General features: G+C 56.3%; 107 protein-coding genes and 1 tRNA gene (1 of these 108 running past the window's edge). 85 read left to right on the top strand and 23 right to left on the bottom strand.

Going from position 1 to position 115,343, the window contains the following annotated elements; genetic code table 11:
* The 7 genes from mnmG to AC6I6H_RS06210 all read left to right on the top strand — a co-directional run.
* A protein-coding gene (gene mnmG / locus AC6I6H_RS06240; protein ID WP_497952873.1) for a tRNA uridine-5-carboxymethylaminomethyl(34) synthesis enzyme MnmG crosses the window boundary here: on the top strand, nt 1-1,740 show its 3' portion. It extends 156 nt beyond the left edge of the window; only the last 1,740 of its 1,896 coding nucleotides appear in the window; its start codon lies off the left edge, out of view; its stop codon occupies nt 1,738-1,740.
* Complete coding sequence (gene rsmG, locus AC6I6H_RS06235) at nt 1,737-2,474, top strand: 16S rRNA (guanine(527)-N(7))-methyltransferase RsmG (protein WP_497952872.1); 738 nt, start codon at nt 1,737-1,739, stop codon at nt 2,472-2,474. The genes mnmG and rsmG overlap by 4 nt, the downstream gene beginning before the upstream one ends.
* A 193-nt stretch (nt 2,475-2,667) precedes the next feature.
* The gene (noc, locus tag AC6I6H_RS06230; protein WP_497952871.1) at nt 2,668-3,489 is read left to right on the top strand and encodes a nucleoid occlusion protein; all 822 of its coding nucleotides are present in this window, start codon (nt 2,668-2,670) and stop codon (nt 3,487-3,489) included.
* A 381-nt stretch (nt 3,490-3,870) separates the two neighbouring features.
* A complete protein-coding gene (locus tag AC6I6H_RS06225; RefSeq protein WP_497952870.1) occupies nt 3,871-4,632 on the top strand; it encodes a ParA family protein in 762 nt (253 codons plus the stop codon).
* Complete coding sequence (locus AC6I6H_RS06220) at nt 4,625-5,482, top strand: ParB/RepB/Spo0J family partition protein (protein WP_497952869.1); 858 nt, start codon at nt 4,625-4,627, stop codon at nt 5,480-5,482. The genes AC6I6H_RS06225 and AC6I6H_RS06220 overlap by 8 nt, the downstream gene beginning before the upstream one ends.
* A 115-nt stretch (nt 5,483-5,597) precedes the next feature.
* On the top strand, nt 5,598-6,752 hold the full coding sequence (locus tag AC6I6H_RS06215) for an aminotransferase class V-fold PLP-dependent enzyme (RefSeq protein WP_497952868.1): 1,155 nt from the start codon (nt 5,598-5,600) through the stop codon (nt 6,750-6,752).
* A gap of 38 nt (nt 6,753-6,790) precedes the next feature.
* On the top strand, nt 6,791-7,291 hold the full coding sequence (locus AC6I6H_RS06210) for a DUF4446 family protein (RefSeq protein WP_497952867.1): 501 nt from the start codon (nt 6,791-6,793) through the stop codon (nt 7,289-7,291).
* A 37-nt stretch (nt 7,292-7,328) separates the two neighbouring features.
* Here AC6I6H_RS06210 and yyaC read toward each other — a convergent pair whose 3' ends face one another.
* Entirely contained in the window at nt 7,329-7,949 is a 621-nt protein-coding gene (yyaC, locus tag AC6I6H_RS06205) for a spore protease YyaC (protein ID WP_497952866.1), read from the bottom strand.
* Between the two features lie 104 nt (nt 7,950-8,053).
* On the opposite strand from yyaC, the gene AC6I6H_RS06200 reads away from it, so the two are divergent.
* From AC6I6H_RS06200 to AC6I6H_RS06180, 5 genes are all read left to right on the top strand, one after another.
* Nucleotides 8,054-8,299, top strand: coding sequence for a putative Se/S carrier protein (locus tag AC6I6H_RS06200; protein ID WP_497952865.1), 246 nt, complete (start codon nt 8,054-8,056; stop codon nt 8,297-8,299).
* 37 nt (nt 8,300-8,336) lie between these two features.
* The gene (locus AC6I6H_RS06195) at nt 8,337-9,230 is read left to right on the top strand and encodes a mechanosensitive ion channel family protein (protein WP_497952864.1); all 894 of its coding nucleotides are present in this window, start codon (nt 8,337-8,339) and stop codon (nt 9,228-9,230) included.
* A 6-nt stretch (nt 9,231-9,236) separates the two neighbouring features.
* Complete coding sequence (locus AC6I6H_RS06190) at nt 9,237-9,482, top strand: DUF951 domain-containing protein (RefSeq protein ID WP_497952863.1); 246 nt, start codon at nt 9,237-9,239, stop codon at nt 9,480-9,482.
* A 97-nt stretch (nt 9,483-9,579) separates the two neighbouring features.
* Nucleotides 9,580-9,670, top strand: a tRNA-Ser gene (locus AC6I6H_RS06185).
* A gap of 172 nt (nt 9,671-9,842) precedes the next feature.
* The gene (locus AC6I6H_RS06180; RefSeq protein WP_497952862.1) at nt 9,843-10,637 is read left to right on the top strand and encodes a class I SAM-dependent methyltransferase; all 795 of its coding nucleotides are present in this window, start codon (nt 9,843-9,845) and stop codon (nt 10,635-10,637) included.
* A gap of 124 nt (nt 10,638-10,761) precedes the next feature.
* Here AC6I6H_RS06180 and AC6I6H_RS06175 read toward each other — a convergent pair whose 3' ends face one another.
* Nucleotides 10,762-10,950 carry a YjzC family protein gene (locus AC6I6H_RS06175; protein ID WP_497952861.1) on the bottom strand — a complete coding sequence of 63 codons (189 nt, stop codon included), beginning with the start codon at nt 10,948-10,950 and terminating at the stop codon, nt 10,762-10,764.
* Between the two features lie 243 nt (nt 10,951-11,193).
* Between AC6I6H_RS06175 and rpsF the strand changes: the two genes are divergently transcribed.
* From rpsF to AC6I6H_RS06100, 15 genes are all read left to right on the top strand, one after another.
* Nucleotides 11,194-11,484, top strand: a complete 291-nt coding sequence (gene rpsF / locus AC6I6H_RS06170) for a 30S ribosomal protein S6 (RefSeq protein WP_497952860.1) — start codon at nt 11,194-11,196, stop codon at nt 11,482-11,484.
* Between the two features lie 39 nt (nt 11,485-11,523).
* Entirely contained in the window at nt 11,524-11,997 is a 474-nt protein-coding gene (gene ssb, locus AC6I6H_RS06165; protein WP_497952859.1) for a single-stranded DNA-binding protein, read from the top strand.
* A gap of 20 nt (nt 11,998-12,017) precedes the next feature.
* Nucleotides 12,018-12,296, top strand: a complete 279-nt coding sequence (gene rpsR / locus AC6I6H_RS06160; protein WP_497952858.1) for a 30S ribosomal protein S18 — start codon at nt 12,018-12,020, stop codon at nt 12,294-12,296.
* A 140-nt stretch (nt 12,297-12,436) separates the two neighbouring features.
* The gene (locus tag AC6I6H_RS06155) at nt 12,437-13,366 is read left to right on the top strand and encodes a DUF2232 domain-containing protein (RefSeq protein WP_497952857.1); all 930 of its coding nucleotides are present in this window, start codon (nt 12,437-12,439) and stop codon (nt 13,364-13,366) included.
* A 21-nt stretch (nt 13,367-13,387) separates the two neighbouring features.
* Entirely contained in the window at nt 13,388-15,346 is a 1,959-nt protein-coding gene (locus AC6I6H_RS06150) for a DHH family phosphoesterase (protein ID WP_497952856.1), read from the top strand.
* Entirely contained in the window at nt 15,343-15,789 is a 447-nt protein-coding gene (gene rplI / locus AC6I6H_RS06145; protein WP_497952855.1) for a 50S ribosomal protein L9, read from the top strand. The genes AC6I6H_RS06150 and rplI overlap by 4 nt, the downstream gene beginning before the upstream one ends.
* Before the next feature lie 6 nt (nt 15,790-15,795).
* Nucleotides 15,796-17,160, top strand: a complete 1,365-nt coding sequence (gene dnaB / locus AC6I6H_RS06140) for a replicative DNA helicase (RefSeq protein WP_497952854.1) — start codon at nt 15,796-15,798, stop codon at nt 17,158-17,160.
* Between the two features lie 268 nt (nt 17,161-17,428).
* The gene (locus tag AC6I6H_RS06135; RefSeq protein WP_497952853.1) at nt 17,429-18,715 is read left to right on the top strand and encodes an adenylosuccinate synthase; all 1,287 of its coding nucleotides are present in this window, start codon (nt 17,429-17,431) and stop codon (nt 18,713-18,715) included.
* Nucleotides 18,716-18,905: 190 nt separating this feature from the next.
* Nucleotides 18,906-19,613, top strand: coding sequence for a hypothetical protein (locus tag AC6I6H_RS06130; RefSeq protein WP_497952852.1), 708 nt, complete (start codon nt 18,906-18,908; stop codon nt 19,611-19,613).
* A gap of 367 nt (nt 19,614-19,980) precedes the next feature.
* Complete coding sequence (locus AC6I6H_RS06125; protein ID WP_497952851.1) at nt 19,981-22,272, top strand: peptidoglycan DD-metalloendopeptidase family protein; 2,292 nt, start codon at nt 19,981-19,983, stop codon at nt 22,270-22,272.
* Between the two features lie 342 nt (nt 22,273-22,614).
* Nucleotides 22,615-23,325 carry a response regulator YycF gene (gene yycF / locus AC6I6H_RS06120; RefSeq protein ID WP_497952850.1) on the top strand — a complete coding sequence of 237 codons (711 nt, stop codon included), beginning with the start codon at nt 22,615-22,617 and terminating at the stop codon, nt 23,323-23,325.
* Nucleotides 23,326-25,161, top strand: coding sequence for a cell wall metabolism sensor histidine kinase WalK (walK, locus tag AC6I6H_RS06115; protein ID WP_497952849.1), 1,836 nt, complete (start codon nt 23,326-23,328; stop codon nt 25,159-25,161). It abuts the gene before it with no gap.
* On the top strand, nt 25,158-26,456 hold the full coding sequence (locus AC6I6H_RS06110; RefSeq protein ID WP_497952848.1) for a YycH family regulatory protein: 1,299 nt from the start codon (nt 25,158-25,160) through the stop codon (nt 26,454-26,456). The genes walK and AC6I6H_RS06110 overlap by 4 nt, the downstream gene beginning before the upstream one ends.
* Before the next feature lie 16 nt (nt 26,457-26,472).
* Nucleotides 26,473-27,210: a two-component system regulatory protein YycI gene (gene yycI, locus AC6I6H_RS06105; protein WP_497952847.1), complete on the top strand. Its 738-nt coding sequence runs from the start codon at nt 26,473-26,475 to the stop codon at nt 27,208-27,210.
* Between the two features lie 54 nt (nt 27,211-27,264).
* On the top strand, nt 27,265-28,068 hold the full coding sequence (locus AC6I6H_RS06100) for an MBL fold metallo-hydrolase (RefSeq protein ID WP_497952846.1): 804 nt from the start codon (nt 27,265-27,267) through the stop codon (nt 28,066-28,068).
* Nucleotides 28,069-28,109: 41 nt separating this feature from the next.
* On the opposite strand, the gene AC6I6H_RS06095 is transcribed toward AC6I6H_RS06100, so the two are convergent.
* A complete protein-coding gene (locus tag AC6I6H_RS06095) occupies nt 28,110-28,301 on the bottom strand; it encodes a hypothetical protein (RefSeq protein WP_497952845.1) in 192 nt (63 codons plus the stop codon).
* Nucleotides 28,302-28,398: 97 nt separating this feature from the next.
* Between AC6I6H_RS06095 and AC6I6H_RS06090 the strand changes: the two genes are divergently transcribed.
* Together AC6I6H_RS06090 and AC6I6H_RS06085 are read left to right on the top strand one after the other, a co-directional pair.
* Complete coding sequence (locus tag AC6I6H_RS06090; RefSeq protein ID WP_497952844.1) at nt 28,399-29,577, top strand: S1C family serine protease; 1,179 nt, start codon at nt 28,399-28,401, stop codon at nt 29,575-29,577.
* A 109-nt stretch (nt 29,578-29,686) separates the two neighbouring features.
* Nucleotides 29,687-29,860, top strand: a complete 174-nt coding sequence (locus AC6I6H_RS06085; RefSeq protein WP_497952843.1) for a CxxH/CxxC protein — start codon at nt 29,687-29,689, stop codon at nt 29,858-29,860.
* A 56-nt stretch (nt 29,861-29,916) separates the two neighbouring features.
* Here the strand turns inward: AC6I6H_RS06085 and AC6I6H_RS06080 are convergent, their stop codons facing one another.
* Complete coding sequence (locus tag AC6I6H_RS06080) at nt 29,917-31,506, bottom strand: histidine kinase N-terminal 7TM domain-containing diguanylate cyclase (RefSeq protein WP_497952842.1); 1,590 nt, start codon at nt 31,504-31,506, stop codon at nt 29,917-29,919.
* A gap of 124 nt (nt 31,507-31,630) precedes the next feature.
* Between AC6I6H_RS06080 and AC6I6H_RS06075 the strand changes: the two genes are divergently transcribed.
* The 8 genes from AC6I6H_RS06075 (at nt 31,631) to mnhG (ending at nt 38,598) form a co-directional block, all read left to right on the top strand.
* Nucleotides 31,631-32,488 (top strand): nitroreductase family protein, encoded by an 858-nt coding sequence (locus tag AC6I6H_RS06075; RefSeq protein WP_497952841.1) that lies wholly within the window; start codon nt 31,631-31,633, stop codon nt 32,486-32,488.
* Between the two features lie 189 nt (nt 32,489-32,677).
* Entirely contained in the window at nt 32,678-35,197 is a 2,520-nt protein-coding gene (locus AC6I6H_RS06070; RefSeq protein ID WP_497952887.1) for a Na+/H+ antiporter subunit A, read from the top strand.
* Nucleotides 35,184-35,606, top strand: coding sequence for a Na(+)/H(+) antiporter subunit B (locus tag AC6I6H_RS06065; protein WP_497952840.1), 423 nt, complete (start codon nt 35,184-35,186; stop codon nt 35,604-35,606). Before AC6I6H_RS06070 ends, AC6I6H_RS06065 begins: the two co-directional genes overlap by 14 nt.
* Nucleotides 35,606-35,962, top strand: a complete 357-nt coding sequence (locus AC6I6H_RS06060) for a Na(+)/H(+) antiporter subunit C (protein ID WP_497952839.1) — start codon at nt 35,606-35,608, stop codon at nt 35,960-35,962. The genes AC6I6H_RS06065 and AC6I6H_RS06060 overlap by 1 nt, the downstream gene beginning before the upstream one ends.
* Nucleotides 35,959-37,434: a Na+/H+ antiporter subunit D gene (locus AC6I6H_RS06055; RefSeq protein ID WP_497952838.1), complete on the top strand. Its 1,476-nt coding sequence runs from the start codon at nt 35,959-35,961 to the stop codon at nt 37,432-37,434. Before AC6I6H_RS06060 ends, AC6I6H_RS06055 begins: the two co-directional genes overlap by 4 nt.
* 6 nt (nt 37,435-37,440) lie before the next feature.
* Nucleotides 37,441-37,920 (top strand): Na+/H+ antiporter subunit E, encoded by a 480-nt coding sequence (locus AC6I6H_RS06050; RefSeq protein ID WP_497952837.1) that lies wholly within the window; start codon nt 37,441-37,443, stop codon nt 37,918-37,920.
* Nucleotides 37,917-38,210 carry a Na(+)/H(+) antiporter subunit F1 gene (locus AC6I6H_RS06045; protein WP_497952836.1) on the top strand — a complete coding sequence of 98 codons (294 nt, stop codon included), beginning with the start codon at nt 37,917-37,919 and terminating at the stop codon, nt 38,208-38,210. Before AC6I6H_RS06050 ends, AC6I6H_RS06045 begins: the two co-directional genes overlap by 4 nt.
* On the top strand, nt 38,185-38,598 hold the full coding sequence (mnhG, locus tag AC6I6H_RS06040) for a monovalent cation/H(+) antiporter subunit G (RefSeq protein WP_497952835.1): 414 nt from the start codon (nt 38,185-38,187) through the stop codon (nt 38,596-38,598). The genes AC6I6H_RS06045 and mnhG overlap by 26 nt, the downstream gene beginning before the upstream one ends.
* A 133-nt stretch (nt 38,599-38,731) precedes the next feature.
* Here mnhG and AC6I6H_RS06035 read toward each other — a convergent pair whose 3' ends face one another.
* Nucleotides 38,732-39,778 (bottom strand): Glu/Leu/Phe/Val family dehydrogenase, encoded by a 1,047-nt coding sequence (locus AC6I6H_RS06035; protein WP_497952834.1) that lies wholly within the window; start codon nt 39,776-39,778, stop codon nt 38,732-38,734.
* Between the two features lie 280 nt (nt 39,779-40,058).
* Between AC6I6H_RS06035 and AC6I6H_RS06030 the strand changes: the two genes are divergently transcribed.
* The 5 genes from AC6I6H_RS06030 to AC6I6H_RS06010 all read left to right on the top strand — a co-directional run bounded on the left by AC6I6H_RS06030 (nt 40,059) and on the right by AC6I6H_RS06010 (nt 45,050).
* Nucleotides 40,059-41,081 carry a phosphotransferase enzyme family protein gene (locus AC6I6H_RS06030; RefSeq protein WP_497952833.1) on the top strand — a complete coding sequence of 341 codons (1,023 nt, stop codon included), beginning with the start codon at nt 40,059-40,061 and terminating at the stop codon, nt 41,079-41,081.
* A gap of 416 nt (nt 41,082-41,497) precedes the next feature.
* Nucleotides 41,498-42,532 (top strand): agmatine deiminase family protein, encoded by a 1,035-nt coding sequence (locus AC6I6H_RS06025; RefSeq protein ID WP_497952832.1) that lies wholly within the window; start codon nt 41,498-41,500, stop codon nt 42,530-42,532.
* Between the two features lie 95 nt (nt 42,533-42,627).
* Nucleotides 42,628-43,506, top strand: coding sequence for an N-carbamoylputrescine amidase (gene aguB / locus AC6I6H_RS06020; protein WP_497952831.1), 879 nt, complete (start codon nt 42,628-42,630; stop codon nt 43,504-43,506).
* 81 nt (nt 43,507-43,587) lie between these two features.
* Nucleotides 43,588-44,229 (top strand): TVP38/TMEM64 family protein, encoded by a 642-nt coding sequence (locus tag AC6I6H_RS06015; protein ID WP_497952830.1) that lies wholly within the window; start codon nt 43,588-43,590, stop codon nt 44,227-44,229.
* A gap of 176 nt (nt 44,230-44,405) precedes the next feature.
* Entirely contained in the window at nt 44,406-45,050 is a 645-nt protein-coding gene (locus AC6I6H_RS06010) for an adenylate kinase (RefSeq protein WP_497952829.1), read from the top strand.
* A gap of 77 nt (nt 45,051-45,127) precedes the next feature.
* Here the strand turns inward: AC6I6H_RS06010 and srtD are convergent, their stop codons facing one another.
* Entirely contained in the window at nt 45,128-45,952 is an 825-nt protein-coding gene (gene srtD, locus AC6I6H_RS06005; protein WP_497952828.1) for a class D sortase, LPxTATN-specific, read from the bottom strand.
* Nucleotides 45,953-47,834: 1,882 nt separating this feature from the next.
* Complete coding sequence (locus AC6I6H_RS06000) at nt 47,835-48,560, bottom strand: hypothetical protein (protein WP_497952827.1); 726 nt, start codon at nt 48,558-48,560, stop codon at nt 47,835-47,837.
* 343 nt (nt 48,561-48,903) lie between these two features.
* On the opposite strand from AC6I6H_RS06000, the gene AC6I6H_RS05995 reads away from it, so the two are divergent.
* Both AC6I6H_RS05995 and AC6I6H_RS05990 read left to right on the top strand, forming a co-directional pair.
* Entirely contained in the window at nt 48,904-49,563 is a 660-nt protein-coding gene (locus AC6I6H_RS05995; RefSeq protein WP_497952826.1) for a GntR family transcriptional regulator, read from the top strand.
* A complete protein-coding gene (locus AC6I6H_RS05990) occupies nt 49,563-50,531 on the top strand; it encodes a DMT family transporter (RefSeq protein ID WP_497952825.1) in 969 nt (322 codons plus the stop codon). Before AC6I6H_RS05995 ends, AC6I6H_RS05990 begins: the two co-directional genes overlap by 1 nt.
* Nucleotides 50,532-50,959: 428 nt before the next feature.
* Here AC6I6H_RS05990 and AC6I6H_RS05985 read toward each other — a convergent pair whose 3' ends face one another.
* A complete protein-coding gene (locus AC6I6H_RS05985; protein ID WP_497952824.1) occupies nt 50,960-53,035 on the bottom strand; it encodes a glycoside hydrolase family 127 protein in 2,076 nt (691 codons plus the stop codon).
* A gap of 240 nt (nt 53,036-53,275) precedes the next feature.
* Between AC6I6H_RS05985 and AC6I6H_RS05980 the strand changes: the two genes are divergently transcribed.
* The 8 genes from AC6I6H_RS05980 to gnd all read left to right on the top strand — a co-directional run bounded on the left by AC6I6H_RS05980 (nt 53,276) and on the right by gnd (nt 63,823).
* Entirely contained in the window at nt 53,276-54,178 is a 903-nt protein-coding gene (locus tag AC6I6H_RS05980) for a helix-turn-helix domain-containing protein (RefSeq protein WP_497952823.1), read from the top strand.
* Nucleotides 54,179-54,223: 45 nt separating this feature from the next.
* On the top strand, nt 54,224-55,267 hold the full coding sequence (locus AC6I6H_RS05975; RefSeq protein ID WP_497952822.1) for a leucine-rich repeat domain-containing protein: 1,044 nt from the start codon (nt 54,224-54,226) through the stop codon (nt 55,265-55,267).
* A gap of 940 nt (nt 55,268-56,207) precedes the next feature.
* Entirely contained in the window at nt 56,208-58,553 is a 2,346-nt protein-coding gene (locus AC6I6H_RS05970) for an HNH endonuclease (RefSeq protein WP_497952819.1), read from the top strand.
* A 162-nt stretch (nt 58,554-58,715) separates the two neighbouring features.
* Nucleotides 58,716-59,672, top strand: coding sequence for a nucleoside hydrolase (locus AC6I6H_RS05965; RefSeq protein ID WP_497952817.1), 957 nt, complete (start codon nt 58,716-58,718; stop codon nt 59,670-59,672).
* Between the two features lie 215 nt (nt 59,673-59,887).
* The gene (locus tag AC6I6H_RS05960) at nt 59,888-60,961 is read left to right on the top strand and encodes a YeiH family protein (RefSeq protein WP_497952813.1); all 1,074 of its coding nucleotides are present in this window, start codon (nt 59,888-59,890) and stop codon (nt 60,959-60,961) included.
* Between the two features lie 371 nt (nt 60,962-61,332).
* Entirely contained in the window at nt 61,333-62,421 is a 1,089-nt protein-coding gene (locus AC6I6H_RS05955; RefSeq protein ID WP_497952808.1) for an acyltransferase family protein, read from the top strand.
* Between the two features lie 224 nt (nt 62,422-62,645).
* A complete protein-coding gene (locus tag AC6I6H_RS05950) occupies nt 62,646-62,843 on the top strand; it encodes a hypothetical protein (RefSeq protein WP_497952804.1) in 198 nt (65 codons plus the stop codon).
* A 77-nt stretch (nt 62,844-62,920) separates the two neighbouring features.
* Nucleotides 62,921-63,823: a phosphogluconate dehydrogenase (NAD(+)-dependent, decarboxylating) gene (gene gnd, locus AC6I6H_RS05945; protein WP_497952800.1), complete on the top strand. Its 903-nt coding sequence runs from the start codon at nt 62,921-62,923 to the stop codon at nt 63,821-63,823.
* Between the two features lie 65 nt (nt 63,824-63,888).
* Here gnd and AC6I6H_RS05940 read toward each other — a convergent pair whose 3' ends face one another.
* Nucleotides 63,889-64,785, bottom strand: a complete 897-nt coding sequence (locus AC6I6H_RS05940; RefSeq protein WP_497952795.1) for a hypothetical protein — start codon at nt 64,783-64,785, stop codon at nt 63,889-63,891.
* A gap of 313 nt (nt 64,786-65,098) precedes the next feature.
* On the bottom strand, nt 65,099-65,752 hold the full coding sequence (locus AC6I6H_RS05935; RefSeq protein ID WP_497952789.1) for a GyrI-like domain-containing protein: 654 nt from the start codon (nt 65,750-65,752) through the stop codon (nt 65,099-65,101).
* Nucleotides 65,753-66,644: 892 nt separating this feature from the next.
* On the opposite strand from AC6I6H_RS05935, the gene AC6I6H_RS05930 reads away from it, so the two are divergent.
* The 15 genes from AC6I6H_RS05930 to AC6I6H_RS05860 all read left to right on the top strand — a co-directional run bounded on the left by AC6I6H_RS05930 (nt 66,645) and on the right by AC6I6H_RS05860 (nt 83,698).
* Nucleotides 66,645-68,030, top strand: coding sequence for an SMI1/KNR4 family protein (locus AC6I6H_RS05930; protein WP_497952784.1), 1,386 nt, complete (start codon nt 66,645-66,647; stop codon nt 68,028-68,030).
* A gap of 41 nt (nt 68,031-68,071) precedes the next feature.
* Nucleotides 68,072-68,488, top strand: coding sequence for a hypothetical protein (locus AC6I6H_RS05925; RefSeq protein WP_497952779.1), 417 nt, complete (start codon nt 68,072-68,074; stop codon nt 68,486-68,488).
* Between the two features lie 373 nt (nt 68,489-68,861).
* A complete protein-coding gene (locus tag AC6I6H_RS05920) occupies nt 68,862-69,608 on the top strand; it encodes a class I SAM-dependent methyltransferase (protein WP_497952774.1) in 747 nt (248 codons plus the stop codon).
* 263 nt (nt 69,609-69,871) lie between these two features.
* Nucleotides 69,872-70,237, top strand: a complete 366-nt coding sequence (locus AC6I6H_RS05915; protein WP_497952768.1) for a DUF5412 family protein — start codon at nt 69,872-69,874, stop codon at nt 70,235-70,237.
* Nucleotides 70,238-70,509: 272 nt separating this feature from the next.
* Nucleotides 70,510-71,472 carry a phosphotransferase enzyme family protein gene (locus tag AC6I6H_RS05910; RefSeq protein ID WP_497952764.1) on the top strand — a complete coding sequence of 321 codons (963 nt, stop codon included), beginning with the start codon at nt 70,510-70,512 and terminating at the stop codon, nt 71,470-71,472.
* Nucleotides 71,473-71,551: 79 nt separating this feature from the next.
* Complete coding sequence (locus AC6I6H_RS05905; RefSeq protein WP_497952759.1) at nt 71,552-72,490, top strand: MerR family transcriptional regulator; 939 nt, start codon at nt 71,552-71,554, stop codon at nt 72,488-72,490.
* Nucleotides 72,477-73,031: a GNAT family N-acetyltransferase gene (locus tag AC6I6H_RS05900; RefSeq protein ID WP_497952755.1), complete on the top strand. Its 555-nt coding sequence runs from the start codon at nt 72,477-72,479 to the stop codon at nt 73,029-73,031. Before AC6I6H_RS05905 ends, AC6I6H_RS05900 begins: the two co-directional genes overlap by 14 nt.
* A gap of 136 nt (nt 73,032-73,167) precedes the next feature.
* A complete protein-coding gene (locus tag AC6I6H_RS05895) occupies nt 73,168-73,749 on the top strand; it encodes a uracil-DNA glycosylase (RefSeq protein WP_497952753.1) in 582 nt (193 codons plus the stop codon).
* A gap of 267 nt (nt 73,750-74,016) precedes the next feature.
* Entirely contained in the window at nt 74,017-76,434 is a 2,418-nt protein-coding gene (gene helD / locus AC6I6H_RS05890; protein WP_497952750.1) for an RNA polymerase recycling motor HelD, read from the top strand.
* Nucleotides 76,435-76,672: 238 nt separating this feature from the next.
* Nucleotides 76,673-77,326, top strand: a complete 654-nt coding sequence (locus tag AC6I6H_RS05885) for a FusB/FusC family EF-G-binding protein (RefSeq protein ID WP_497952746.1) — start codon at nt 76,673-76,675, stop codon at nt 77,324-77,326.
* A 215-nt stretch (nt 77,327-77,541) separates the two neighbouring features.
* On the top strand, nt 77,542-79,308 hold the full coding sequence (locus AC6I6H_RS05880) for an ABC transporter ATP-binding protein (protein WP_497952742.1): 1,767 nt from the start codon (nt 77,542-77,544) through the stop codon (nt 79,306-79,308).
* 17 nt (nt 79,309-79,325) lie between these two features.
* On the top strand, nt 79,326-80,402 hold the full coding sequence (locus AC6I6H_RS05875; RefSeq protein ID WP_497952738.1) for a glycosyltransferase family 2 protein: 1,077 nt from the start codon (nt 79,326-79,328) through the stop codon (nt 80,400-80,402).
* Between the two features lie 279 nt (nt 80,403-80,681).
* Nucleotides 80,682-81,575, top strand: coding sequence for a glycosyltransferase (locus AC6I6H_RS05870; protein WP_497952735.1), 894 nt, complete (start codon nt 80,682-80,684; stop codon nt 81,573-81,575).
* Nucleotides 81,576-81,614: 39 nt separating this feature from the next.
* Nucleotides 81,615-82,748 (top strand): glycosyltransferase, encoded by a 1,134-nt coding sequence (locus AC6I6H_RS05865; RefSeq protein ID WP_497952732.1) that lies wholly within the window; start codon nt 81,615-81,617, stop codon nt 82,746-82,748.
* On the top strand, nt 82,745-83,698 hold the full coding sequence (locus AC6I6H_RS05860) for a glycosyltransferase (protein ID WP_497952729.1): 954 nt from the start codon (nt 82,745-82,747) through the stop codon (nt 83,696-83,698). The genes AC6I6H_RS05865 and AC6I6H_RS05860 overlap by 4 nt, the downstream gene beginning before the upstream one ends.
* A gap of 81 nt (nt 83,699-83,779) precedes the next feature.
* Here the strand turns inward: AC6I6H_RS05860 and AC6I6H_RS05855 are convergent, their stop codons facing one another.
* Nucleotides 83,780-84,814: a YheC/YheD family endospore coat-associated protein gene (locus tag AC6I6H_RS05855; RefSeq protein WP_497952727.1), complete on the bottom strand. Its 1,035-nt coding sequence runs from the start codon at nt 84,812-84,814 to the stop codon at nt 83,780-83,782.
* A 396-nt stretch (nt 84,815-85,210) separates the two neighbouring features.
* On the opposite strand from AC6I6H_RS05855, the gene AC6I6H_RS05850 reads away from it, so the two are divergent.
* Nucleotides 85,211-85,597, top strand: a complete 387-nt coding sequence (locus AC6I6H_RS05850) for a hypothetical protein (protein WP_497952725.1) — start codon at nt 85,211-85,213, stop codon at nt 85,595-85,597.
* A 736-nt stretch (nt 85,598-86,333) separates the two neighbouring features.
* On the opposite strand, the gene AC6I6H_RS05845 is transcribed toward AC6I6H_RS05850, so the two are convergent.
* Entirely contained in the window at nt 86,334-89,240 is a 2,907-nt protein-coding gene (locus tag AC6I6H_RS05845) for a chitobiase/beta-hexosaminidase C-terminal domain-containing protein (protein WP_497952722.1), read from the bottom strand.
* 282 nt (nt 89,241-89,522) lie between these two features.
* Here AC6I6H_RS05845 and AC6I6H_RS05840 point away from each other — a divergent pair, with 282 nt between their 5' ends.
* The 3 genes from AC6I6H_RS05840 to AC6I6H_RS05830 all read left to right on the top strand — a co-directional run bounded on the left by AC6I6H_RS05840 (nt 89,523) and on the right by AC6I6H_RS05830 (nt 91,268).
* The gene (locus AC6I6H_RS05840) at nt 89,523-89,759 is read left to right on the top strand and encodes a DUF3977 family protein (RefSeq protein WP_497952718.1); all 237 of its coding nucleotides are present in this window, start codon (nt 89,523-89,525) and stop codon (nt 89,757-89,759) included.
* A 48-nt stretch (nt 89,760-89,807) separates the two neighbouring features.
* Nucleotides 89,808-90,182, top strand: coding sequence for a hypothetical protein (locus tag AC6I6H_RS05835; RefSeq protein WP_497952715.1), 375 nt, complete (start codon nt 89,808-89,810; stop codon nt 90,180-90,182).
* Nucleotides 90,183-90,728: 546 nt separating this feature from the next.
* Nucleotides 90,729-91,268 carry a P-loop nucleotide/nucleoside kinase family protein gene (locus AC6I6H_RS05830; RefSeq protein WP_497952710.1) on the top strand — a complete coding sequence of 180 codons (540 nt, stop codon included), beginning with the start codon at nt 90,729-90,731 and terminating at the stop codon, nt 91,266-91,268.
* A 257-nt stretch (nt 91,269-91,525) separates the two neighbouring features.
* Here AC6I6H_RS05830 and AC6I6H_RS05825 read toward each other — a convergent pair whose 3' ends face one another.
* Nucleotides 91,526-92,254, bottom strand: coding sequence for a YceI family protein (locus AC6I6H_RS05825; protein WP_497952706.1), 729 nt, complete (start codon nt 92,252-92,254; stop codon nt 91,526-91,528).
* A 187-nt stretch (nt 92,255-92,441) separates the two neighbouring features.
* Between AC6I6H_RS05825 and AC6I6H_RS05820 the strand changes: the two genes are divergently transcribed.
* The 5 genes from AC6I6H_RS05820 (at nt 92,442) to AC6I6H_RS05800 (ending at nt 96,264) form a co-directional block, all read left to right on the top strand.
* Nucleotides 92,442-93,125, top strand: coding sequence for a response regulator transcription factor (locus tag AC6I6H_RS05820; protein WP_497952703.1), 684 nt, complete (start codon nt 92,442-92,444; stop codon nt 93,123-93,125).
* A complete protein-coding gene (locus AC6I6H_RS05815; RefSeq protein WP_497952697.1) occupies nt 93,110-94,543 on the top strand; it encodes a HAMP domain-containing sensor histidine kinase in 1,434 nt (477 codons plus the stop codon). Before AC6I6H_RS05820 ends, AC6I6H_RS05815 begins: the two co-directional genes overlap by 16 nt.
* A 54-nt stretch (nt 94,544-94,597) precedes the next feature.
* Nucleotides 94,598-95,392, top strand: coding sequence for a GNAT family N-acetyltransferase (locus AC6I6H_RS05810; RefSeq protein WP_497952692.1), 795 nt, complete (start codon nt 94,598-94,600; stop codon nt 95,390-95,392).
* Between the two features lie 110 nt (nt 95,393-95,502).
* Nucleotides 95,503-95,781, top strand: a complete 279-nt coding sequence (locus AC6I6H_RS05805; RefSeq protein ID WP_497952886.1) for an ArsR/SmtB family transcription factor — start codon at nt 95,503-95,505, stop codon at nt 95,779-95,781.
* Between the two features lie 99 nt (nt 95,782-95,880).
* The gene (locus AC6I6H_RS05800) at nt 95,881-96,264 is read left to right on the top strand and encodes a VOC family protein (RefSeq protein WP_497952686.1); all 384 of its coding nucleotides are present in this window, start codon (nt 95,881-95,883) and stop codon (nt 96,262-96,264) included.
* A gap of 332 nt (nt 96,265-96,596) precedes the next feature.
* On the opposite strand, the gene AC6I6H_RS05795 is transcribed toward AC6I6H_RS05800, so the two are convergent.
* On the bottom strand, nt 96,597-96,830 hold the full coding sequence (locus AC6I6H_RS05795) for a helix-turn-helix domain-containing protein (RefSeq protein ID WP_497952681.1): 234 nt from the start codon (nt 96,828-96,830) through the stop codon (nt 96,597-96,599).
* A 255-nt stretch (nt 96,831-97,085) separates the two neighbouring features.
* Between AC6I6H_RS05795 and AC6I6H_RS05790 the strand changes: the two genes are divergently transcribed.
* Both AC6I6H_RS05790 and AC6I6H_RS05785 read left to right on the top strand, forming a co-directional pair.
* The gene (locus AC6I6H_RS05790) at nt 97,086-97,364 is read left to right on the top strand and encodes a hypothetical protein (RefSeq protein WP_497952677.1); all 279 of its coding nucleotides are present in this window, start codon (nt 97,086-97,088) and stop codon (nt 97,362-97,364) included.
* Between the two features lie 189 nt (nt 97,365-97,553).
* Entirely contained in the window at nt 97,554-98,135 is a 582-nt protein-coding gene (locus tag AC6I6H_RS05785) for a hypothetical protein (RefSeq protein ID WP_497952671.1), read from the top strand.
* 917 nt (nt 98,136-99,052) lie between these two features.
* Here AC6I6H_RS05785 and AC6I6H_RS05780 read toward each other — a convergent pair.
* A complete protein-coding gene (locus tag AC6I6H_RS05780) occupies nt 99,053-99,424 on the bottom strand; it encodes an iron chaperone (RefSeq protein WP_497952665.1) in 372 nt (123 codons plus the stop codon).
* Nucleotides 99,425-99,562: 138 nt separating this feature from the next.
* On the opposite strand from AC6I6H_RS05780, the gene AC6I6H_RS05775 reads away from it, so the two are divergent.
* A complete protein-coding gene (locus AC6I6H_RS05775; RefSeq protein ID WP_497952660.1) occupies nt 99,563-99,976 on the top strand; it encodes an HIT family protein in 414 nt (137 codons plus the stop codon).
* Nucleotides 99,977-100,072: 96 nt separating this feature from the next.
* Here AC6I6H_RS05775 and AC6I6H_RS05770 read toward each other — a convergent pair whose 3' ends face one another.
* On the bottom strand, nt 100,073-102,493 hold the full coding sequence (locus AC6I6H_RS05770) for a putative bifunctional diguanylate cyclase/phosphodiesterase (RefSeq protein ID WP_497952654.1): 2,421 nt from the start codon (nt 102,491-102,493) through the stop codon (nt 100,073-100,075).
* Nucleotides 102,494-102,759: 266 nt separating this feature from the next.
* On the opposite strand from AC6I6H_RS05770, the gene rlmH reads away from it, so the two are divergent.
* Entirely contained in the window at nt 102,760-103,239 is a 480-nt protein-coding gene (gene rlmH / locus AC6I6H_RS05765; protein WP_497952650.1) for a 23S rRNA (pseudouridine(1915)-N(3))-methyltransferase RlmH, read from the top strand.
* Nucleotides 103,240-103,440: 201 nt separating this feature from the next.
* On the opposite strand, the gene AC6I6H_RS05760 is transcribed toward rlmH, so the two are convergent.
* The 5 genes from AC6I6H_RS05760 to AC6I6H_RS05740 all read right to left on the bottom strand — a co-directional run bounded on the left by AC6I6H_RS05760 (nt 103,441) and on the right by AC6I6H_RS05740 (nt 109,492).
* A complete protein-coding gene (locus AC6I6H_RS05760) occupies nt 103,441-105,354 on the bottom strand; it encodes an AAA family ATPase (RefSeq protein WP_497952646.1) in 1,914 nt (637 codons plus the stop codon).
* Nucleotides 105,351-105,845, bottom strand: coding sequence for an ABC-three component system middle component 2 (locus AC6I6H_RS05755; RefSeq protein WP_497952644.1), 495 nt, complete (start codon nt 105,843-105,845; stop codon nt 105,351-105,353). Before AC6I6H_RS05755 ends, AC6I6H_RS05760 begins: the two co-directional genes overlap by 4 nt.
* The gene (locus AC6I6H_RS05750; RefSeq protein ID WP_497952642.1) at nt 105,823-106,911 is read right to left on the bottom strand and encodes an ABC-three component system protein; all 1,089 of its coding nucleotides are present in this window, start codon (nt 106,909-106,911) and stop codon (nt 105,823-105,825) included. The genes AC6I6H_RS05755 and AC6I6H_RS05750 overlap by 23 nt, the downstream gene beginning before the upstream one ends.
* Nucleotides 106,912-106,927: 16 nt before the next feature.
* Entirely contained in the window at nt 106,928-108,136 is a 1,209-nt protein-coding gene (gene avs1a, locus AC6I6H_RS05745; RefSeq protein WP_497952640.1) for an AVAST type 1 anti-phage system MBL fold metallo-hydrolase Avs1a, read from the bottom strand.
* A 168-nt stretch (nt 108,137-108,304) separates the two neighbouring features.
* The gene (locus AC6I6H_RS05740; RefSeq protein ID WP_497952638.1) at nt 108,305-109,492 is read right to left on the bottom strand and encodes a competence protein CoiA family protein; all 1,188 of its coding nucleotides are present in this window, start codon (nt 109,490-109,492) and stop codon (nt 108,305-108,307) included.
* A gap of 240 nt (nt 109,493-109,732) precedes the next feature.
* Between AC6I6H_RS05740 and AC6I6H_RS05735 the strand changes: the two genes are divergently transcribed.
* Both AC6I6H_RS05735 and AC6I6H_RS05730 read left to right on the top strand, forming a co-directional pair.
* Entirely contained in the window at nt 109,733-110,161 is a 429-nt protein-coding gene (locus tag AC6I6H_RS05735; protein WP_497952636.1) for a hypothetical protein, read from the top strand.
* A gap of 75 nt (nt 110,162-110,236) precedes the next feature.
* Complete coding sequence (locus AC6I6H_RS05730; protein WP_131014818.1) at nt 110,237-110,503, top strand: hypothetical protein; 267 nt, start codon at nt 110,237-110,239, stop codon at nt 110,501-110,503.
* Here the strand turns inward: AC6I6H_RS05730 and AC6I6H_RS05725 are convergent.
* Nucleotides 110,496-110,801: a helix-turn-helix domain-containing protein gene (locus tag AC6I6H_RS05725; RefSeq protein ID WP_497952885.1), complete on the bottom strand. Its 306-nt coding sequence runs from the start codon at nt 110,799-110,801 to the stop codon at nt 110,496-110,498. The two genes, AC6I6H_RS05730 and AC6I6H_RS05725, sit on opposite strands and share 8 nt — an antisense overlap.
* Nucleotides 110,802-111,158: 357 nt before the next feature.
* Here AC6I6H_RS05725 and AC6I6H_RS05720 point away from each other — a divergent pair, with 357 nt between their 5' ends.
* Together AC6I6H_RS05720 and AC6I6H_RS05715 are read left to right on the top strand one after the other, a co-directional pair.
* Nucleotides 111,159-112,052 carry a hypothetical protein gene (locus AC6I6H_RS05720; RefSeq protein ID WP_497952634.1) on the top strand — a complete coding sequence of 298 codons (894 nt, stop codon included), beginning with the start codon at nt 111,159-111,161 and terminating at the stop codon, nt 112,050-112,052.
* A gap of 20 nt (nt 112,053-112,072) precedes the next feature.
* Nucleotides 112,073-113,092: a DUF4238 domain-containing protein gene (locus AC6I6H_RS05715; protein ID WP_497952631.1), complete on the top strand. Its 1,020-nt coding sequence runs from the start codon at nt 112,073-112,075 to the stop codon at nt 113,090-113,092.
* A gap of 212 nt (nt 113,093-113,304) precedes the next feature.
* Here the strand turns inward: AC6I6H_RS05715 and AC6I6H_RS05710 are convergent, their stop codons facing one another.
* A complete protein-coding gene (locus AC6I6H_RS05710) occupies nt 113,305-114,126 on the bottom strand; it encodes an oxidoreductase (protein ID WP_497952629.1) in 822 nt (273 codons plus the stop codon).
* Nucleotides 114,127-114,254: 128 nt separating this feature from the next.
* On the opposite strand from AC6I6H_RS05710, the gene AC6I6H_RS05705 reads away from it, so the two are divergent.
* A complete protein-coding gene (locus tag AC6I6H_RS05705; RefSeq protein ID WP_497952627.1) occupies nt 114,255-114,890 on the top strand; it encodes a TetR/AcrR family transcriptional regulator in 636 nt (211 codons plus the stop codon).
* Nucleotides 114,891-115,343: the final 453 nt, after the last annotated feature.

The raw sequence follows: 115,343 nt of genomic DNA, 5'->3' as shown, positions 1-115,343 counted from the left end.
GGCGGCCCGGCCAAAGGCCATGTGGTGAGGGAAATCGATGCGCTCGGGGGCGAAATGGGGCGGAACATCGACAAGACGTATATCCAAATGAGGATGCTGAACACGGGAAAAGGTCCGGCGGTGCATGCGCTGCGTGCGCAGGCGGACAAATTTCTGTACCAGCAAACGATGAAAGAAACGATTGAAAGACAGCCGAACCTTACCTTGCGTCAAGGAATGGCGGAAGAGCTGCTTGTGGAAGACGGCGTCATCCGCGGTGTGGTCACCAAGACCGGAGCCGAATATCGGGCGAAAGCGGTTGTTTTGACGACCGGAACTTACCTGCGCGGCAAAGTCATCATGGGTGAACTGATGTACGAAAGCGGTCCGAACAATCAGCAGCCATCCGTCCGGTTGTCGCAAAGCCTGAAGGAGCTTGGTTTAGAGCTCGTGCGTTTCAAAACGGGTACTCCGCCGCGGGTACACAAGGAATCGATTGATTTCAGCAAAACGGAAATCCAGCCGGGCGACGAAAAGCCAAAGTTTTTCTCCTACGAGACGACGGAGGAAGTACCCAACCAGCTTCCTTGCTGGCTGACCTATACCTCTTCCGAAACCCATACCATCATCAACAATAACCTTCACCGCGCCCCGATGTTTTCCGGGCAAATTGAAGGAACGGGGCCGCGGTATTGCCCGAGCATTGAGGACAAGATCGTGCGCTTTGCAGACAAGCCGAAGCACCAGATTTTTCTGGAGCCGGAAGGCCGCAATACCGCCGAATACTATGTGCAGGGGTTGTCCACGAGCATGCCGGAGGACGTTCAGCTGCAAATTCTCCGCTCCATTCCGGGACTGGAACGGGTGGAGATGATGAGGACCGGCTACGCGATCGAGTATGATGCGGTGATTCCGACGCAGCTCAAGCCGTCCCTGGAAACCAAATTGGTGGACGGGTTGTTTACGGCCGGGCAAATTAACGGAACCTCGGGTTATGAGGAAGCGGCCGGCCAAGGCATCATGGCCGGGATTAACGCGGCGCGCAAGGTACAGGGCAAAGAGCCGGTTATCCTCGACCGTTCGGAAGGCTATATCGGCGTACTGATTGATGATCTGGTGACCAAAGGGACCAACGAGCCGTACCGCTTGCTGACCTCCCGCGCGGAATACCGCCTTTTGCTCCGTCATGATAACGCCGATCTGCGGCTTACGCCGATCGGGTATGAAATCGGGTTGATCACGGAAACGCGTTATCAAAGCTTCCTGGCCAAAAAGGAAGCGGTCGCCCGTGAAGTCGACCGGTTGAAAGCGGAACGGATCCGCCCCGATGAGCAAACGCTGGAATTGCTGCGTGAAACGGGAACGGCGGAGTTGACCAACGCTACCGATGCTTTGACGCTGCTGCGCCGTCCGGAGATCTCCTACGCGCACATTGAGCGCCTGACTCCGTCTCCGGTTGAATTGACGGAGGAAATAAAGGAGCAGGTGGAAATCCAGATCAAATATGCTGGTTACATCGAAAAGCAGCTGGCGCAAGTGGACCGGATGAAAAAGATGGAGAAGAAGAAGATACCGGACGATATTGTGTATGAGGACATTCATGGACTGGCAACGGAGGCGAAGCAAAAGCTTGCCAAAATCCGTCCGGTTTCCATCGGACAGGCGACGCGGATTTCCGGCGTGACGCCTGCGGACGTTTCGATTCTGCTCGTTTACCTGGAGCACTACAATAAAGTGAAGGCGGCCCGGATCGGATCATGACTCAACGCGACGCAATCGAAACCCATTTTCAATCGCTGCTGGCGGAGAGGGGGATAACCCTTAGCGAAACTCAACTGGATCAGTTTGCAGTCTATTTCCGTGAGCTGGTGGAATGGAATGAGAAAATTAACCTGACCGGCATTACAGAGAAGGGCCAGGTTTACATCAAGCATTTCTATGATTCACTCGTGCTTTCGTTTACCCGTGATTTTCAAGACATCACATCCATAGCTGACATCGGTTCCGGGGCCGGTTTCCCCGGCATTCCGCTGAAAATTGTTTTCCCTCATCTTCGGCTGACGATCGTCGATTCGTTGAACAAACGGATCGGGTTTCTCCGCCACCTCACGGAAACGCTTGGACTGGCAGAGGTTCAATGCGTTCACGGAAGGGCGGAGGATGTTGCCCGGTTAGCGGAACATAGAGACCGTTACGATTTGGCGACGGCGAGGGCGGTGGCAAGATTGGCCGTCCTGAATGAATTTTGTCTTCCGTTCGTCCGCCCGGGCGGCCACTTTGCCGCCATGAAGGGCGCCGATCCGCAGGAGGAGATCGACGAAGCCGGCTACTCGCTTTCCCAGCTCAAAGGAGAAGTGGACGAGGTGCTTCCGTTTACGCTCCCTCAGGAAGAAGCGGCCCGCCATATTGTCATCATCCGAAAAACGGGTGCCACGTCAGGCAAATACCCCCGTAAAGCCGGAACCCCTCTAAAGACGCCCCTGCTTCGAAAATAGAAAATTTTGTTTCACGTGAAACATTCCCCGCCGAGTCGCAATCGCGCGAATTTGCGGGGAAAATGTTCGTATCCGCCAGGCAGGATTTTTACCGCCTTGCGGAGAATTTCTGTAGGTAGATCATTCCGTTTCAGCGACTGGCCGGCCGGTTCCGGTTCGTGTTTCAGCTAACGGGAGTTAGGTGGTTAGACGGATGAAAGAACAGTTGTCCAAGCTGTTCGGTTGGACCGAACGCAGCAATACGGATGAGGTAAAACAGATCCCCATTCAGGAAATCGTCCCCAGTCCCTATCAGCCCCGGACTATTTTTGACGAGGAACGGATCGATGAATTGTGCCAAACGATCAAAACGCATGGCGTGATTCAGCCGATTGTCGTCCGGGTGCGGGATGGGAAATTTGAGATTATCGCGGGCGAGAGAAGGTACCGCGCGGTCCGCAAGCTGGGAATGGACGCCATTCCGGCGATCGTGCGCGAATTTAACGACTCGCAAGCGGCCTCCATTGCGCTGATTGAAAATTTGCAGCGCGAAGGGCTTACCGCTCTCGAAGAAGCGCTCGCTTATCAGCAGCTGATGGAAATCCATCAGCTGACGCAGGAGAGCCTTGCACAGCGGCTCGGGAAGAGCCAGTCGACGATAGCAAACAAGATCCGGCTTCTCCAGCTGCCCGATCAGGTGAAAAACGCCCTGTTGGACCGGAGCATCACCGAACGGCATGCCCGGGCATTGCTTTCCTTGGATAATGAACAATTGCAATTAAAAGTGTTAAGCGATATTATTACTAAAGAGTTGAATGTCAAACAAACCGAAGCCAGAATTGCTTTCTATAAGGAAGTAAACCGGACCAAAAAGCAAAAGCGCGTTTCTTTTTCCAAGGACGTCCGGCTTGCGCTCAATACGATCCGGCAATCGGTCGACATGGTATCCCATTCGGGACTGCCGATTCACACGACCGAGCAGAACCATGAAGACCGTTACGAAATCATCATCACCATACCGAAAAACAAGGCCTGAGCGTCCCGAACCGACAAAAAGATTTGTCATACGGAGAAGCCGGGATTGCCCTTCAGCCGAAATAGAAAGAGCCGTCTCCATGGCAGTCTTGTCCGGTCTAATAAGCCGTGCACAGGAAGCCGTTTTTCTTTCTGTAGGCTCTTTTTTTATGGTTGAAAGCGTTCCGGCGGGTATTCCTGTCATCTTCAACCCATCGCTATTGAAATAGAAGGATAACAGCTGGCTGCTGCACCGAAACTTTTAGGTAGTGCAGGGCGGGAGAGGCGAGGAAATCGGACAAGTTATCCGACGAGCGTAAGAGGCTCGCCGATCTCCAGACAGGTGTTATTCATCCATTTAGGGAGCAGCTAACAAGGTATAAATGATTCCGGGGTGAACATATTGGCCAAGATCATTGCAATAACGAATCAAAAAGGCGGGGTGGGAAAGACCACGACATCCGTTAATCTGGGCGCTTCTCTGGCGTATCTGGGCAAAAAGGTACTGCTGGTGGACATTGATCCGCAGGGCAATACAACAAGCGGAATCGGGGTTAACAAGGCGGACGTCAATAACTGCATTTACGATGTTCTAATCAACGATGTGCATCCGAAAGACGCCATGATGGATACGCAGATCGAAGGCCTGAAAATCATTCCGGCAACAATCCAGCTTGCGGGGGCCGAAATCGAACTGGTTTCGACCATCTCCCGCGAAGTCCGGCTGAAAAAATCGCTGCAGCTGGTCCAGCATATGTTTGATTACATCCTTATCGACTGCCCGCCGTCCCTGGGTATTCTTACGGTTAATTCACTGACTGCGGCCGACTCCGTCATCATTCCGATTCAGTGCGAATATTACGCATTGGAGGGATTGAGCCAGCTGCTGAACACCGTCCGGCTGGTTCAGAAGCACCTGAATCAAACGCTGCAAATCGAGGGCGTTCTGCTGACGATGTTCGACGCCCGAACCAACCTGGGCATTCAGGTTATTGAAGAAGTGAAGAAGTATTTTCAGCAAAAAGTTTATCAGACCATTATTCCGCGTAACGTACGGTTGAGCGAGGCGCCCAGCCATGGCCAATCGATCATCACCTATGACCCCCGTTCCAAAGGAGCGGAAGTTTATATGGAACTTGCCAAGGAAGTGGTTCAGTATGAATAAACGTTTGGGAAAAGGCCTCGATGCACTCATTCCTTCTTTAAACATCAATGACGATGATAAAGTAATCGAAATTCCGGTTGACCAGCTCCGCGCCAATCCATACCAGCCCAGGAAAACATTTACGGAAGAAGCGATGAACGAGCTTACGGCTTCCATTAAAGAGCACGGCGTCATTCAACCGATTGTCGTGCGCAGCGTGCTTCGCGGCTATGAAATCATCGCCGGTGAAAGACGCTACCGCGCGGCGCAGGCAAGCGGACTAAAGACTGTACCTGCGGTAGTGAAAGGCTTCACCGACCGTCAGGCCATGGAAATCGCGCTCATCGAGAACATCCAGCGGGAAGATTTGAACGCGATTGAGCTGGCGCTGGCTTACCAATCGCTCGCCGACCAGTTTCAGTTGACCCAGGAAGAGCTGTCCCTGAAAGTGGGCAAAAGCCGCTCGCACGTCGCGAACTTTTTGCGGCTGCTGCAGCTTCCGGATGAAATCAAAGATTATGTTTCACGTGGAACATTATCCATGGGACATGCAAGAGCCATTGCCGGCGTCAAAAGCGACAAGGTGAAAAAGCAGCTGGCGGAAGCGGCGGTTCGCGAGCAGTGGAGCGTCCGCGAGATGGAGGAAGAGATCAAACGGCTGGAGCAGCGGAAGGAGAAGGGGCAGGATAGCAAGAAGGCCCCGGCGAAAGGGAATCCTTTTATTGACCAGGCGGAGGAAAATCTTCGTTCCCACTTCCGGACAACGGTAAAAATCAAACACGGAAACAACAAAGGAAAAATCGAAATCGCCTACTATTCCGAAGACGATCTGCAGAGATTGCTGGATATGCTCCAGGGACTTCCGTCATAAAACGGCCGGAAAGCATACCGCCACAGTCCGTACTCCGGACCGGCGTATGCTTTTTTGTTCGTTAGCGGATCGAGTTGGGACGGTTAAAAAAAGCCGCAAATGGAGGCGTCGGGACGTGAAACGGGTATATTTAGATCATGCGGCCTCATCATGGCCGAAGCCGCCTGAAGTGTCGGCCGCCATGATCCGTTGGCTGGAGGATAATGGGGCAAACCCCGGGAGGGGAAGCCACCGGATGGCGATGGATGCTTCACGGGCCCTATACCGCTGTCGCATGGAGCTGGCGGGTCTGCTTGGGGTCGGAAACCCGAACGATATCAGCTTTACGTCCAACGCAACCGAAGCGCTGAATTTAGCGTTGAAGGGGTTCTTGAAAAAGGGAGACCACGTCGTCAGCACGGAGCTGGAGCATAACTCGGTGCGGCGCCCGTTGGAGTGGCTGCGTGCGGAACGCGGGATAGAGATAACCTATGTGCCTGCGGATGAGACGGGAGAACTGGAGCTCGATGCGGTGGAGCGGGCATTTCGTCCAAATTCCCGGCTTCTGGTATGCACCCACGCCTCCAATTTGCTGGGAACCGTTCAGCCGGTCGAGGAGCTGGCCCACATCAGCCATAAACACGGCTGCATGATTTTGGTGGATGCCGCGCAGACGGCAGGGACCTGTCCGATCGATATTGAGAAGATGGGGCTGGATATGGTTGCATTCCCGGGCCATAAAGGTCTTCTTGGCCCGCAAGGGACGGGAGGGTTGTACATTCGTTCCGGCGTGGAGGTGGAGCCGCTGTTCCATGGCGGAACAGGGAGCCGGTCGGAGGAAATCGTGCAGCCTAAAACGCGTCCCGATTGTTATGAGGCGGGAACGCGCAATACGGTGGGGATCGTCGGTTTGACCGAAGGCGTTCGGCATGTGCGGCGTGAGACGGTGGAAGCCATTCGGGGCAAGGAAGCGAGGCTGACGGACACGCTGCACAGAGGGCTTCTTGAGCTGGGGCCTGTCCGCTGCCTTGGACCGCTTCCGGGCAAGGAGAGGGTAGGGATTGTTTCTTTTACCGTTTCGGACAGGGATTCCTCCGAGATTGCCCATGAGCTGGACCGGAATTACGGGATTGCCGTCCGGGCCGGGTATCACTGCACGCCGCTTGGTCACAAAACGGCGGGAACGCTGCAAACGGGAGCCGTTCGGGTAAGCGTCGGATATACGACGGAAATGGACGAGGTCCATTGCTTTCTGGAGGCTATGCGGGCTATAGTGGGAAACGGCGCTTAACGCAAACAAAAAGGTGCGAATAAAAAGAGGGTGGAAGGATGGGGAACACAGTGGGCGAAACGGGATGGGACCCCGAAGTGTTTTTTGCAGCCGGGCTGGTTTTGTTTGGGCTCTCGTTCGTTCTGTTTCTGATCGTATGGATTCGGCTGGGCAAGTTGAACAAACGGTACAAACGCATGCTGAACGGCCAATCGGGCGCCGATTACGAGCAAGTGCTGATCAGCATTCAGGAGAAACTGAACGGCTGGGGACAGGAGACGGAAGCAAACCGCCGGAGTATTGAGTATTTGCAAGAACGCATGAAGCAGGGGAAAACCCGCGTGCAAACGCTGCGCTACAACGCCTTTGAACAAGGTGGAAGCGACATGAGCTTCTCCATCGCATTTGTTAACGATTATCAGGACGGCGTTCTGCTGACCGGCATTCACAGCCGGGAGCAAACCTATCTTTACGCCAAGCCGGTGGAAAAGGGCGCATCCCGTTATTCGCTCACTCCGGAGGAAAAGAAAGTGCTGGAGCAGGCAACGGAGCGAAAATAAGGCTTCGGAGGGTCAGCCGGCGGCAGCGAAACAGCTGCTATTGCTCCAGCCCGGCAGGCTTCGCAGCGCGGAAAACGGCGATCCGTCCGCTTCCGAGCAGCGAAAGGTAAATCGATTTGGCGATCAGGTCGGCAAGCTTCATAACCAGGCTTAAGCGTGTATTCTGAAGCACGAAGTATTCCATAAAGCCGCTTACGTTTACAATGCCCGTGATATGAATATGCCCGACCTCGGGAAGATCCTTGTTCACGCCGGCGCCGGGCTTTAAAGGGCCGGGGGACACCTTGACGCTGCCCACATTGGCCAGCTGCCCCAGACAGGCGTCGATTCCCACAAGGAAGGGATTGTCATATTCGCGGTCCAGCAGCTCCACGGTCTCATGCAGGTTCATGGCATGCACCGGTTCGTCCAGCGTGCCGTGGAGGTAGATGTCGCTGAAGCTGTACTTGCGCAGCCGGCTCCCTACCAAAGGGCCGAGAGAATCTCCCGTTGAGCGATCGGTGCCTACGCAAACAAACACGACGGGACGTTCCGGGGAAACCTGCTTGAAGCATTCCGTCAGCAAACCGGCGATGTCGGAAGCCACGCGATGCTCGGAGCTGGGGAAAAAACGCGGTGAAAAAGAGGGAGAAGGCTGGCAATCCGGAATGATCTTCATAACATTCCTCCGTCATCCAAGTATTTTTACTAGTATACGAAGGCAATGCTAGTTTTATACGCGGACCGCAAAATCAATTGGACCGTTGAAGGAGGGGGGCGGCGATGCTGCTCATTGCATTTGATTCCACGCAGCAAGCGCTGCGGATGGAGACGCTTCTGGATTATTCGGAAATCGAAGCGGACACGCAGCCGACCCCAAAAGAAATTACGGCGGGGTGTACGCTTTCGATCGGATTTGAAGAGGAAGCCTTGCCGGCTGTGGCCGCAATCATCAAAAGCGAACGGGTGGAAATAAAGGGGGTTTACCGTAAGGAAGGGAACGGGTATCGGCCGGTCGAAATAAACTGACCATCGCAGGGCATAAAAGAGGGAGGCGGACATCCGGATGACGATGGCATTCCTGCAGATAGCGGAATCCGTGCAAGAGGCCGAGGCGTTTTTTACAAGAGTGCGGAATTATTTTACGAATCCCGATTTGTGGACGACAATCTTTTATACGTTTATAAAAGTCGCCTTGATTCTGATTGTGGCGCGGATCATCAACCGGATCGCCAAGAAGACGATTACCCGCATGGTGATTGAACAGGGGAACAGAAAGCGGATGCGCGTCGACCCCCGGAGGGCGACAACCATCGGCCTGCTTGTGGAAAACGTCATCACCTATACGGTAAACTTCATCGCCATTCTGCTGATCTTGAGCCAATTCAACTTTCAGCTGGCTCCCCTTCTGGCAGGCGCCGGGGTGGTGGGGCTCGCGATCGGGTTTGGCGCACAAAGTATTGTGAAAGACGTGATCACCGGCTTTTTTATCATTTTCGAGGATCAGTTCGGCGTCGGGGACGATATTCAAACGGGCGCGTTTCGGGGAACCGTGGAATCGATCGGTCTGCGGGTCACGACGATCCGTTCCTGGACGGGCGAAATCTTCATTATCCCGAACAGCACCATCACCACCGTCACCAATTTCTCGGTCTATAACGCCATTGCAGTGGTGGATTTTTCGTTCAGCATCGAGGAAGACGCGGGCAAAACGGTGGAGAAGCTCAACGAGGTGCTGCGCGAGCTGCACGAGAAGGATGACAATGTGGTCAGCTTGCCCGTTGTAAAAGGCATCCAGACCGTTGGCGAAAACATTTCGGTGCGCATCAGCCTGGAATGCAAGCCGGACACCCGGCAGGATACCATTCGCCGGTTGAACCGGGAGCTGGAGGCAAAGCTGAAAGCGGCGGAAATCCCGCCGGTTAAAGCGGCGACGTATTTGCCGGACGAAAAGAGGTGAGGAAGGGTGGAGCGGAAACAGTTTCAGCTGGGGGATGTCGTGCAGATGAAAAAGCCGCATCCGTGCGGAACGAACGAAATGGAAATCATCCGCATGGGCATGGACATTCGCATCCGCTGCACGGGCTGCAAGCACAGCGTGCTGGTGCCCCGGGCCAAGTTTGAAAGCAAGATGAAAAAGGTGCTGCGGTCCAATCCGCAGGCCGCTGCAACGGAGCAGGAGCGGCGGGGAACGGCCGGCGAGCCGGAGTGAAAAATGGTTCGGGGTGGACGTGCGGCCTGGACGAAAATTCCCGTTGCGCGTGAGCTGCCGGTTGTGCTACAATATGCTTTGTCCGCATGAAGGACATGGAGAGGTACCCAAGAGGTCCAAGGGGGCTGACTCGAAATCAGTTAGGCGTGTCAAAGCGTGCGTGGGTTCGAATCCCACCCTCTCCGCCACCTACATAAGCAAGAGCCATTTGGGTTGAACAAATCCATCGGTGAACTAACCTTCTACGCTATAAGCACGTAGGGGGTTTTTTATATTTTCCGGGTTCGAATGATGGAGAGAGCAAGGGAGCAGTCTAAGCCAGGGACGGTCCCGGATGAGCGAATAAGGGAGGACGGCAGGATGAACGAGGATACGCGGCAAAGTGACAACCGGAGCTCCTGGAACACCGGCGCGTATGAAGCGTGGCTGGAGCGGTTCGGAACGCCCGGGCAGGCGGCGGCCAAGCTCAAGGAAGACCCGCGCAAACGGATCGGTCCGGTGCTGGCGGACATGGGGGAGCCGGTGGAGGGGAAACGGATTTACAACCTGCTCGGCTCGAACGGAAACAAAGCGGTCGCGCTCGCGCTGCTTGGGGCGGAGGCGATCGTGGTCGATTTCTCGGAGGAGAACGCCCGGTATGCGAGGGAGCTGGCGGAGGCGGCTGGTGTTCCGCTCCGGTACCTTGTCTCCGATGTCCTTGCTTTGCCGGAGGAGGAATTAACCGGCCGGGCCGATGTGGTCTTTATGGAGTTCGGGATTCTGCATTATTTTACCGACCTTGCGCCGTTGTTTGCCGTTTGCGTACGGCTTCTAAAGAAGGGCGGCCGTCTGGTATTGCAGGACTTTCACCCGGTTTCCGTGAAGCTCATTTCGTCGCGGGGAACGACCGCCAACATCCGCAAGCATAAGGTGACGGGAGATTACTTCGATACCGCCTTGCAGGAAAAAGAAGTGGCGTTCTCCAAATTCCGCTCCGGCGAGGGCGGGGAGCCGCACAAAGTGAAGCTGCGCAACTGGACGCTTGGCGAGATCGTGACGGCGGTGGCGGGCGCAGGGCTCTTCATCCGCCGGCTGGAGGAGCTGCCGAATCAATCGTCGGAGCAGTTCGACCGAGGCATTCCCAAAAGCTTTACGCTGATTGCCGAAAGGCTTTAAACCCCGGAAACGGAATGCGGACAGCCCAAGAAAGAGGAAGCTCATACGAGCAGTTGACAGTTTGCTTATATAGCCTCCGGCCGGACTGCCCGCAGGAACCGTTATCCCGGCTTGCGCGAAACCCTTATCCGTTTTTCGTCTTGCGGTGCCATTTGCGGTTGTGATTGCTCGTTTCCGGGAACGTCTGGCCTTTTTTGAGCGTGATTTGCATCGGATCGTTGATGCCGGTGATCATGTCGTTTTCGCCGATTTCAATATAGACGCCGTCATTCGGGGCATGGTCCCCGGGCCGGAATTCCGTACGTTCGCCCATCGGTTTCACCTCCGTTCGGGTTTAGTTTGAACCCCGGAGCCGCGAGGTATAAATGGCAGTTTCAAGGCGAACGAGAGGGATTTTCAAAAGCAGTGCTAATTTTCTTGTGTTTGGGCTTCAAAAATGATAAACTATTTCGGTGCGAGTTTCTTTAAACGTTATCTCGCTCCTTGCTCCTTCGGCATCTTTGGATGCCCGCTGCCCAAGAGGGAGCCGCCAAGTCCATAAGGAGGTGAATCAAACATGCGCAAGTACGAAGTGATGTACATCATTCGTCCTGACATCGAAGAACAAAACGTTCAGGCCGCTGTCGAGAAATTTCAAACCATCATTGCAAACGGTGGCGAAGTGATCAAAAGCGAAGTCATGGGAAAACGCCGTCTCGCTTACGAGATCAAGAAGTTCCGTGACGGTTTCTACGTTCTTGTTCATTTCAACGCAACCCCCGAGGTTGTTGCCGAGCTTGAGCGCGTGATGAAGATTTCGGATGAAGTGATCCGTTATCTGATCGTCAACATCGACCACGTCGCGTAAGTTGCCCCGTTTTAATTGCCGCCGTGAGGAGGAAACAAGATGTTGAATCGCGTTATTCTGATCGGAAGATTAACCCGTGATCCGGAGCTTCGCTACACGCCGTCCGGTGTCGCCGTTACCCAGTTTACCCTTGCGGTGGACCGTCCGTTCACGAATCAGCAGAACGAGCGGGAAGCCGATTTCATACCGGTCGTCACCTGGCGCCAATTGGCCGAAACCTGCGCCAATTACCTGCGCAAGGGCCGTCTGGCCGCGGTGGAAGGCCGCATGCAGGTTCGGAATTACGACAACAACGAAGGCCGCAAAGTGTATGTGACCGAAGTGGTCGCCGACAACGTGCGCTTCCTGGAGTCGCCGAACCGCGAGGGAGGTCCGCAAGGAGGAAACCGGGACGAAATGGCAGGCAGCCGGTACAGTGGCGGAAACGGCGGCGGAAGGAACCGGGAACAGCAGGATCCCTTCGCGGACGACGGCAAGCCGATCGACATATCGGATGATGATTTGCCATTTTAACTCGAAAGGACTGAAACAAGATGAGCGTTAACAAACGCGAAGGCGGAGAAGAGCGCGGCGAGCGCAAGTTCGGAGGCCGCAAAGGCCGCAACAAGCGCCGCAAAGTGTGCTACTTCACCGTCAACAAGATCAAATATATCGATTACAAGGACACCGAAACGCTGCGCAAGTTCATCAGTGAACGCGGCAAGATTCTGCCCCGCCGTGTAACCGGAACGTCCGCCAAGTACCAACGCATGCTGACGACGGCCATTAAACGGTCCCGTCAAATCGCGCTTCTGCCGTACACCACGGAGTAATCCGAATGAAGCAGCCGGGAAACCGGCTGCTTTTTATTTGCCGGGGCAAGCGATTTGCCGCCGGGCGGACCGTGCCGAACCCGGCGGGGTTATGCTATAATGAGGGGTAAAGTCTGATCAAGAGAGTTGAGTGAAGCTGGGTGAACCGTAAGTTCAAGGGCGTCTGGATGCCGCTCCTGTGGAGTCTCATCCACCTGATTTTGATTTTTTCCTTTTTTATACCGGGCATTAACCTGCTGACCGTTCATCTGATGATGGTCACCACGCTGTATCTGTATTTGAAGCTGCCGTTAAAAGGCTTTGTGCCGGTCTATGCCGTCAACCTCGGGATTCTGGCGCTGATCGGAGGCGGGGAGTTTACCTTTTTGCTGCTGGGTCTGCCCCTGTTCTTCCTGCCGGCTTCCCTGGTGATGGGAGCCTTGTACAAAAAACGGGCGTCGGCTTTCAAAGCGCTGGCAGGCGGCGGTCTGACCCTGGTCGCAGAGTTGATCGCTATACTGGTAGGGATGAGAATCGCGGGTTACGATCCGTTTGGCTATATGAAGGACATGATGAGCGACAGCCTGAATACGATGCCGGCCGGGCTTGTCACCGTGGACGCGGCGGCGCTGAACGCCTTTTTCCATACGGTGCAGATGCTTTCTCCGCTGATGATGCTGATGATCGGCGCGTACTACGCCCTGATTACGCATTTGCTCTCCCGTTGGATTCTGACGGCTTCCAATCTCGCCATTCCGGCGCTTCCGCCTATGCGGAGCTGGAAGCTTCCCCGAACGACCGCCTGGTATTTCCTCGGCATTCTGATTCTCAGCATGTTTGTCAACGCGCAGAGCGGCTCGATTCTGACGATGGCGATCCTGAACATTTTGCCGGTGCTGACTATCATGCTGGCGGTTCAGGCGCTGTCCTTTCTGTTTTTTCTCGTTCACCGGTTTCGATGGAACAAAGCGATTCCCTGGCTGGCGGTTGTCCTGGTGCTGATGTGGAGCGCCGGGCTGTACATCGCGGTTTTCATAGGCCTCCTGGACACCCTTTTTCCGCTGAGGGAGAAGCTGACCGATAAATCATGACGGGCGGAGGGGCGTAGCGCAATGCCGAAGAAATTGTTGAATCGCTGGCATGGGCATCACGTGCTGTTGGGGTTCCTGCTGCTGGTCGGGTTGTCGGCGGGATTGTTCTTCTATAACCGGCCGCTAGGCATCGGCGGGCTGGTGCTGGCGGCCGTTCTGGCCGTCTACACGCTTTATGCCGAAAGAGGGTTCCGAAAGGAACTGAACCGCTATTTGGCCACCCTGTCGCAGCGGGTCAAGAAAGCGGGCAACCAGGTGATCCGGGACATGCCAATCGGCATCATCCTGTACGACGAAGAAAAGCGGATCGAGTGGCACAATCCGTTTCTGGGCGAAATGCTCGGCAGGGAATCGGTGATTGGAGAGCCGCTGGGCGATGCGATACCCGAATGGAAAAAGAAAGAGAAGGAAGCGGCCCAGACGTTCGAGCTTGAAGGCCGGACGTATCAGGCGCAGGTGAAGGAAGACGAGCGGCTGATTTTTATCCGGGACGTTACGGAGGAAACCAAGCTCCGGCAGACGTATCTGGAGGAACGAATCGGCATCGGCCTTGTGATGCTGGATAACCTGGAGGAAGCGAGCCAGGGGATGGACGATCAGACCCGCAGCATCATGCTCGCCAAGGTGACAAGCGTGATCAACGAGTGGGCCCAGAAAAACAACCTGTACCTGCGGAGACTGGCCTCCGACCGCCACATGTTCCTGATGAACCAAAAGGCGCTTTCCGCCCTGGAGCAGGACCGCTTCGGCATCCTGGACGACGTGCGGGACATGACGGCCGACCAGAAGGTGCCGATCACGCTCAGTATGGGCGTGGCCTCCGGCATGAGTGGCATTGCCGAGCTTGGCCAGATGGCCCAGTCGAGTCTCGACATGGCCCTCGGCCGCGGAGGCGACCAGGTGGCGGTGCGGGTCGGCGACAAGACCGTTTTTTACGGCGGCCGCACGAATGCGGTGGAGAAGCGGACGCGGGTCCGCGCCCGGGTTATCGCCCACGCGCTGCGGGATTTGATCAAGGAAAGCGACCGCGTGGTAATCATGGGGCACAAGAACCCCGATTTGGATTCCATCGGCGCAGCCATCGGCATTCTGAAGGGCGTCCAGGCGCATAAAAAGGAAGGGTTCATCGTGGTCGACACGATCAGCCCGTCCATTCAAAAGCTGATGGACGCCGTCAATGAAGACGAGAAGCTGGCGAAGTGGTTCATCTCGCCCGACCAGGGACAGCAGATCACCACCCCGCGCACGCTGGTCATCGTGGTGGACACCCACAAGGCGTCCATGGTGGCGGAAGCCCGCCTTTTGCAGCAGACGAACCGTCTGGTGGTGATCGACCATCACCGGCGGGGCGAGGATTACCTGCAGGACGCGATGCTGATCTACATGGAGCCGTATGCATCCTCCGCCTGCGAGCTGGTAACCGAGCTGATCCAGTACATTCACGAACGGCTGTCGCTGGGCGTGATCGAAGCGACGGCGCTTCTCGCCGGGATGATGATGGACACCAAAAATTTCAGCGTCCGCACCGGCTCGCGGACGTTCGACGCCGCCTCCTACCTGCGGCGAAGCGGCGCCGACATGGCGCTGATTCAGCAGCTGCAAAAGGAAGATCTCAAAACGTACGTGAACAAGGCGAATATCATCCAGCATGCGGAGATTTTCTATGACCGGATCGCGCTCGCCGTATCGGAGCCCGGGCAATCCTACCCGCAGGTGCTGATCGCGCAAGCGGCCGATACCCTGCTCGGCATGTCGGGGATCATCGCATCCTTTGTTATCGCCGAACGGCCGGACGGCCTGATCGGCATCAGCGCCCGCTCGACGGGGGATTTGAACGTCCAGGTGCTGATGGAGCAGATGGGCGGGGGCGGACATCTTTCGAACGCCGCCACGCAGCTGGAAGGAACGCTGGACGAGGCGGAGACCCGCCTGATGGAGCTTATCCGAAACACTATGATGGAAGAGGGGATTGCGGAATGAAAGTCATCCTTTTAAAAGACGTGAAAGGCCAGGGCAAGCGCGGCGAAATCAAGGAAGTGTCCGAAGGCTACGCCACCAACTTCCTGTTTAAACAAGGGCTGGCCAAGCCGGCGACCGACGGCAACATCAAGACGCTGGACCAGCAAAAGCAATCCGAAGCCAAGAAGAAAGAGCAGGAAAAAGAGGATGCCCGCAAGCTGGCCGAGAAGCTGTCCGGCCTGACGGTCGTCATCAAGCACAAAGCGGGAGAAGGCGGCCGGCTGTTCGGCTCGATCACGACCAAGCAAATCGCCGAGGAGCTGCAGAAATCGCACCAGATCGCCATCGACAAACGCAAGATGGTGCTGGACGAACCGATCCGCGCACTGGGGACCACCAACATTCCGGTGAAGCTCTATCCCGACATTACCGGAACCTTGAAGGTTCAAGTAACCGAGGAATAAGAGCAGATGGAAGGGGAACTTCTGCTTCAAGGCGTCCCGCCGCAAAACACGGAAGCCGAACAAGCCGTGCTCGGGGCGATTCTGCTGGACGGAGAATCGCTGCTGACGGCGATGGAACGGCTGTCGCCCGAGGATTTCTACCGTCCCGCGCACCGCAACATCTTTGAAAGCATGATCGCGCTGTCGGAAGGCGACGATCCGGTCGACCTGATCACTCTGACCGCAAAGCTGCAAGCGCGCGGCCAGCTGGAGGAGTCGGGCGGCGTCTCGTATTTGGCCGAGCTGGCCAATTCGGTTCCGACCGCAGCCAACATCGATTATTACGCCCAGATCGTCGAAGAGAAATCGATGCTCCGCCGTCTGATCCGGGCGGCGACGCAGATCGTTTCCAACGGGTACGCCAGCGCCGAAGACGTCGGCGGCCTGCTGAGCGAAGCGGAGCAGCGGATCACCGAAATCTCCAACCGGCGGTCGGGCACAGGCTTTATCGCCATCCGCGACGTGCTGATGGAAGTGTTCGAACGCGTCGAATTCCTGAACCAGAACAAGGGCGGAACCACAGGCATCGGGTCGGGCTTCCGCGACCTGGACAAGATGACGTCCGGCTTTCAGCGGTCGGACCTGATCATCGTCGCGGCCCGGCCTTCCGTCGGGAAAACCGCCTTTGCGCTCAACATTGCCCAGAATGTCGGGGTGCGCGAGAAGGAGACGGTCGCCATTTTCAGTCTGGAAATGGGCGCCGCCCAGCTGGTGCAGCGGATGATTTGCGCCGAAGCGAACGTCGACGCAGGGAGGCTGCGGACCGGCGCGCTGGAGCCGGACGATTGGGAGAAGCTGACGATGGCGATCGGCTCGCTGTCGGAAGCGGAGATCTACATCGACGATTCCCCGTCCGTGACCGTCACCGACATCCGCGCCAAATGCCGCCGGCTCAAAAAGGAACGCGGCCTCGGCATGATTTTGATCGATTACCTGCAGCTGATCCACGGCCGCGGCAAAGGCGGGGAGAACCGGCAGCAGGAGGTCTCGGAAATTTCCCGGACGCTCAAGCAAATCGCCCGTGAGCTGGAAGTGCCGGTTATCGCCTTGTCCCAGCTCAGCCGGGGCGTGGAGCAGCGCCAGGACAAGCGTCCGATGATGTCCGACCTTCGGGAATCGGGTTCGATCGAGCAGGACGCCGACATCGTCGCCTTCCTGTACCGGGATGATTATTACAACCAGGAATCCGAGAAAAAGAACATCATTGAAATCATCATTGCCAAGCAGCGGAACGGCCCCGTCGGCACGGTGGAGCTGGCCTTTCTCAAAAACTACAACAAATTCGTCAGCCTCGACCGCAGCCATCAGGAAGCGGCCGCGGCCCGTGCATAATGGCGGAAAACGTCCTCCTTTCATCCCGGTTAACGGGAATGAGGGGAGGGCGTTTTTGCATGAGGCGAGGAAAAAGAACGGGGGTTGGTCGCGGCAGGCAATGGTAGGCCGATGTCAGATGATAGATATCCGAACATTTAACAGATAGTTAGTAGAATCGTTCGCTTTTAAATTGACTTTGGCTATCGGGACTGCTACACTGAGTATGCTGCCTGCCAAAGGCGGCTAATTTGGGTGTCTGCCAAGGCGCCTTTACGGGGGAATGAAGATGTCGACCGTAGTAGTTGTCGGAACCCAATGGGGAGACGAGGGAAAGGGCAAAATTACCGATTTTCTGGCCGAATCGGCCGAAGTGGTGGCCCGCTACCAAGGGGGAAACAACGCCGGACATACGATCCTGATCAACGAAAAGAAATACAAACTGACGATGATTCCATCGGGCATTTTCTATAACGACAAGATGTGCATTATCGGGAACGGAACCGTAATCAACCCGGGAGCGTTGATTGAGGAAATCGCTTACATAAAGGAGAACGGGTTCTCTACGAGCAACCTGAAGATCAGCGACCGGGCGCACGTGATTATGCCGTACCATCTGGTGCTTGATAAATTGGAAGAGGAACGCAAGGGCGACAGCAAAATCGGAACGACCGGGAAAGGCATTGGCCCCTGCTATATGGACAAGGCGGCCCGTTCCGGCATCCGGGTGGCCGACCTGCTGAACCCGGCCGAATTCGAACGGAAGCTGCGCCGGAACGTAAAGGAAAAGAACGAGCTGATCGAGCAGGTCTACGCGGGCAAGGGCGTCGACGTAGAGGAAATTCTGCAAAGCTATCTGGGGTATGCGGAAGAGCTGCGTCCTTACGTAACGGACACCTCGGTCGTTCTGAACGATGTCATCGACCAGGGCAAGCGGGTGCTGTTTGAGGGCGCTCAGGGCGTCATGCTGGACATCGACCACGGGACCTATCCGTTCGTGACCTCCTCCAATCCGTCGGCCGGCGCGGTGTGTATCGGATCGGGGGTTGGCCCGACCAAGATTCATCAGATTATCGGCGTAGCCAAAGCCTACACGACGCGGGTCGGAGACGGCCCGTTCCCGACGGAGCTGAACAACGAAATCGGCGACATCATCCGCGAGACCGGCCATGAATACGGCACGGTGACGGGACGTCCGCGCCGGGTCGGCTGGTTTGACAGCGTCGTTGTCCGCCACGCCCGCCGGGTGAGCGGCATCACCGGCCTTTCGCTCAACTCGCTGGACGTGCTGACGGGCCTTCCGACGGTGAAGATTTGCACCGGCTATCATTATCGCGGCGAGCTGATCGAGCACTACCCGGCCAGCCTCGACGTGCTGAACGAATGCGAAGCCGTATACGAGGAGCTGCCCGGCTGGACGGAGGACATCACCGGCGTCCGTTCGCTGGATGACCTTCCGGTCAATACCCGCCACTACTTGAACCGGGTGTCCGAGCTGACCGGCATTCCGGTGTCGATCTTCTCGGTAGGCCGCAACCGCGAGCAAACCAACCAGGTTCGTCCGATTTACATCTAACCGGCTGAGCCGGCAATCGAAAAGACGGTCCCATTTCCGGGGCCGTCTTTTTTGTGATCCGATCAGGCGGAACCGGGGCGGACAAGCCCTGTCCGGGGGAAAACCGGTTATGCCTCCTTTTTTCTGTCGATACTGGTGAAAGCCGCTGCCCGGCTTTCAGGCCGGCGTGTGGCGGAAGGGAGAGACGAGCATGACCAAGCTGCTGTTTTGGATCGGCAAACGAATGGCGGAAGCGATTCTGATCTCCGCCGTCAGCGTGGCCGTTACTTGGATGACCGTGCGGATCTATCTGGACCGTGTCATGGAATCGTATCATTGGCAGTCGGCGGACGCCGGCCTGACGGATGTGCTGGAGGCGTTTCTGGCGGACCCGGAGGGAACGGTACCGGCCGGTTCCGGGCCGGGTGCAAAAGCGGCCGATACAAGTGCTCAAACGGAAAGCGAGAGCGGTTCGACGGTACCGGCCCCAGGGGCAGGGGAGGGCAAAAGCTTTCGTGAGCGCACCGGTCAAGCGGAGGCCGACGCCCTGCCCGGACCGGGCGGCTCTTCGTCGCCAATGCCGAGCGTGTCTGGTGACGGAACATCCGGGAACGATGGAAAGGAACGGGTGGAAGCGCTCGGGGGAGAAGCATTCGGGAAGCAAGCGCCGGGACAGGCCCGCGTCGCTTTTTCCCCGGAGGAGGTGCTGGCGTGGAAGGAAAAGCTGTCTGCGGCGGATAAGGCGCAGGTATACGACCTGCTGCAAAAGGGCCTCGCGGAAGAAGATATGCAGCGGCTGGCGGAGAAGCTGGAGGGCGGGATCACCGCCGAAGAGTGGGCGGACATTCAATCCGCACTTCGTTCAAAACTTCAGGCGAATGATTACGACAAGCTTCTGCATATAATGAACAAATATTGAATAGTCACACAATTGTGATCGTTTTCGGTTGAAACGTCCGCAAATCTTGTGCTACTCTATTAAAAGCATATGAAGAAATGCGACTTTTTACAGGGGGACGGCCTTGGTTGTCCTACCGGGGGAGCATTTTGCCGCCGGATTCCGTCATTTTCTGTCGATTGAATGCGCTGGTGCAGCTGGACCGGCCGATCGCCGGCCTTTGTTTTTAACCGGCCGTTTCAGGAGAAAGACGGATTCCATTAAGCCGTTGCAGGTTTGCTGATCTACATAGGAACCAATGAGGGCGTTCGACAAGACGGGGTTTGGACCGGTTTCGGACGGCGAGACGCAGGCGCGGGCGGACAACGATTCAAAAGGAGAACCACACATGACAGGTAATAAGAGGATGGAATGGCTTCGCAGCCTGCTGTTCCGGAAACGGGAACAGGCGCCGAAGACAGGCCAACGCTCGACTGCCGACATAGCACTAATCGAAGAAACGACCGAAAAAAGCAAAGCCGAGCACCCGAAGAAGCAGACGAAGCGGGCAGGGGGCGCAGGCGTGAAGCCGGCAGCGGCCGGCAAGAAGCGCACCGCGGGCGGCAAAGCCGCAGGGAATGCAGGCGGTGCAGGGGCGAAAGCAAAAGCGGCCGGAGCCAAATCCGGCGGCGGCAAGAAGGCGGGGGCAAGCGCAGCCGCCAAAAGCCGCAAACCGGCCGCGGGCAAGAAGAACGCCGCGTCGGTCAACAACGTGCCGGCGGCACAGGACGGCGTAGCGGCAGCCGCCGCAAAGGCCTGCGGAGCGGAGCATAGCGGGCAGACGGCGCCGGCCGTGCATATCCGCGGACGCAGCGGCGGTGAGGCCGGGCGCGCGGACAGCGCGGCGGCGAAGAAGCCGTCCGCGCCGATGCTGGCGGCGGCGGTGCAGCCGAAGGCCGCTGCGCGCGCCGAAGCGGGCAAGCGTGCTGCGGCACAGCCGCAGGAGCCGGCGAAGCGGCCGGAAGCGGCGGCAAGCGCGCTGCCTGCGGCGGACGAACGCGCGGCCAGCGTGACGGAGGCGGCTGCGGAGCTGCGGCAGCCGGAGGCGCCGGCAGCCGCTTCAGCGGAGCCTGCGCAGGGCGCCGGGGCCGCGGTTGCGGAGCAAGCCGCGCACGAGCCGGCCGTTGCCGAGGCGGAACGCGTGCTGCCGGCTGCGGAAGGCCAGCAGCCGCTGGAGGCGCTCCCGCTGCAGGTCATCGCGAAGCGGCCCTCCAAATGGAGAAGGGCGCTGTCCATCGGCGCGGCAGCGGCCTCGCTGCTGATCGTCGCCGGGATTACCTTGGGCGGCCACCGTTACGTGGAGGCCAACACGCAGGAAGTGTACCACTTGTACAAGAACGGAACCGAGCTGGGCGTCATCAGCGATCCCAAGCTGGTCGACGAATTAAAGATTTCCAAGTACAAGGAATTAACCCAGCGTTACCCGGATACCCAGATGGTTTTGGAAACCGAAGGCATCGTCATCACTGCTGAAAAGGCTTTCAAGCCGGAAACGGACGACGAAGGGGCGCTGAAGCGCCTTGCCGCACTGTTCGATTCCCACGCCATCGGCACGGAGCTGGTGATCGACGGCAAGACGGTGGCGGTTCTCGACAGCGAGGAAACCGCCGAGGCCGTGCTGAAGCAAATCAAGGAGCCGTTCCTTCCCGAGGACGCCAAAGCGGAAGCGAAAGCGGCGAAGAAGGACAGCAGGCTGAAGGTGTCGATGCTTTCGCTCGACAGCACGGAAGCAACCGAGGCCGAAGAGAACACGGAATTCACGCAGAAGGTCGAGCTTCGCACGGTGGAAACCGTGCCGGGAAGCTTTGACGATCCCGATGAACTGCTGAAGACGCTGCGGACCGGCAATGTCGGACCGCGCGAATACACGGTGGTGCAGGGTGATGTACTGGGCACCATTGCCGAGAAGTTTGACATCACGACCGAAGCGATCCATAAGAACAATCCGGAAATCAAAGGCGACTTTATCCGCGAGGGCCAAAAGCTGAACCTGACGGTTCTGCAGCCGGCACTGACGGTGAAGACGGTTGAAGAGGTGACCGAGACCGAGGAGATTCCGTTCGGCACGAAGGTCATCCGCGACCCGGAGGTCAAGGACGGCATCGTGAAAAAGGTCAGTGAAGGAACCAACGGCAAGAAAAAGCTGGTGTTCCGGGTGACAAAGCTGAACGGGGAGGTCGCACAGGAGGAGCTCATCAAAGAAGAAATTCTTCTGGAGCCGGTGCAGGCCGTCATCCGCAAGGGAACCAAAGTGATCAAAGGCGAAGGCACCGGCAATTTTGCCTGGCCCGTCCTGTCCGCCAGTCTCAGCAGCGGATATGGCATGCGCTGGGGCAAGATGCACAAAGGCATTGACCTGACATCCGGCAACAAGAACATTTTGGCCGCCGACAATGGAGTGGTCACCGATACCGGCTTCCGGTACGATTACGGCAAGTACATTATCATCAATCATAACAACGGCTATGAAACCATGTACGCCCACCTCAGCATGATCAACGTCAAGAACGGCCAAACGGTCGAAAAAGGCGAGAAGATCGGCTACATGGGCAGCACCGGCGATTCCACCGGGGTGCATCTGCATTTTGAGGTTCATCGGGAAGGCGCGCTGCAAAACCCGCTGAAATTTTTGAGCCGATAACGGTTCGGCGCCGCTGACCGCCTTTTCCATAACACGTTGCGTCAGGCTGCAGGAGCAGCCTGACGTTTTCATTTTCCCGGCTTCCGGCGACGGGCTTTTGGTGATGGCCTAACGCTCGAATGAACGAGGGAAAGCGGGCCGTTTTCCAGCCGAAAACACACAAACGAACCGCCGCCAAACAAAGCGGAGGCGGGGCAAGTATGATACAATAAGAGGATAGCGGGCAACCGAAAAAGACCGGCGGAACGCGCCCGGTCCGCCCGCCGGCGCCGCCGCCGAATCCGGCCGATGGATGGCCGGGGACCGGGATGGCGGTTGACCGATTGTGCGGAGGTGCCACGGATGCAGGGGAAAATTCTGGTTGTGGACGATGAACAGCCGATAGCCGATATTTTAAAGTTCAATCTGGAAAAGGAAGGTTACGAGGTTATTTGCGCCTACGACGGCGGCAAAGCGGTCGAGCTGGCCTTTTCCGAGGACCCGGACCTGATCCTTCTCGACTTGATGCTGCCCGTCAAGGACGGGATGGACGTATGCCGCGAAATCCGCGCCAAGCTGAATACGCCGATCATTATGCTGACGGCGAAGGATACGGAGATCGACAAGGTGCTCGGCCTTGAAATGGGGGCGGACGATTATGTTACCAAGCCGTTCGGCACCCGTGAGCTGCTGGCCCGCGTGAAAGCCCATTTGCGGCGGCAAAACCGGAAGCCCAGCCAGCCCGAGCCGGCCTCGCAGGGGCTGCGCATTCACAAGCTGCTGATCGACAGCGATACGTATGTCGTGTACAAGGACGGAGCGCCGGTGGACTTGACCCACCGGGAGTTTGAACTGCTCCAGTACATGGCCAAGAATACCGGCCGCGTCATGACGCGGGAGCATCTGCTGCAGGCGGTATGGGGCTATGATTATTTCGGCGATGTGCGTACGGTCGATGTGACCATTCGCCGGCTGCGCGAGAAAATAGAGGACGACCCGAGCCAGCCCGCTTACATCGCTACCCGCAGAGGGCTTGGCTACATGCTGCGGAATCCGGCCTACGGAGGCATCTAAATGAAAGGGGTCCGCTTTTTCCGCACCATCCAGGTGAAGCTGATCATCATTTACGTGCTCCTCATTTTGTTTGCCATGCAGCTCATCGGGGTTTATTTCATGCAGGTGATGAAAAGCTCCTCGCTGAAGAGCTTTTCCAGCTCGCTGCAATACGAAGCCTCGCTCCTCGCCACCTTTGCCGCGGAAAAGCTCCCGGAGGGCGCCAGAACAACGGCCGCCGCCAGAACCCCGCAGGATATTCTGAATGCCTATGGAGATTTGGAGGACATCGCTAAATTCTCCAGCGCCGATATCCTCCAGATCGTCGATGCGGACGGAAACGTCGTCAGCACGACGGAACAAAACCCCGAGGCCATTCTGGGCCACAAAAACAATGACATTTTGATCAGCCGGGCGTTGCAGAACATCCGCGACAACGAGCAGACCGTTGTGGACGACATGGGCAATCGCCTGATGGTGCTGTCGCTCCCGGTGGTCAAGGACGGCAAGGTGCTGGGGGCCGTATACATCAAGAAGTCAATGCAGGAAACCTACGCCACCATTCGCCGGATCAACGGCATCTTTTTCTCCGGGACCATTATCGCCCTGGCGCTTACCGCGCTGCTCGGCATTTTTTTATCCCATACGATTACGAGCCCCATCAAGGAGATTACCCGTCAGGTCACTTCGCTCGCCGAGGGCCAGTTCCGGCAGCGGGTGCGCATTCACGGCGAAGACGAGATCGGGCAGCTCGGCAAAGCGTTCAACTACATGACCGAACGGCTGAACGAAGCGTTATCCGCCAATGAAGAGGAAAAAGAAAAGCTGGCCTCCATCCTCAGCAACATGAGCGACGGGGTGCTGGCGAGCGACGAGTTTGACCGGATTATTCTCATCAACCAGCGGGCGGCACAAATGCTGGACATCGATCCGCAGGTGGCGGCCGGCCGGCCGATGAGCGAGCTGCTTTGTCTGCCGCCCGAGCTGTTCCAGGGGCAGGCGCGGGACGAGGAACGCCGCACCCTTTCCGAGTTTCAGCATCGCGACCGGGGCTCCCGGCAGGTGCACGTTACCCTGACGCCGATTCACCGGCGGGAAATCGGCTTGTCCGGCACCATCGTGGTGCTGCAGGACGTCACGGAGCAGATGGAGCTGGAGCAGTCGCGCCGCGAATTCGTCGCCAACGTGTCGCACGAGCTGCGGACGCCGCTGACCACCATGAAAAGCTACCTGGAAGCGCTGGAGGACGGCGCGATGGAGCAGCCGGAGCTGGCCCAGCGGTTTCTGGGCGTCACCCGCAACGAGACGGAGCGGATGATCCGGCTGGTCACCGACCTGCTGCATCTGTCGCGCTTCGATTCCAAGCAGGCCCAGATCAAAAAGGAAATGACCGAGGTAACCGAAATGCTGGAGGAGGTAGCCGACCGTTTCTCCTTCCAGTTGAAGCAGCGCGGCATCGAGCTACGGCTGGAAACGGGGCAAACCCGGCCGATTCTGGTGGACCGGGACAAGGTCGACCAGGTGCTGGACAACCTGGTGTCGAATGCGATCAAGTATACGCCCGACCACGGGAAAATCGTCATCGCTTCCCGCGAACGGGAAGGCGACCTGCTGGAAATCTCCGTCGAGGACAACGGGGTCGGCATTCCGAAAAAGGACCTGGAGCATATTTTCGAGCGGTTTTACCGGGTGGACAAGGCCCGTTCCCGAAACATGGGCGGCACCGGACTCGGTCTGGCTATTGCCCGGGAAATTGTCCGCGCCCACGGAGGAACGATTCAGCTGGAGTCGGAGTATAACGAAGGGACGCGCGTGGCCTTCACGCTGCCCTACCAGGAAGGAGGCGAGCGGCTGTGAAGGAAAAGGCGAAGTCGGCCGTGCTGGCCATCCTGGTGGCGGCCAGTCTCGTGCAGAGCTTCTTTCTCGCCTACGGCAGCCCGAAGCTGGATCTCCTGACGCCTACGACTTACGTTCCTTCCGAGCTGGGAGGCACGCAAACGGCTTTGGCCGAGCTGCTGCTTCCGAATCAGCTGATCCTGCATCTGGGCAAACCGGGCAAGCACACGGTTATCGAACCCTATTCGCCCGAACAGCAGTTTTACAAAATGATCTTTCGGGATTTCCTCCAGAAGCGCAGCTTCGAAAGCTTCCGGAAGCTGACGCCGGAGGACCTGGCGGATTTGGACTGGAGCGAAATCCGGGACCGTTATGCAGGGATCGAAATGCGTTTCAAGGATGCCCTGCCGCTTCAGGCGATGCAGCGGATTCTGGATGTTCGCGCAGACGGCGTCGAAGAGCCGGCGGCCATCAAACGGATTCTGGTTTACGCAAATACCGGCTCCGGCGAGGCGGAAGCATACTTCTTTACGGAGGACCGTTCCGTCGTGTACGCGGCTCGAACGGACATGGACAACAGCGAAATTCAGAAAAACGTGGCCTTCGGCCAATACCTGACGCCTTACCTGCCGCAGTACCAGCCTTACTATCTGCCGGATGAGCCGGTGCCGGCAGTCCGCTATACGTATACGTACACGCAGTTCACGGCGGATGAGCTGAAGCGCAGCCTTTTTGTCGATCCGAACATAGTCAAGAATCTGCAGGAGAAAAACGGCTCGCAAATCTACACCGACGCCAAGCGGGGCTTGCAGCTGCAAAATGCGCAGCATTGGATGATCTACACCGACCCGGTGGCGGCTCCCGCCGTCGGCAGCTCCGATCCGCTGGCCGATCTGGAGGCTGCGGTGCAGTTCGTGAACCAGCACGGCGGCTGGAACGGCACGTTCCTGCTCAGCCGGACCGCCGGCGGCGAGGACAGCAGCCCGAGGCAAGTCCAGTTCCGGCTGTACGTGGACCATTTGCCCCTGTACGGGGAAAACGAAGAGGACGTCGGGCTCATCAAGCTGGAGGTCCAGCAGGGGGTCGTGTCCAACTACGAGCGGTCGCTGATCAAGCTGGCCGAGGAGCCCAGCGACAAACGGGAAGCACAGCTTCCCGGAGGCGCGCAGCTGCGGACGATGATCGACAACAGCGGCCACGCCGGCCAAATCGTCGATGTCTTTCCCGCTTATCAGGTTCGCGTGGCGGACGAAACGGTGCAGCTGGTGCCCAGATGGGCCGTCGAGCTTGTGGACGGAACCCATGATTTCCTATGACGGGCGGTGAAGAATCATGGATTGGGGACGCGCCAAAACGGTGCTGATCGTTTCGTTTTTGCTGCTGAACATTGTGCTCGGGTACCAGCTGTTCAACAGCCGCCCCGACCAGGCGGCGGCATCGGACAGCAAGGTGATCCGGGAGGAAACGTACAAGCTTCTGGAAAGCCGGAACATCCGCTTGAACGTGGACAAGGTGCCGCGGGATACGCCCAAGCTGAGCGCCGTGTACTACCGGGAGGAGATCAATCATGCCGAACGCCGGCCGGTTGAAAAACCGTTCAGCGCTTCCGGCCTGCTCCGGAAAACGCCGGACCGCTCCGCGATGGAAGAGGCGGGCATCGCCAGTCCCTCTTCGTACCGGTCCGATCCGGCGCTCAGCCGCAAGGGCGAGCTGCGCATGTATCATCAGATGAAAGACGGGCTGCCGATGTTTGACGTGGCGCTCCAGCTTTTTGAGGAAGACGGCAAAATTACGGGTTACAAACAGGCTTTTGTTGAAGTACAATCAGGAGTGGATGCGGACGAGCAGGAGATCATCTCCGCTTACACCGCTCTGCGCAGTTTGGCGGAAAGCAGCCTGCCGGAAAATGCCGTGATCACGGACATCCGGCTCGGGTATCACGGGCAGCGGTTCAATACGGAGACGCAATACATGCTGCCCAGCTGGCGGATCGTTCTCGAATCGGGAGACATCTATTACGTGTATGCCTTCAACGGCGCGGTGGACAAACCGGCGGAGAAGGATCAATAGCAAGGCGAAGGCCGGACGCATGTCCGGCCGGCGTTTACAGTAAGGAGAGCAAAAATGGGAATGCGATTTACCATTCTGTCCAGCGGCTCCACCGGCAATGCGACGGTGGTGGCCAATGATGAGGCCAAGATCCTCATTGATGCCGGCTTCAGCTGCAAGCGGCTGGAGAAGCTGCTGGAGGAGCGGAACCTGTCGTTTGCGGATTTGGACGCCGTGCTGGTCACCCACGAGCACTCCGACCACATCAAGGGGCTCGGTGCGGCGGCCCGGAAATACGGGCTTCCGGTTTACGCCAACGAGAAGACGTGGGAAGAGCTGGACCGGCAGATCGGGGAGATCCCGGAAGAAAACCGGAAGGTAATGGAGACGGGGAGCGCGCTCGATTTCGGATCGCTGAAGGTGGAATCCTTCGGCATTTCGCACGACGCAGCGGAGCCGGTGGCGTATAACTTTTATGACGGAGCCGAGAAGCTGAGCGTGGCGACCGACTTGGGGTACATGAGCGGGAAAGTGAAGGAACAGCTGCTCGACGCCGACGCCATGATTCTGGAATCGAACCACGATGTCGAGCTTTTGCGGATGGGAAGCTATCCGTGGAACATCAAGCGGCGGATTTTGAGCGACCTCGGACACTTGTCCAACGACGCGGCGGGCGAAGGCTTGACCGAGCTGCTCGGCGGCAAAACAAAGCGGGTATATTTGGCGCACCTGAGCCGTAATCATAACATGACGGATTTGGCCCGGATGACGGTGGGTAACATTTTGCAGGAAAACGGAGTCCTCGACCGGCTTCCGGTGAAGCTGAAGGACACGTACTTTGACCGCCCGACCGAGTGGGATGCACTGGAGGAGGAATAGCGTTCGGGAACGGAGAAACGGAAGCACGGAAGCCGCCGGAATTAGTCTGCAGCGCTTTCGGAGCGGTCGCTTTCTTCCAGCCGGGAGGCCTTGACGGCAAGCTCCTCGCGGGTAAAAAGCCCTTTGTCGATCAAAAGCTCGGACAGGGCGCTTGCGAGAAGCAGGGTGCGGTAGTGCTGCTCCTTCAAATCGGCCAGCATGCCGACCAGCTGAACTTCGTCCCAGGCCTTCATGTGCGTTCTCCTTTTCTAGCATTTTGTTAACAGTATAGTCGCGTACACAAGAAAAGATTCCGATCCAGAGAGAAAAAGTTTCAGGGAGGGAACCGAAGTGGGCCTGTTTCAGGACGATTTCTACCGGACCCGCACCGGCCGGGGCTTTGGCGGGAGAATGCGGGGAGGACCGGCGGGCGGCAGATACCCGGGACTCTATACGGGGTTTTTCCTCGTGGCGGTTTGTTCGCTTGTCGTCGGTTCTCTTCTGACCCTCTTTTTCTTGCGGCTGACGGAGAAGGAGCTTCCGGCAACAGGCGCTCCGGCGCTTTCGGCGGAGGGCAGCAGCAAGGCGATTGACGCCATCAGCGAAGTGCAGCCGACCGTCGTCAGCGTGATTACCATGAAAAGCGGGGCGGAAGCCGAGGAGGAAGTGTCGATGGGATCGGGCCTCATCTTCCGCAAGGAGGAAGGCCGGGCGCTGATCGCGACAAATAACCATGTGATAGAGCCGGGAGACAAATACGAAGTGGTGCTGGCGGACGGCACGCGGCGCAAGGCGGAAATGGTCGGCAAGGACAGCTACAGCGACCTGGCGGTGCTTTCGGTGGACGGAGAGGGCATTCACAAGGTCGCCCAGTTCGGCGACTCGGCCAAAATCCGCTACGGTGAAACCGCGATCGCCATTGGAAACCCGCTTGGCCTCAGCTTCTCCCATACCGTAACCGCCGGTGTAATCAGTTCGCCGCTGCAAACGATTCCCGTTTACCTCGGGCAGGACGACGAGGTGCAGTGGGAGATGGACGTCATCCAAACGGATGCGCCGATCAACCAGGGAAACAGCGGCGGGGCCCTGATTAACCTGGACGGGAAGGTCATCGGCATCAACAGCATGAAAATTTCCGACGCCGGGGTGGAAGGGCTGGGCTTCGCGATTCCGGCCAACAGCGCCCTGCCGGTGCTGGATACGCTGGCGAAGGAGCACAAGATCAAACGGCCGAAGATCGGCATCTTTTCCGAAGACCTGCAAACCTTCTCCAGCGGGCTGGAGATTCTGAAGCTGCCCGAGGGCGTGAATGAAGGCGTGATCGTCACCGACGTGGCCGAACCGGCCAAAGGCGCCGGACTGAAAACCCGCGACGTGATCGTGGAGCTGGACGGAAAAGGCGTGGGCAGCACCATGGAGCTTCGCAAATACCTGTTCGCCAACAAGAAGATCGGGGAGAAGCTGAAGATTACCTTTTACCGCGACGGCCAAAAGGAAACCGTCACCCTGACGCTGGGCGAGCTGGACTAGAGGCGGCCTGTGCGGCGGCACGGCTTGACGTAAAGCCGAAGGCTGTGGCATTCTTTGAACACAGACGGTGCCGGAAGCGGCACCCAAAGACGGCATGGAGGAATCCGAATTGTATTGTGTCTGCAAGGAGCATGTAGAACTGGCCATCGACCGGTTCGTCGATGAATTCGAGGAAGCCCCCGATGTGGTGGATTTGAAGGAAACGCATTTCGCGGCGTGGGACCCGCCTCCCCGCTGCGAGGAAAACGGATGCGAAGCGGCGGCCGAATTTCTGGTGGTGTAAACAAAAACAAAGACGGTTCCTACCGGCGGTTGCCGGAGGGAGCCGTCTTCCGTTTTTCAGCCGATGGGACGGATGGCGTCACGGCCAGCCAGATAAACCGTGTTGCGCCCGTTTCGCTTGGCGCTGTACTGCGCCTGGTCCGCCAGCCGGATCAGCTCCTCCATGGCCGGTACATCGGTAGAAGCGGTATCCGCCAGGCCGAAGCTGGCCGTGATGGCGATTAATCCGCCCGGTGTGGACAGAGGCTGGGCCTCAATGGCCAGGCGCAGCGCGGCCGCCAGCTTGCCCGCCTGCACAAGCGTCTGACCGGGCAGCGCAATGACAAACTCTTCGCCGCCGTAGCGCCCGAAGACCGCACCCGGTTGCAGGCGGGATCTAACCAGGTTCACAACATGGCGGATGGCGAGGTCCCCGATATCATGTCCGTACGTGTCGTTAATCGCTTTGAAAAAGTCAATGTCGAACAAGATGACCGAAAACGGCCGTTTGCTTGTGAGCGCTTCCTGAAGCGCACGCTGGCTTCGATCCATAAAATGATGCCGGTTGGCGATCTGCGTCAGTTGGTCGGTAGACGCCAGACGCAGCAGCGTATTCTGCAGCCGGACCGTTTCCGTGATGTCGCTTACCATCACCAGCCGGCCTGCCGCCCGCGACCCGCGCTTCACCAGCGGGGAGAACCGGAAGCGGTACCGGAAGACATCCCCGTTGTTCAGCCAGTCCGCCTCCGCTTCCATGTGATCGGAACCGCCGCTTCGCGGACCGATCGGGTCCGGCGAGCGGTCCGCCGGGTGCCAGAGGCGGGCAAAGGGCTGGCCGATCAGCGAAGTGCCGAGCCCCGGCAAAAGCTGGGCCGCCATCCGGTTGTAATCGGCGAGCTTGTTCTCCGAGTCGAGCACCAGAACCCCGTCCCGCATGCTTTCGAAGATGGCCTCCCGGGCAATCGGCGTTATCGTCATCATGCCTTTGGACAAAACCGCCCAGAAATAAAGCACCGACGTCACACTCATGATCAGCGGCACGGGGTCCATGCCGTGCGGCGTCAACCCCATCAGGTAAAGAAACGAGCCGGTCATCGGGAGCAGGAGGCCCAGCAGAAGAACCGTGATCTGAACCCGGTAAACGGACTTGGTTTTCCTCCATTGCAGCACAAGCAGCACCACACCGGCCAGCATGCTGCCGAACGTATAGCTTCCATGTACGATATACCAGGGCCCCATAATCATGTCGACGAGGGCGGATGCTTCCCCGGGACGGAGATAAACGGAACGGTAGAACAGGTGATGCCATTCGTTTGTCCAAATCAAAAGGGTGCTCAGCATGGGAATGACAAAAAGCAAAAGACGGTTGCGGGCCTTCAGGAATTTCTCGAAGCCGAGATACTGGAGGACCAGCAGCAGGCTGCAGGGCGCGATAAACGGGAGGGCCAGGTATTCCACTTTGACCCAAAATACGATTTCCGGCAGCGTATCTCCGGACAGCTCCATCGCAAAGCCGAAGATGTAAACGCAGGACAGAAGAATCATCCAGCGAAACGTGCGGCGTCCTGAAAAATTGGACTTTCGAAAAGAAGCGAAGAAGCCGAGCAGGGCGGTCAGCACCCCGGAAACGGCGACAAGAACGATGTAGATGGCAATCGGGGAATTCAACCGCGGGCTCCTTTCGCGAGATGAGGCGGCTTGCAGCCGCGTAACATTTTCAACTGCGGCTCCGCCGGATTCGGACTATACTGGCATCGTATCATATCTTTGCGGGCTTCGGGGAGGGATGGAAATGATTTTTACCAAAATAGTCGAGGAACGGAAATCGGTGCGAACCTATGAAACCCGGCCGATATCGGCGGAGCACGAACAGGCCGTTGCGGAGCTTTTGCGGGAGCCGGAGTTGCTCCGGGGCGTGTTTGGCGAACGGATTCGGGCGGACTGGGTGCGCGTCAACAACAAGGTAACGGACAAAGGCATCAAATTGGGCACCTATGGCATGATCAAAAATCCGCAGGCGTATGTAATCGGAAAATGCGGCCGGGACAAACGGGAGCTGATCGGCTTCGGGTACGCCTTCGAAAAGCTGATTCTGCGGCTGACGGAACTGGGACTCGGCACCTGCTGGATCGGCGGAACATTCAACCGAAGCTCCTTTGAACGGGAAATCGAATTGAACGAGACTGAAATCATTCCGTGCATCACACCCGTCGGGTACCCGAGAGAGAAGCAGAGCCTGAAGGATTCCGCCCTGCGGTACATGGTTGGCGCGGACAAACGCAAGGAGTGGAGCGAGCTATTTACGGAAGGGGGACTTAACGCTCCGCTTCGGAAAGAAGAGGCGGGAGCGCTCGCCGTTCCGCTGGAAATGGTGCGGCTTGCCCCCTCGGCGTCCAACAAGCAGCCTTGGCGGCTGGCTGTTTCGAAAGACCGGGACCGGGTTGATTTCTACGTCGCCCATACGCCGGGGTATGTCCGGGAGAGCATCGGGTTTGACATGCAAATCATCGACCTGGGGATCGCTCAATGCCATTTCGATCTGGCCTGCAAGGAAATCGGGCTGACAGGGGAGTGGCGGGTGGAGAATCCGGGGTTTCCGCTGCCCGACAAGCACACGGAGTATTTGTTCAGCTGGCAAAAAGGCAAGTAAGTCAAACGAAGGAAAGGAAAGGCACGGCATAAAGCCGCCCAAAGCCGGTCATTAACCGGAGGGCGGCTTTTTTGTGCGGGAAGAAGGCGGCGGTCAGGAAACAGTTCCCTTCGCGTGTTGGACAACCGCAATCGGGGTAAAAAGGAACAAAGAACATCACGGAAAGGGGGAATTCGCGTTTTGCTGTCCGTGCTGATTCTGCTTCCTTTGGCCCTGGCGGCCGGCATGCCGCTTTTCAACCGCCGGCGGTCCGTTCACCCGGGATGGGTCGCTTTTGCCATGTCCGCCGTCCTGTTCGTTCTGCTGCTCGGACGCCTCCCGGAGGTACGATCGGGCGAGGCTTTGGCGGCGGCCATTCCCTGGATTCCCTCCATCGGCCTCTCGCTGGATTTGCGGCTGGACGGCCTCTCCCTTGTATTCGCTCTGCTGATCACCGGCATGGGCACGCTCGTCTCGCTGTATTCCGTGTATTACCTCGACCCGCGCAAGGAAAAGCTTCCCCGCTTTTACAGCTTCCTGCTGCTTTTCATGGGCGCGATGCTCGGCGTGGTGCTCTCCGATAACCTGATGGTGCTGTACGGCTTCTGGGAACTGACCAGCGTGGCGTCTTTTCTGTTGATCGGCTTCTGGAACCACCGGGAGCGTCCGCGCTACGGCGCGCTGAAATCGCTGCTTCTGACCATGTCCGGCGGCCTTGCGCTGTTTGCGGGGTTTATTCTGCTGCATCAAATGACCGGCACCTACAGCATCAGTCAAACCCTCGGCCGTTTCGCCTCCGGGGAGCTGGCCGGCGAACCGCTTTTTGTGCCTGCCCTGGTGCTGATTTTGCTCGGCGCGTTTACCAAGTCCGCGCAGTTTCCGTTCCACATCTGGCTTCCCGATGCCATGGAAGCGCCCACGCCGGTGAGCGCTTATTTGCATTCCGCCACCATGGTCAAAGCGGGGCTGTACCTGGTCGCCCGGCTTACGCCCGTGTTCGCCGGGGAGGCCGTCTGGTTTTGGCTTGTCGCCGGTGCGGGCACAACCACGCTGGTTTATGGGGCGGTCAAAGCGGTTCGCCAGACCGACCTGAAAGCCATTCTCGCCTACTCGACCATCAGCCAGCTGGGGCTTCTCATGGCGCTGCTCGGGTTTGGATCGGCGGCCGGACCGGAAGCCGGTGGAGGCGAGGGACATACGGCGGCTGCGCTGGCCATGACCGCCGCCATGTTTCATTTAATTAACCACGCCGTATTCAAAGGGGCGCTGTTCATGGCGGCGGGCATCGTCGATCATGAAACCGGAACCCGCGACATTCGCAAGCTCGGAGGCTTGGCGAAAGCGATGCCGGTGACGTTCGCGCTTGCCGCAGCCGGGACGCTGTCCATGGCCGGTCTGCCGCCGTTCGGCGGCTTTCTGAGCAAGGAGATGTTCTTCGCTTCCGCGCTCGATATGCTGGAGCAAAGCGGGTTCCGGCTCGAAAGCTTCGGTGCCTTCTTTCCGCTTGCGGCGCTCGCGGGCAGCATCTTCACGTTTGCTTACAGCGTGCTGCTGACGGTGCGTACGTTTCTGGGCAAGCGGCAGCCGCTTGCCGGCGGGGAGAAGCATGCGGCGGAAAAGGAAGCTGGGCGGACCGCCGCCGAACCCGGGGCAAAGCCGCACGAAGCCCCGGTTGGCATGCTGCTTGCTCCGGCGGTGCTGGGGCTGCTGACGCTGGCGCTCGGCTTCTTCCCGGGATTCGCCGCCAAGTCTCTCCTGGCCCCCGCCGTGCAGGTCGTTCTTCCTGCCGATGCGTCCGCGGGCGCCCCGGTAAAGATCACCTTCTGGCACGGGCTGACGCCGGAGCTTTGGATGACCCTTGCCGTCGTGATGGCCGGAGCGGTAGTGGCGATGCAGTACCGGGGCTTCATGGGGCACAATCGTTCAAAGGCGGAGCGGTTTTCGTTAAACCGGCTGTATGACGTTTCACTCGCTTCCCTTGGAAAAGCCGCCCGTTGGGTCACCGGTCTTTACATGACCGGTTCGGCCGGGACGTACCTGCGGTACATTTTCGGCTTTCTGCTGGCCGTTCTCGGGTATGTGCTGTACCGGTCCACGGACATCACGTTTGCCGTCTGGAATTATGCGGAGGTCAGCGTGTACGAGATTCCGGTGCTGGCCGCCTTGCTGCTCACGGTGCTGGCGGTTCCGTTTGCCCGCTCGCGGCTGGCCGCCATTCTGTTTACGGGAACGGCCGGCTACCTCATGATTTTCCTGTTCGTTCTGTTCCGCGCGCCGGATCTCGCGCTGACGCAAATGGTGGTGGAGGTGGTGACCGTCACCCTGTTTCTGCTCTGCTTCTACCACCTGCCCCGCTTTCGGGAGGAAGGCAAGGGCGAGGGCTTCCGCCTGCCCAATCTGATCATCGCAATCGGCGTCGGCGTCATCGTCACCCTTACGGCGCTTGCGGTCATGGACAGCTCGCCGTTCGAGCCGGTCTCGGCCTATTACGTCGCCGAAAGCTATGAGTCGGCGGGCGGAAAGAACATCGTCAACACCATTTTGGTCGATTTCCGCGGACTGGACACGATGCTCGAAATTGTGGTACTGGCTATGGCATCGCTGGGCATTTACAACATGGTCCGTCTACGGCGCAAGGCGAAGGACCTGGGCGTCCGGGTGGTGCACTCCGACGAACCGGGCAAACCGCATCCCGTGTCAAAGGAGGGGAACGCCGATGAAAAGCAATGATATGCTGCTCCGGTACTTGTCCAAGGTCATCATTTTTCTCATCCTGGCCTTTTCGCTGTACCTGTTTTTTACCGGACACGGCAGTCCGGGCGGCGGGTTTATCGCCGGCCTGATGACGGCGGGGGCGCTCCTGCTCCTGGCCGTCGCGCATGGGATGGAGACGCTCCGCAAAGCGGTCCCGGTCGATTTCCGCATGGTTACGGCGGCTGGCCTCCTGATTTCCATCGGCATGGGCGCTTGCGCGCTGCTGTTCGGCAAGCCGTTCCTGACGCATGCGTTCGGCTACTTCGAGCTGCCGGTTCTGGGCAGGACCGAGCTGCATACCGCCTTAATCTTTGACCTTGGCGTTTACCTGGTCGTCGTCGGCATTACCTTAACCATACTGTTTACGATAGGGGAGGACCGCTGATGGAAATCGTTCTTTCAATTACGGTGGGCGTCCTGTTCGCCGTGGGGGTCTATCTTGTCCTCTCGCGTATGCTGATCCGGATTGTGCTCGGCACCTCGATTCTGACCCACGGCGTCCATCTGCTGCTGCTCGCGATGGCCCGGGTAAAAACAGGCGCGCCGCCCTTGCTGGGCGAGAAGGCCGAAGCGTACACCGATCCTCTGCCGCAGGCGCTTATTTTGACGTCTATCGTGATTAATTTCGGGGTCACGGCCTTTTTCCTGGTGCTGGCCTACCGGGCGTATCAGAAGCTGGAGACGGCGGACCTGGCCGAGCTCCGCAGCGAAGCCTCCGGCGCGCGGGAGGTGAAGGAATGAGCAACCTGGTCATCGCCCCGCTCCTGATTCCCCTTCTGACCGGCGTCGCGCTGCTTTTTCTGCACCGCTCCGTCCGTGCGCAGCGTTGGGTCAGCGGCGTCAGCGCGTGCGCCAATCTGGCCGCCGCTTTGCTCCTGGTCCACCGGGTGCGCCAGGACGGCGTGCTGATGCTGGCCGCAGGCGGCTGGCTGCCCCCATACGGCATCGTGCTGGTCGCGGACATGTTCTCCGCGCTGCTCGTCCTCGCCGCCGCCGTTGTGGCGGTTCCTTGCTTGTCCTATTCGTTCCGCAGCATTGACCGGGACCGGGAGCGGCATCATTTTTACCCGTTTGTCCAGTTTTTGCTGGCCGGGGTCATCGGCTCCTTTTTGACGGGGGATATCTTCAATCTGTTCGTCTGCTTTGAGGTGATGCTGATGGCGTCCTACGCGCTGATCGTGCTGGGCGGGACCCGGCGGCAGTTCCGGGAAACGCTGCATTACGTCTTGATCAACGTGCTGTCGTCGACGCTGTTTGTCGCCTCGATCGCGTACCTGTATGCGGCGGCCGGGACGCTCAACATGGCCCACTTGTCCGTCCGGGTGGCGGAGGCGGGGCAAGGGGGCGTGTTCACGATCGTAGCCGTTCTGCTGCTGGTGGTGTTCAGCGTGAAGGCCGGGCTGTTTCTTTTCTTTTGGCTGCCGGGCTCCTACGGAGCGCCGCCGTCGGCGATTGCCGCTTTGTTCGGGGCGCTGCTGACCAAGGTAGGCTTGTACGCCATCATCCGGGTATTCACGCTCATCTTTTATCACGATCCCGAAATGACGCATCGCCTGATCGGAGGAATGGCCGCCGCCACGATGATCCTGGGCGGAATCGGAGCCGTCGCCCAGTCGAACATCAACCGCGTGCTGGGCTACAACGTCATCGCGAGCGTCGGGTTTCTGGCGTTTGCGCTGGCGGCGTCGAACCGGGACGCCATTACCGGCGCCGTGCTCTATTTTCTGCACGACATGGCGGCCAAAGCGCTGCTGTTTCTGCTCGCAGGCATCCTGGTGGCGAAGGCCGGGACGGAAAAAATCGACCGGATGGGCGGACTGCTGCACCGCGCGCCGTTTCTCGGGGTGATGTTCTTTGTGACGGCGCTTGCGCTGGCCGGCGTGCCGCCGCTCAGCGGCTTTCCCGGCAAGCTTCTGATCGTGCAGGGCGGAATGGCGGAAGGCTATTACGGCTTGACGGCCGCCGCCGTCTTCCTGAGCTTGCTGCTGCTGTATTCCATGATCAAGCCGTTCATCCGGGCGTTCTGGGGCGAGGCGCGGTCCGCGCCGATGCCGGGCTTTGCTCCGGGACGGCTGACGGCGAGCGCCGTGCCGCTGTTCGCCTTGCTGCTGCTGCTTGGTTTGGGCGCCGAGTGGGTGCTCCCATATGCCGCGCAGGCCGCCGATACGCTGTTAAACCCACAGCTCTACATCGGGGCCGTGCTGAAGGAGTAGAGGACCATGGCTTTTCAATTGCTGCTGAATCTGGTCATTGCCTTTGTCTGGATGCTGCTGATGAACAATTACGGGCTCGCCGGCTTCCTGCCCGGCTTTCTCGTCGGCCTGCTGCTGATCGCCGCGCTCCGGCGGTTTTTCCCGCAGCCTTTTTATTTGCGAAAGGCGAGGGCGGTGGTGCGGCTGATCGGGCTTCTGCTCCGGGAGCTGGTGTCGTCCACCCTGGCGGTCGTAAGCCGGATCGTCCGTCCGCAGCTGCGCATGCGCCCGGGCATCTATGCTTACCGCACCGAGCTCCGGCCGGGCTGGGAAACGGCACTGCTCGGCTGCTTTCTCAGCCTGACGCCCGGCACGCTCCTGGTCGAGGTCGGCCCGGACGGGCAGACGATGTACCTGCACGCCATGGACGCGGCCGACACCGGAGCGCTGTCCCGGCACATTCGTGAAACATTCGAAAAAGCGATAATGGAGGTGACCCGTCCATGATGCAGGGGATATTTGTCGTAGCGCTCACGGCGCTGACCTTGGCGGTGCTCGGCTGCCTGTACCGCGTGCTGCGCGGGCCGACGCCCGCCGACCGGATTACGGCGCTCGATACGATTGGCATCAACATCGCAGCGGCGGTGGCCGTGCTTGGCGCGTACAAAGGGACCGAAGCTTACTTTGAGCTGATTTTGCTGATCGGCATTCTCGCGTTTCTCGGGACCGTTGCCCTCAGCCGGTACATTGAACGGGGGGCGGTGTTGGACGATGGACCATCTGCGGACGGCGGTTGAATGGCTGGCGGGGTTCCTGATCGTGTCCGGCGCGGGTCTCAGCCTGCTGAGCGTCTTTGGGCTCATCCGGCTGCCGGACGTGTACCTGCGCGCCCATGCCGCCACCAAAAGCACAACGCTTGGGGTGCTGTGCGTCTTGACCGGCGTATTTTTTTACTTCTGGGCGGAAAAGGGCGTTTCCGACGTAAAGCTTCTGCTCGGTATCGTTTTTGTTTTCCTGACCGCGCCGATAGCCGGGCACCTGAACGCCCGGGCCGCCTACCGCTCGGGCGCGGAGCTCTGGGAGCGGTCCATCTGCGACGAGCTGGCCGAAACCCCGGCGGGAGAGACCCGGCGGCAAAGCCGTCAGGCAGAGGAGCGGAAAGGAGCCGCGGAGAGCGGGAAGTAGGAGGAGCGGCTGGCTTCCGGTTGCGGAGCGGGCGCGGGCCCGGCGCCTGAAGGAATCGGCCCGCCGGAAGCCGCACTTCCGCAGAGGGCGGGCCGCCTTCGCGCCCTTCCTTCGGCTTCATGGAGCGGCCCGTCTACGGCAGCCGAGCCAGCCGCTCCTCGGCGAGCCGGCCGGCTGCCGCGGCGGTGGACAGGCCGTCCGCCCGGGCCCGGCGGAACACCTCGGCAAGCGTCGGGCAGATCGCCTCCACCCGCCGCTTGACCGCGTCCCGGGTGCAGCCGTCCAGCTCCGCCGCCGTGGCGATCACCCCGCCCGCGTTTACGGCGTAATCGGGCGCGTACAAAATGCCGCGCGCGCCGAGGGCGTCCGCGACCCCGTCCGCCGCCAGCTGATTGTTTGCGGCGCCCGCGACCACCCGGCACCGGAGCCGCTCGGCGGCGTCCGCCGTCAGGATGCCGCCCAGGGCGCACGGCGCGAACGCGTCGCATTCCTGGTGGTCCGCCTGACCGGGCGGAACGAGCCGGGCGGCAAAGTCCCGGACCGCCCGTTCCGCCCGCGCGGGGGCGATGTCGCTCACGATCAGGTCCGCGCCGGCCTCGCTCAGGTAGCGGCACAGAAAGTACCCGACCTTGCCCACCCCCTGGACGACCACTTTTCGCCCCAAGACCGCGGAATCGCCCAGCCGCTCCCCGAAGGCGGCCTGGAGGCCGAGATAGACCCCGTAAGCCGTCATCTCCGCGGTAAAATCGTCCTCCGCGCCGAGCGATCCGGTCATATCCGTGACGTGATCGGTCTCCAGCGCGATCCAGTCCATGTCCCGCACCGTCGTACCCAGATCAATTCCGGTGATGTACCGGCCGCCCAGCCGCTCAATGCACTTGCCGAGCGCGCGGAACAAGGCTTCGCTTTTGTCCGTGTCCGGGTTTCCCCAAACGACCGCCTTGCCGCCCCCGTAAGGAAGGCCCGCCAGCGCCGATTTGTAGGTCATGCTTTGGGCCAGGCGCAGGGCGTCTTCGACCGCCTCCCGTTCGGAGGCGTAGGCGCGCATCCGGCACCCGCCGAGAGCCGGGCCCGCTTGGGTATGATGAAGGGCGATGACGGCCTTCAGGCCGCTGCCCGGGTCCTGAAAAAAGCCCAGCTCCTCAAATCCCCCTTGCCGCAAAGCTTCCCAAATCTCCATTATGTATCCCTCCTGACCGGTCCGATCGCAGGAAAACCGGAACCTCCGCTTTTCATACTCTATTCGCGTCAAGCCGCCGGGTTGCTCATTTCGGCCTCCGAAACCTTTGCGGAACGGAGCGTGGGTTCCGGCCGGGCCCGAGGCGGGGGGAGAACGGCTAAAGCGAAAATTTCCGGCCAAAAGAACGGGGAAACGCGGATTTCCCGCGCCGCCATCCTTTATAATGAAACGGATGAGAGCGCTGGAAGAGCGCTCGGAAGAACGAAGGAGCGAAGCAACCGTGGAAAAAGAAGTGGAAGCGCTGTTCGGTGAGCACGTGCTGCAAACGGCAGCCGAACGGTTCGCCCTTGCGGCGGGAGACTTTCAAAAGCGGGGCGATTTTGAGAACTACGTTTACGAGGCGGTGAAAGACGGGGTTCCCGTCATTTTGCGCCTGACGCACAGCAGCCACCGCCGGGAGAACGAAATTGAAGGGGAGATGGACTGGATCGGGCATCTGCTCGACGAGGGTGTGCGCATTCCGGCGTATTATCGGTCCCGGGACGGCCGCCGGACGGAACGGATCGAGACGGGGAATTCCTACTTCACGGCGGTGGTGTTCGAGAAAGCCCCGGGGAAACAGGCACGTGCGTCCGAGCCTGCGGTATGGAACGAGGGGCTTTACCGGGAATGGGGAGCGGTCACGGGGCGGATGCACCGCGCTACGACGGCGTACGAACGCCCGCCCCAGGAAACGGCCCGTCCGTCCTGGAACGAAGAAGAACTGTTCGTTAACGCGGCAAACTACGTGCAGCCCGGAGACGAATACGTATTGGACCGTCTGAAGGCGGTGCTGGAGCGGCTTGGCGCCCTGCCCCGGAAAAAGGACAGCTACGGCTTAATTCATACCGATATTCACTCGGGTAACTTTTTCGTGGACGGCGGAAACCTGCATGTGTTTGACTTTGACGACTGCGGCTATACCTGGTTTGCCCACGACATTGCCATTCCGCTTTATTACGCCGTCACCTGGGAGACTCCCGAAGAATACAGCGGGGACCGGACCGCATACGCAGCCGGCTTTTTCCGGTCGTTTTGGAACGGCTACCGGGAGGAATACCCGCTTGCGCCGGAGTGGCTGGAGACGCTGCCCGACTTCCTGAAGCTGCGGGACATCGTGCTGTACCTGGTGCTGTACAAAAAAGAAGGCGCCATTGAAAGCGGCAGCCGGCTCGCGGGCTGGCTGAACGAAATCAAAGACCGCATCCGTCGGGACGCACCGATTGTCGAGCTGGATTACCGAACGCTCGCGGACGGACGCTGACGGCGGTCCGGTCCTGCCGCCGCAAACATCCCCTTGCGCAAAGACGCCCGGCACTCCTCCGCATCTGCGGGATGAACGCCGGGCGTCGGGACGCGGGGGATTTTTTCTTTAGGCGCACGGCGCTCGGTATCGCTTTAATAGCAGCTCTATTATGCGCCCGTGCGCCAGGCGGCAAACAGCGGCCCGTCCGCCGCGCAGCTTCTTCTTGTTATTTCCCCGGAAAAGCCGTGCGTGAAAACCGGCGGGCGGCATGCCGCAAACCATGCACCAGGAAGGACGCAAACCGTTTGAACCGCTATTGATCCGCCGGGAATTGGGATTTGAGACGGGGGCTTTTTTGGTATATGATGATTCTGTATGCCGTTTTGCCGCCGGGCGGTCAAAATAGCCGAATACAGCGAAACGAGAGGACCCCGATGACGACACCCAAATCCCTTCACTATACAATGCCCGCGGAGTGGGCCCCCCACGACCGCACCTTGATTTCCTGGCCGGTGCAGGCTTCTATGTGCTACCCTGGCGATTATGAAGCCGTCTGCGGCGGCTATGCCCGGCTGATCGAGGCGATTGCCGAGTTCGAGCCGGTTACCGTCCTCGTAAACCCTGAGGAGCAAGAGCAGGTGGCCCGTCTTCTGACGGGCGAGCGGATCGAGCTTCTGCCGGTCCGGCACAACGACGCCTGGCTGCGCGACAACGGCCCGACCTTTGTGGTCGGCCGGGATGGCGTAGTAGCGGGCATCAACTGGCGCTTTAACGCCTGGGGCGGCAAATACGCGCCGTGGGACCTTGACGATGCGGTGGCCCCGCAGGTGCTGGCGCATGTTGGGGCAAAGCAGTTCGACGCGCCGCTCGTGATGGAGGGCGGGTCCTTCCATACAGACGGAGAAGGCACGCTTCTGACGACGGAGGAGTGCCTGCTCAACCCGAACCGCAACCCGGACTTGACCCGCGGGCAGATTGAGGAATACCTGAGGGACTACCTGAACGTCGAGAAGATTATCTGGCTGAAAAGAGGGCTCGACGGCGACGAAACGGACGGCCACGTAGACAACGCCGCCTGCTTTGCGGCGCCGGGCAAGATCGTGCTTCAGGTCTGCCATGATCCCGAGGACCCCAATTTTGCCATCACGCAGGAGAATCTGGCGATTTTGCGGGCTTCCATGGACGCCAAGGGCCGTTCCTTCGAAATCGTCGAAATCGAACAGCCGCCTTATGCGAGCCATGAAGACCAGCGGCTTACGCTCAGCTACCTGAACTTCTACTTCGTAAACGGCGGCATCATCCTGCCGGTATTCGGCGGCGCGGCGGCGGAAACGGACCGGAAGGCGGAAGAAGCTCTGGCCGCCGCGTTTCCGGACCGGCGCATCCGAACCGTGGACGGCATGGCCGTGATCCGCGAGGGCGGAAACGTGCACTGCACGACCCAGCAGATGCCGGCGGGCAAACGGTAAAGGCAAAACGAAAAATGCCAGTCAGCGCGGCATTCCGATAACCGGACCCTTTTCGCGGGTTCATCACTTTGCACACTACAAGGAGGAGAGACGCTTTGAGAAACGTAAAAGTGGCGGCCACGCAGATGAGCTGCTCGGGAAGCATCGAAGACAACATCGCCAAAGCGGATGCTCTGGTCCGCCGGGCGGCGGCCGAAGGAGCGCAGATCATTTTGCTCCAGGAGCTGTTCGAGACCCCTTACTTTTGCCAGAAAGAAAAATCCGACTATTACCACTACGCCACCGAATGCGAGCAAAACCGCGCCGTCAACCATTTCCGGGAAGTCGCCCGGGAGCTCGGCGTGGTGCTGCCGATCAGCTTTTATGAGAAGAAAAACTATGCCCGCTACAACTCGCTGGCCGTGATCGACGCCGACGGGAGCGTACTGGGCACGTACCGCAAAAGCCACATTCCCGACGGACCGGGCTACGAGGAGAAGTTTTACTTTAATCCCGGCGACACCGGCTTCAAGGTGTGGAACACGAAGTACGCCAAGATCGGCGTCGGCATTTGCTGGGACCAATGGTACCCGGAAGCGGCGCGCTGCATGGCGCTGATGGGAGCGGAGCTGCTGTTCTACCCGACGGCGATCGGCTCGGAGCCGCAGGACAGCGGCATCGACTCGAAGGATCACTGGCAGATGTGCATGCTCGGCCATGCCGCCGCCAACCTGATGCCCGTCATCGCTTCGAACCGCATCGGCGTCGAAGAGGACGACGAATCGAAGATCACATTCTACGGCTCTTCGTTTATCGCCGGGCCTCAGGGCAACAAGATAGCCGAAGCGGGACGCGGCGAGGAAGCCGTATTGACGGCGGAGTTCGACCTGGATCAGCTGGAGGTGCAGCGGATCGAGTGGGGCGTGTTCCGCGACCGCCGGCCGGAGCTGTACAAAATTATCGCCACTTATGACGGAGAAACCTTTCCCCGCTAAACGGCTGTCCGGAGCGCGGGCCGCGGACCGGGCGAGAGCCGCCGGCTGGCGGCGGAATGATCACGGAAAAGAGGCGTTTGCATGAGCTTGGCGGCCCTTTTGGCCTCCTTTACGGAGGAGGATTTGCGCAACCTTCTGGAGAAATACCGGTCGTTCGGGCCATTGCCGGGCATTTTTCTGACCTTTTTGAAGTCGTTTGTTCCGCCGCTGCCCACCATCGTGCTTGTCGGACTGAACGCGGCCGTTTACGGGCTGTGGCCGGGGTTCTTTTACTCGTGGCTGGGGCTTGTGGCCGGCTGCGCGACGACCTTCCTGCTGGTGCGCAAAGCGGCGTCGGCCCGGTTTATTGAACGGTGGGCGGCAAAGCCGCGGGTGGAGAAAAGCCTGGTCTGGATTCGCCGCAACGCATTCAGCTATGTCTTCTTGCTGAGTCTGTTTCCGGTCGGGCCGTTCGTGGTGATCAACATCGCCGCCGCCATCGCCCGGATGAAGCTGCGGTCTTTTCTGATTGCCCTCATGTTCGGCAAAGCGATTATGGTGATGGCCATTTCCTACATCGGCTCGGAGCTGGAGCGGTTTGCGGAGCGTCCGTACGAGCTGGTTTACGTGCTGCTGTTCGTTTTGCTTTCGCTTTGGGCCAGCAAGAAGATCGAGGCGTATTTTACGCGCGAGCGGCCGGGAAAAACGAGAAGCGGCGGCATCGGCGCGGACGAAGGAAGATAACGTGCGTGGACCACCCCGGCGGGATTTGCCGGGGTTTTTCGGCTGATGCGGAGTTGCGTAGGGTGCCGGGAGCTGCTCTGGCGCAGAGTCGGCTTTCTTTTTCTTGACGCGGGGGTATAAGGCTTGCGAGGGCAAACCTGTCGGAGAACAGCATAAGGAACGGGGAGGAACGAAGGATGAACATTGTTTTGCTGGGGCTGCCCGGATCGGGCAAGGGCACGCAGGCGGCAAGAATCGCGGAGGCGGCGGGACTGCCGCATATCTCGACGGGCGATCTTTTCCGCAAAGCCTGCAAGGAGCAGACCGAGCTTGGGCTGCTGGCTCATCAGTATATGACGGCGGGGGAGCTGGTGCCGGACGAGGTGACGATTGGCCTGGCGCTGGACCGGCTGGAGGACCGGGATTGCCAAAAGGGCTTCCTGCTCGACGGCTTTCCCCGTAACCTTATTCAGGCGGAAGCGCTGGAATATGACCTGGAGGCGAAAGGACGCGGCATTGACAAGGCGGTGCTCCTGGAGACGGACGAGGCTGTTTTGCTGGCGCGGCTTACGGGCCGACGGACGTGCGCCGGCTGCGGGGCCATCTACCACGTGGTCGAGAAGCCGCCCCGTAAAGCGGATACCTGTGACACATGCGGAGAAGCGCTGCACCAGCGCGAGGATGACCGGGAGGAAACGGTAAAAGAGCGCCTGCGCGTCAACGGGGAGCTGACCCGGCAGCTGGCGCGGTTTTATGCGGATCGCGGGGTGCTGCACCGGGTCAACGGGCTGCTCCCGGTGACGAAAGTAACGGAAGCCATTTTGCAAACGCTGAAAAGCTGACCTGCGAGCGGGCGGTATGGTTGGGAGCAGGATTGGCAAAAGGACGAATGGTTGCGCGAAGCGGAGCGTTCGTTTGGTCAGGTGCCCCCGCCGGTTGAATCGGCGGGGGGGTTGGCGTCGGTCAAGACGGCAGTCAGCAGGTAGCGCTTGGGGGCGGACCCGACGTACCGGAACGGGTAGCAGGTCACCAGGGTGAGGCTGGCTTCCCCGCTGTCCCGGATTGCCAGCCGGTCTCCGCCGTCGACGATCCGGCTTCCCGTTATCCGGTAGACAAACCGGCCCCGGACCGTTTCCACTTCGACGGTGTCGTCCGGCTCAAGCTTGCCGAGCCCCCGGAACACGGTATCCCGGTGGCCGGCGATGACACTGCTGCCTTGGGCACCTGGTGCCGCGGTGCCGGGGGCATGCCCCGCCCCGGCGGCCAGCTGCGCGTGACCGGTTCCTTCCAGCAGGGCCATGCGTTTGTCCAGCCGGGGCAAATACAGCTCGCCGATGACAGCTCCTTCGCGGAAGCCGCCGCCCGCTCCTGCGGGGAATCGGGCTTCTTCCGCGAATCCGGGCGGCAGCGGCGTTTCATCGGCAGGGCGCGCCGCTTCAAATAGCTGCGGCGGGCCCGGGGCTGACGCACCGATGCCCGGCGCACCGGCCGGAAGTGCGAGGCGGAAGAGCGCACTCGGCGGATAGCCGAGGTCAAACCGGGCCAAGTGCCGGGCTTCTGACGGCTGCTGCGCGTGCTCCGGCGCTGCGGCGGCTTCCTGCTTGATCCGCTCCCACTCCGTCAGCGCGCGTTCGGCGCGGTACGGGGCCGCGAGCATCTGGAACAGGGCGTAAGCCGTCACGCCAAGCGAAACGAGCAGCAGCACCTTTGCCGTATGGTGCAGAGTGGAGCGGCGACGGCTCATGCTTGCGTCCTCCCTGCGGTGTTTATGACGGCCGTTTGCTACGGCGGATGACAATCAGGCAGACGATGGAGACGAGTGCGCCGCCAATCGCCAGATTCACCCACGGTGTCGCGGTGTCCGGCAGGGCGCTTCCTTCCGGCGTCTCAGCCGCCGGTCCGCCAAGCGGGACGCCGTCCTCGTCGACCGTGACGATTCCGCCGTCCGGGGAGACGGCGGTGCCGGCGCCCGGCCCGGGCGTTCCGTCCGGCGATGAGGAAGCGCCGCCGGGCGAGGGTGTGGCGGAGCCGCCTGGCGAAGGCGAGGCGGAGCCACCGGGCGAAGGCGTAGCGGAGCCGCCGGGCGAGGGTNTGTGGCGGAGCCGCCGGGCGAAGGCGTAGCGGAGCCGCCGGGCGTAGGCGTAGCGGAGCCACCGGGCGAAGGCGTAGCGGAGCCGCCGGGCGAGGGCGTGGCGGAGCCGCCGGGCGAAGGCGTAGCAGAGCCGCCGGGCGAAGGCTCGGGCTGTTCGTCGGCAACGGCGGTAAAGTCGAAGGCAACGACCGCCTGCTTTTCCTGATACTCGTTCCCCGCCTCCGGCGGGAAGAGGACGGAGAAGTCGAGCCGGTCCTCGGCCCTTTTGTCCAGCTGGCCGACCGTAACATCCTGCTCCAGTTCGCGCAGGCTTCCTTCATAAACGACCCTTTCGCCGTCCTTGACGCTTACCCGCAGCAGCGCAAACAAGCTCGGATCGCCCGATTCCAGCCGGGAAGCGACCTGATAAGCAAAATCCGTTTCGCCCGCGTTAACCACCTTAAGCGTTGAGGTTACCCGATCCCCCGGACTCATGTTATCCGCATTCAAAAAAGAACTCGGCGCCGTGCTGATCTGAAGCCGCACCGTCTCCTCCGCGCTTGCTCCGCGCACATGCCAAAACAGCCCGGTCAAAAGGACCAGGCTGTAGCCGCCGATTGCATAAGCCCGCATTTTTTTACGCACCGCCATCGTTCCCTTCCCGTCAGATCAAATCCGAAATCAGCCGCGGCGGGCTCCCCGCAAGATCACGGCAAAGGGGTCTTGCTATTTTGGCAACATGAGATGTTAAAGGAGGACCGTTCGTTATAATGAACATAATCCCATTATATAGAAATTATTACTGGGTGAAAAGCAGAAAAGTTGTTCTCCTTCAACGAATGTTCGTCGGAAAGAACAACTTTTCTCTCAGGCGCCGCAGCGAACCATCATAAACAAGAAATCATATGCATGGACAACGAAAAATCCCGCAACCGCAGAGCCGTCCGCCCGATTGATCGCCATCGTTAACCTTACTGACGGCTTAAAGCCTAGCCGGCTTGTTGTCTTCGCACGCAAAAAGGCGAGACCTGTCTAACGGTTGCCACAGAGCTTAATGAAGCAAAAATGAGCGTTGAAAAATTCTAACGGTTGCCATGGAGCTTATTGCCTTGTTTTTGGGCCGGAATGGCCTCTTTTTCCCTGAATAAGCCCTGTGGCAACCGTTACATTTGAAAAAGGCCGTTTTTTCAGCAAATAGCCTCTGTGGCAACCGTTAGAACGAGGGGAGGGCCAGCGTGCCGCAACAGCTGCCGTAAGTAGCCCTAAGTGTAGCTCTGTGTATATTCCTAAGTATAGCCACACGTATATCTCCATGTATATTCCTTAGTATATATATGTATAGCCCTAAGCATAGCCCTATGTATATCCCTAAGCGTATCCCTAAGCATAGCCCTATATATAGCCTATGTATATCCTATCCCTAAGTATATATTATATCTCTAAGCATAGCCGTAACCGTTGCCGCAACAGTAGCCTCAACAGTAGCCTCAACAGTAGCCTCAAAGTAGCCGTGAATCCGTCTCGTAAGCTGCCGTTTATTCGACGTCACGCGACGTCACTCTTCCCACACGAACGCGTCTTCTCCCGTCTCTTTTACCGCCGTCCACCGTATGTCGTCCGTCTCCCAGTTGCGATAAGAAAATGTGAAGCGGTAAGGCCGCAATGCCGCGCCGACACCGCCCTCGACCCAGCGATCCAGCTCCGCCAAATACCGGTTCAGGTAAGACACGGCTTCGTCCCGCCGGATGTCTTGGGGCCCGGACAGCGTGACCGATAACCGCATCCACGCCGGTTCGACTGTGCTCTTTCCTGTTAAGAGATCGTCTTTTCTGAATCCTGCAACTCCCTGCATAAGAAGCGAGCTAAGGTCCATGTTGAGGCGGCTTTCCTCGTAAAGCGAAACAATCCGGTAAGCCGGCAGCCAGAGAAAAGGGAGATACTTCGCCTCCACGACAGCGACAAGCTGTGTTTCGCCCAGCATAAAAATTTCGTAACGGCGGCCATGCTCGCCATGCCGCACATTCTCCCAGCGCAGCCCGGCATCCGGGTCGGCCCGCAAAAGCGCCGCAACCGGCTCATGCGCATGCAAAGCTTGCTCCATCTGGGCATGACGGTTCCATTTGGAATGGCCCGCGGCAAACAATAAGACACCGGCAATGCTGATGCCGAAAAGCAGCCGCCGGAGCGTCTCCGGCTTCACCTCCAATCGGCCGAAAATCAAATAACCGGCCCCGAGCAGAAGCCCCAGCATCAAACAAGTAGCCCCAACATTATAAAGCATCGCCCATGCGCTCCTTTTGGCGGCAGCTGGCAGTCGGAAAAATCGAAGGAATGCAGCCAATCGGCCGCTGCGGCCCAATTACCCGTTCGCCTCCGAGAAAGCCATACGAAAAGCCCGACCGTAATTCAGATTACCTTATGTTACCACCAGAGGCGGTGCCGCGAATAGTCTTTCTTTGGCCGGAAAAGCAACTAAGATTGAACTTGAAAAATTGATAGAAGAGAGATTCGGCGAAGGGGGGGCTTAATAGGGAGTGTGAACCCTAACAGAAGCCGCAAAAATTAAAAGTGTCCTGCTTGCGATAAAATGCAATATATTGCATACTGGGAGCATGAAAAAAACGATGATTCTACCCATTTCCCGCTCCTCCCTGCGGGACGAAGTTTATCGGACGCTCAAAAAAATGATTTTGCTGATGGAGTTCGCGCCCGGTGAACGGCTGAACGACATGGAGCTGGCCGCCCGCTTCGGCGTAAGCCGGACGCCGGTGCGCGAGGCGATGAAACGGCTGGAGGACGAGGGGCTGGTCGAATCGGTGCCCGGCGTCGCGACAAAGGTCGCGCCGCTTGATCCGAAGGCCGCCGGTGACGCGTTTCCGGTCGTGGCTGCGCTGCATGCGCTGGCGGTCCGCCTGGCCGTTCCCCGGCTGACGGCTGCCGACCTGGACCGTCTGGAGGAGCAAAACGAAGCGTTCCGCGCCGCTTTTCAGGAAGAAGATGCATTGACGACGATCGAAGCGGACGCCGCTTTTCACCGGACGCTGCTGCTGGCCGCACAAAACCCCGCCCTGCTGCTGGCGCTTGACCGGGTCGAGCATAAGATCGTGCGCTTGGAGATCGCCCAATTCCGGTCCAAGCGGCGCGTGCAGTCCTTTGAGCAGCACCGGAGGATTATCGGGGCCTGCCGGGCTTCGGACGCGGAGGAGGCGGCCCGGTTAACGGAGGAAAACTGGAGCTCGCTCGGAGAGTGGCTGTTAAGCGGGGGCGAGAGGGGGGCGGACTGATGCGGCCGATCATACTGGGGGTTGCAGCGGCTTTCTTTTTTGCTTCTTCGTTTGTACTGAACCGCTCCATGTCGCTGACCGGCGGAAGCTGGCTGTGGAGCGCTTCGCTGCGCTACCTGTTCATGCTGCCGCTGCTTTGGCTGCTTGTGGCCCGGAAGGGCGGCATCCGCCCGCTTTTCGCGGAGATGCGCCGCGCGCCCGGGCCGTGGCTTCTTTGGAGCTGCATTGGGTTCGGGCTGTTTTATGCGCCTCTGGCGTTTGCGTCCGCGTATGCGCCCGCCTGGCTAGTCGCGGGCACCTGGCAGGTCACAATTGTGGCGGGGACGCTTCTGGTGCCGCTATTTTACGAATCCGGGGCGGGGGCGGGCGGGATGCAGCGGCAGCGCAAAGCCATCCCGCTCGGGGGCCTGGCCGTTTCGCTGGTCATTCTCGCCGGAGTGGCGGTCATGCAGGCCGAACAGGCCCAGAGCGTGCCGGCGGGTACGCTGCTCCTGGGCATTCTCCCGGTGCTTGCGGCGGCGTTCGCCTATCCGCTGGGGAACCGGAAGATGATGGAGGTCTGCGGCGGCCGGCTGGATACCTTTCAGCGGGTGCTCGGCATGACCATCGCCAGCCTCCCGGTCTGGATCGCGCTTTCCGCCGTTGCGCTCGTCAAGCATGGGCCTCCTTCCTCCAGCCAGACGCTGCAATCGGTTGTGGTGGCGGTGCTGTCCGGCATTGTGGCCACGGGCCTGTTTTTCCGCGCAACGGAGCTGGTGCGCACGGATATGGCCAAGATGGCCGCCGTCGAGGCGACGCAATCCGGGGAGGTGCTGTTCACTGTGCTGGCTGAAGCCGCGCTGCTGGGAGCCTACCCTTCGCCGCTGGCATGGGCGGGCATGGGGCTGGTCATCGGGGGGATGATTCTGCACAGCGTGCAGTCGCTTTCCCCGGCCCGGATGAAAAAAGCGGCTGCTGCCGGGGAATAGCGGATGAAGGAGCAACCGGAGCAGCTGAGGAGTGAATGGCTGGCGAGGGAGCAACTGGAAAAGCTGAGGAGTGAATGGCTAGCGAGGGAGCAGCTGCAGCAGCAGAGGAAGTATAGCGGATGAAAGAAACGGGCGAAGAAAAAGCGGCGGGCAAAGGGACAACGTTCTTCAGCTGCCGCAACGGTAAGGTCATCCGGCAAACGACTTACATAGCTTGATTAACGGTTTCCCGCATCCGGTCCGCCGGCTGACGCCTGCCCCAAGTGCTCTGCATCCAGTCCGCCTCTAACGCCTGCCCCTATGTCCCGCATCCGGTTCGCCGCCCAACACCCGCCTGCTGTTCCACAGTCCGCCGGCTGCGCAAAAAAGGACGCAAGCCCAATGCTTGCGTCCTTTCCGCACTTTTTAACCCGTAAACTGGCTCCCTTTTACCGGCTGCGAATCCAGACGGTCATCTCGCCGGGCTCGCGGTTGCACCAGGCGAAGTAAGGCACCGCTTGGAACAACAAGGGCTTTTGCTCTGGCGCCTGCGTACGATAAAGCGCTCCGCTTGCACTGTCCGCCGGGGCGGCGCGCAGCGCCTCGCCGGTCAGTACGGTGACCCCGCCCAGCAGATCCGGGTCGAAATGGGCCGCCACCGGAGCCTCGTCCGGGAGGGTGATGGCGGACAGATTGGCCCCGTTATCCGCTTCCTCCAGGCAGTACACCACCGGTCCGCGCTGAAGGGCGACTTTTCCCGCCGCATCCCGCACGAAGGGATGCGCCCGTACCCGTTCCACCGGCATGTCCAGAGAAAGCTCGACGACGTCGCCGTCCATCCATTCCCGGCGCAGCTTCAAGTAGCCGCCTTCAACCGGAGAGAGAGGCGTTTCCTCTCCGTTGACCGTAACGGAAGCCTGCCTGCACCAGCCGGGCACCCGCAGCGCGAGGGTGAAGACGCCGAGGTTATGATCCGCTTCCGGACCGCCGGCGGAAGCCAAACCGCCGTTTTCTCCTCCGGCAGCCGCTTCCGGTTCTGTTTCGCTGTTCCCGTGCGTTTTACCGCCATTTTCCGCCGCCTGCACTTCCAGCCGGATGCGCCCGTCCCACGGATAGTTGGATTCCTGGCGCAGCCGGACCGGCCGGCCGTCAAGCTCCGTGTCCAGCTCGCCGCTAATGTAGAGGTGAACGTAAAGCGAGTCGTCGCTCCGGTCAAGCGAATAGATATACTGGCCGAGCGAGGCGATCAGCCGGGCGATGTTCGGCGGGCAGCAGGCACAGCCGAACCAGGGCTGGCGGGTCGTTTTCACCGCGTCCATGTCGTGGCGGAAATGGGCCGTGTCCGGCCAAACCTCCAGCGGGTTGACGTAAAAATACTTTTTTCCGTCCAGCGAGATGCCGGAAAGGACCCCGTTGTACAGCGCCAGCTCCATCACGTCGGCGTAGCGGCGGTGGGGCTCCAGCCGCAGCATCCGGCTGGCCCAGAACATGAGGCCGATGGAGGCGCAGGTTTCGGCATAAGCCCGTTCGCCGGGGAGGTCGTACGGCACGGTGAAGCGCTCGCCGTGCGAGGAGGAGCCGATGCCTCCGGTGACGTACATTTTGCGCTCGGTGACATCCTCCCACAGCAGGCGGCACGCCTCCGCGAGCGATTCGTCTCCGTATTCGGCGGCCAGATCGGCCATGGCGCTGTACAGGTATACGGCGCGGACGGCGTGGCCTTCCGCAGTGGTTTGCTCGCGCACCGGAAGATGCGCCTGGAAGTAGTCGTACTTGGAGCCCCACCAGTGCTGCGCCCGGGATTCGCCCCGGTCGTCCGCTTCCTGGTCGAAGAAATGCGGCTCGCGTCCCCGTTCGTCCACAAAATAGCGGCTCAGCTCCAGATACTTCTCCTCGCCGGTCGCCCGGTACAGCTTGACCAGCGCCAGCTCGATTTCCGGGTGGCCGTCATAGCCGTGTTTTTGTCCGGGGCCCTTGCCGAAAACGGTTCCGATATAATCCGCATAACGACACATGATATCGAGAACGGCCCTTTTGCCGGTCGCTTCGTAATAGGCCACACCGGCTTCCATCAGATGCCCGGCGCAGTACAGCTCGTGGTTGTCGCGCAGGTTGGTCCAGCGGCCCCCCGGCTCTTTTACCGTATAAAACGTATTCAAATAACCGTCCGGCCGCTGCGCCCGCCCGAGCAGGGCGATCAGCTCGTCCGCAATCGCTTCCAGCTCCGGATTCGGCTCATTGGCCAGGGCGAAGCCGACGGTTTCCAGCCATTTTCCGAGATCGCTGTCCTGAAAGACCATGCCATAGAACTCGCCTTCCGCTTCTCCGGCTGCAAGGCGGAAGTTCTCAATGGTATGGCTCGGCTCCGCTCCCGGAATCGCGTCGTTCAGCGCGTCCCATTGGTAGGGAAGCACCGTGCCGGACACGTTTTTTTGCCGGGGCGTCCAAAAAGCATCCTGAATCTTCACCTGCCGCAGGTCGGGCGGTTCCGGCCGGCTCTGCTTCGATACGGGCGTTTTGCTCATAACGGTCTCCTTTTCGGGTCTGTGGTATAATGAAAGAAAGTGGACGGAACCGAAACAACCCGGTGTCCCGTACAAGGCCATCTTATCATCGCTGCGGGCGCTTGTAAGTAGCGGGGCTGGCATATTCGGTGGACAATACCGACCAGATGAACGGAGTCCGGCAGACGCGGGCGGATTCCCCGGACCGGGCAGCCATAGCAAGCCGGCACCAAACCGAATCGAGTCAAAAGGGGAGCGAAAATGAAGTATTTTCGAGCGGACATCCGCCAGCCGGTCGAATTTGTGTCCTGCGGGTATTTTGTATCGGAGCAGACTTGGATTCACGCCCGGCGGGTCATCGATTCCTGGGAGGTCATCATCGGCGTCGAAAAAAGCGTTTATCTGGAGCAGGGCGGCGAGGAGTACGAGGTGCGGCCGGGTTGTGTGCTGCTGCTTCCGCCGGACCGGATGCACCGGGGAACGCGGGAAAGCGAGGCGGGGGCGGCGTTTTACTGGTTTCATTTTTTGCCCCGGGGGGACTCGGAGATTTTGGAGGACCACACCGAAGCCGGGGGCATCATCCGCTGCTCATCGGACCCGGCCGGAATGCCGGAGGGGGAGGACATGACGGTTCGGCTGCCGTTCTTTTTTGAACCGCCCGAGCTGGAGCGGACGCGCATCCTGTTCAAGCAGCTTCAGCACGTCGCTCACTCGCCTTATTCGGTCCGGGCGGCGGCGGGGTATGCCGCCACTTCGCTTTTGATCGAGCTCTCGGAGCAAACGCTGGCTGCCGAACGGGCGGGCGGAAGCACGCGGGGGCCGGCGGATGCCGTGCTGCCGGAAATCATGGAATGGGTCCGGCTGCACGCGGCGGAGGATATTTCGGTGGCCGTCCTTGCGGAACGCTTCGGCTACAACAAAGATTACCTTTCGCGGCTGTTCAAGCGGAAGACCGGGCGGCCGGTTCAGGAGTACATTCATCTTTTGCGGCTGGAGCGGGCCAAGGAGCTGCTTACCCGCAGCGGCGGCAGCATCCGGGACATTGCCGAAAGCGTCGGCTTCCGCGATGAAAAGTATTTTATGCGCCTGTTTAAACGATACGAAAATCTGACGCCCGGCGAATACCGGAGAGCCTTTTACAACCTGCATCTGAACAACGGGTAATGGCAGTCAAAGCCGGGGACAGCCTGCAAAAGGGGAGCAAGCGTCATGATCAAAATATACAACGAACCGAAACGGGAAGCGTACCGCCGCTTTATTGAGTATGCCTGCGAGCGTTCGGCTCTGTTTATGTTGGCCGACCGGACGGAAAAAGAGAGAACGGGCTGGGGGCCGGACCGGGGTTATTGGAGGGTTCTGGAACAGCTTGAGCCTTACCGGGAACGGACGGAAACGGTAGAGTCTGTAAGGGGGGGAAATCCCATTGCGTACACCGAAGGCGGAACGATTAACTACTACCGGTGCGCGCCGGGCAGCGCCGGCGTGCTCCAAAAAGCGGCGGACCGCCTGTACGAGTGGCGGTTTCCGCATCGGCCGGAGGACCTGTCTTTTCTGGATGCAAGCGGGCATCCGTGGATCGTTACCATTGCCCATGAAACGATGGGCGCAATAGAGATCGGGGAAGACGAAGCAAAGCGGTTGGCGGCGGCAATCCCGGGATTGTTTTTGCAGGGGGCGTTCAACAAGGAATTCGGGGCGTTTTGGGCGGATGCGCTGCATCATCAGGCGGAGGAGCTGCATCTGGCTGGGTTTTGGATCGAAGAACTGCCCGCCGATATCGGCCGGCTGCGGTCGCTGCGCCGTTTGGAGGTGTTTGAACCGGGGGTGCGGCGGCTTCCGGCCGTTTTGTTTGAGTTGCAAGAGCTGGAGGAGCTGACCCTGTACCTCTGGGATTTGGAGGAGCTGCCGGCGGATATCGGGAAGCTGCAAAACCTGAAGGCGCTTACGGTGTGCTGCGGCAGCTATTACGGGGCCGCTCCCGCACCGCCGCTCCTTCCGAAGGAAGCACTGTCGTTCCGCCGGCTGCCGCGCGAGATCGGTGGTTTGCAGAAGCTGGAGTATTTCCGCCTATCGTATACGGGTATCGCGGAGCTCCCGGAAGAGCTTTGGGAGCTCCCCAAGCTCAGGAGTTTGGATTTGTCCAACAATCTGCTGACCGGAGTCCCGGCCGGTGTTTCCCGTCTGAAACGGCTGGAGATAAGCAATTTCAGCATGAATGCGTTCCCCTGGACTTGGGAGGAGGCAGAGTTCTGAACCGGGCGGGCGTGGCACGGGCGAGCGGGACGGAGAAGGGGATTGCTGCCTGGCGGGCGGGTGTCAGAGCGGTAAAAGACAAGATGTGGCGATGCAGCCCGGCGGATTGCTGCCTGGCGGGCCGATGCCGGAGCGAAGACAGGATGTGGCGATGCCCAAAAGCGGGGCAAGAACAGCAGGAAAGTAGCGGAATAAGTGTGCTATAGTGCCCCATCCAGTATCGCAGTTTGAAAAAGAAGCTCCGGGGTTGTCTGCCGGCAAAGGGGCGGCGAAGATCCGAAACTCCGTGTTTTGAGAGAGCCTCCCACATGTAGCGGCGAAGACCCGAAATCCCGACTTTTCAGAGAGCCTCCCATACGAAGGATGGCCAAGAAGTGCAAAAAGGCAACTAATTCTACCGATATCTGCTGTTTTGGACCGAATAGATGCAGAAAGGCACTTATTTCGTCCGTTTTCTCTAGAAATCGCTTCTTTTGAGGGAAATAGTTGCGTGTATGTCCTTATTTCGCGATGGAACGGGAATCTAAGGAAAATAGGTGCCGCTCCGCACTTAATTGCACTCTGTTCGCTGGTAATCGCTTGCCTGATCCGCCCAACCGCTCGCTCCCAACGGCTTCTCCCAGCCGCTCCTTTTCTCAACTACGGGAACATTGGCAACAGGGTGGATGCTAAGCAAACGGGACCAGAGAAAACAACCACGGCGGATGGGACACCAGGGATAACGCCGAACCTTGCACAGCAAGTTGAATTTTGACTTTCAGCGGGAGACTAAAAGGGTATATCGTTTTTACAAAAAATGGGAAGTTAGCGGGGAACCGGCTTGGTATGGAAGTCGGAACGTTTTTCCTTCCGGAGCCGTTTAGGGTATGATAGGAAAAAGGGAGTTTCCCGGGAAATATGAGGTGACAACGGGCGGAGCACTCACGCTCCAAGCGATTTCATGGACCGAAACCAACAAGTGGACAGGAAAAGGTGCGCCGTATGCGGCGAGAGCAAACCGGCGTCGGCAGATGCGGACAAAAACGGAAAAGGCGGTGCCCGCCGCGAAGACGCGGTTTGCGCGGATTGCCGCCGCCTTGGGAGCGTCGGCGAGACGGCGGCCGCTGTGGACGAAGCACCGCGCCGTGTGATCTGGCCTGATCCGAAGCCGGTGAAAAAAACCAACCCGTCTGCCAACCAAGGCCAGGTAAAAGCCGGGGGGGCGATGGAAGCCGGCAAGCCGCGGCCGGAGATAGGCGGAGCAAAGCAGCCGGGGGCGGCCAAGGATAGCGTATCCGCGTCCGCTACGGATGCGCCAGGGCCGGGAAGGGTAACGAAGCGAAAGCGGGTTGCTGCGGCGGCTGAATCAGCGGAGACGGACGCAGACGCAAGGCGCGAACAAGCGGTTGAGCCGGTAACGGCTCCCGCAGGTACGCTGAGGGCTCAACTTGCGCCGCATGCGGGAGCTGAAGCGCCCGAGGCGGCTGCCGAGATGAAGGAGCCAATTTTTGAGGCAGCGGAAGCGGCGGGAGTGGACGGCGACGACGGCGATACGGCGGCGCAGCCGAAGAAAAAGCGTCGGCGGAAGAAGAAAGCCGCGCTCGCCGAAGCGCTGTCGGAAGCGACGGCAGCCGCCGAACCGACGGAGCCAATTGGCGAAGCGGCTGAGGCGACTGCCGAGCCGAAGGAGCCAATTTTTGAGGCAGCGGAAGCGGCAGGAGCAGACGGCGACGGCGTAGCGGCAGCGCAGCCGAAGAAAAAGCGTCGGCGGAAGAAGAAAGCCGCGCTCGCCGAAGCGCTATCGGAAGCGACGGCAGCCGCCGAACCGACGGAGCCAATTGGCGAAGCGGCTGAGGCAGCCATCGAGCCGCCCGAGGCAGCGGAAGCGGCAGGAGCAGACGGCGACGGCGTAGCGGCAGCGCAGCCGAAGAAAAAGCGTCGGCGGAAGAAGAAAGCCGCGCTTACCGAAGCGCTGTCGGAAGCGACGGCAGCCGCCGAACCGACGGAGCCAATTGGCGAAGCGGCTGAGGCAGCCATCGAGCCGCCCGAGGCAGCGGAAGCGGCAGGAGGCGACGGCGACGGTGAAACGGCAGCGCAGCCGAAGAAAAAGCGTCGGCGGAAGAAGAAAGCCGCGCTCACCGAAGCGCTGTCGGAAGCGACGGCAGCCGCCGAACCGACGGAGCTAATTGGCGAAGCGGCTGAGGCGGCTGCCGAGCGGAAGGAGCCAATTTTTGAGGCAGCGGAAGCGGCAGGAGGCGACGGCGACGGTGAAACGGCGGCGCAGCCGAAGAAAAAGCGTCGGCGGAAGAAGAAAGCCGCGTCCGCGCCGCCGGAGGCGCAAGCATCGCCTTCTACGCCGGAGCGTACGCCTCCCCCCGTTGACCCGGGGGCCGCACCGGCGGCGGCTTCGCCGCGCCATGTGCTTGGCTCCACGGTCCCGGCGGGCACCGTTCCTTCCGTCCGCACGCTGACGGAGGAGGAGGTCGAGGCGGCGCAAGCGCGCCTGCTGGCGGAGCAGCAGCCCGCCAAGCGCAAACGCAAGCGCCGCCGCAAGCGCGGCTCCGCCGGTGCCGCGCCGGACGCTCCCCCGCAGCAGGCGGCGCTGCCCGAGCCGGCGGCATCCGCTCCGGCGCAGACCCCGCCGGCGCCGGGCTACAGCCGCGCGGACGAGCCCGGCGGCGTCGCCCGGATCGCGGCCGCTTTGGCGCCGGCCGAGCTGGCCGCGGAAGTGGCCGCCGCCCCGGCCAAGAAGCGCAAGCGCAAACGCGCCCGCAAGCGCCGCCGCAGTGCGGGGCAAGCGGCCGCAGCGGCCGGCCGCTTTGCAAAAGGCGAACCGCACGGAACCCTGCCCGTCCGCGAAGAGGAAAAAGCGTACATGCGCAAGCACCATCACCTGCACCGGACGCAGGCCGACCCGTCCAAGCCCGATCCGTTCGACGCCTCCGTGCTTCGGCCAACCAGCGCCGGCATTATCCGGATGCGCGGCCGGACGGAGAAAGGCCGGGGCTGGTATCAGGAGATCGAGCCGGAGATGGCGCATACCCTCGTCAACGAATTGGCCGCCATCGTCGTCAACCGGCACACCATCCGCCGGTTGTACACCACGCGCGATTTTCGCCGTTATATTTTGACGCGGGACAAATACACCTGCTTCTTCTGCGGCGAATACGGGGACACAATCGACCACCTGCTTCCCCGGGCCAAAGGCGGCCATACGACGCCGGTCAACTGCGTATGCGCCTGCAACCTGTGCAACCAGTCAAAAGCGGACCGGGATCTGGACGAGTTCATCGAAGCCGGGCATTAAAACCGCTTCATCATCCTTCCTGAAGAAACCGAAAAAAGACTTCGCAATCAAATCCGCCATTCCGCCGTCCCTTCCGGGGGACGGCTTCCGTTTGGGCTGATCCATTCGGCCTTTGTTCGTGCCACAAGCAAGGAATGCCGCCAGAGAAAAGAGGAGACGACCATGCAAACCCCGCACCAAACCCGAATGATCATCGACGCCGACACGGGTATCGACGACGCGCTGGCGATTTTATACGCCGTGCGGTCGCCGCGTATTCATGTGGAAGGCATCACCACCGGCTTCGGAAACACAAGCGTGGAGCAGGCCACGGAAAACACGCTGCGGCTTTTGCATCTGGCGCAGCCCGGTTATGCCATTCCCGTGGTGCAAGGGGCCGACCGCCCCCTGAAGCGGCCGCGCGGAGAATTTACCGTTCATGTGCATGGGGCAAACGGTATCGGAGACGTCAAGCTTCCGCCTTCGCCGCAGCAGGCCGCCGCCGAAAACGCGGTATCGTTCCTGCTCCGCAAAGCGGAGGAGCATTCCGGGGAGCTCGTGCTTGTTACCCTCGGGCGGCTGACCAACCTGGCGCTTGCCCTCGAAGCCGATCCCGGGCTGGCCGCAAAGCTCAAAAAGGTTGTCGTCATGGGCGGCGCGGTCCACGCGCCGGGCAACGTCACGCCGGTGGCGGAGGCCAACTTCTGGGGCGACCCGGAAGCGGCCGAGCGCGTGTTTGCGTCCGGTGTTCCGCTGCTGCTGGTCGGGCTGGACGTTACGCTGCAAACCCGCATTACCCGCGAGCAGGCGGCGTCCCTGGAACGCACGGCACGCCCGGAAAACCGCGCCATCGCGTCGTTTATGAAGGCGTCGCTGGAGCACTATTTCGGTTTTTACGCCCGGACCAACCTGTTTTTTGAGGCGGCCCCGCTCCACGATCCCTTGGCGCTCATGGTAGCCGTTCATCCGGAGCTGGTGACCTACCGCCAAATGAAAGCGAGCGTCGAATGCGCAGGCGAGCTGACCAGCGGCATGGTCGTGGCGGATTTGCGCGCCATTCCGCGCGTCGGCCATGACATCGAAGTGTGCGTCGGCGTGAATGCGGAGCGGGCCGTCGGCCAATTCCTGTCCGTATTTTAATTGCGTTCCCCGCCTGCAGGCTCTCGGGGCCTTCGGAAGCATCCGCTTCCGGGGCCTTTTTGCCGTGCCGTTTTCCGCCTCCCTATTAACCGCCAACCTGACATAAGCGCTTCTTATGGAATGGATCATCAATCGGAATTTCCGTTTTCGTTCTTCCGGCCCTATAGTGAAAGCACAAGATTAGACGGAGAAAAGTCCGAAAAGGAGACGGAAAAATGGGCCTGACGATTACAGCGGCGGTGCGAAAAAGAACCGGATGGAAGAACACGGGCGGTTTCCTGCGCGGGATCGGGTTAACCCTGCTGCTGGCGCTGTTCGCCAAAGCGGCATCCGGGCTGCCGTATGCCGGCGTGCTCGGCCAGCTGGTGCTGGCCATGATCGCGGGTGTCGCGTGGCGTGCCGTCCGGGGCTTCCCGGCCGGTACGGATACGGCGGCGGGAATCGCCTTCTCCAGCCAAAAGCTGCTCCGCGCGGGCATCATTTTGCTTGGCATGCGGTTGAATCTGGGGGACATTGTCCGTGCGGGGCCGGCCGTTCCCGCGCTGGCGGCGGGCTGCGTCGCCTTCGCGCTGCCCGTTGTTTACGGCCTGGCCCGGCGCTTCAAAGTAGACCGCGGTCTTGCCCTGCTCACCGCATGCGGCACCGCCATATGCGGGGCGGCCGCCGTCGTGGCCATTGCGCCGCAAATCAAGGCCTCGGACGAGAAAACCGCCATCGGAGCGGGGACGATCGCACTGCTCGGCACCATTTTTACCCTGCTTTACACCCTGCTGTTCCCGGTGCTTGGCTTGAGCGGCGGCGATTTCGGCATTTGGGCGGGCGCCACGCTTCACGAAGTGGCGCATGCGGTAGCGGCCGCGGCGCCGGTTGGCCGGGAGGCGCTTGACCTGGCGCTCGCCGTCAAGCTGACCCGGGTGGCGCTGCTGGTGCCGGTCGCCGTCCTGGCCGGGCATTTGGCGAACCGGCGTCCCAGCTGCGACGGGGATGACGCGGAAGGCCGGCACGATACGCCTCCTTCCCGCCGCCGCGTGCCCATCCCCTGGTTCATCCTGGGGTTTCTTGCGGCAAGCGGCATCCATACGCTCGGGCTGGTGCCGGAAGCGGCGGCCACCGCCGCCGTCACCGCCGCTTACCTGCTCATCGCCATGGCCATGGCAGCCATCGGCCTGAATGTGAACGTTGCGGCGTTCCGCCGGTTCGGGCTGAAGCCGCTTGCCGCCGGAGCGATCGGATCGCTGCTGCTCTCCGCGTTCGGCTATGTCATGATCCGGTGGTCCGGCCTTTTCTAGGCAGGCAGCCCGCCAAAAGACAAAGAACTCGTTCTCATTTCCTGGGGAAGGAGTCTTATTCCGTCAAAATCCGCCCGGTGGATTAGCCTCAGTCCGCCGGGCTTTTTGCTGGGTCCATTCGCATGCCGCCGTTCGCTCCCTTTTAAAGCCCGGGCCTCATTTTTATTATTTGGACTGGTTCTCAAGAAGGGATTATGGTAAACTTGCGTTTCAACGGACAAGCGGGAGGGTTATTACCCTAGTCGCTGCGCCGGTTTCTTTGCTGTACCGGTTTATGAAAACCGGCATGAAAATTTATCCTGTCGAGACGCAAAAAGACCTAGAGAGAGAAAAACGAGAAAAAAGGGGAGAAAACAAAAAGGCGGTGCGGAATGGGAGCCATAGCTGTAAAAATGCCGGCCAAAGCCGGCAAACGGATCAAGGAAATCGATATTGTGCGCGGGATTACCATAACGCTGGTCGTGATGGGCCACGCGGCCATGCCCCTCTGGCTGAACGAGGTGCTCAAGACGTTCCGGGTGCCGCTGTTTTTTCTGGTGTCCGGCTTTTTGTTCAGCTACCACCGGTATGCGAATGACGTCAAAAGCCTGCTGGTCAGCCGGTTCTGGCGGCTGGCCGTTCCGTATTTGTCCGCTTGCGTCCTTTTCTATGCGCTGTGGGTGGTTCGCAACCCCGGTTTGCTGAAAAGCGGACCTTCGGTGCTCGAACCGATCTACCCGGCCTTGTACGGGTACGCGCCGGATTTGTACATAAACTATGCCTTATGGTTTTTGGTGACGCTGTTTTGCGCCGAGCTGGTGTTCTGGGCGGGGCTGCGCCTCGCCGCTGAATGGCCGGTGCTTCGCCAAACCGTCTTTTTCGCGGCCGTCAGCCTGGCCGGCTTTTACCTGGGCCGTTTCGTCGCGTTCCCCTGGGGGCTTGATATTGCGATGACGGCGCAACTGTTCCTGTTTACGGGCTACCGCCTCCGGCGGATGAACCTGTTTAACGGGTTTGTTTTTCCGGGCTGGCTGCTGGCGCTTGCAGCCGTATTTTACGGCGCGGCGGCGTATTGGAACGGCGTGGTCGACATGGCTCAACGGATGTACGGGCATAACCCGGTATTGTTTTACCTGGGCGGGCTCGGGGGCAGTGTCCTGGCGCTGCAGGCGGTCCGTTTGCTCGCCCCCTGGCGGCTGTTTGAAAAAGTTTTTACCTACATCGGACGGGAATCGCTGAACGTGCTGATTTTCCACCTCGGACTGGCGCTGTTTCTCCTGCAAACGGCTTACAAGGTAGCGTTCGGCACCATCGACATCCATTGGCTTCCGGCCACCGTCTGGGGCGTGGCGTTCTCGCTCGCCGTCGGGTACGTCGTCAAACGGACGCCGGTCGTGCGCTTTTTCCTGAACGGCATTCGCACCAAGCGGACCAATCCGCCCGTGCCTTTGCCCGTAAGCGGCGTTGCCCGCGAGGGGTAACCGTCGGCTGTGCGCCAAAGGGGACAGCTGTGAAGGCGGCCCCGGGTAAGAGCCAAAAGCTTCTCGTCTATGCAGACGGGAAGCTTTTTTGCGCGTGGGGAGCGATAGACTTCGTCAAAAATATGATAGGATAAAAGATGGAACATCGCCAAAGGAATTCCAAATGAAAAGGAGGCGGAACCGCGGAATTAACCGGTATCGGCAGCACCATCGCGCAGAACGCCATGCGACATCAGCTATACGGCATTATCGCCATGGTGATCGGGTTGTATTTGATTGTCCATGGGGTATGGTTATTAAGAGAGGGACGCCAAAAGGGCAAATTTATTCTTCTAACGTTTCTTGGCCTGGTTTTGGTTTTTGCCGTACCCGCTTTTCTGGAGTACCTGAATCTTCGCAGCAGTCTGGAGCTTCCCTTCTAGAGTGAACCGATTGTGACCGCACATGAAAAAAAGGCTGGGCGACAAAAACACCGACACCGTACGGGAGGTAGGCGACTATGAAAATCGGCTTGATCGGCTTGGGCAAAATGGGACTGAACCTCGGCAAAAACATGATCGACCACGGCCATGAGGTGGCGGCTTTCGATTTGAACACGGCAGCGGTGGAGGAGCTGGCCGCCTATGGGGCCGAGGGGGCTTCGTCCATTCCGGACCTGCTCACTCTGCTTCCGTCCCCCAAGGTGGTTTGGCTGATGATTCCGCATGCGGTGGTGGACACGCTTTTGGACCAGCTGGCGCCGCTGCTGGCCGAAGGGGACATCGTCATCGACGCCGGGAACTCGCATTACAAGGAATCGGTGGCGCGGTACAACCGGCTGCGGGAGTCGGGCATCCGCTTTGTAGACGCGGGCACCTCGGGCGGCATGGACGGAGCCCGGCAAGGAGCCTGCTACATGGTAGGCGGCGACCCGGAAGCCTGGGCGGTCGTGGAGCCGGTGTTCCGCGACACGGCCGTGGACAAGGGGTATCTGTACGCAGGCCCGGCAGGCAGCGGCCACTACCTCAAAATGGTGCACAACGGCATCGAATACGGCATGATGGCGGCCATCGGGGAAGGCTTCGAGGTGCTGGAGAAAAGCTCGTACGACTTCGATTACGAAAAGGTCGCCCGGGTGTGGAGCAACGGCTCCGTCATCCGGTCGTGGCTGATGGATCTGACGGAAAACGCTTTTGCCAAAGATGCGAAGCTGGAAGGCATAAAAGGCGTCATGCACTCCTCTGGCGAAGGAAAATGGACCGTGGAGGAAGCGCTCGACCTGCAAGCGGCGACGCCCGTGATCGCCATGTCGCTTCTCATGCGCTACCGGTCGCTTGACGCCGACAGCTTCACCGGCAAGGTAGTCGCCGCTCTGCGCGGTGAGTTCGGCGGTCATGCGGTGGAGAAGAGCGAAGAAGCCTGAGCAGATTAATCGGCCGTAAACGAAAACCCGCGCGGGCCAGATGAACCACCGCCCCGCTCGGGTTTTCACTTTTTCGTCTCCGTAAGTTTGCCGTCGGTGCAGGTGTATTGGGCGATGGAGTCGCTGACCGCGCGTTCAAACATGAATCGGCCTTGGTCATAAAAGTCGAGGGAATGAATCTTTTCCACTCCGAATCCCTTTACGCTGGCAGCCGTTATCACGCTGTTTTGTTCTTCAAATGCCACGGGCGCATACCAGGCATAGTCATCCGGCCGGAGAATCCAGATCGCGGTGCCGGTCTCGTATTCAAAAAAATCCTGGAGGTAGACCTTGGAATCCTGCCAAATCTCCCGTTCCGATCCCGCATTTTGATCCTGGCAGAGGAATGCGGCGCGTGCCTTGGCAGCGGCGACCATGTTGTCCTTTCGGGGGGAGGAGCCATAGTTCGGCCGATGCGGTTCGGGAACTCGGACGCTGACCGTGCCCGCTCTCGCATAATGATCTCCCGGCCATTCGGCCCCGCTGTCTTTGGACACTTCTCCGGTGGCGTAGACGGTTCCGCTCAAAAGAGCAAAGGGAAGCAGCCCTTTGGCTTTATGCGTATAGCCATAGAGCTTTCTTTGGTCATCCGGTCCGGCGTAGAGACGCAGCTCAATTTCAAGCGGTTGCCCGATAAAAGGTTCAAAGCCGTTTGTGCCTGCGCCTTCCGTTTTGTCCGGGTACAGCCACAGACGCAGGTTAATATAGGCCTCCAAAGCGGATTGTACCGCCGCCGGCGTGTAGCCTTTAGGAAGCGCGACCTGGGGGGGAGAAGGCGGATCGGTTGCCGTTGCCAGCGCGGCGGGTTCGCTGCCAGCGGCGGTTTCACCGCCGACTCTGTCTTGCTTGGGGTCCGTCGAACACCCTCCTGATACGAGAAAGAAAACCGTCAAGACCAGAATAACTCCTCTGCGTGTCTTCATGTCATGGCTCCTTCGTTATGAGAGGGAGGACGGATTCTGCAAGGTGGAGAACGAATCAAATACGATTACACACATCCGTAATCCCGCCCTAGCTGGTCGTTTCCCTGTATCTAGTAAGACTAGTTTTGCATTAAAATAGTTGCGATTCAAATAAATAGAATATCCGTGAACGAGGTTTTTTTCGCTGCACGCAAAAAGCGGGATACGGAGGGGTTCCTCCAGCCCGCTTCTCCTGCGCGTTTCCGTGTTTTTAACGTCACGTTTGATGTTGCCGCGCTGCATGTTCAATTATTGCCCCATACCCGGTCGAGCTTTACGCTTTGGCAGATGTCACCTTCACCCGCAGAACGGTTTTTCTTTTGGCCGGGGCTGTTCGCTCGGGGTTCGACAGGTAAATTTCCCGATGCACCCGCGTGGTGCGGACCAGTTGATGCTCCTCGCAAAAAGCGGCGATCCGCGCAAAGCTGGCGGGCTCGTCGTCATAGGGGCCGACATGCAGCGCTTGCACGCAAAGCCCTTCTTCCAGCGATGCGAACCGGACGTCCGTCAAAGGCAGCTCCGGCTTTTTCTTGCGGGCAGAGGCCAGAGCGGCGGAAACCATATCCGGCTGTACAAAATCCGGCTGGCGGACCATCAGCGTATAGGCCAGCTCCTTCTTATCCTTAAGCGGGTCCAGCTCCTCTCCGGCGGCCGCCCGCGCAAGCGCCCGTTCGTTGAAGCTCCAGACCCCTTCGAGCGGGTAAACGGTGTAATCCGTGTAGCCTTCGAAAGACGGGCCTTTTTTGAGCATCATTTTGAGCGTGTAGGAGAGGGTGTACAGCGCGGTAATACGTCGCGAAAAGCCGGCCTCGTTCGGGTCTCCTTCTCCATCGATCATGAAGTATTGCAGTGGGGGTACGGTCAATTGGACAGGCGCGGAACCGGGCAGATAAAGGTTTTTTTCGTGTTTGGACCATTCATGTTTCATGCGGCACCTCCGTTTGACACCAGCATAGCAAACGAAATCGGTCATCTGGCTGTCCGGTTTACCGGATGATCCAAGCAGCCCGGCCGCCTCGGCGGACGGGCTCGGGCTGTCGAGAAAGTCTCGATAACCTTTGACCATTTCGACGGCACTCGTTCCGAAAATCAATTGGAGCGGGGAACCCAAACCAACTTGCCCCGCCGCTGGTTTCGGAGCCTAGTGTCTCCGGCATCATAGTTTGGAAAAGATAGAACGACAAGGTGATGAGCGTCTATCGGCAAAAGGGTGCGGGGGCGAAATTCCCAATAACCAGAGGGGTTCGCGCTTGCAGGTGGAGCAGGAAGTGCAAAAAAGCAACTAATCACCCCTTTATCGGCTATTTTCGATCGAATAAGTGCAAAAAGGCAATTATTTCTCCCATTTTCTCCCCTTATTGCTTCTTTACTTAGAAATAAGTGCGTGTATGAAATTATTTCGCGATGGGACCGAGAAACCATCGGAAATAAGTGTCGTTGTGCACCTATTTGCCTTCTCTCCCCGGTCATCGTTAACTTGTGCCCCCTACTTAGCAATTTTCAGCCAAGAAAGCAGAAGCAAAAGGAAGGGTGGGCAAGGCAAACGGAGGGGCTCTGATGACGGTAGCCGTACAGAACATGAAGAAGCTGGCGACCCGCCAGGATCGCCGGGACAAACGGAATAATCCCCTCGTTTTTCCCCTTTACAACGGTGGCAAACGCAAAAGAAACCCATGATTATTAAAATGATCCGGGTTTCTCGACAATCTGGGGCCATCCGGCCCGCCTCGGCGGCCGGGCTTTTCTTTTGTTCTGATTTGCCGTTCTGGTAGAATAGATAAAAAACGGATGAGCGCGCTCAACCCTGGAGGCTGAAGACCATGATCCACGAACTTCTCGCAAAGCTGGCCCGCTGGCACGAAGCGGATGAATTTCAGAGCATCGTTGACGCCATCGAAGCCATTCCGGCTTCCGAAAGGGGTTATGAACTGACGGGGCAGCTGGCGAGGGCTTTGAATAACCTGGAACGGTACGAGGAAGCGCTGGAGCAGCTGCGCCGGATCGAAGAAGAGGGACGGAACGACCCCGTTTGGCACTTCCGGGCGGGATATGCTTACTATCACATGAAGCAGTATGAAGAAGCGGCGAAGGCGTTCGCCCGGTCCGACGAGCTGGACCCCGGCGACGAGGATACCGAAACCTTTCTGCTGTGGAGCCGCCGCAAGGCGGAGCGTCAGCTCCGGCTGCTGGCAGCCTCCTACAAGCGGGAGCTGGAAAGAGCGACTACCCCCGGCCCGGCGGGGCCGCCTTTTGACGGCTTCGATTTTACGGGCTTCTGGGACGACAGCGCGTACGCGCTCAAGTCCTATGTCTCTCCGCCGCCCTCCGACGAGCTGATCGCTTCGGTCGAGGAAGAGCTGGGCTACAAGCTGCCCGCCTCTTACATCTGGCTGATGAAGCAGCACAACGGCGGCATCCCGGTGGATACCTGCTTCCCGACCGACGAACCGACCTCCTGGGCGGAGGATCACATTGCGATCGACGGTATCCTGGGCATCGGACGGGACAAAGCCTATTCGCTTTGCGGCGAGCTTGGCAGCCGGTTCATGATCGAGGAGTGGGGCTACCCCGATATCGGCGTTGTCATCTGCGATTGTCCGTCAGCGGGGCACGACCTCGTCATGCTGGACTACCGGGCCTGCGGACCGGAAGGCGAGCCGGAGGTTATCCACGTCGACCAGGAGGCCGATTACGAAATCACCTTTCTGGCCAAAGACTTCGAGACGTTCATCCGCGGCCTGGTGAGCCATGAGGTGTACGACACCTCCGCCGAGGACAAAGAGGATGACCTGCGCAAAGCGGCCAGCGGGGCGTTTTCGCCTTTGCTTGCCGAGCTGTGCGGGAACGTTACGGAGACGGCGGGCATCGAGGAGAAAATCCGGGCGGTCTGCACGAAAATCGTGGAGGAAAAAGGCCATTTTGCCTTCCATGCCGACCCCCTCTCCATGCTGATGTACGATCTGCAATTTTGGCTGTACACCAAAACCTACCCGGACACGAACCGCCAGGCTTATCTGGACATCTACCCCAAAATGATCGCCTTCGGCGGCGAATTCGGCTCGGGCGGCTACGCGCCTGCTTTTATCACGGACTGGCTCGCCGACCGCGTCAAAAAAGGCTGGATCGAGGAGCGGGGCGGAGCGCTCCGGTTTACGGACCAGGCAGCAAAGGAGCTGCTGGAACGGTTGGAGGAGGCAGCGGGTTAAGAGGAAAGAGAAGCCTTTACCAGCGAAAAGGAGGAAACCGCTTGTTAAGGAGCATAAGGCAGCGAATCTACAATGCCAAACAGATGCAGAAAATGCGAGAGGAAAACCCCGAAGCCTTCCGCCGTGCGTTGGAGGAGCTTAACGCCCGGGAACGGGAAGCCGTCAAAAACGCGCCTCCCCCAAAGGCCGGGCCGGTCGTCAAGTTTTTTCGGTATCTTCTGTACATCGTGTCCGCCTTTATACTGCTTGTCGCTATCATCGGGTTGCCCCGGTCCGAACAGCCTGTTTTTGCGGCGCTCAGCTTTGGTCTGCTGCTTTCCGTCCTCTTTATGGCGGCCGGCCTTGCCCATCCCGCCGTTGTCTTTTTTCGGGGGCGGTGGTCCCGGCAAGATGTGCTCGAGCTGTTCGGGCTGCTGACTATCGCCCTTGTTCTCCTGATGGTGGTTTTCCGGCCGTAGGCGGAAGATCGTTTGGATGGGACAGCTGGTAAGAAGCAGCCGAGCCGAACGGCAGGCTTGCCAGCCGCGCCCGTTCGCGTCTATACTGGACGTAATCTTTTTCCATGAGGTGAAGGAAGTTGGCATTCCGCATCGTTCGAGGTAGCTGATTTTCGGGCTGGGTAATACGCGTGCCAGCCGCCAAGGGGGCCGTCTGCCCTTTTGAATGCACAGAAAATCATGAACTTGAATGATGCCGGTTGTCAGCATGGATATAAGCCAAAGGACACCGGAACACCACTCCTGCGCGGCGGATGCGCGTTCATCCGATTTGCCGGGGGCGGCGGGCGGTCCTTTGGCTTTTTGCGATCTTATGGAGAGGATGGAACAGAAGATGAACGAGGCGGACTACAAAGCCTTTTACGAACGGGTTGGAAAAGCAAACGGGTGGAACTTCAGCTCCCTGCAAGTGCAGGCGGAGGGCGTGGAATGGGACTTTTACCAGGAGGTCAGGGAGCGGTGCAGGCCGTCCGGTCTGCTGCTGGACATAGGCACCGGGGGCGGGGAGGCGCTGCTCACGCTGGCGGACGCGGCCTTGCTGCTTGTGGGCATCGACCGGTCGAAGGGAATGCTCGCGACGGCGGAAGCAAACCTGCGGCAAGCGGGAAAGGCCAATGTGCGCGTGCTGCGGATGGATTCGGAGCGGCTGGCGTTCCCGGATGGATTTTTTGATGTTGTGTCATGCCGCCACGCGCCGTTTTCGGCGCGGGAAGCGTTCCGGGTGACCGCCGGGGGCGGCGTCTTCCTGACGCAGCAGGTCAGCGAGCACGACAAGCGCAATCTTGTCGATGCCTTCGGCCGCGGGCGTGTCGATGCGGTGGACGGCGAATTGCGGGAGCGGTATCTCGCGGAGCTGCGGGACGCCGGATTTCGCGAGCTGAACGTAATGGAATACGACGCGGCGGAGTATTACGCGACAGCGGAGGACCTGGTCTTCCTGCTCAAGCATACACCGACCGTTCCCGGATTTGGCGAGCAGGAGGGCGACTTTGCCGTGCTGGAGCGGTTTGTGCGGGAGAACCGGACGGACAAAGGCATCCGGACCAACGCGAAGCGGTTTTTGATTGTGGCGCAAAAATGACGGAAGAAGCCGGTTGAACAGATCGGAACCAAAAGCCAACCCAGGCAAGGGTTGGCTTTTTGCAGCTTCCCTACGTTGCTGCCGTTATAGGTGCACGAAGCAGCCGCTAAACGAATGTTCCTTTTCAATCGAATTCGGCCTATCTTGCCTGTTTCTCCATATGGTAATGTAAAAATGAACCGGTTTATTAAGAACTATACTCTTGCTCCGGGGTGACGCCAGTGGACCATACCCTTCAAGACTATGAAACGGAAAAGAAGAGGATGAACAAAGCGCTGCTGAAAAGCTTGGCCGTGCTCCTTTTGATTGCTTTATGCGGCGCCGCCTATGCCTACTATTACTTTTTTGTAAGCCTTTCCCGCCTTCCGCAGGGAGAACTCATGGCCGCTTCCACGTCTCCAACCGGGGCTTACACAATTAAGGCATATGAAGTTAATGGCGGGGCCACCACAGGCCTTTGGATCCGGGCGGAGCTTCTTCGGAACGGACGGGGAACGAAACCGAAGACCATCTACTGGAGCGAAAAAACCGATCCCAAGGTGATGATTCGCTGGCAGGACGATCATAACGTGACCATCAACGGTGTAATCTTGCGCGTGCCGGGCGAAACGTACGACGGAAGAAAATGAGCCGCACTCATGGATCTCTTCTAATTGAATTAGCCGGCATGGCGGGAACATAGGAAGGAGGAGGGGATTGCGGCTGCATGGCGGCTCGCCAGGGACCGGACTGCGGCAATAAGTTCATTTTTTCACAATCCTTTTTTAATCTTTCCTTGTAAGATACGTAGGTGGATGACCCTCCGCCTGTACAGGCGCCCAGGAATGAAGGTGTCCGCGTGCCGGAACGGATTCGATTAACTGACCCGCTTAAAACCACACCAGAGAGATGAGGCTTCCCCATGTCGAATCTTACAAACGATAACCAATATTATGCCTGGATTGAACAGCAGTGGGCTACCGCACCCGTTAAAAAAGCGGAGGCCGTTGGCGATTCTGCATCCCGCGAGGTTCGCCGGCTGCAATTTGCGGATGGAACGGTTCGGTACTTGAAAGAGATGGAGTCCCGGGAACAGGTCGAAAAGGTGCTCTCCATTCAGGATGTACTGGCCGAACAGGGGATACGAATAGCCGTCTATCTCCGGACGGCAAGCGGCAGCCGTTGGGCCGTTTACCAAGGGGAGCTTTATGTTCTTTCCGATGAACTGAAAGGCCGTGTGGTCCACGAACCGGGACCGGAATTAGGCGCTTGCTATGGCCAAGGCTTGGCGGCTTTGCATGCTGCGTTGAAGGACGTCCAGCCTTCCGGAGACCGCAGCCCCGCTATGGACCTCGATCAGCAATTGATCCATTGGGTGCTTCCCCGCACGGTAGAGGCGGCTGATCAACTGGGACGGAAGGAAGAGCTGACCAGTCTGATCGCCGGTCTTTTTACGGTTGGGCTGCCGCTCATAACCGGCCTCCCGCAGCAATTGATCCATCGGGACGCCCATCCGGGCAACATGGTTTTAGGAACGGACAGAAGGGTCGGTTTTCTGGATTTTGAAATCTCCGTCACGGGAATCCGTTTGTTTGACCTCTGCTACTTCTGCACCTCTCAATGGTCCGCGGCATTTCGGGACCCGATGAAGCACACGGCCTGGCTCCAGCTTGTCCGCGAGCTCAGACGGGGATATGAAAAGACCGCTGCCTTGCTGGAGGCGGAGAGAGCAAGCGCATTTTTTGTCATGGCTGCGATTCAAATGATCTTTGTTGCCTTTTGGCGGGATCAAAAAAGGACGGATTTAATAAACCAAAGTCTGGAGGGACTCTTTGCGCTGCTTCCTCTGAAAAGCAGGATTGAGGATGCCTTTTGTCTTCATTAGAAGGTTCCTGGCTTACCTCTTCCAATCTTTTTGGGAAAGTGGGGACTAACGTCTTGACTGCGCCCTCAGGAGACACTTTATGATGATGCCAGAGGTGAAAAAAGTGGGCTACAGGATGGGTCAATTTGCCGGATTGCACCGGGTTTCCAAAAAAACGCTGAGGTACTATAAAGAGATCGGTCTTCTGGAACCGGCCGGGATTGATCCCGAGAATGGTTATGCTTTTTATGAAGAAGAGCAATGCAGCCGCATGCGACAGATCCAGTACCTTCGGAGGCTGCGATTTCCTCTCGAGGAGATTCGCGCCCTGTTGGAGGCGGAGCCCGAGTCATGGGCTGCTTCTGTACAAGCCCGGCTCGCGGCCGTTCGGTCGGAGGGGCGTCTCCTCTCCCTCATTGAGCAAGAGCTGCTTGCTTTTGAAGGGCGGATTCGGGACCGGAAGGAGCTATGGAATCCGGCAGCTTATGTAACCGAATACAAGGTGGATGTTTTTGAACTCCCCGAGCCCCTTGACGTTATTGGTCAAGCCGCACGCGTGCCTTACCGCAACAACGAGGAAAAGCAGCCCATCATCGACCGGTTGATCGGCACTTACTTCGGCAACGAAGAGGCGGAAAAGATTCCCCATCGAGCGGTTCCTTTTACCACGTTCGGAGTGGTTTGCGAATGCGAGAAGGATATGAGCGAGGGAACCTACCTGTTGGGCGCACAGGTTACCAGCCTGGAGAGCATCCCTAAAGGCATGCGCAGCTTTCGTCTGCCGGCAGGCTTTTACGCGCGGGTTACTTTTCAGGCGAGTGACAGGGAAACGCTCACGAATCCGGCATTGGAAGGCGCCTATGATCATTTGTTCAACAAGTGGCTGCCCGAATCGGATTACCTCATGACGGATATGTTGGCTGCGGAGGTGTACAGAGAGGACCGGATGGAAGTGCCGGTTCAGCCCGAGATGGAAGTATGGCAGCGGGTAATGCCGAAGCAAAACGAATGGAGGACTCCCCCGTATGCTTCAAAATGATTGTTTTGCAAGTGAACGCTTGACCTACCGACCTTTTCAGATGGAGGATCTGCAAACCTATGTAGCCATGTGCAACGAGCCTTCCCGAAGGCGATGGTTTTACTTCCAGGAACCGCACTGCCTGGAAACCTCTTTTTGGGCAAAAGGAATCGCAGCGGATATCGCGGCCTGGTCTCAAAAGGTTAACCTTCTTTCAGAAACAGCCGGCTACAGCCTGGCGATCGTCTTGAAGAAAACCGGCCAGCTGGTCGGGTGCATCAGTCTTTCAAAATTCCATGGGCCGGAAGAGGAGCTTGACCACGTAGAAATCGGCTATCACGTCGGGGAAGCTTTTCAAGGAAACGGATATGCCACTGAAGCGGCGATAGCCGCTGTTGAATGGGGGCTGGCCAGCCTTGCCGAGCTGGGGACGGAGCCGAAAATTGTCGGAAAAGCGGAGCATGAAAACTGGCCTTCCCGCAGAGTGCTTGAGAAAGCGGGATTTGACTTTGTTCGTGCGGAGCAATATGTAAGTGTGTACGAAATCATCGGGGGAAAATAACCGGCAGGAGAGCATCACCCGGCGTGCCGTTTCCATTACCCTGTCATTCCCGTCAGCACACTGACGGGAAATTTTTGTTTTTGGGTGGGCATAATGGATCTATTGCTGCCACGGGAGGAGCTGGTCTGACGCGGAGATGGATCAACCGTTTGTAATATTGCCGGAGGAATCGGGGCCGGAGGGCGTTCAGCATTGCGAGCTTTGCGGGCTGTCCAGGCAGCGGAAACGTGTCATTTGGGGAGAAGGGAACCCGCATGCTCCCCTCATGCTTATTCTGGACAATCCCGGAGCCCGTGAGGACCGGGAAGGGAATGCGTTTCTTTGCGGGACCCGCGAAACTCTGCAAGCGGGAATGAGGGAAGCCGGTCTGGAGACGGATTCGGTTTATGTGACTTATTTGCTGAAATGCCGGCCGCTGCGGGCCTATGATAAACCCCATGCCAGATCGGCGTGCCTTCCGCATTTGCAGATGCAGCTTCAACTGAAGCAACCGCTCGTTTTGTTCGGCTTCGGGAATGTCGTGGCGGAAGCGCTGCTCCCGGAGGAGGAAAACCCCAGTGTCAAAGAGCTCCGGGGAAGCTGGCTTCAATTTGAAGGAACCCCCGTCGGCTTTACCTATCACCCTCTGGCGGTAAGAAGGCGGCCGAATTTGAAGAAGCATTTCGTTGAGGATCTGAAAGCATTGAAGGAGAAGTGGGCGGAGGTTCAAAGGGGTTAGGTGCAGGACCAAACAAAACGGATGCCGCTCGCAGGGCATCCGTTTTTTGCGGTCTGCAAAAACCAAAAAACCCGGCAAATTTGCCGGGTTTAAAAATGCAGGATAAGGTTGCGCAGCAAAAATCGCTGTGCTATGATAAAAAAACGACCATTTATTTCTAAATATGCACAACAATTCCATGTTAGCTTCATCTTTATCTTACCACGGAGCGGCACGGGTTGTCAAACATCTTTTTTCGCCAAATTTTTGAAGGGGTGTGGCAGTAGAATGCTAAGCGCGGACGATTGGAGACAAGAGCGAAATTACCTGGATGAAGTGACGGAAAAGCTGCAAACCCGTATTGCCGAGCTGGAGCCGGAGGTTGCCGGGCTGCATGAACAGGCGGCGGAAATCCGCAAGCGCTTTTGGGAGGAAGTGACCGTAAACACAGGCTCGGACGAAGATTTCGAAGAGACCTTCCACAGCATCAGACAGCAGGAAGCGTTGTTGTCGGAGCGGGAGCGAAGCCACCGGCAGCGCGTGCAGCACTGGAAGAGCATGAAGCGGCTGCTGCCTTCCCCTTATTTCGGGCGGATTGATTTTCAGGAGGACGGCTATCGCTATTGCGAGCAGGTCTATATCGGTGTCTCCTCCTTCATCGATTCGGACGGTATGAGCTTTCTGGTTTATGACTGGCGCACACCCATTGCCAGCATGTACTACGACGCTTCTCCCGGGCCGTCCAGCTATGTGACGCCGGGCGGCCCCATCTCGGGAACGATGACGCTCAAGCGGCAGTATCAAATCCGGGAAGGCCAACTGCAAAACGTGTTCGATACGAGTGTAACAATCGGCGATGAATTGCTGCAGCAGGTGCTCGGCAAAGGGGCGGATCACCAAATGAAAAGCATTGTCGCCACCATCCAAAAGGAACAAAACGCCATCATCCGCGACGATGAAAGCCGGATGCTCATCGTGCAGGGAGCGGCCGGGAGCGGGAAAACCTCGGCGGCCCTGCAGCGCGTGGCGTATCTGCTGTATAAAAACCGCGAGCGGCTTAAGGCGGATCAAGTGGTGCTTTTCTCGCCCAATCCGATGTTTAACAGCTATGTGGCCGCTGTTCTCCCCGAGCTCGGCGAGGAAAACATGCAGCAGACGACCTTCCAGGAGTACCTGAACTACGGGCTGGGCAGGACGTTTCGGCTGGAGGACCCGTTTGACCAGATGGAATATGTGCTGACGGAACATGCGTCCCACGGGTATGGGGCGCGGCTTCAAGGCATTCATTACAAGGCGTCGCCGGCCTTTCTTCAAGCGCTCGGGCAGTACGCCAAGCGGCTGGAGCAGGAGGGCATGCGCTTCAAAAGCATCCGCTTCCGGGAGCGCGAGCTGATTACGGCGAAACAAATGGAACGCGTATTTTACAGCTATGACCCCTCCATCCGCATGACCAACCGCGTCGTCCTGCTGCAGGAATGGCTGCTGCGCGAGCTGGCTGCGTTGGAAAGCAAGGAGCGGGAGGCTTCCTGGGTGGAGGAGGAGCTCAATTCTCTCGACAAGGATCAGTACGCCGAAGCGTTCCAAAGCCTGCACAAAGAGAGAGGCGTCTTTGACTTTGCGGAGCAGTACGAAAAGGTGCGCGAGCTGATGGACGGCAAGCGCAGGCCGGACGAGGGCGATTTCGACTTTGCCGAACGGGAGGAAAGCCTGCTGCGCCGGATGATTGTGAAGGAGCAGTTCCGTCCTCTTAAGCGAAGCGTAAAGCGGATGTTGTTTATCGACATGCCGGAGCTGTACGCTCAACTGTTTCAAGCGGAGGCGGCTTTTCCTGAGATGACCCGTGGAGCGGAGCCCCCTTCGCTCTGGCCGGAAATCTGCCGGCAGACCGGGGAAAAGCTCGCCCGGGCCGAGCTTTTCTATGAAGACGCGACGCCGTACCTGTATTTCACGGAGCTGATCAAGGGCATACGGACGAACACGGAGGTCCGGCATGTGTTTGTCGATGAGGGGCAGGATTACTCGCTGTTTCAATATGAATTTCTCAAAAAGCTGTTTCCCCGCGCCCGCATGACGGTGCTTGGCGATTTCAGCCAGGCCATTTTTGTCCAGGCAACGGAGCTGTATGGAGCCGAGCCGCCGCTCCTTGGGCTTTACGGCGAGTCGGAAACCCGCCTGATCCGCCTGGTCCGCAGCTACCGGTCCACCCGCGAAATCGTAGCGTTCACGAAGGCCCTGCTGCCGGGCGCGGCGGAAATCGTGCCCTTTGAACGGAGCGGGGAGAAGCCGCTGCTTTCCCAGGCGGACAGCGTCGAAAAGCGGGCGGCGCGAATAGCGCAGCACCTCAAGGCGCTTCGGGCGGAAGGCTTCGCGTCCATCGGCATCATCACGAAAACGGCGGCCGAAAGCGAAGCGGCCTACGCCCTCTTGACCTCGCAAGGATGCCGGGAGGTGAAGCTTGTAACGAAAAACACGCCCGTTTTCGAAAAGGGAACGCTGCTGATGCCCGTTTATCTCGCCAAGGGGGTTGAATTCGACGCGGTCCTCATCTACGACGCCTCCGCGCAGACGTATCACCGGGAAAGCGAACGCAAGCTGTTTTACACCGCATGCACGCGGGCCATGCATCGGCTTGTGCTTTACGGAGAAGGGGAATGGACTCCATTCCTTCGGGAAGCGAACCCGTCTCTGTACGAGATAGAGCGCTAGAGGCTGCAAACTTTTACCGGTTCAGGTATAATAGACGCATTCCGGATCACGGGAGGGGATACTCATGGCAATCCGAGATTGCCGGATTGGAAAAACCTCATGCAGAGCCTTTAGGGGAGGCGATACTTTGCATGGGGTGAACGGAGTTTTTCAAAACGTCGCCTGAAAAAGCAGGGTTCGTTTCTAATAATGGCTTTGCACCTTATTCCATATTCAATCCAATAAGGGGCTGAGCGCCATGTGCGAACCATTTATTAGAAATTGCCAATACAATATGATCAAAAAGCAGGCAGACGCCGTGCTGTATGCCATTCGAACGGCGGGCGATCCGAAGATCGTGGAGTCTGTCCGTCTCGGCGCGCAGGCCAAGACGGCGGAGCTGTTTCCAGACGTAACGGACGACCGGAGGAAGCTGCTGGAGTCCGTTTCGGAGCTCAAGACGGCGGAGGACTTTCAAGCCTATATGCAGGCGCTTGAGCCGTATCTGATCCCGTTTCCCGCCGTTACGGAGAAGCAGATTCGGAAGCTTTTTCCCAAGAACAAGAAGCTGAAGCTGCCGGACCTGACGGAGACCGACTTCCGCTACGTAACCTACCTGGGCTGGACCGATATTGCGACGAATAAAATGTACCTCGTGTACCAGCAAGACGGCCGGTTTGCAGGGGTAGAGGGCAGGTATACGCCGACCCATAAGAAAAGCTACTGCTTCGCGTGCAACCGCTATGAAGAGCTGGCGTTGTTTTCGGCCATTACCAAAAAAAGACCCGCGCACGTCTCGTCCGATTATTACAAGGCGGTCGGCAACTATATCTGCGCGAACAGCCTTGACTGCAACAAGAACATCACCGATGCTTCGTCACTGGAAAAGTTTATCGGCTCGGTTCTCGATTGAATCGACCATCGCATAAGGAAAGAGGCGGCTGCGGCCGCCTCTTTTTTTTGTTGCCGGGTGATTCACCACTCCTTTTTCTCATTAAAAGGTTAAAGAGAGAGCTGTAAAGAAAAGACCAAAATTTTTTCGACATTATTCGACGATTTTTGATATATAATGAAGAGCATTCTTCTCTGTTTTGCGCAACATCACCTTTGAGGATGGGAGTTCTAGGAATGGAAGCGGTAAGAAAATTGCTCCTCATTTTCAATGGCAGAGAGCGGCGGCAGCTGGCGATCCTGTTTGTCCTTATGATTGTCGCAGGGCTCTTTGAGACGATCGGGATCGGCTTGATTGTTCCGTTTATCGATATCGTAGCGAATCCGGACAGGATCCATACCCATGTTTTTTTATCCCGGATGTACAGCTTTTTTCATTTTCCATCGACGTCTGTTTTTCTGGTCGGCTTGTCCATTTTGCTGATCCTTGTCTTTTTGTTAAAGAACCTGTACCTTCTTTTGTTTTATCAGCTCCAATTCCGTTTCGTCTATCATCAGCAGGCCCAAAAGTCGCAGCAGCTGCTGCGTGCTTATTTGGCAAAGCCTTATGTCTTTCACTTGCAGCGGAATACGGCGGAGTTATTAAGAAACATTGGGAGCGAAGTCGATCGTGTGTTTGTTCATGTCCTGTTTCCCTTTTTTATATTGGGGACCGAACTGCTGATTCTTGGCTTTATCTTGGTACTGCTGCTGGTTATTGAGCCGTTAGGAACGCTGGTTTCGATTGTGCTTTTGGGAATAGGCGTCACGTTGTTCCTCAAGCTCTTCCGCCGCAAGCTGGGCACTGCGGGCAAACAGCAGCAAGAAGCGAACGGCGAGATGGTGAAATGGATCAATCAAAGTCTGGGAGCCGCCAAGGAATTAAAGGTGTCGGGAAAAGAGCCCTTTTTCATTCAAGCCTTCGCCAAGCACAGTTATTCTTATGCCCGAGCAAAAAGGTTCTACGAAACGTTGAACCAGGTACCGCGGATGTTCATCGAGACGATTGTCGTCTTTACGATCATGGTGACGATGTTGCTGATCGTTTTCCGAGGCGGCGATATGACGTCGTTAATGTCCACCATGGCGCTTTTTGCAATGGCAGCCTTTCGCCTGATGCCATCGATGAACCGGATTGTGAATGCGATTTCCAGCATTCGCTACCATTTCTCCGCGTTGGAGGTCCTGTACGAGGATCTGTCCGCTGGGGCGGCGGAGTCCGAAAAGCCGGTTACGGATACAGGAACGGGGGCCGCCAAGGCGTACTGCCGTGAAATCCGCCTGGAAGGCATCCGGTTTCGTTATCCCGGGCAGCAGGACGATGCGATCAAAGAGGTAAGCTTAAGCGTTCCAATTGGCGCTTCGGCTGCGTTTATCGGGCCGTCCGGCGCCGGAAAGACGACGCTGGTGGATTTGCTGCTGGGCATCCTCGAACCGGATGAGGGACGCATTACCGTGGATGGGGTCAGCCTGCGGGAGCAGCTTCCGCTTTGGCAGAAGAAGGTTGGCTACATTCCCCAATCGATTTATTTATCCGACGATACAATCCGGCGCAATGTAGGCTTCGGCGTTGAAGACGATAACCTTGACGACGATACCGTTTGGCGCTGTTTGGAAGCCGCCCAGTTAAGAAGCTATGTAGAAAGGCTGCCTGACGGGCTGGATACGCTTATCGGAGAGAGAGGCGTCCGGTTTTCCGGCGGACAAAGGCAGCGGATCGGCATCGCCCGGGCCTTGTACCATAATCCTGAAATTCTGGTTCTGGATGAAGCCACCTCCGCTTTGGATTCCGATACGGAGCAAGGGGTCATGCAGGCGATCGAACCTCTGAAAAGGGAAAAAACAATCCTTATCATCGCCCATCGGCTAAGCACGATTCAGAATTGCGATCTGGTTTTTGAACTGGTCAATGGACAGCTAAGCAGCAAAACTTTCAAGCAGGCAGGAGCCTCGACCGACAACTAGTGAAAGGGGACAGCAAGATGGTCTTGGTAAGCGTTATCATTCCTGTTTATAATTCGGAGAATTATATTGAACAATGCCTAGCTTCCTTGAGCCGCCAAACGTATAGGGACTTTGAAATCATCGTGGTGGATGACGGCTCAAGCGACCGGTCTGTGGAGATCGTGGAACGCTATGCAAGTCATGAGCACCGAATTCGCTTGTTGAGACGGATGCATAAAGGCGTGAGCGCGGCAAGAAATTATGGGATTAGCCGTGCAACCGGAGAATACGTGATGTTTGTGGACAGCGATGATTGGGTGGAGCCAGCTACCCTGGAGATATTGAGCGCACCGCTTGCGGCAAATCGTCCGGACATTCTGGTTTTCGATTTCGCCATCGAAGACGAAATGACCCGGGAAACGGAAGTGCTCGGCCACAATTTACCGGCGGGAGTCCTGCTCGATAAAGACCGGATCAGGGTCTCCGTATATCCTTTTCTGATTCGGCATGAGATCTACAACAGCTCCAATAACAAGCTGTACAGGCGGGAGCTCATCCGGTGCCAGATGGATGAGGACTCTTCATGCGGAGAGGATTGGAAGTTCAACCTGGAGATGTTCGACAGCGCGCAAACCTTATATTACGTAAATAAGCCTCTTTACCATTACAATCATCGCTATAACAACAGCTTGACCAAACGATACCGCAAAAACCGGTTTAACGAAATCAATCTCTGGTATTATCGCCATGCGAAAGCCTATGCAGAGCGCTGGGGCCTCTCTCTCAAGGGACCTTCCGAAGTATTCGGCTCAATGACGATTTGGGCGATTCTGGGAGAGTTTTCCCGGCTGAATCAAGTTCCCGTGCAACAAAAAAGGAAGAATATTCGAAGCTACGTGGGGCACCCCCTGGTCAGGGAGGCTTTAAATAATCTGAACCGCTTTGAACCCGGACTTACCTTCCGAAAAGTGGTCCTGTTTCAGCTCATGCGTTGGCAGTGGGTGACGGGCCTGGTCGCAATCGCCTTGCTGTATAGGGGAATGCACCGGTTAAAAATACGGCTGAAGCGTCCCGTTTATTTGCCCCACTTGGCGTTGTATGGAAAAGGCGGTTAAGCGATGAAGAAGCTGTTAATGCTCTCGCCGGTGCTGCCTGATGCGAATGGCACAGGAAGGGAAAAGCGTGCCCATCAGTGGCTGCACCTATTATCGGACCGGTATGAGATCCGTTTGTTTGTTTTTGGAGATGCCGGAAAACAGGGGCCGAAACAGCTGCCCAACGTAAAGGAACTCCATGTTATCCCCCTTGCGCCGCCCGAAAGAGGCCAAGGAAGACGAAAGAAGTGGGGCTTGCGGTTAACCGGAAGAGGGAAGGGGCTGCTGGGATGGGCGCGTATGTCCGATGAGCAGAGACGGCAGCTGACGGAGTTATGCGCTGGAGAGCGGTTTGACCGCATGCTCATCTTCCGGTTGTATTTAATGGAGCATGCCGAGTTTTTGCGCCGGTTGACGAAGCCAAGGACGGTTGAACTGGATCTGGATGATCTGGAATCGGCGACGCGCATAAGCATTGGAAAACTGTTGGTAAAGCGGAAACATTGGAGGGCGGGGGCACTTCATTTGCTATCAGGCTTGTCCTTTCTCAGGCAAGAGAAAAGACTGCATCGCCGGTTCGCCAAGGTTTACGTCTGTTCCCCGGAGGATCGGCTTGCGCTGGGGAAGCGCGATCCAAAAGCAGAGGCGGATGTAATGCCCAACCGGTTGCACGGGGCCCCGCAACCGCTCGAGATGGTGAACGACCGGCGTCAGTTTCTGTTTGTCGGCTCGCTGAATTACTACCCGAATGAAGAAGCCGTGATCTGGTTTATCCGTCATGTGCTGCATCGGTTGCGGAAAACGGATGACCGGTGGACCCTGCACATCGCGGGAGTCGGGGGCCACGAGCGGTTTATCCAATTGCTTGCCCGGACAGAGGGCGTCCAATTCCACGGGTATGTTCCGGAGCTGAAAGAGGTCTACGGAAGGGCTTTTCAAGTGATCTCACCGCTGCATGCCGGGGGCGGCACCAAGCTGAAGGTGCTGGAGGCTTTATGGTACGGGCGGCCGCTTGTAGCGACTTCCGAATCCGTTCGAGGGTTGGGACTTATTCCGGATGTTCATTACCTGGCTGCGGAAACCCCTGACGATTATCTAACGGCCTGTACAAGGCTGGCGGAAGATCCGGGGCTTGCTTCGCGGCTGGTTGCGGCCTCCACCCGGCTTGTAAAGGAACGCTATACGTACCAGTGAAGTTATTTTACAGGCCCAGCGCCTGAGGGATGTTAGCCGATGAACATAAACTATATTTATTTTGCGGAAGACACCGGATACGGTATTGCCGGACGGGAACTCGTGAAGGCTTTGCGGGTGCAGGGCGTTCAAGTCGAAGAAACGCGGTTGTTGACAGGCCGGCCGAAATCGGGCGGGCGTTTGCTGAACGGGGAAGATAGTGAAGCGGCGGACGGCGTTATTGTTCATACGGTACCCGAGTATTTTCCCTATTGGTTGAAGAAGCGCAAGGCCAGCCGCTCCGATCGGCCGGTTTGGGGCTACACGACATGGGAAACGGACCGCATCCCGTCACATTGGCCGGCCATTTTGAATCAAATGGACGGCTTGTTTGTGACGAGCCGGTGGAACGAGGACGTTTTTCGCTCTTGCGGCGTCCGGTGCCCCATCCGCGTCCTGCCCCATGTTTCCCAGTTTCATGGCCAAGCCCCCGCTAACTGCTCCCCGGCGCTTAAAGAATTATCCTTGAAAGCAAATGGGAAGTTCGTGTTTTACCACATCGGGGTCTGGAGCGAGCGAAAGGCCACCGAAAATCTATTGAGAGCCTACCTGAAGGAGTTTTCGCGGAACGACCAGGTGCTGCTTATCCTGAAAACTGGCGAGGAGGATTGGTCCAGCTACACGCCCAGGTGGAAGAGGTGGGGAAAGCCTGCTGTTCGCCCTGCCTCCGAGCGGTTCGAGGAGCTGAAGCACAAACATCCGCTTTCAGCGGAAGCGGTCCATTTGCACGGCTCCCTGGAGGACCGCGACATCGCACAGCTTCATGCCCTCGGAGATTGCTTTGTGTCCCTGACACGTGGAGAAGGCTGGGGGATGGGGGCTTATGAGGCCGCCTGGTTCGGAAAAGCAATCGCGATTACCGGCTACAGCGGGCACCTGGATTACCTTCCCGCTCCGCTTTCTCTCCATGTGCCTTATCATCTGGCGCCTGTAAAAACGGCTTACGGGAGGCGCTCTTACCGGGATAAACAGCGCTGGGCGGAGGTCGGGGAAGAGGATGCGCGCAGGGCGCTTCGGACGATCAAGGAGGCGCCGGAGGAATATCGGGAAAGAGGAAGCCGGCTAAGCGCGGTTATGCGCGAGTCCTTTTCCGATCGGGCGATCGTAGAGCGTTGTATGGAGGTGTTGAAGTGAAGGCTCGGATTCCTCCTGTCTTTCATTTTGTGTTTGGGCTGCGGCCGCAAACAGAGCCGTTTCATCTGGTTCATTACTTGTGTCTGGCCTCCTGCCTGGAGGTCAATGAGCCGGAACGCATCTATTTTCACTATCACTATCTTCCATATGGGCCTTGGTGGGACCGCATCAAAGACCGGCTGGTCCTGAACCGGGTGGACCTGGATGGTGCGTTGTCGTCCTACGAATACCCGGATTCCAATACGGCGTCTTTTCGCTACGCCCATCTTTCCGATGTGACCAGGCTGCAAGTGTTGAAGGAGTACGGCGGGGTCTATGCCGATATGGATACGCTTTTCATAAAGCCGATACCCGCCGAGCTGTATGCCCCTCCTTGCGTGATGGGGAAGGAGCGCGTGGATTGGAATATGCCGGCCGCCCGGGAAGCCGGGGGTTCGTTGTGCAATGCTTTCATCATGGCGGAAAAGGGTTCTTTGTTTATTGAAGCCTGGCTGGAACAGATTCACGCGCATTTTGATGGAAGCTGGAGCGCGCATTCCACCTTTCTTCCCTATCAACTGAGCCAAACGCATCCGGCGTTGATTCATGTCGAGGAGGAGCGGTCGTTTTTCGGTTTGGATTGGTCCAGGCAAGGGATACAAGCCCTGTTTGAGCAAAAAGCGGATACCTCGGGTGCCTACAGCCTTCATTTGTGGAGCCATTTGTGGTGGGACCGGAGCCGGACGGAATATACCTTCTTTCACCAAGGACAGTTGACACCGGAATACGTCGCTTTTGCAGATACGACCTATAGCAAGCTGGCGAGAAGGTTCTTGCCGGGAGATATCGACCTGGACGAAAGACGATACGAGCGGGTTCGCCGGAGACAGCGCTTTGAGAACCTGCCGGCAAAATTACGCTGGCTTTGCCGAAAGATGCTGCGGACGTTGAAGCAAAAATGGAAGGGGTAAGCTTCCTTTTATCGGGGAGAGAGCCTAGCGGCAAGAACCTATACAAGCAATTTCCCATATGCTGAGGTATCCATCGGGCACTTACTGTTTGCTCAGATAGTAACCATATTCCAGCGGACGGGAATAGACGGCTTTTCGGGGGATGGCAAGGTCGTCGTAAAGGCTCTTTTGCGGCATGCCGTTTACTTCGATAATCCATAAGCGCCCTTCCGGGTCCAGGGTCAAATCCACTCCGACTTCGCAGAGGTGAATGCCGGCATCCAGCTCCAGAATCTCCGCCGACCGCATGCTCAGGTTATAAACGGTCGTCATCAGGCCCGGAACGGCCTCGGCCGGATAGAGCTTTTGCAGCTCCGTCTCCGTAAGGGAGACCGCCTCGCATATGCTGGTATTGAAGCAGCCGGCGTGAGCAAAACGGCTGACGACATTGGTGGTGGACCAGAGCCCCTCTTTTGTTTTTTGGACAAGCGCCCGGATATCGAAGATGCGGCCGTCCAGCGGAAGAGGGTAAATTCCTTTTTGAATCAAATAGGGAGTGTCCCCGATGAGTCCCTCGGCTTCGGAAACCAGCCGGCTCATGGAGCCTGCAACGAAGCCCGGTTTTACATAATGGTGGGAAAGATGAAACGCTTCTCCCTCCGTCCGTTCAATCCGGTAAACGCCCTTGCCGGTAAGGCCGCGGCGCGGCTTCAAGAAAACCAGCGGATGAAGTTGGAGCATGCGCTCCAAAGCATAACGGTCGTATGGCAGTGTCTCGGGGATATGCGGAGTTAACCAGCGGTTGATCGCCTGGTGCACCTCCCATTTGTCCAATTGGTTCCGGTGGTTGAAGCACTTCTTCTTCCCCAAAATATGCTCCAGCCGGTCCATTGTCTCCGTTTCCGAACCGTAGCACCGGTTATAAACCACCTTTGGAAAAGGAAAGGAACCCGTTTCCCATTTCTTGTTCCGGTAACGAAGACCTTGAATCCGTCTGCTTTCCCAATCAATATCGGCCGGGGAAAAGCTGAACATCTTCAAATTCAAAGACGGATGATGCTTCATGTATTTTTTTAAAGTCATCTTCCGGTGTCCGGCGGCCGCAACCAGAATGCCGAGCGTCTCCACATTCTCCATCTTGATCCCCTTCCCCACACAAGGATTGCCCTGCTGTAGAATATGTGAATGCGGCTCATATGCCAGGGGCATCCACATAGTGGGCCATCTCATCAAGTAATTGGCCTCCCAACACACATTTGTATTTGCGGAATACATTGTAGGCAGGGTGAAGAAAGCCCTTGTTGCTGCAATTACATTAACTAAGGAGTGTGTGTTATGGGAAGAGTAGGACCTCCCGGCCCCCCCGGCCCGCAAGGACCCGCAGGACCCGCCGGGCCCGCAGGAGCGCAAGGCCCCGCAGGAGCGCAAGGCCCCGCAGGAGCGCAAGGCCCCGCTGGACCGCAAGGCCCCGCTGGACCGCAAGGCCCCGCAGGACCTGCAGGGCCGCAGGGCCCGGCCGGGACACCCGGCCTTTTGATTGAATTTGCCTGTACCGAGTTTGCGGATGTCGTTCTTACCACCGCGGACCCGATAGCCGATCTGGCCACGCTGCTGATAACGGTAGACGAGGCGGGGAACACGGTTTGGCTGACCGCCTATGCCACTTGGACCCCATCTGCGGCAAGCCCCACCATTACGTTTACCATTCTTAGGGACGGCGTCACCATCGTGTGCACGGCAAGCGATACCCCGGTATCCGCCAACAGCCCGATTACAACGGCGCTTACCTGCTGCGACATGGCGGTTCCCCCCGGACCGCACAGCTACACCTTGCGGGCGACAGGCAACATTCCCGGAGCCGGCGGCATCACCATTACCATTAACGAAGGCACCCTTACGGCGGCCGAAATCAATACCTGATCATAGGATGAAAGAGCAGGTGGTAGAAACCGTCTGCTCTTTATCTTTGTCTTTCGATTGGACAAGCCGGCGAGGATGCCCACGGGAAGCGGATGCCGGGGGCCTGCCGGTTTGTTGTGCCCGGATTTGCTTTTTTATGGTATTGCATTGATAACTCCAAACCGGCAAAGGAGCGTTCCCGTACATAGTTTCCGGCACTACGCGTCCGGGAGCTCTTTGCCCCATGCGAAGCTCCTTGCGCTCCTTGCAGCAAATGCACCCAACACCGGCCCCGTAGGCAACTCCTTTCGCATCTGGCTGTATCTGCGGACACAGCTCCCGGCTCCGTACGCAGTTTTTGGTTTGTGCTCAGCCTCCGACTCCGCGCGAAGCTAACCCGTGTCGAAAAGGCGTCGCCTGGCGGAATCGCCACACCCGCCGCTTCTCCAGATTGGGGATATCCCGCTGTGTTTAAATGTGATGGATTATTGCAAAAGTACATGATTTTGCAGACGGAAAAGATGAAATTCAGGTTAATGCTGCGTTTATGCAGGATTTATCCGCACTTTGGAAGCGTTTGGGCTATGATACGTGGATTATCCTGCATAATCGCAGCATTTTCGGGAAAAGGGCTTCTTTGCTTGTGAAATGCTGCATTTTCGCAGGAAACGGGGCTCCCGTCTCGTGCAACGAGGAACGAGGCTGCCCCCAAGTCATCCGATGACTTTCGGGACAGCCTCCCTTTTCCTATGACCGGTTAAATCAGTCCGGACTTGCTTAACAGGTTTCTCACCATGACCGCTACCTCGGCGCGGGTCACATCAGCTTTCGGATCCAGTTTTTTGCCGTTCTTGCCGGTCACAATGCCGGCCTGCACATTGTCCGCCGCACTGCCAAACGCCCAACCCGCAATCAGACTGGAATCCGCATAGGGGGTTAGCAGGGAAGCGGCCTGCTCTTCCGCAAGCTTGTCCTTCAGGCCGCTAAGCTTCATCGCTTTGGCGAGTATGACCATCGCCTGTTCGCGCGTAATCTTTTCCTCCGGCCGGAACGTGCCGTCTTCGAAGCCGCTAATCAGGTTGTAAGAAACGGCCGTTTGAATGGCGGAGTTGTACCAGTCGGACGCCTGCACATCACGGAACGGGGCTTTGGCGTTTTCGGGCTTCAGCCCAAGCCCGCGGACGATAATGCTTGCAAACTCACCGCGCGTCATGGATTGGCCGGGCTTGTACAGTCCGTTTCCGAAGCCGCTGACCACCATTCGCGAGCCCATATCGTTCACGGCATCCTGCGCCCAATGGCCGGCCATATCGGAAAAGGCCAACGGATGCCAAACCACGGAGTATGTGCTGTTGGTGAGGCTGTTGATCTCCGCGTAGTACTTGCCGTCGATAACGGTGACCTTCGTCGGCATATGCCGTACCGTGCCGTCCGGGTCAACAACGATGCCGGTCGTGATCCGGTTTGGATCGACGCCTTCCGGGATTGCAATCGTCCGCTTGACGAATGCGTTAAACTTCGAAACTTCAATCGTCCGGTCGGCATGCACGCCCGACACCGAGAATTCGAGAGCCGGAATGACCAGCGTCAGCCCGTTCCGGTCCGCCGCATCCTCCACAACCTGCACGGAGTCCGCAGCCGGTTCGGCAATGGTAATCCGAACCTTGATGTCCTCCAAGGCAACGTTGCCGCCCAGCTGACGGGATACGTCGCCGATGTTGATCTGCATGGCCGGCAGCGTGTACGTTGCTTTGTCCGTGGCGATCTCGACGACCGCTTGCTTGCTCTCCATGTTCTTTACCATCCGACCGTTCAGATCGCCGGTGACGACATGGGAGCCCGTTTTAACCGGGATCGTTATGATGACGCCGTTTTGCTCCTGGCTTAAACGCTGGGTTAACTTCTGCTCGTCAATGATAACGGTCGTTACCGACTGCCCGTTTCGCGTGTTTGTCGTGACCGTGCCCGCATTTTCAACCTTGCCGTTTACCAGCAGCTCCGCTCCGGATTCAGCCGGAGGTTGAGTGGGCTGCGGAGCAGTTGTCGGCTGCGGTGCAGCCGTTGGTTGCGGCGTAGCCGTCGGTTGGGGTGTAGCTGTCGGCTGAGGCGTAGCCGTTTGTTGCGGTGTAGCCGTTGGCTGTGGCGAAGCTGTTTGTTGCGGTGTAGCCGTTGGCTGTGGCGTAGCTGTCGGCTGCGGTGTAGCCGTTGGCTGTGGCGTTGGTGTTTCCGCAATCGTGTAAGCTTCCGTCATGACGGGGCTGTTGACCATGCCGTCTTTTACCGCGATGGCTTTGATGGTCACGGGGCCTGTAATGCTGAACGGCCCGGAGTAAAGCGTGCTGTCCGTCGTCGGCTCGTTGCCGTCGATGGTGTAATAAATCAACGCGTCGCTGGTTGCTGAAGAAAGGCTCACGGTCGTACCGTATTGAACCGCTCCGCTTGCCGGCAGTGCCGTAGGTGCCGAGGCAGGCGCTGCGCTGACGGTATAGCTGACATTCATCTCGCGGCTGGTTCCCCAATCCGCCCGATGGGCGACCGCCCGAATCGTCATCGACGCATTCACCGCTATAGGTGCGGTATAGACCGGGCTGAGGATTGTCGGCGCGCTATTGTCAACCGTATAATGGATAGCCGCTCCGGGTGTAATCGTGGACAACTGGACCGCTGTTCCGGGCGCAATCTCGCCGGAGGCGGCGCTGGCTCCGGGCCTTGCGGTTCGGGGGAACGGGCGGTGGGATTCGCTGTTTACAATGGGGCCGGTGTTAGAAGCTCCGCCCGCAACAAATACTTTCCCACTCGGCAGCAAAACGGAAGTGTGGCCAAGGCGGCCGACATTCATGGCAGGCCCGGCCACCCATTCATCGGTTTCCGGATCGTAGACTTCCGTTGACGTTTCGGGCACATAATTTGGCGTAAAGCCGCCGTTTACCGATACCCTTCCGTCTTCCAGCGGACTTGCCGCAAAGGCGTATCGCGGACTCAGCATGTTGGCCCCGGGAGACCAGGTATTTATTAACGGATCATAGAGGAGTGTGCTGCTGGTCATGGTAAGGTTTACCTGCCCCCCCATAATCATCACTCGACCGTCCCCCAAAAGGGCGGCGCCATGTTCATAGCGTCCCGCAGGCAGACTGGGGCCGGCGGACCAGGTGCCGGTTGCCGGATTATAAAGCTCGGTCGAGGCCAAAGCGCTATTGTTTTCGCCGCCAACGACCAGCACCCTGCCGTCCGGCAGCGTCGTCGCTGTATGCGCAACCCGCGGCGTCGCCAAAGATCCCGTTACGCTCCAGGTATTGGAGGCCGGATCAAAAATATCAACCGAACCGAGCGCATCTCCGTTCAAGTTATATCCGCCAATAACCAAAACTCTTCCGTCCAGCAATCGGGCAGCGGCATGGTTATACCGTTCAGTCAGCATCATGGGCCCAGACGACCAGATAGTTGTGGCCGGATTGTAAATCAAGGTCGTACGCAAAGCGTCCCCCCCGTCATTACCGCCGGTAACGAGCACGTTGCCATCGGACATGGTAACCGCCCGAAGCAGCTGGCGCGCCTCCGGCATGCTCTGGTTGTTCTCGGCTGCCCATGCAAAGTGCAGGGATGCCGGCCAAACAAGGGCAAGCAGGAGAATAGATGCCGTGAAGATCCGTAAAACTCTTTTCATGATGTCCCTCTTTCCCTTCTGGCTGATGGATATGAATAGATGATGAAGCCGCGATAGCCGACACGTTTTCTCTTTCTCCAGCTATCTAGGGCCACTAATTCTATGCAAGTTATCTATACTCCTTCTAATTTAAAAATGAATAAAAATAAAATTGCATTAGCGGAAGCGGACTTAAATTATTTTTCATGCTGACATAGGAAGAAAATGATATTCTTTTCCATAAGGAGAAAAAGAAGAACGCTATAATAGAACAGGCGCAAAAGCATGCCGGAGGGACGAAAAATGAAATACATTGAGTTCGGGGTCGGGAACCGGTGGCTGGTTCGGACGGAAACCGAATATGCCGACGGAACGGAGCAGGAGGAGCGGGGGATCGTCCGCCCGGTTAAGCTCCATTCGATCTACCTTCGCGTCTGGATGGGCAAAAGAGTTTTCGTTCTCGATGCGAGAGAAGGCTTTAAAACCATCCGAAAAAACCGGGAGGCTTTCAAGATTATTTTGGGCATCACCAGCCATTAAGCAGGTCCCGGCAAGAAACCCAACTTACCCGAAAAGAGGTTGCCACGAATGAGCGTATCCATCTACTACACTGCAACGCGTGATTGGCCGCTAACTGAAGCGGAGCAGAACCGGTTGAATGCGTTAACCGCCGAATTCTCTATTGAAAGGGCCAAAGAGGATTTCGACACGGTCAACGAAGAAGAGTGGGAAAGCTTTACGGTTTACGACCCGGCGGACCCGACGGAGCCGGATGTCATTTTCGAAGGCGCAACCAAGCTGCCTGGCAGCTCGCCGGAAGCGATGTGGGACGGCGTTCAGCATTGGTGCGCGCTTCTTTCGCAAATCCGCTGTTCTTTGACGGGCGCGGAGTGGAATGTACATATCGATGATCATGAACTGGCGTGGGATGAGGAAGCGCAGGAGTATGATCTGTCTGCGTAAGGCGGGAAAAGGCGGACTCCGGTCATGAGACGCATTCGTTGTGACCGATGCCGTACGCTATCTTGACGATAACGCGAGCTTCGGCTGTTCATTATCTATGCCGCTCGGCAGGGTATCAACAGGCTAACGGTTGCCACAGGCCTTATTCGCGCCAAAACCGCCTGTTTTTTTCGCTAACGGTTGCCACGGAGCTTATTAGGGGGAAAACAGGCGAAACCAAGCCAAAAAAACGAAAATAAGCGCTGTGGCAACCGTTACATTTCGCAAACCCTCTTTTTTTGGCAAATAGCCTCTGTGGCAACCGTTAGAGCGGCCGTGCACTGTGGGGCGCCCCGGCTGCGGCTCAAAACCGGCTTGCCGTCCAAACGAAAAAGCCCGGAGTCCCCCCCCAACGTCCCGCTTCAAGCAACCAGTTCCCCGGCAGCCTGGTTCAAGAGTGCAGTTCCCCGACCGCCTGGATATAACGGTTTTCTCCCTGTTCCGGCCGCCCAATAACCGGTAAGATACTCGGAGAAAGCCAATTTTACCGATGCGGAGGAACGGATCATGACCGAAAAGCTTCCCTTGTTTCTGGTGACAGGCGCGAGCGGAACCGGCAAAACCACCGTCATGCATGAATTACGCAAGCGGGTGCGCGGGTTTGTCGTATTCAGTACGGACGACGATAACTTCGGAACCACCTCGCCAAAGCTGGACTATCCGGACCGGTTCAACGTGCTGCTGCATTTCGCGGCGGCCGCGGCGCAATCGGGCGTCGGGACGATCATTTGCGGGACCTTTATGCCCTGGGACGCCGAAAAATGCGATGCTCACGCCAGCTTCAGCGAGCTCTGCTTCCTCAACCTGCATTGCAGCGACGAGACGCGCAGCGAGCGGCTGCGGAACCGCGCGGACAAGGTCATTTGGACCGACGAGCTGCTAAAGGAGCATGAGCAGTTCGCCCGCTGGCTGCTGGAGAACGCGGAAACGGCTTACAATCCGCCGATGCCCACCATCGATACGACCGCAACGCCGCCGAGCGAGGTGGCGGAGCGCATTGAGGCGTATGTCTGGTCACGCTGGCCTGGACCGCGTAAGGAGGGGTAGCCTCCTCCGGCAGCCTACTTCAGCTTCAAAATATACAAGCAGCGCCGAAAAGCCGCCTGTTCCGGGCGGCTATCCTTTTTTGGGGAGCGATGATCGTGGGGGCGGATTCCAGAGTTTCAACTTCATCTGAAGGCACGGTAATGCCGATGATCCGAAGGCGGCACCCCGAAGTGGTGCCAGAAAGGACTGCCAAAAAACGGATCGCCCCGCCCATGCATCCGCATGCGAAAGGGAACGATCCGTTTTTTTATCCCGGCTTAGTTGGCTTTGTCCAGCACGAGCTCCAGCTGCACGGCGACATCGTTTTCGGTGTCGAGCACGACGTTGTGCGGGTTTTGCATGCCGAAATCGTCAAAGGTGACGGTTGTGGTTCCCGACAGAAGCAGCTGGCCGTTCTGGTAGACGGTTTTGCTGGCGAAGGATACGTCCTTGTCGATGCCGCGAACGTTTAACGTGCCCGTCATGGTGAAGTCGTAGGTCGTGCCTTCCGTCCACTCCGAAGGCAGGCCTTCGAATGATGCGGCTGTGAACGTGGCCTCCGGGAATTGGGCGGCGTCAAAAAAGTCCGCGTTTTTCACATGCTCGTCCCGCTGGGCGTTACCCGAGTCGATGGCCGACATGTCGATTGTCCCGACCGCCGACGTTTGCGAAAGGTCGTCCACGTTGAGCGTCCAGCTGCCGCTGACCTCCTCATCGACAAAGTTGACGGTTTCCCTGGAGGTGGTCACGGAAAAGTATACGTTGGACGAGTCGGCGATGGCCCACTCGCCGTTCAGCTGCTCGCCGGTCGCCGCGGCATCGGCCGCCGCCGGCGCATCCGAGGCGCTTGCCGCCGGGGAGGCGGAAGCAGAGGGGCTCGCCGGAATGACGCCCTGGATCTCCACGTTGTTGCCCAGGTAATCGTTCATCATCGCGTAAGCGACTCCTCCTCCGACAACAATGGCGGCAACGCCGGACACGAGCCAAAGCTTCGTTTTTTTCTGCACAGCGGGTTCCTCCCTGCTCTTGTTTTTTTATGTAAAAAATGTGTTCGCTCCTAACGGTACCAGACCAATATGTCGGGAAGATGTCAGCCAAAAATAAACCCGGCTCCCTGGAAAATCCCCTTGCGGCCCCCCTCCCGCATGTGTAAAAGTAGCAGTACAAGCACGAAAAAGGGGGCGGAGCGGCGGCATGAAGGCCATTTTGATCGTGGAGGACGAGGAAGCCATCTCGCGCGTTTTGGCGGCCTATCTGAAAAAGGCGGGGTTCGAGGTGGCCCGGGCGGCGGACGGAAACGAAGCGCTGCGGCTGTTTGAAGCGGGGGAGTACGCCCTGGTGCTGCTGGACGTGATGCTGCCCGGCATCGACGGCTGGACGCTGCTCCAGCGCATCCGCGCCAAAAGCGCATGCCCGGTCATCATGCTGACCGCCCTTGATCAGATCGGCGACCGGCTCGGCGGGCTGAACGGCGGAGCCGACGATTACATGACAAAGCCGTTTGTGCCGGAGGAGGTCGTCGCCCGCGTCCGCGCAGTGCTGCGCAGACGGCCGCATTGGACGGACGGGGAGAGCAAGCGCTGCTTTGGCAACCTGCTGCTCGACTACGCGTCCCGGACGGTTTACCTGAACGCCGCCGAGGTGGCGCTGACGCCCCGGGATTTGTCGCTGCTGCTGTTTTTGGCGGAGCATCCGAACCGGATGTTCACCCGGGAGCAGCTGATCGAGCAGGTATGGGGCATGGATTACGACGGAAGCGACCGGGCGGTCGACCTGTCGATCAAACGGCTGCGCCAGTCGCTCACGCACTGGCCGGCGGAGGCGGGCGAGATCCGCACGCTTCGGGGAACGGGGTATCAATTTTGGATCGCAGAGTAAAAGGGAAAAAGAAGCTGACGTCCATCCTCACCTATTGGACGGTGCGGTATTTTATCATTTTGTGCCTCGGGTTTACGGTCATCGCCCTGTGCTCCGTGTACTGGGTCCGCGCGACGGCGGCCGACAGCCGGCTCAAAACGGCGGGGCTGCTCGGCCAGGAAATCGCCGACAACGTGGCTTCCCCGGACGGACGCCTGGTCATTCCCGCGCACATGGACAAGCTGGTAAAAAGCCGGCTGAGCTATTTTAACTTCAAGGGCGAGCTGTGCCTGTTTGTTACGGATGGAGAGGGCCGGCTGGCGTTCGCCATGCCGCCCATCACCGAACCGGAGATGCGGGCGCGAATGACGGACGATTTGTCGGCTGCCCGGGACCGCGGCACGGAAGCGGTGACGACGCCGGTCGTCGCGTCTGATCAGCCGGCCGGCCAGGTGACCCTGCTGCTGTCGAAACGTTCGCTGGCGGCGAGCCCGCATGAGCTGGCGCTGGCGGGCGTGCTGCTGACGACGCTGGTGCTGTCCGGCTGGCTTACGCTCTATCTGCTCTCGCGCAAGCTGTCGCTTCCCATTCGGCAGGTGGCGGAAGGAGCCCGCCTCATCCGCGGCGGCCGATACGACATCCGCCTCGATGTGGAGACCAAAGAGCGCGAGATTCAGGAGCTGGTCGATTCCTTCGGGGATATGGCCAGCCGGTTGAAGCAGCTGGAGGACTGGCGCGCCCTCTCGCTCGCGGGCGTGACGCACGAGCTGAAGACGCCCGTCACCTCGATCAAGGGCCTGCTGCTGGCGGTGCGGGACGAGGTGGTGCCGCAGGAAGAGGCAAAGGAATTTCTAGACATTGCGCTTCGGGAATCCGGCCGGCTGGAGCGGATGGTAGCCGATCTGCTCGACTACAACGCCATGTCGGCGGGCAGCGTCAAAATCGCCGGTGAACGGCTGGAGCTGCGCACCCTGGTATCGGAAATTCTGTACCAGTGGGAACTGACGAACAAGCAGCCGGACGCGCCGGTTGCGCTGGAGCTGCCCGACACGGCGGTATATGCCGCGGGGGACGCGCTGCGGATTCAGCAGATTGTGGTCAATCTGCTCAACAACGCGCGGCAGGCGGCGCATCCGGACCGCACGCCCCGCATCCGCGTTCGCGTTGCGGCAGAGGAAGGGCAGTCGCTTGTCGAGGTGGCGGACAACGGAACAGGGATTGCGCCGGAGGAGGCGCCGCATATTTTTGAGCGGTTTTACCGGGGCGAGCGCAAAAAGCTCCAAACCCGCGGCCTCGGCCTCGGCTTGACCTACAGCCAGCTATTGGCCCGCGCCCAGGGAGGCGACCTGGCACTGGCCGCCAGCTCGCCGGAAGGCTCGGTGTTTCGGCTGACCCTGCCGCAGCCGCTTCAGTTGGAGCTGGAGGATCAGACGGGATAGGGCCGTTTGGGCCGCTTGCGCAGTTCCATTTTAGCCGTATAGGGAGATGATCCTATGGGGAACGAGAAAAAACCGCTGGAGCGCCTGGCGCAAATCGAAAAGCTGGAGCTGGCGCTCACGCAACTGAACGCCGGCCGCTCGCTGGTTCCGGTGCAGCGGCAGCTGGAGGTGCTGGAGGCCGGTCAAACGCTTCTGCTGCGGGACCGGACGGACCCGGCTTCGCCTTACTACAACCGGATCAAAGGCTTCGGACCGGGGGATCTCCCGGAACTGGACAAGCTGCTTGCGCATTATCCCGATGCCGCGCCATGCTTCGACATGACCCCGAACCATATGACGGAGGAGGTCGCGCTAGCGCTGGTCGATAGAGGTTTTTATCCGGCCGAGCAGTTGGCTTTTCTGTATGTCCATCCGGAGAAGGAAATGGAGGAGGCTTCGGCGTTTGCAATTGAGCAGGTAACGGAGGAGAGCGCGGAGGAGTTTATCCGCTGGATCGAACAGTCGGGGGGCAGCAGGCCGATCACGCCGGACATGCTGGAACGGGCCAAGCCTTATTTTTACCGGGAGGACTTCCGCAATTACATGATCCGGGTGGACGGAAGCCCTGCGGCGATGGGCTCGCTTTTTGTTCAGGGGGAAGAGGGCTACCTGGCGAACGACTACACGTTCCCGGCGTACCGGGGCAGAGGGTGCCAGTTGGCCCTGATCCGGCACCGCCTGGCGGAGGCCGTTCGCCTTGGTTTAAAGGCGGTCTACACCGATGTCGAGTTCGGCATCGTCAGCCACGGGAACATGGAAAAGGCCGGGTTTCGGACGGCGTTTTTGAATACGTTTTGGATGAGGAAGTAGGGGCGAAATAAGCAAAAGGGAACCGGATCGTTCGGTTCCCTTTATGTTTCCGGCAGGAGAAGAAAAATCCATAATTGACAAGCAACCGTGGGGTTGCGTATACTCAAGACATGAAGACGGACAAAGACGCGATATTCAAAGCACTTGGCGATCTGACGCGGCGGCTTCTATTGGACGAGCTGGCCGAACGGAACGAGCAGACGATGTATGAACTTACCGTGCGCCTCATTATGAAGCACGAGCTGTCCATTACGCGGCAGGCGGTCGCGAAGCATCTTTCTGTATTGGAGGATGCTGGACTCGTCAGTTCCGAAAAAAAGGGAAAATACCGGGTGATCCTTTTCCACAGGGAGCCGCTCAAAGACCTGCTAAAAGGATGGGTGGAGTGAGCTTCGCCAAGCTTTTGGTAAAACTCCGTTTGTTTTCTGATTGGAGCAGGATTGCCGGCAGAGCGCCAACATCGCCAATATCAAAGGAGGCAGAGCAGGATGAAGATCCTGGTAACCAGTCTGTTCGTGGAAGACCAAGACAAGGCATTGCAGTTTTATTCCGAAACACTGGGCTTTGTAAAAAAGCATGACGTGCCCACCGGGGAGTACAGGTGGATCACGCTTGTTTCTCCCGAGGACCAGGGCGGTGTCGAGCTTTTGCTCGAACCCAATGCCCATCCCGCCGCCAAAGACTATCAAAAGAGGATATTCGCCGAGGGCATCCCGGCCACCATGTTCGGCGTTGCCGATATAAAGGAAGAGTATGAACGCTTATTGGAAAAAGGCGTGACGTTCACGATGGAGCCGACGAAAATGGGCGACCTCACCATCGCAGTCTTTGACGATACGTGCGGCAACCTTATTCAGATTGTTCAGAGCTAACCTCGTAACCAAGGAGCTTCGTGCTGTTTAAACCCTATCCTGTATCCGGGATAGGGTTGTTTTATTTGTTTGGATAAAGCCGACAGGCACAGATTAGGTATCCTCGCGATGCCGATATTCCTGTTCAATCACTCTGAAAAAGTCGGAGGGCTTAATCTTCAGCCCTTCGCATAGCGTGAATATCTTTGTTACAGAGGGCTGGTTTCGCCCCACTTCAATCGGCCTCCGCCCGCGTTTTCTTAACAAAAAGGATCTGCCCAGCTTTAATAAGTCCGAGGTCATTCTTCCACTTCCTTTATTGAAAAAAGACGATCCCTCCATGTAACCCCCGACTATGATCGGTTGTCCAAATCCAACTCGACCAGCTTGATCATTTCTGATGCTTTTATATCGAGTGCTTTTGCCAGAGCGAACAAGGAGGTCATGGTAGGCAAGTGAATGCCGCGTTCCAGCATGGAGATGTAGGTGCGATCCAGGTTGCTTCGATAAGCCAGTTCCTCCTGGCTCAGTTTTTTCGTAATCCGCAGGGATTTTAAAACTTTGGCGAATTCCATTTCCAAAGACAAGTGACCGCCTCCTCATGAAACCATTATTTGGTCTCAAAATTAGTGCGACCACGTAGTAAACTCTACAAAATGGTTTAAATTTCTATTAATGCGTGGTATTATGAACTTGTGAAGATTATTCTCAGCAAATTGTGCCTAAGGTAGCGTATTCTTTCCGATGGCCATAATTTTATCATTATAGCCCACCTGCCGCGGGAACAGACAGGGTTCCCCTTTTCTTGGTGTTTCATAAAACTTGAATAGGAGAGGCGCATTATGCCAGAGGTCAACGACTTTTACGAAAAGCTGGTCGACGAGGAAGAGGAACTGTTGGCGAAGATAAAACTGTGCGAAGGCTGCCAGTGGACTCTTTTGGAGTACGTTAGCCGGCACGGCAAAATGGGGCGAGAGATCGGCGAGGAAATTGTGACGAGCGTACATACCATGGAGCAGGACTTACGGACGGAGCTGTTGCATTTGCGGTTGGAAAAGGGTTTTCTGGCGGAAAGTATGAAAAAGGAACACCGCGTAGAAGAAGCAGAGGAAGGAGAGTAAAGAGGTACTGAGCGGAGTAAAAGGCTCTTTAAAATTTCACACCTATTGAAAACATTAACAGTTATAATTGGACTGTCAGCAGTAGTTTCCTAGAGGTGAACGGATGAATACGTTTCTTGAATTTTTGAAAATGGTGTTTCCCAATCGGCCGGAAGGATTGATTATAACCTGCTTTATCCTGGTTGCCCTTTGGATGTACAAAGAACTGAGGTCCAGCTACAACGAAAATCACAAAACAGAGGTTCAGCGGATCGACAAGGCGAGGAAATCCTCCTTTTAAAAAGGAGACAGACCGATTCCGTCAGCCACAAGAACGATGGAGATATAACAGAAGTAATCGAGTATTACGCGAAGACAAAAGTAGCCCCATTTTATACGCCGCTTGTTTATACATTTATTAATTTTGTCCTTTTTTTCTTTGGCGTCTACTATTTCGTTCAATATATGAGCGAGCCGACAATTCAAGGGAAAGTGCTCGTGCTTACAATAATATTGGCAGCAGTAATTTACGGCATCTTTGGCCTTCTAACGATTACGCTCGCGTTAAAAGGCAAGTTTAAAAACTCTCTGTTGAACTGGTCCCTGTTAGCTGTGTTTTTAATCGTTCCCGTTTCTTTGTTTTGGTTTGGGCCTTGGTTTAGGGGGATTCTTGCCATTCTCGTAATGGCGGCTTACCTCTTGTACGTAGCTCGCTATGGCTTTAAAAAAGGCTCCCTATTCAGCCAAAAGCAAAAAGGAACCTCGGACCCATTAACCAGATCCGCCAGCTAACGATGTTTGTAAAATTAAATCCAGAGTAAAATTCTTGAGATTATCCAAATCATCAAGATCAGGACCAGGCCGTTTCTCTCTAATTTTGTTTTATATTTCTTTTTATAGAGGACATAGAGAATAATGATCGGCCCTACATAAGTAACGACGAATTCTAATAAAACCAATACCATCACCTCAAAAATATGGCTATCATTTGGCTTTGTATCACGAACTTAACTTTTATTACCGTTCTTTTTTGCATAGATGATCGACACTTCCATGGTACCAAAGAAGCGAGGTATTATCTGTTAAAAACCCATCCTATTCCATACAATAATCTGCCGAAATAAAAGAATCGCACATATGCGAAACAGCAGATGTGCAATCGTGACTTTTATGGGGTTCAAAGTGTTTGTAAAATGGGAAGAACATTTAGTTTCGGGTTAGCTGGCGGCAAACGCTCGGGGTAGATTCGAATCATCAACGTTCCAGAGGGTTTTCCAATCGTAGGGATGGACAGTAAGTGCAGAAAAGCAACTAATCAGACCATAATCCGCTGATTTCGCCCGAATAGATGCAAAAAGGCAACTATTTCATCTGTTTTCTCGAATTTCCGCCTCTTTATGAGAAAATAAGTGCGTGTACGTTACTATTTCGCGATGAAACGGAAAACGGAGGAAAATAAGTGCCGTTTTGCACTTGTTCGCCACATCGCTCCCTGGCCACCGTCCAATTTATAGGTCCAACCGTTACCGTTCAACTGATCGGTCCAACCGTTACCGTCCAATTGATCGGCCCAGCCGTCCGCCCCGCAGCTCACTTCTCCCGATCCCGCCAAGCGCACGTTTCCATAAGGAACGGCATGCAACCAAACGGAAAACGTCCAGAGGGAGCGGCCTTCCGAGGGATAGGAAACCAGTTGCAGCAAGCCCGGGCTATTTCCGCCAAAACGTAGAACAGTCCGCTTTATCCATGATATTAAATTCGATCATTTTCTCGAGTAAGAAGAAATCAACCGGACGATCCCACGGGAAGCGGAGCAGTTCCTTGGTGTGATCAATGCCGGCCTGCACGATCTCATCGGAAAAATGAATCATCCCGGCCCTTTCGGGAGAAGCCGCCATGTGCTTTTTGGAGACGCTAAAGCCAATAATAAAGGTCCCGTGATCGGTGAACATAGGCTGGTTCCACGCAATCTTTGGCTCCAAGGTGGGGAACTTCTCCATGACCCATGCCAAAACCTCTTCCATCTGAACCCGATGCTCCGGGTTGTCAATTTTGGCTAAATACTCGGCAAAAGCCTCCATTTGGCTCCCTCCCGAAATAAAGTTGGCTTCCATATAGCTATGTATGGCTGAATCTGCCAGAGCGGCGGGTGTGTTTAATTTCCTTATACATTTACGAATGCACCTCAAAATCCCTTCCGCCGAAAGGAGCGACCCGCCATGACCTGTCCCTTTTGCCAGCCGGAGGCCGATCCGGACCAAACGATTGTCCTCGAAAACGGTCTCTGCCGTTTCCTCCGAAAGCCTCAGCCGATTCTTACCGGCTCCGGGCTGATCGTGCCGAAAGCGCACCGGGAGACGGTCTTCGACCTTACACCCGAAGAATGGCAGGCCACGTTTGAGCTGCTCCAACAAGTCAAAGCCTTCCTCGACCGCGAATACCGGCCGGACGGCTACAACATCGGCTGGAACGCGGGGCAGGTCGGCGGGCAGGAGATTTTTCACGCCCACCTGCATGTCATCCCGCGCTTCGCGGATGAGCCGCTGGCGGGCAAAGGCCTGCGCTACTGGCTCAAGCAGCCCGGCAACCGGCGCCCCGGCGGCGCCGCTGGCGAAGGCGCCAGCGGAAGGTGAGGGTGCCAGCGAAGGCCAAGGCGCCAGCGGAAGGCGAGTGTGCCAGCGAAGGCCAAGGCGCCAGCGAAGGCGAAGGCTAATGTTAAGGCAGCGCCGTTAGCGGCTGAGGTATAGCATCGGCTGTACCAGCCGGAACGCGATCTGCTCCGGGGCCAGCGGCTCGCTGTAGTAAAAGCCTTGGGCGCTATAGCATTTCAGCTCCTTCAGCAGCGCCGCCTGCTCCTTGGTCTCCACGCCCTCGGCGACGATGGTCAGCTTGAGCTGCTTCGCCAGGGAAATGATCATTTCCGCAATGGCGCGGCTGTCTTCGTCGGTGGTCAGCTTTTGCACGAAGGAGCGGTCGATCTTCAAGCGCTCGATCGGCAGGTGGTGCAGGTGGCTGAGCGAGCTGTACCCGGTGCCGAAATCGTCCATCGACACGGACACGCCGGCCTGCTGCAGGGAGCGCAGCTGGGCGATGACATGCGCTTCGTTGTTCATCATGGCGCTTTCCGTGATTTCCAGCTCCAGCATGCGGGGATCGAAATCCAGCTCCCGCAGCAGCGTCAGCACATCCTCGCCCATGTCCGGCTTCATCAGGTGGATTTGCGACAGGTTCACCGCCACCGGCACGGTGTGGTGTCCCTGGGCCTCCCACTGCTTGACCTGGGTGCAGGCCGTCCGCAGAACCCACTGTTCCAGCGGGACGATGAACCCCGTCTCCTCGGCAAGCGGAATAAAACGCCCCGGCCCCAGCAGCCCGAGAAAAGGATGCTCCCACCGCACCAGCGCCTCCACCCCGGTAATCGCGCCGTTGCGGATGTCGTATTTGGGCTGATAGAAGAGCCGCAGCTGGCCTTTTTCCAGCGATTGCTCCAGGTCATGCTCCAGAATCATCTGCTCCTGGCTCGACTGGTCCTGCTGCGCGTCGTAGAACCGGTATTGGGCGCCTCCGTTTTCTTTTGCGGTGTACATGGCCATGTCTGCGTATTTCATCAGGGTTTCGGCGTCCAGCCCGTCGTCCGGGTAGCGCGCGATGCCGATCGACGGAGACAGCTTCACCGTGTGATACCCCACCTGAAAAGGCTGCATAAACTCGTCCACCATCCCGGCCGCCACCGCTCCGATCTCCTCCGGGTCCCGCAGGTTCGGCACCCACACCGTAAACTCGTCCCCGCCCATCCGGGCCAGCACGCAGGACTCGGGGAGGCGCTTTTGCAGCAGGACCGCTGCCCGTTGAATCACCTTGTCCCCAAACGCATGGCCGAACAGGTCGTTGATCCGCTTAAACCGGTCGAGGTCGATGAAAAACACCGAAAACGGCATCGACGTTTTCCCTTCCGCGTCCGTATGCAGGGCCAAAAGGTCCCGGAATGACCGCCGATTCGCCAGCCCGGTCAATTCGTCGTGGTAAGCCAGGTGGCGGATGGTTTGCTGATCGGTTTTGTTTTTGGTGATGTCTTTGAAAATGCTGTACGCCCCGACCAGCGCCCCTTCCACCACAATGGGCAAAGAGGTGAGCCAAAAGGACATCGCCCGCCCCCCGGCCAGCTCGATCTGAAGCTCGATGGTGCTCGACTTGCCGCCCAGCACGTGCCGGTAATGCCGCAGCGCCAGCTGGCGGAACTCCCCCCGAAACAGCTCGGAAAAATGCCGCCCGACCAGCTCTTTCCCGACCCGCTGCGCCAGAATTTCGGCCTGCCGGTTCAGCCGGGTGATGACGCCGTTCGCGTCAAACGCCAGCACGTAGTCGGGGTTATGCTCAAAAAGCGACATGTAATGCTGCTCGGTTTCGAGAAGCCGCCGGGCCTGGCGTTTTTGCCGGGCGTTGCTGAAGGTGTCGGGGAGCAGAGCCAGAAGGACGCAAACGAAAAGCATCCCGATAGAAGGCGCAAGGGAAGCGTACGGGCCCTGGGCCGTTTGGCCGAGCGGGAGGACGGAGAGGCCGCACAGGAACGGAATCGCCCCGAGCGCCAGCCCGGCGAGCAGGAGAACCGGGGCGGTGGCGCGCGAATAGAGCCCGTTTTCCCGGTTGCGGTTCGACAGGCTGAGCGTTTTGAGCAGGGCGAGGCAGAGGCAGAGGACGATCGCTCCCGTCAAAGCGACGGCCGCCGGTTCCCAGACGAGGGAGCCGCCAAAAAGCAGGACAAGATTTATGTAATCGAACAAAAGAATCGTGCCGGCCATGGCAAAGCCCGCCCGGAAGTAGAACCCGCTTTTGCTGCGCGGCAGCTCGGCGTACCAAACCCCGAAGGTCGTGGCGAGAAAGCACCCGAACCCGGTAAACACGAGGTGCAGCGCGTAGTTTCCAGACGCCAGCGGCAGATCAAACGAAAGCGGCGCCAGCGCATGCGTCAGGCTGAACGCCGCCGTCCCCGCCAGGAGTCTCCGATAGCGGGCAAAAGGGTGGCGCGGCCGGGTCTCCGCAAGGGAGCGGGGGGTGATGTTATAGGTAATCAGGGCTGCTCCAGCGACACTCGCCGCGAGGGCGAGGACGAGAAGCAGCCAGTTCATATGTAGGGGCGGCAAAAAGGGCATAGGGCGACGACCTCTTTCAAACGGCAATCTGGGCTGACTGGACAAGGGGGAAGGCGGGCAGACCAGGCCTTTTAACCTTTTTCAACCGGTAGGGAGGGTCTGAAACAGGTTTTGGGAAAATGGTATGACAAATTTCGCAGGAGGGGCGGGTGAAAAAATATTCGCTGTTTGGCTAACGGGGCGGCGGGCAGGCCGTGGTTGGGGGAATTCCGCCCATGGGGTATACTGCTGGTAGGACACTTGGACCGGAAAATGGAGGAACCGATATGTTGATACAATTGCTCGCCGTTGGCAAGCTGAAGGAAAAATACCTGGTGCAGGGCATTCAGGAATACGCCAAACGGCTCACGCCGTACGTGAAGTTCCAAACCCTCGAGGTGGCCGACGAAAAGGCCCCCGACACCATGAGCGACGCGGAAGTCCGCGCGGTCAAGGACCGCGAAGGCGAGCGCCTGCTCGCGCAGATCAAACCCGACGCGCACGTCATCGCGCTCGCCATCGACGGCAAGCTGCTCAGCTCGGAGGAGCTTGCCGCAGAGCTCGACCGGCTCGGCACCTACGGCTCGAGCCACGTGGTCTTCGTCATCGGCGGCAGCCACGGCCTCGCCGACGACGTCCTGCGCCGCGCCCAGCAGCGCGTCAGCTTCGGGCGCATGACCCTGCCGCACCAGCTCATGCGGCTGGTGCTGACCGAGCAGATTTACCGGGCAGTGAAGATAAATCGGGGGGAATCTTACCATAAGTAGGGCGAAATTTTTGTGGGGGAAGGGCGTAGAGGTGTTTAAAGAGGTTTGAGCGGGTAGTGTGGGGGATGGAACGTATGAGGCCCGAGTAGTTTGGTTTAGAGCTAATCGGGCCCATTTGATGCCTCTGTTTGAAACATTTATTTGCTAATTACAACATTACAACTAGATGTTAAGTTATTATTGTGAGTATGCGTAAAGAATCTACGACTCCATGCCTGCATCATCGATAAATCCATATGGTAGTCCCTTTGATCCGTCACCATCAAATTCTGCAATAACATTTGACTGAGGTAAGAATTCTGGGTAGCCGTTGTTTATGATAATTAGCTGTAATTGTTCAGGGTTATCCTGTTCCATTTGAATGAAGTAACGGATGATAGAATTATAAATCTTTTCATCTTTGAATTGTTCCTCATCTTGATTTGGGTCGGCACCAAGGTTTTTTCGAGGAGTATCGATAATTAGTAGCCCGGGGTGGTTATTATCTTCTTTAATTCCGACCAATAAGATACTCAAATAATAAGCCATAGTTATCAACGTTACCGATCCCAAACTTCCTATATCATCATATTTTCTTCCTCGTACATAGGGTAAGTAATCTTTACCTATATATGCATTGGACAATTTAGGAAAGTTAAAGGACTTCAATACATTTTCGTACATACTACTTAAATCATTTAATACTGCTTCCTTATCCTTGTTGCTTCCCTCAACTTCTTTTATTCGTTTACGGAGCTTTTCTAGGAGTTTATGTTCTTCTCCTAGCTTAATCGTCATTACATGAAATTCGTTCATGACTCTTAGTGTTCGATCTAATTCTCTAAGTTGGTTACTTCTCTCACCAATCTCTAAGTTAAGGCGTTCAATTTCTTCTACATAAGGACTTACATATTCTTTTCTCAAATGATTGAGTTTTGCTTCAAGAATAATCAACTCTTCTTTTTGAGCTTGTTTATTTTTAATTAGGGTGGTGTGTTGTTCGCTCTGTTCATCAATAAAGGAAGACAGTTTAGTGAATCGAATTTTTAATCGGGTTAGTTCACTTTTATAAACTTTGATCTCTTCCTCCGAGAGACTTCCTAGGTTACTCCCACATAGTTCGCAACCACTTTCACGTGGATGTAATTCATTAAGGCAGGAAGGACAGATTTCAAATTTGTACCGATTCAGTGAAACGGATCCTTCTAACAAAAATTCGATTTTTTCCATTTCGCTCCGATATTGATTGCGCAACAGCATTAATTTGTTGATATACTGTTGCTGTTCAAGAATTTCCTCAGACAATCTCTCAATTGCAAATCTTTTTTGCATAATAAACTCTTCTAGTTCAGAGCCTGGTAATAATGTATTTCGTTTTGTGTTAGACTTTAATTCATAGAGATTTTCTTTGTCGCGGGAAATTTGTTCCTCAAGGCTCTTTTTTTGAGATTGGTATTCTTCGTGATCTAGCATATTGAGGTTTTTTAAGAATTCGAGAACGCCTTGTCTCTTCTTATTAAGATCTTCAATTAATTCTGCTTGTACTTTTGCTTGTGCTTTTAATTCAGACAATAAGTTATCAAAAATATTGAATATAATTTCAAATGTCGGTTTCCGTTTAAGACTAGATCCCCAAATTTTTTCCTTCATGAGATCTTCACTATCAATTTCTGTTTGTTTCAAATAGCAGAATTTATAAATGTCTCTAAAGCTAAATGTTTGATTGGCTACTTTGATTTTGAAGAAACCAAGCTCATTTAATAAGAAGCTCGATAGGGAACTTTCGTTGGCTGGTGAGTCAATAGGTAAAAGGTCAAAATCTGAACTATATCTCTCTTCGTCATTTAAAAATCGATAAAGCTTGACGGGTCTATCGAAATCAAAGAGAGGACGCACGATTTTGAATGTGTTGCCCCCAATTTCGATCTCAAGCTCAACTTCCGTGCAGTTCTGTCTCACCTCAATATAATCTTTATGCTTTTTATAGCCCAAAGCGTAGTTAATCAGTTCAGCAATTGTAGATTTTCCAGTTGATGTTGGTCCAGATATGTAATTTAACCCTCTCTTAAATTTAAGGGTATAATTTTTCTTTAAACCAACTAGAGTTAAGCACTTTATAAACATTTTTTCAATCACAGAGTTATTCCTTCCGCTTTTTGTTGTTTTTGATAAAGGCTTTTGGAAACAATATCAAGCTCAATTTTAGTGTCGCTTAGCCTTGAGATGTGTTTCTTAATATATGTAGCTACGGACTTCAAACTGTGAGAATATGAGGATGTCATTTCTTCAGTTATCTCAATTCCATTTGCAGTAATGTTATAAATAAACTCATTGCTGGAGATGTCCCTTGAAACGAGTCGTTTTGCGATTAAATACCTTAGGTATTGCTGGTACTCTTCCCGGTCAGGCTTCCAGTGGTAGTAAGAGTAATAGTCATAATAACTAAAAGCATGTATTAGTTCTTTATCATCAATCATAATGCTGGGATATTTCATATAAAAGTCGAACAACATAATCTTATCGAGGGTGATTTTTATTGATTTTTGGTTGGAAAAAAATGATAAGAGGACAAGAATACGAGAAACATGAAGGATAAGTTCCGAATTAATCTCCGTCTTTTTGGTCATCGGTAATCCCTCCTTTAGCTTTACGATATTCCATTAGGTTACGTTCATAATTTTTTACCCATCCGACTTTACATTCGTCTGCCCACTGATGTAATATACCCTTTTTAGCGTACAGACTAACGTTGATTCCAGTTGAAAGTGAGTTAGTGTGATGATCTTCTACTCTTTCGTACACACTTGAGAGTAAATCTGTGCCATCCTTTTCATCCTTATATCTCACGTATTTGGTGTACCACAAGCTTCGGATATCTTCCTTTAACCGATTTAATTCACTGATTTCCTTTTTAACTGTCTTGCTTTTTACTATATTTGTAAGTATTTCGGCATGATAAAATTCCTTTTGGCATATTTCATGCTGCAGTATTTGCGCAGCTTCCAGCTTTTCAATAAAGACAAAATCCTTATAATCGCCCTCACTGGGTTGGTAAGTATAAGGGTCAATAAATTCATAAATCTCGATTTCAAGCTCTTCAAGTAACCCGGCAAACTTGGTAAGACCAACTGCTCCAAGAGAAATAGCCTTTCCTTTTTCCATAGCCTCTGTGAGTAGTACACCTACAAGTTGACCACTTACCAATAAAGGTGCCCCAGAAAGGCCAGAGAAATCTTCAATCTTTGATTGATGATCTAAGTCAATATTCCAGTCGTACGGATTATATACATCATCTTCTAGCAATCGTGATATTTTATTCTTAGTCCATTGTCCAGTAGACCACTTAACTGCAGGATAACCGAAAGTTTCGAACTCATCGTCCGCTTCTATAGGGTGGTTGGAAAAGGTTAGATATGCTTTATCTATTGGTCTATCCAGTTCAAGAATTACAACCGGTCCTACTGTTTTGGTTTGAACCGGTATGGCATTGCGAACATCACGCTCAGAATTAATATTTAAAAATTCCAAGGTGATATTTATCGTATTGTCCTTTAAGAAACGCGCGATATTATGCGTTGCAGTGAGTGCGCGATTAGGCGAGATCAAGAAAGCTGTCCCTTTGTCACACTCTTCATCTTTCCCGCATATTAATCTACAAACAGAAAATTCCACATTGCTTTTTGTATGCCACACTATTGCTATCGACCTCTCATAGTTCAATTATTAAAGATTGATTATTATCCGGAAAAATAAAAGAATAATTATAATTTGACCCTAGAGAAGAATTATTTAAAGAGTCGGAATTTCCTGTACGATAATTACAATATATATTGACCTTATTACCTGGTGATGATCGATTAATAAGTTTAGCCAATGTACTTAAGTTTGGATGACCATGTTTGGAGCCATCAGTGGAAGTAACATAATTAGAGCATTTAATGAGATCTAAGAGGCGAGAATTTGTATTTTTGGAACTACCATGATGCGATATTTTAACTAAATCAAAATGTAGAGGAGTCCCTTTCTCATCGGCCAGTTTCTGTAACTGGTCAGTTATTAAATCTGAGTGTGAATCACCTAAAAAAAGTAGGTTCCTACCCTCGATTTCTAAAATGAAGGCAACTGAGGATCCATTTGTTACTGATTTGTCCATAATATCATCGACTGAGACAAGCTCTTCAAAGCTAATTGCCTTTTTCGAAATTGGCTTGATACTATGTTCGGTGGGCCCATCTTCTTCCATAAGCAAGCTGAACTCTAGGGCATCATCGAAAATTGTATCAGAGGTAAACGAAAAATTATATTTAAGCTTTCTTAATTCCTTCTCCCATTTGTTAGATAGGGCACTCAATTTCTTGGAGTCCGGTGACAGAAGCTTAATTGTAAAATTAGCAAACGGGATACTTGACTGGAAATCAGAATTAATTGCCTCACCTTGAGAAGATTTATTCCAACAGTAACCACCTGATAAGAGTAGCGCGGCAAGTGTTGAACCCTGTTTTGCGCTAATGTCTTTGGATTCATTACTGGAACGCTGCCCAGATAACTTACCTGCTGTAATCATACTTCTGAGAATTTCAGTTTCTGCAACTCCAATAGTGCCGTTTTTCGGAAATTGGAGGTGTCTATAACTGTTGTGCCAAACTTGATCTATAGGAATTATTGATGGATTCAAATTATTTCCATTATCTGCAAGGAACTCTATTGCTCCTTCTATATGGTCACGATCTATATGTGTAACGACAAATAAATCAATCCTACCTTGATTCAATGCTAATGTTTTAAGACGTGGTTTTAAATAATCATGGTAGGTATCATCAACACCTGCATCTATTAAGATGTTGTTATTTTTAGTAGATATGAGAATGCAATCTCCTTCTGAAGCTGGAAACACCTCAATCTTTACCGGGTTCGGCATAGTTCATCTCCATTTAGCACAACATTTGTGCGCAATCAACTGTAAACATCTCAATTCTAACAAATTAACCTGTTATTTGTTGTCGAATTATGTAAGGTAAATCCACTAAAGTTTAACTGGCTGCTTTCTGTTTACATAATGAATGTGTTGGAAATAAGTAAATAAATATTATTCATCTGTAACGTTTGATTCCGATTCTAGTCGCTTTCTGACGGAATCGAATACTTTTTTTACAGCATACTTCCATTCTTTTTCGTAACTTATTGGATCAATAAGATTATGAAAACTGAACCCTATAACTCCTTCTTTACCTTGCATTGATTTTCCTATAATAATTTCAGCAGGGTAAGCAGTAGATAAGACTTTTAACAGGTCTGCAAGGAGGATCTTTTCATTCAGAATAAGGAACTCTCGATCAGATTCATCTAATGCAAATACCATTCTATGCTCCCGGACTTTCTTATAAGTCGCCCCGAACATCGTAACTTTTCTAATTTCCTGATCCCTGAAAGGTTTAACCGTTATGCTTTTCATTTCACGTTGAATTTCATCAGGTACCCATGTACGTAAGTCATCGCTATAGAGAATACGGTCAACCACCCAATCCCACGCTTTGAGCTTTAGAGATTGTTCAATTTTTTGATCTGTCTCTACACGTATATTTTCTTTTACAACCTCTTTTAGCTCTTGATGGAAAGTTTCGGCAGTTGTATTTATCAAATTAGTTTGGAGATTGGAAAAGTAATCCGGGAAATGCAACCGTAAAGCTCGAAACGAAAAGGTATTGTCGTCAAATGCCCGTGGAGCTAATTCAAGGAAGTTGATGTTATTATCAATTAACCAATGCTGTTTTTCTTGCTCCATTTCGTGAGTTACAACAATCTCGAAAACGAAACCCTTCTCTGAAATACCGCTCTGTATATCAATATCGTATAACAGCATAAATACGTCAGCTATATATGGCCCAATAGCTTTTTCAACTATTGCTCCACGACTTTTGTAAAATGAAGTTAGAGAGAGAAGCGACAAAGGATATTCCCTTATTCCAAGACTAAGCAAAATGCCTTTTAATTTAGGGGGCAAGATTTCCACAGGGACATGGATCGCAATATCAAATTTGTTTTTAATACAGTATGCGAGATAGTGTTTTGCATTAAAGTGCAGGAGAGTTTCATCATTTGCTGAGCAGCTTGTCCCTGGAAAATGAGCAAAATGATGCTGACGTTCCTGTCCTTTTTTACTTTGAACAGGAGCTAGGCAGAAGGGACAGGTATATGATTTTGAACGGTCTAATCGTTCGCTTATATGACGGAATATTTTATTATCTTCCAGAGCTATCGCTAGTTTAATCGACATGTTGCACCTTCCAATATTGGTTAATGGTAACAATAGTAACATTTTAGTATGGAAGATGCTTTATGAAAAGATGAACTGCTACCAAAAATAAGCATATATAATAATCCTGATACCAAGGTAATCAGCTAAATTTGAAAGGAGACCACGATTTCACCCAAAAGCAACCTCTATCCAACTTGGACGGAGGTTGCTTTCTTTGTTTTGCATCATTACAAACTCAAAGTGTATAGGAGAATGAGGATGAACCACACGAAGCAGCAACGATTATTGGATTTTCTCAAACAAGAATTTAGCCCGGACAATACGATTCACTTGTTAGCCGTTTCCGCGGCGGAGCAATTACATGACGAATATGACCCTGCAACTACATTAAAGGTCCGTATAGCCCTGACTTTTCAAGAAGGTGCGAATGTAAATCCTTATTTCGATGGCACCGACGTGTTTGTATGCATTACGGAAGCAGACATCCGATTTACTAAAGAGGATGAGTGGGCAGATGGACCTCCGCTAAGGGAAGGTAGCCCGATTGAACTTGCTCTCGGTTGGGTGTCGGAATTAGATCCCCCCATTTTTGTATCTCCAGAGGCCCAAAAAGCGGCTCTAAGAGATCAATCAACGTCAGCTGACGCAGACGTTTGCTGCTCAGAGACTCGTGATACTGAAGAATAGTTTACCGGGCTTACTTCACCCAGAATGGCTGTGAAAAGATGTCAGAGCAAGCAGCCGGAAAGGAGGTGAGGATCGATGACGAATCCACTTGAGAATTATCAAGAGCTTGTTGAGGAAGAAGATAATTTAATCAACCGAATTGAAACATGCAAAGAGACGATCGACGCGGTATTGCAGACGCTTTACGACAAAGACGGTCCTGTTCATGTTCAAACTGTCCGCGATATATTGAGTGCTATGCACGAAGTCCAAGTCAAACTCGAACGCGAGCTGCTCATTGTTCAGGCAAATAAAAAGCTTACGGCCCGTCATATGGACCATAAGCCATCTCAATTTACTTAACGCTATCGTTCCATTCCAGTACCGCTTTTACAACCTTCAAAGCCTTAGCGTGCTCCTGCACCGGCCTCCTCGATAGCAATCCTATTATTTCCCCCAATGCGTCTGTTTGATCGGCAGGGTCGATTAACCGAAATAACTCCTCTAGTGACATGGACAGCCCCTCGGCGATCTTCTTCAGAGTAAAAACAGAAAGGCTTTTTTCGCCGCGCTCAATCTGGCCGATGTAGTTCGAGTTTAGCTCGGCCAATTCTCCTAGTTTCTCTTGTGATAATCCTTTCTCCGTACGAAGCTCTCGGATTTTATCTCCTACTATTTTTACAAACGCTTCCGCAGCTTTTTGGTCGCTCTTCGCCTTATGAACCAGGTAATGTATTTACGGAACAGGCAAGCGATCCATCTAGGGACAATACGTGTTGGAAGAAGTATCTCGATGAAAAGGTCCGAGTCAACTCGAAGTATATAATGGGTTGATAGCTCTATAATCGGTACTATCCCTGAGTTCTTACTTCTGTTATACAAAGCCTTCGTCATATTAATTGTCTGTCAGTGGCAGGAAACTGTCATAAATAGTCGAACTCATGTAGAGTAAAATTGTATATGAACCACAACAGATAAAGGACCAACTAATGAATAGAGGAACATTGGGTGAGGTATCATGAAATTATTGTTTAAACTCTTACTTTGGCTTTGTTTTTGGCCAATCCTGCTCATTGTGAAACTGATCCAATTGCCTTTAAATGGCGAGCATAAAAAACAAGCAGCCGCGCAGATGACTTCTCGCGGAAGCAAGGGAACGAACATTCAATCACCCACTTTGGAAATGCACCGACCATCGGCACCTAAAAAAGAAGTGATTTCACCTCCCGAGCCGCGCTGTCCACATTGTGGGTTTCTGATCGATCCGCCTCCTCAACGAAACCGAAAATGCCCGAACTGCAAGGAGCAGATATTTGTTCGTACCGATCGTGTGAGTGGACACAAGATATTACTCGACGAAGTGGGCAAAGAACGGTTTGAGCAAGAGCGGAAGACCATTGCCGATCAAAACGCCTTGAAGAATCACCTGGGCAAGCTAGGCGTATCCGACGAGGAATTTGAGAAGCGCAAAAAAGCCCAACCCGGCTATTCCGAATCAGATATATTGTGGGGCTTATTTAATGAGCGATCTATGGATTATGCCGTAAAGGGTGACTGGGGTCTATACCGGAATGTGAGGCTCTGCATGGGTGAACACTTGATGCGCGAGAAGCGCTACAAGGGCGCTCTCGAAATGTTTATGGAAGTAACGACTCTGGATGTAAACGGCCCATCCAATGGCGGATACGGCGCTCCATTCCGTCCGAAAGATTTTGGATTCACTGCACCTGGGGTTATTAGTTACATACTTAGACTGCGTGATGATGATGGAATGACCAAAGAGGAGTTTAATGCGGTGTGCTTTGCTAAAGTAGAGCAGGTTTCATCCAATTTTAAACTCCCGTTATCACCGCAGCAGACGTGGCGTCTGCTTGAGAAGGATATTGAGAAAGCGGAATCGTTTGGGAAATAATTATTGAGTGGTGATTTTTGGTGTCCAAAGTTAAAAATCAGCATTTTGTGCCTCAATCATATCTAAAGCGTTTTTCAATCAATGAACAGCTTTTTGTTTATGACAAAACAATAAATAAGGCTCCTTATAAGACAAACATAAGGAATGTTGCTGCTGAATCATATTTTTACGATATCCCCGAAGATATTTTTAATCAGACAAAAGATCAGTTTCCTCCAGAGTATCAGGACATTCAATTTATTGAAAAGGAGTTTAGTAAGCTAGAACGAGATTTCGACTCTTTGCTAAATAATTTTTGTACCAGGTACGCCCTTACTGCAGACCCTTTTTTCAAGAAGGCATTATTCAATGAAGATCGTCAAAACCTAGCAATGCACTTGGTTATTCAACACTTACGTACTCGCGACTCAAGAAGACAAGTCTCAGAAATGAAAAAAACAATCGCACAAATGATATTTGATCTGGAAATGTACAGCGAGGACAAAAATTACAAGCCAGGGGAATTTTTTATTGAACTAGACCCAGCACATGCGGTTATTGATCAATTATCGTTCATATTCGACCCCGAGAAATTAATAGAGTTCGCATCTGCACTTAACTCGCATATTTGGTTTGTTGGCGTTAATCTAACTGACCATCCATTCTACACGTCAGATGCACCTTTGGTAAAAAGGGCGCATATGCCTGAGGATTTTATGAGCCACAGTGGATTGGCTTCTAGAGGAATAGAACTGGCGTTTCCGGTTTCGAACAAATTGATTCTTACTCTGTGTGAGCGTGGCTATCATAAAGCTGTAGAGCCGATTGAAAACTTATTCTTTCCTATTTATGAGCCCGAAGTGATAAAATACTATAATTCCATGCAAATAATTGGATGCGAACGCCAAATATACTGTTCCCAAAACAAATTTACTCTGATTGATGAGTATAAGAAAAAGGATTCAACCGTTTTACGTGAGAAAGACTATAGCGTTCAAGTCAATGGTGGTCCTTTCGGAGGCAGACATACACAACGAAAGCAAAAAAAGGGGTCACTTTGACCAGAAGGGAGCTGCCGCGGCAGTTCCTTTCGCATTTTTAGCCGTTATAGTGTATAAGCTGAACCGTATCACAAGTAGAGGCCAAGGTCATATTCCGGAAAGTTGAGAGTGCTGTAAGGGAAATGGGTCCATAAACTTATTTTCCTGCGTAAACACAGAAAAACGCAGTGTTCAGTTTGCTGCGTTCTTCATGGTCAAATCGGGAATTTCACTCATCCCATTATTTTTTGGATAATTTTGTCGAATGCCCGGTCGCTGACGAGCCGTTTCAAAAAAACGGAAGGTTTTGCTGCAGACCCGACAAGATAGCGAGTTTTTGGCTTTCGAGCTGTCACGGCCTTTCCGATAGTATTTGCAATCACTTCAGGCTTTGTAAGGCGGTTGCCGGAATACAGTTTCATCATAGCGTCAGCTGTGCGGCTTGCTTGTGCGGAATATACGCCCTTGGAGGAAGATTGCTTTAGATGCTCCGATGCAATGAAACCCCAGTCTGTTTTAATAGCCCCTGGTTCTACTACAATTACGTCAACTCCAAAGGGTTCCACTTCCATTCGCAGGCAGTCGGAGAAGGCCTCCACGGCAAATTTGGTGGCGTGGTACCAGCCGCCAAACGGCGTGTAAACCTTTCCGCCCATGGAGGATACATTCACGATTTTACCGAACTTATTCTTGCGCATAGAAGGCAGCACAAGTTGGGTCATTCGTGCAAGACCGAACAGGTTAACGTCTAGCTGATGACGTGCTTCTTCCATCGGCACATCTTCGATTGCGCCGTATGAGCCATATCCGGCATTGTTGACCAGTACATCAATGCGGCCTTCCTTGTCCAGAATTTGATTCACGCAGGAAACCATGGAATTCGTGTTAGTTACATCGAGCTCCACTGTGTTAACGCCTGAATCGGCAAGGTGACGCATTTTGCCTGTCCGGCGGGCCGCTTCATAAACGGTATATCCTTTTGCGCGCAGTTCCCATGCGGTTGACAAGCCAATACCGGACGATGCGCCTGTAACCAAAGCCACTTTTTTGTCCATTATGAGCCTCCGAATTATAATTGACATAGTGTCAGCAAATGCATTGTAGCAATTAACTGACACCGTGTCAACAGCCCTTTTGAAATTAAACGATGCTGTGTTATCATAAGGCAAAAGGAGACCGTACGATGGATTTTGTGAGAGCAAGGACTCAGGAACAGATAACCAGTCGACAAGAGGAAATCATCAATGCCTGCGACACTCTATTCAGTCAAAGTGGATATGATGGAGTAAACTTTAAGGCAATTTCAGAGATGACCTCTATTACACGCCCGACTATTTATAACTACTACACTACGAAAGATGAGATTTTGCTGGATCTTCTGAAGCGGGAAATGCTGCGTTGGCAGGCATGCCTGATGGAAGAGATAAACTCCACCGCCAACATGACAAAGGAACAATATAGCACCTTCTTGACGAAAATTTTGTCATCGCATGATAAGATGTTGAAGCTGTTCTCCATCCTCTTTACATTTCTCGAAAACAACAGTCGCATTGAGAAGCTTTCAGATTTCAAAAACGAAATCATAAATGTTCAGGGCACTGTCGCTGCAAGCGTAGACAAATATTTTCCTGCTGCGGCTGCAGAAAACAAGGCTATCTTCCTATCGGCGTTTTTTGCGTATATTATTGGATTGTATCCCATGTCCCATTTGACGCAAAAACAGCTTGAGGCCATTCAACGGGCCGGGGTTGATTACGCTGAGCCGGATTTTCAATATATGTGTTACCACGGAATATTACTTCTGTTGTCTGATTTGTGAGAAGATCAACACGAAGGAATTACAAAGAAAGGGCCATCCGCTCAGGATGGCCCTAAAACTTGCCGTTACAGACAGCGCGGAGAACCTTATCTCAAGGAAGCACATAGTCGGCGTTTAAGGAAGGCAAGTACATCTTGTCGGTTTGTATAATTTTGTACATGCCAAATCAGGATGGAAGCAGGACCGAGTTGCTTCTGTTCCCTGTTAGTGCAAGGGGCTGAAATGGATTCTAGGCCGTCTGATGTTAAGTTTACGGGCAGGATAGTTCAATCGTTTCTCGAATACTATCGGAGTTCCAAGGCGTATCCACCAGACAACACCATGTTCAAGTATCGGGGCTATCGCCCTCGGTCTGCCCGAGGGATTTCGGAATTAGGCACCCTGAAAATAACGCAACTTCATATTCTGTGGTACCCGCCGGGGCATGGGTGGCTAACGGTTGCCACAGCGCTT

The sequence above is a fragment of the Gorillibacterium sp. sgz306347 genome (assembly GCF_059735245.1).
This window is presented reverse-complemented; position numbering and strand designations above follow the sequence as displayed.

Bases quoted from the DNA above. Each gene is read 5' to 3' on its own strand.
- rsmG (WP_497952872.1), top strand. From the start codon at position 1,737: ATGACTCAACGCGACGCAATCGAAACCCATTTTCAATCGCTGCTGGCG.
- noc (WP_497952871.1), top strand. From the start codon at position 2,668: ATGAAAGAACAGTTGTCCAAGCTGTTCGGTTGGACCGAACGCAGCAAT.
- AC6I6H_RS06220 (WP_497952869.1), top strand. From the start codon at position 4,625: ATGAATAAACGTTTGGGAAAAGGCCTCGATGCACTCATTCCTTCTTTA.
- AC6I6H_RS06210 (WP_497952867.1), top strand. From the start codon at position 6,791: ATGGGGAACACAGTGGGCGAAACGGGATGGGACCCCGAAGTGTTTTTT.
- yyaC (WP_497952866.1), bottom strand. From the start codon at position 7,949: ATGAAGATCATTCCGGATTGCCAGCCTTCTCCCTCTTTTTCACCGCGT.
- AC6I6H_RS06200 (WP_497952865.1), top strand. From the start codon at position 8,054: ATGCTGCTCATTGCATTTGATTCCACGCAGCAAGCGCTGCGGATGGAG.
- AC6I6H_RS06195 (WP_497952864.1), top strand. From the start codon at position 8,337: ATGACGATGGCATTCCTGCAGATAGCGGAATCCGTGCAAGAGGCCGAG.
- AC6I6H_RS06180 (WP_497952862.1), top strand. From the start codon at position 9,843: ATGAACGAGGATACGCGGCAAAGTGACAACCGGAGCTCCTGGAACACC.
- AC6I6H_RS06175 (WP_497952861.1), bottom strand. From the start codon at position 10,950: ATGGGCGAACGTACGGAATTCCGGCCCGGGGACCATGCCCCGAATGAC.
- rpsF (WP_497952860.1), top strand. From the start codon at position 11,194: ATGCGCAAGTACGAAGTGATGTACATCATTCGTCCTGACATCGAAGAA.
- ssb (WP_497952859.1), top strand. From the start codon at position 11,524: ATGTTGAATCGCGTTATTCTGATCGGAAGATTAACCCGTGATCCGGAG.
- rpsR (WP_497952858.1), top strand. From the start codon at position 12,018: ATGAGCGTTAACAAACGCGAAGGCGGAGAAGAGCGCGGCGAGCGCAAG.
- AC6I6H_RS06150 (WP_497952856.1), top strand. From the start codon at position 13,388: ATGCCGAAGAAATTGTTGAATCGCTGGCATGGGCATCACGTGCTGTTG.
- rplI (WP_497952855.1), top strand. From the start codon at position 15,343: ATGAAAGTCATCCTTTTAAAAGACGTGAAAGGCCAGGGCAAGCGCGGC.
- dnaB (WP_497952854.1), top strand. From the start codon at position 15,796: ATGGAAGGGGAACTTCTGCTTCAAGGCGTCCCGCCGCAAAACACGGAA.
- AC6I6H_RS06135 (WP_497952853.1), top strand. From the start codon at position 17,429: ATGTCGACCGTAGTAGTTGTCGGAACCCAATGGGGAGACGAGGGAAAG.
- AC6I6H_RS06130 (WP_497952852.1), top strand. From the start codon at position 18,906: ATGACCAAGCTGCTGTTTTGGATCGGCAAACGAATGGCGGAAGCGATT.
- AC6I6H_RS06125 (WP_497952851.1), top strand. From the start codon at position 19,981: ATGACAGGTAATAAGAGGATGGAATGGCTTCGCAGCCTGCTGTTCCGG.
- yycF (WP_497952850.1), top strand. From the start codon at position 22,615: ATGCAGGGGAAAATTCTGGTTGTGGACGATGAACAGCCGATAGCCGAT.
- walK (WP_497952849.1), top strand. From the start codon at position 23,326: ATGAAAGGGGTCCGCTTTTTCCGCACCATCCAGGTGAAGCTGATCATC.
- yycI (WP_497952847.1), top strand. From the start codon at position 26,473: ATGGATTGGGGACGCGCCAAAACGGTGCTGATCGTTTCGTTTTTGCTG.
- AC6I6H_RS06100 (WP_497952846.1), top strand. From the start codon at position 27,265: ATGGGAATGCGATTTACCATTCTGTCCAGCGGCTCCACCGGCAATGCG.
- AC6I6H_RS06095 (WP_497952845.1), bottom strand. From the start codon at position 28,301: ATGAAGGCCTGGGACGAAGTTCAGCTGGTCGGCATGCTGGCCGATTTG.
- AC6I6H_RS06075 (WP_497952841.1), top strand. From the start codon at position 31,631: ATGATTTTTACCAAAATAGTCGAGGAACGGAAATCGGTGCGAACCTAT.
- AC6I6H_RS06065 (WP_497952840.1), top strand. From the start codon at position 35,184: ATGAAAAGCAATGATATGCTGCTCCGGTACTTGTCCAAGGTCATCATT.
- AC6I6H_RS06060 (WP_497952839.1), top strand. From the start codon at position 35,606: ATGGAAATCGTTCTTTCAATTACGGTGGGCGTCCTGTTCGCCGTGGGG.
- AC6I6H_RS06055 (WP_497952838.1), top strand. From the start codon at position 35,959: ATGAGCAACCTGGTCATCGCCCCGCTCCTGATTCCCCTTCTGACCGGC.
- AC6I6H_RS06050 (WP_497952837.1), top strand. From the start codon at position 37,441: ATGGCTTTTCAATTGCTGCTGAATCTGGTCATTGCCTTTGTCTGGATG.
- AC6I6H_RS06045 (WP_497952836.1), top strand. From the start codon at position 37,917: ATGATGCAGGGGATATTTGTCGTAGCGCTCACGGCGCTGACCTTGGCG.
- mnhG (WP_497952835.1), top strand. From the start codon at position 38,185: ATGGACCATCTGCGGACGGCGGTTGAATGGCTGGCGGGGTTCCTGATC.
- AC6I6H_RS06035 (WP_497952834.1), bottom strand. From the start codon at position 39,778: ATGGAGATTTGGGAAGCTTTGCGGCAAGGGGGATTTGAGGAGCTGGGC.
- AC6I6H_RS06025 (WP_497952832.1), top strand. From the start codon at position 41,498: ATGACGACACCCAAATCCCTTCACTATACAATGCCCGCGGAGTGGGCC.
- AC6I6H_RS06015 (WP_497952830.1), top strand. From the start codon at position 43,588: ATGAGCTTGGCGGCCCTTTTGGCCTCCTTTACGGAGGAGGATTTGCGC.
- AC6I6H_RS06010 (WP_497952829.1), top strand. From the start codon at position 44,406: ATGAACATTGTTTTGCTGGGGCTGCCCGGATCGGGCAAGGGCACGCAG.
- srtD (WP_497952828.1), bottom strand. From the start codon at position 45,952: ATGAGCCGTCGCCGCTCCACTCTGCACCATACGGCAAAGGTGCTGCTG.
- AC6I6H_RS06000 (WP_497952827.1), bottom strand. From the start codon at position 48,560: ATGCTTTATAATGTTGGGGCTACTTGTTTGATGCTGGGGCTTCTGCTC.
- AC6I6H_RS05995 (WP_497952826.1), top strand. From the start codon at position 48,904: ATGATTCTACCCATTTCCCGCTCCTCCCTGCGGGACGAAGTTTATCGG.
- AC6I6H_RS05990 (WP_497952825.1), top strand. From the start codon at position 49,563: ATGCGGCCGATCATACTGGGGGTTGCAGCGGCTTTCTTTTTTGCTTCT.
- AC6I6H_RS05985 (WP_497952824.1), bottom strand. From the start codon at position 53,035: ATGAGCAAAACGCCCGTATCGAAGCAGAGCCGGCCGGAACCGCCCGAC.
- AC6I6H_RS05980 (WP_497952823.1), top strand. From the start codon at position 53,276: ATGAAGTATTTTCGAGCGGACATCCGCCAGCCGGTCGAATTTGTGTCC.
- AC6I6H_RS05975 (WP_497952822.1), top strand. From the start codon at position 54,224: ATGATCAAAATATACAACGAACCGAAACGGGAAGCGTACCGCCGCTTT.
- AC6I6H_RS05970 (WP_497952819.1), top strand. From the start codon at position 56,208: ATGGACCGAAACCAACAAGTGGACAGGAAAAGGTGCGCCGTATGCGGC.
- AC6I6H_RS05965 (WP_497952817.1), top strand. From the start codon at position 58,716: ATGCAAACCCCGCACCAAACCCGAATGATCATCGACGCCGACACGGGT.
- AC6I6H_RS05960 (WP_497952813.1), top strand. From the start codon at position 59,888: ATGGGCCTGACGATTACAGCGGCGGTGCGAAAAAGAACCGGATGGAAG.
- AC6I6H_RS05955 (WP_497952808.1), top strand. From the start codon at position 61,333: ATGGGAGCCATAGCTGTAAAAATGCCGGCCAAAGCCGGCAAACGGATC.
- AC6I6H_RS05950 (WP_497952804.1), top strand. From the start codon at position 62,646: ATGCGACATCAGCTATACGGCATTATCGCCATGGTGATCGGGTTGTAT.
- gnd (WP_497952800.1), top strand. From the start codon at position 62,921: ATGAAAATCGGCTTGATCGGCTTGGGCAAAATGGGACTGAACCTCGGC.
- AC6I6H_RS05940 (WP_497952795.1), bottom strand. From the start codon at position 64,785: ATGAAGACACGCAGAGGAGTTATTCTGGTCTTGACGGTTTTCTTTCTC.
- AC6I6H_RS05935 (WP_497952789.1), bottom strand. From the start codon at position 65,752: ATGAAACATGAATGGTCCAAACACGAAAAAAACCTTTATCTGCCCGGT.
- AC6I6H_RS05930 (WP_497952784.1), top strand. From the start codon at position 66,645: ATGATCCACGAACTTCTCGCAAAGCTGGCCCGCTGGCACGAAGCGGAT.
- AC6I6H_RS05920 (WP_497952774.1), top strand. From the start codon at position 68,862: ATGAACGAGGCGGACTACAAAGCCTTTTACGAACGGGTTGGAAAAGCA.
- AC6I6H_RS05915 (WP_497952768.1), top strand. From the start codon at position 69,872: ATGAACAAAGCGCTGCTGAAAAGCTTGGCCGTGCTCCTTTTGATTGCT.
- AC6I6H_RS05910 (WP_497952764.1), top strand. From the start codon at position 70,510: ATGTCGAATCTTACAAACGATAACCAATATTATGCCTGGATTGAACAG.
- AC6I6H_RS05905 (WP_497952759.1), top strand. From the start codon at position 71,552: ATGATGATGCCAGAGGTGAAAAAAGTGGGCTACAGGATGGGTCAATTT.
- AC6I6H_RS05900 (WP_497952755.1), top strand. From the start codon at position 72,477: ATGCTTCAAAATGATTGTTTTGCAAGTGAACGCTTGACCTACCGACCT.
- AC6I6H_RS05895 (WP_497952753.1), top strand. From the start codon at position 73,168: ATGGATCAACCGTTTGTAATATTGCCGGAGGAATCGGGGCCGGAGGGC.
- helD (WP_497952750.1), top strand. From the start codon at position 74,017: ATGCTAAGCGCGGACGATTGGAGACAAGAGCGAAATTACCTGGATGAA.
- AC6I6H_RS05885 (WP_497952746.1), top strand. From the start codon at position 76,673: ATGTGCGAACCATTTATTAGAAATTGCCAATACAATATGATCAAAAAG.
- AC6I6H_RS05880 (WP_497952742.1), top strand. From the start codon at position 77,542: ATGGAAGCGGTAAGAAAATTGCTCCTCATTTTCAATGGCAGAGAGCGG.
- AC6I6H_RS05875 (WP_497952738.1), top strand. From the start codon at position 79,326: ATGGTCTTGGTAAGCGTTATCATTCCTGTTTATAATTCGGAGAATTAT.
- AC6I6H_RS05870 (WP_497952735.1), top strand. From the start codon at position 80,682: ATGTCCGATGAGCAGAGACGGCAGCTGACGGAGTTATGCGCTGGAGAG.
- AC6I6H_RS05865 (WP_497952732.1), top strand. From the start codon at position 81,615: ATGAACATAAACTATATTTATTTTGCGGAAGACACCGGATACGGTATT.
- AC6I6H_RS05855 (WP_497952727.1), bottom strand. From the start codon at position 84,814: ATGGAGAATGTGGAGACGCTCGGCATTCTGGTTGCGGCCGCCGGACAC.
- AC6I6H_RS05845 (WP_497952722.1), bottom strand. From the start codon at position 89,240: ATGAAAAGAGTTTTACGGATCTTCACGGCATCTATTCTCCTGCTTGCC.
- AC6I6H_RS05840 (WP_497952718.1), top strand. From the start codon at position 89,523: ATGAAATACATTGAGTTCGGGGTCGGGAACCGGTGGCTGGTTCGGACG.
- AC6I6H_RS05835 (WP_497952715.1), top strand. From the start codon at position 89,808: ATGAGCGTATCCATCTACTACACTGCAACGCGTGATTGGCCGCTAACT.
- AC6I6H_RS05830 (WP_497952710.1), top strand. From the start codon at position 90,729: ATGACCGAAAAGCTTCCCTTGTTTCTGGTGACAGGCGCGAGCGGAACC.
- AC6I6H_RS05820 (WP_497952703.1), top strand. From the start codon at position 92,442: ATGAAGGCCATTTTGATCGTGGAGGACGAGGAAGCCATCTCGCGCGTT.
- AC6I6H_RS05810 (WP_497952692.1), top strand. From the start codon at position 94,598: ATGGGGAACGAGAAAAAACCGCTGGAGCGCCTGGCGCAAATCGAAAAG.
- AC6I6H_RS05805 (WP_497952886.1), top strand. From the start codon at position 95,503: ATGAAGACGGACAAAGACGCGATATTCAAAGCACTTGGCGATCTGACG.
- AC6I6H_RS05800 (WP_497952686.1), top strand. From the start codon at position 95,881: ATGAAGATCCTGGTAACCAGTCTGTTCGTGGAAGACCAAGACAAGGCA.
- AC6I6H_RS05790 (WP_497952677.1), top strand. From the start codon at position 97,086: ATGCCAGAGGTCAACGACTTTTACGAAAAGCTGGTCGACGAGGAAGAG.
- AC6I6H_RS05780 (WP_497952665.1), bottom strand. From the start codon at position 99,424: ATGGAGGCTTTTGCCGAGTATTTAGCCAAAATTGACAACCCGGAGCAT.
- AC6I6H_RS05775 (WP_497952660.1), top strand. From the start codon at position 99,563: ATGACCTGTCCCTTTTGCCAGCCGGAGGCCGATCCGGACCAAACGATT.
- AC6I6H_RS05770 (WP_497952654.1), bottom strand. From the start codon at position 102,493: ATGCCCTTTTTGCCGCCCCTACATATGAACTGGCTGCTTCTCGTCCTC.
- rlmH (WP_497952650.1), top strand. From the start codon at position 102,760: ATGTTGATACAATTGCTCGCCGTTGGCAAGCTGAAGGAAAAATACCTG.
- AC6I6H_RS05755 (WP_497952644.1), bottom strand. From the start codon at position 105,845: ATGACCAAAAAGACGGAGATTAATTCGGAACTTATCCTTCATGTTTCT.
- avs1a (WP_497952640.1), bottom strand. From the start codon at position 108,136: ATGCCGAACCCGGTAAAGATTGAGGTGTTTCCAGCTTCAGAAGGAGAT.
- AC6I6H_RS05740 (WP_497952638.1), bottom strand. From the start codon at position 109,492: ATGTCGATTAAACTAGCGATAGCTCTGGAAGATAATAAAATATTCCGT.
- AC6I6H_RS05735 (WP_497952636.1), top strand. From the start codon at position 109,733: ATGAACCACACGAAGCAGCAACGATTATTGGATTTTCTCAAACAAGAA.
- AC6I6H_RS05730 (WP_131014818.1), top strand. From the start codon at position 110,237: ATGACGAATCCACTTGAGAATTATCAAGAGCTTGTTGAGGAAGAAGAT.
- AC6I6H_RS05720 (WP_497952634.1), top strand. From the start codon at position 111,159: ATGAAATTATTGTTTAAACTCTTACTTTGGCTTTGTTTTTGGCCAATC.
- AC6I6H_RS05710 (WP_497952629.1), bottom strand. From the start codon at position 114,126: ATGGACAAAAAAGTGGCTTTGGTTACAGGCGCATCGTCCGGTATTGGC.
- AC6I6H_RS05705 (WP_497952627.1), top strand. From the start codon at position 114,255: ATGGATTTTGTGAGAGCAAGGACTCAGGAACAGATAACCAGTCGACAA.